Origin of the sequence: Rhodococcus sp. IEGM 1354, from assembly GCF_030056855.1 — a bacterium.
Lineage (GTDB): Bacteria > Actinomycetota > Actinomycetes > Mycobacteriales > Mycobacteriaceae > Rhodococcoides.
In genome coordinates this window covers 341,351-445,729 of sequence record NZ_JASHKT010000006.1, presented here as the reverse complement: position 1 = coordinate 445,729, position 104,379 = coordinate 341,351, and the positions used below count along the sequence as shown (strand labels likewise).

Below are 104,379 nucleotides of genomic sequence, written 5' to 3'. Positions count from 1 at the left end.
TTAAGCACGCCGCCAGCGTTCGTCCTGAGCCAGGATCAAACTCTCCGTAAAAGACTCTCGATCAACAGTCGAAACTGCAAATCAGTCATAAACATAAAGAGTCAAATCACTAGCAAATAAACTCAACTAGCATTTTTGAAGCAACACTCGACAACAACCACCACAAGCGGATGGTTGAGACATCGAATGCTTTCACCAAATAAAATTCGGCACTGACATTCATCGACACACTGTTGAGTTCTCAAAGAACACGCACACACTCGAACCCCACGAACACACAGTCCGTAAGCCTCCAGGGCAACTGTTCCAGCCTATCCCAGCTTGGTCTCGGACACAAGGCCCGACTCTTGGGGGATAAAACCTCGCCGAGCCACACGTCCAACCTCGTTCACCCAGTCCGTGAAGACCGGGTCGGTGTCCGTCGCTCTGACTCGACAAAAGTTACGCCACCAACCACACCAACGCAAATCGGCAGGTCAGGGCGCTGCAGACGCGTCGAGCCGGCCGAGACGGCACCGAACACGTCGGGATCGGCGGTCAACTGGACAAGGCGTCGCGTGCAAATCGGCGGGACCAACTCGGTGAGTCCGATACGCCTTCTCGAAAAAAGAAGCTCGGCCCATGTGCACCGATGAGGTCGAGAAAGCTCATGGTCGTCTGAGCAGCGAACTTGGCGTCGAACACACCGGAATCTTCACTGGCCCAGCCTAATTCGGAGACCGTCTCGATCAGCATCTCGTTACGGTGGGCCGCTGAGGCCGATGCGGCCAGAGAGATCAAGAACAGCGTCGCGGCATCGGTCTCGTATGTCTCCTTCCCCAGTGGAAGCCGCGAGGCAGCATGTCGCCACATGCCGATCGGGTCGTGGGCCAGTGACTCGCCGAGCTTCGTGCGCAACAGTCGCCCCTTGGCGATGCGGGTCAACCCGAGGTGTCGGGCTGCCTCGCGCAAGTCGGTGACCTGATGATGGTCGATCTCGCGGCTGCTCGACCCCACCCACCCCAGACCCCAATCGAGCTCGTCGCGGATCGCAGCCACGAACGCGGGCTTGAGGTAGCCGGCGTCGGTGAGGACAGCCCCGCCGTCGCCGACCTTTCCGAGGAACCAGGTGAGCTTCGCCATGGCGATCTCGGCAACCGGCAGGTCCACCGAACTTTCGACGGTGAGCTCGCACCGGGGCAGCAATGCCATCAGTGCCGGCACCTGGGTGGGTCGTACTCGGTCGAACAGACGCCCGATGGCCGGTGCGGCCGCCACAGCTTCGGCCAGCGTCGACCTGCCGACATCCGCGGACTGCAGCACTCGGTTGACCGCCTCGACCTCGAATCGGGCCGGGTCGAACGTCGGACCCCACTGGGAGACAAGAGCAGAGTGTTCGGGGTCGGACGAATCAGCGGCGATATCCAGCGCTTGGGCGTAGCGCGACGGGCCGCCCGAGGACTCGGGAGGACACGCGCGGGCACCGTCGAGACAGATCGAACGAAGGTCGTCGATATCGGAGTCCTCGTGTTCGAGCTCGACCGTGTGAGTCCACCCGTCACCGAAATCGTATTCGTACGTCATGACGGATCCCGGGTGCGTCAACACCTCGTCGACGCGTACCCGCTCCTCGCTGGAGGCGTCGTCGTCCGGTTCGTCGTCGAGAATCTCCTGCATCTCGAACCGTCGGGTTGCCCCTGCGGTTCTGACGCTGAATGCGTGCAGGTGTCGGTCTTCCCAGCCCACGGCGATCTGCAGCACCGAATGCAACTCGGACAACAACAGATCCGATCGCACTCGCACTCGTCGCCAGATCGACGGCCGCGTGTGATCGATACTCACCCTCAGCACCAGATTCGCCAGTCCACGCGCGGCACCCTCCGTCGCGCTGTGTTCGGCCGGCTCGTCGGCTTCGGGGATATCCGGCACCACCGAGAGGTGCCGAACGCGGCCGGTTCTGATCGACATGCGAACGACCCTAGCCGGATCGGTGCGGCATACCCAGGTGTCGCTGCCCGGCACACTCGGACGCCGTCTGCAGCCATAGAGCGGACAGGCATCACCTACCCTCGTGCGGACCGGACTCCGCGCGCCCTGGAATGCTGCGGCTCGGTCGCCGGGGCGTCCGCCCGACTGCATCTTTCCCAGCCCGACAGCACGGGGCCGCCATAGAAAGCCCGAGTGCCTCTACGCCGCGGGAAGCGTCAGTCCGTCGTTGATCGCGGAGACGTCGAATGCGAGCGCATCCAGCTGGGATTCGAGCGTCGTCACGGTCAACTGGACCAAGTACTGGGTTCCCTCGCCGACCACTACGTAGCGCGTCGTCACCGCAGCCTCGAGCCCTTGGGCGACGTAAGTGCCTCGAATGAACCGTGACGGCCAACCGGCCCACGACGCCGTGCTCGTCTCCTGCTCGACCCACCCGGGCATCGCACGCCCGTCGCCGAAACCCAACGCCATCAATGCTTCCGGATCGATGGAGTGAGAAAGCTTCCCGACCAGCAATACAGCATTCGGCGCAAAACCATTCTCGACCAGGTTCGGCTCGACGGTCACTTGGGTCGCACCGGGAAACTGTGCCGGATCGAGCGTCTGCCACCCCGCGGGAACCGGCACCGTGATGCCGAGATCGGCCGCGGCAGCGCCGTCCAGCGGCAACACCTGGAGCGCATGAGCGTCGAGATATTCGGCGATCGTGGTGGGTTCGGACGGTGGGGTCGTGCGAGAGTCGTTCACTGCAGGCCCTTCGTGGTGGTCGATTCGGCACGACCGAGGCTACCGGCGTCCACCGAACCTTCCCCGACGACTCCGTCCAGCAGCGCACTGTTGTTCCTGGACAACGCCACCCGTGATGTCGGACCAGGCGGGTCGAGGGTCGGTCGACCGAGGACAGTATCGCGAACGATTACCGCTGCACCCGGCGCTCGGTGAGTTCTTCGAGATAGCGGGCAACCGCATCGTCGTCGTGCGAATGCAGAACGCGATCGGCCACAGCGCGCACCGGCTCCGCCGCATTCGACGGACACAGCGCGGTACCGGCCCACGCCAGCATGGGAAGGTCGTTGCGCGCATCTCCCACCGCCGCTACATCGTCCTGGGCTACGCCCCACTGTTCGCACAATTCCGCAAGAGCAGTGGCCTTGGATACCCCGGCGGCGGACATCTCGATATACGGTGCGCCGGAGTGCGTCAGCTCCACACCGACGAGACCTGCCTCGGCCACCAACGCGTACAACTCCTCGCTCGGCGTATCACGATGCCGTGCAACAATTTTGACTGTCGGCTCGATGTCGGCCGACAGACCGTACTCCGACAGCTCCATCTCGTGCGGGTGGCGGTGATGGTCGGCGAAGACGCACAGCTCGGCGTATCGCGCCTCGGCGACGAAACGGGTGGGACCCACGGTCGCGAACGCCACGCCGGGAACCAGAGACCGAACGGCGGAGGTGACAGCCGCGACCGTCTTCGTCGGCACCGACCTGGTCGCGACGATCACCGGGCTGCCATCGGCAAGATCCAGCACCACCGCACCGTTCGCTCCCACTGCCGTACCGGTGAACCCGCACGACGCCGCGAGCTCGGCGATGGAGTGCCGCGCCCGCGCCGTAGCCCACACCACTCGAATGCCTGCAGCTTCGGCCGCTGCCATCGCAGCTGCCGTCCTCACCGACACCGTTCGGTCCGAACGAAGTAGTGTGCCGTCGAGATCGGTTGCGACTACCTGGATCTCTCCCGTGTGCCTCACCCGTCCGATACTGCCAGGTGCCGACGCGTCAGCCTGCCACCAACGTCAGGACCGAGATCTCACTCGGTGCGAACACTCGGAACGGCGGTCCCCAGAATCCCGACCCCCGGCTGGTGTACAGCTGCGTTCGCGCACCGTGCTTGCTCAGTCCGTGCACCACCGGCTGGTCCAGGCGAACCAACGCCGCGAACGGCCAGATCTGACCGCCGTGGGTGTGGCCGGACACCTGCAGATCGACGCCCGCACGTACGGCGTCGCCGATCTGTTTGGGTTGGTGGGCCAACAGCAACACCGGGATCGACGGATCGGCCCCGGCCAACGCACCAGCCAGATCGGCACCGTGCCCGGGGGCACCGGACCCTGCTGCCGTGGCGTCGTCCACACCGGCGATGACCAAGGCATCGTCACCCCGATGCAGCACGACATGACGATTGTGCAGCGCGTTCCACCCGATGCTCTGCATGTGGTCCAACCACTCCTGCGCCTCACCGAAATACTCGTGATTGCCGGTGACGTAAACACGGGCGGCGGACGCGCGCATCGATTCCAGCGGCGCAGCCTGTTGCCTGCGCGTCGACACGGAACCGTCGGCAATGTCGCCGACGTGCGCGAGCACGTCCGGTTCGAGCGCGTTGACGGCATCGGTCAGGCGCCTCGACCACACGGTCCGGTTCACCGGACCGAAGTGGGTGTCGGTGACCAGGACGACTCGCAGGCCGTCGAATCGGGCACCGAGCCGGGCAATGCTGACGCGCGTGTGCCGAACGCGCGGAGTGCGCATGGCCTCGTAATGGCCCCAGAGCGCCAGGCCGACGATCACTGTCACCGTCGCCGCCGCCGTGATTCGCGACCGCAATGGATCGTCGACACCGGCCGCCCACAGCCCGAGCCTGAGTACCAGTGAGAGCGCCGACCACACGAACGCGATCCAGGCGAGACCCAACAGGACGTCGCCGAGACGCGCCCAGGCGTCCTTCCTGCCCCCCTCGATGCCCGGCCGGTGACCGAGATACATCGCGGTGGGCAAGGCGAGCGCGGCAGCGATCACCAGCGCCGCGCCGAGCAGCCGAGCCGCCGGCGGCCACTGCGCGCCCGCGAACACCACGGTCCACATGGGCAGCCCGAACAGCACCGCACACACGGCAACGATCGTGACCGGCAAAATGATTCGCCGACGAAGTGTCCGTGCGGGCCGCGCCGGCGCAGCCCTGTCGTCGTGCCGCCCCTGCGTCTGTCGATCTGCCATCGGCGGAGACCCTCTTTGCTCGAACGTGCGCGAATACCGCGAACCAGACTACGACGGTAACGAGCTACACGCTGACGCGCCGCGACTGCTGCGGACTACACCTACGGGCTGCTGCGCGTGGTGTATCCCCGCAGTCCGTTGAGCGGCAGTTGGTGCTCGGCGACCACCTCGTCGACCGAACTCTCGGACTCCTCGACGCCCCCACTCGATTCGACACCGTCCACCGCACCCCGCACTACTCGGGAGCTGTCGACCGAATCGGATGCACCCGGTCCGTCCGACTCCGCAGCTGCGGCAAGCTCTTTCGGTGCTGTCGGGGGTGTGGACGCGCGCGGGGCTCCGGTCGCGTCGACCGTGCTCGAACCGTTTGCAGCACCGGTTCCGTTGGTCGACCCCGCCCGTCTGGATGGGCCGGTTCCGTTCGTGATGTCGGTGTCGGCGGTGTTGCCGGTAGGTATGTCGAGGCGAGGCATCGTCCACATAGACAGCACAGATCCGGATTCGTCGAACTGCGAGGACTCGAGCGGTACCGGAGTCCAGGTCTCCTCGGACGTCGACTCGCCTTCCGCGACAACGGCACCGGGCTTGATTCCCAACCGCGCGAGGGTTGTCCACAAGCTGTCGAGAGCACCGTCACGATCGAGGTGGTACTCCGATTCCCGCACCCGCCAGAACGTCCACCCGCATCGCTTGAGTTCTTGCTCGCGTTGTAGATCCGCCGATCGTTGCGCGGGGGTGGTCGAGAACGAGTCGACGTCACATTCGACGGCGAGGCGAGAGGACTCCCCCGTGACGACGAGCGCGATACGCCGATTGTTCACTTCGACACCCGGATTGACGTGGAATCCACGCTCGACGAGGTCGTTGAACAACTGCTGCTCCAGCAGCGTCTCGAACGGGGCTTTCCTGATCTCGCGCGGGACGTTCTGGGGCATCGGATCGGCGGGAGCAGGTGAGACCGACGTGACGTAGCCGAGCAGAGAGTTACGCAAGTCTGCACGTTTGAGGCGGTCGACGGTGACCGAATGGAACAGCCACAACTGATCCTGCGCCCGCGACGCGGCCACGTTGAACCGACGCTTGTACTGGTTCGAGGTCAAGGTGGCGAAGTTCTGATCCGGTGCCACCACCATCGACAGGAACACGACGTTGCGCTCGTCACCCTGAAAGTCCGGTGGCGTGCCCACTCGCAAGCGGCGTTGTTCCCACTGCTCGATGCCGATACGTTTGATCAGCTCGTTGCGAATCTCGTCGACCTGCGACTGCCCCTGCAGCACAACGACTCCGAAGGTCAGGTCGTCGTACGCGGCATCGGCGAGGCACTCGGATATCTGCTCGGCGATGGCAATGGCCTCGGTACGGTTGACGAGCGAGGCGTTCTTTCCGGTGACCGTCGCCCCGCGAACGTACGTGTGCCGAAGCGGCGGCAGGCGATCGGCACCGAACTGCCGCACCGGCACGAGTGGCGAGTCTCCGTAGAACTGCTGACTCGACCAATTGATGATCTCCGGCATCGAACGGAAGTGCTCTCGTAGTCGCACCACCTGACCGAACCGGGTGCGCAGCATCGAGAACAGACTCGACCGCGGTGTCAGCGTCGCCCGCACGTGCTCCGGTAGGTCCGGAAGATATACGTCGAGGCGGTCGAACACGTCCTCGAGGGTGCCTGCCTGAGGGACATCGGCCGGCGCGCACTGCCTGTCGTCTCCCACCACGATCACCCGAGGCGCGAGGTACAGCAGAAAAAGGCTCGTGATGTCGGCCTGGCTGGCCTCGTCGACGATGACGACGTCGAAGCTTCCCGGCACCGGCGGAATCGACGCGAGCACCTGGGAGAGCGGCATGACCCAGGCGGGCACCGCACTCTGTGCCTCTCGCATCGCCGATCGTGCTGCGCTGCGGTAGGTTTCGGCGTACTTGCCGGCACCCGACCCGATACTGGAAATGTGCTCGCGGTAGGTCTGCAGTGCGCGAACCTCGGCGGCCGTCATCCGCTGCAGGCTGTTGAGCCAGGCACTCGCGGCAGCGAGACGAGTGGTGAGATAGGCGATGTCGACATCCGCGGCGGCCAACTCCGCTTCCAGTTGTTGCTCGAGACCCCCGTGGTGCTGCTCACCGACCCATTCGCGCGCGCGACGCCACGCCCACGCCTTGGACAGCTGCCAACTGAGCTCGTCCCATTCCGGGTCTGCCGCGGTGTCCTTGACCAAGTCGAACAGGGCCGGCGCGACTGCCGTCAGTGTGGCCGACATCGACTCGAGCAGCAGCTGATTCTCCTGCTCCGCGCAGGCCTGAGCGTAGGCGGAGACCGCGCCTGCCAATTCCGCAGGATCGGCAGCACCGAGGGCCGTCACCAGATTCAGACCTTCGGGCGACGGTCCGGCGTCGATACGAGTGGCCACCGCGAACTGCAGAGCATCGAGCTCGGCGCGGGCGATGTCGATGTCGACACGCGCAGCGATGGCCGCAGCGGCTCCGGCTATCTCCTGAGCTTCGGCGAGGCTTCGAATCCACGGCGCAGCAGGCGATACCGTGTAGAGCCGGTGCACCAGTGCGTCACGAGCGGCAACGACTGCCGCTACGGAACGGAGTCGATCGGCGATCTGCGCAACGGCGTTGACGCGAATCGCTCGCGGGCCGTCGAGCGGGACGACGATCGCCAGGTCGGCCAGCAACACCGCCGCCGTCTGCACGGTGTCGAGAGCCCGAATGTGTTCCGCGACAAGTCGAGCAGCCATCGCACTCGTCGCCGGTTGCCCGTCGACGGTGGCGACGATGCCGAGAGCTTCGACGGCCTTCTGCTCCTCACTACGCCGAAATCGCGGCTTCCATTCGATTCCCGATTCCAGCGCAGCTGCGAGCGCGTCCATCGCCTGCAGAGCCGCAGCAGACGTGGACGAGCACTGCACGTCGTGCGCGCCGATGTACCGGTCGGACGCTGCGGCAGTGGCAACGAGGTCGTCGATTCCGCTGACCCGCGACCACAGGTGAGACGCTTCGCCGGACAGCACCGAGTCGGTCACCCGCGCATACGTGGCATCGAGTTCTGCGACCACTCGCACGCGAGCCGCCAATTCCTCGCAGAGAGAACTGATGTCGGACGAGACGGCGGGTTCGACGCCGCCCAGCAACGTGATCAGGTCGGCAGCCAGGGGTGAGACGGCGTCTATCGGCATATGCACACGCCGGCACAGCGCTGCGAGTTCGGCCGAATTCGGCAGCATCGTTTCAGGACGCGGCAGCACCTGGCGCGATCGTTGCTCGCGGGCTCCGTCGGAGGTCGCAATCAGCGCTCGGAGTTGGTCGACCTGGGCACCGTCGAACGGAGGCCGGTCGGCGAGCAACGGCCCGGGCAGCCACTCGTGGGCACCTTCGGCTGCTTTGACCTTGCGTACGATCGACGCCACCGTGCCGTCGTAACCATCCGAAACATATTCGTGCACAACGGTTTCGGATTCACGAAGGGCGCTGACACGGTTCAGTAGTTCCGTCCGGCGAGTGAGAGCCGCCGCGCGGCGGGTGGTGAGCGCGTCGATCTTCCGCAGCTCACCGGCTTCGTCGAACGAGGTCTTGCGCTCGGCGATCTTGGCGACGCTGCGATTCAACTCGTCCGAACCACCACGGGAGAGGTCGGTGATCGAGACGCAGAGCTCCTGCAACTCGGGCGGCAGCTTGTCGCGCAGGACTCGCAAAGCTTGTGACTTTTCACTAGTGACCAGAACCCGCTGACCTCGCGCCAGCAGCCCTGACATCAGGTTCGCGATGGTGTGGGTCTTCCCCGTCCCGGGCGGCCCTTCGACCACGACACCGCTGTCGCGTCCGAGTCGTTCGATGATCTGCGACTGCTCGGCGTTGGCCGGCAGCGGAAACAGAGGGTCCTCGGCCAGCGCTGCCGACGCGCCGGCTCCGGTCCGTTCGAGCCAGGCCATCCGATCGGCCGGCTCGATCGCGTCGACCAGTTGCGCGAGGCCCAGCGGAACCGGTGAGTCGGGGGCGTCGAGATCGGCGATCATCTGCTCGTAATACTCGACCAGCGCGAACGAGTCGCGGGTTCGGAGCACGAGTGCGGGCGAGACCGTCAGCGTTCGATCGTCGTCGATGTACGCGAGAGCTCCCGGGGGCCCGAGGCGATCGAGCACCTCGATCTCGTGACGGGGAACTCGCGTCGCCCATTCACGCAAGAATTCTTCGACGCCCTCGCCGAGGGGCGAGTCGACGTTGCCGTGCAGCTTCTCGGCGAGAGCCACCGAGCCGGAGGTGTCGAAGTCCTTCGATCCAGTGAGCAGCTGGCCGTCCTCGAGACGCGGGGCACTACCGGCGACCAGTCGAACCAACAGGTCGCCGGTTCGCACATCACGTTCGATTCCGGCCGACTGGGCGAGGAGGTGAGTACGCACGCTGCGCTGGGGGTCGGGGTTGCTCGACGTCAGCAGACCCGACGCCACCACCAGTTCGATCGACTCGGGTCGCGAGGCGAGCTCTTGCATCATCAGCTGCAGTGCTTGATACAGCGCGGCCTTGGGCCGCCGGTCTCGATCCTCCTGAGCCCACTGCTTCCAGGACTCCGAGTACTTCTCGAAGGCCTTCTTGATCTCGTAGGCCTTGCGGATGTCGAAATCCGCGTCGGACTCCTGCGCCTCGCCGCGACGACGCGATGCCGCCGTCGACGCGTCGGCGAGCTCGATCTCCCGATAGCGACTGTCACCGACGACCTGTGGATCGAGCCAACCCGTCAGAAGAGCCGGTGGCTCGGGCGGGTCGTCGACGGCAATGCGCGGTGCCCGAAGCACGACTCCGCCCTGGCCGGCCTTGGGGTCGAGACGAACGGGAATCTCGCCCGAGTACAGCCACTCGACCTGGACGTGATCGTCGAACCTCAGGACCGGATTCGACCGCGCCTCGACTATCTCGCGCAGGAAGCGCAACAGGCGCGCAACCCTGCTCTTGAGCTCGTCGTCGTATTCACGACCGGTAGCCGCTGCAGCCGTCACAGTTTCCCCACAAATGCTCGAATGGCCGTCCCGCCAGGGGACAGTGCTTACGCACCCGCGTCACAGTAGCCGTTGAAAAGCAGTTGTTCACCGGGGTCCGAGCACACAGAATGCGTTCTAGTGCTCGGTCACAAAGACCGACTTCGGTCCCTGGAACATCAACAGAAAACGCGGCCCGTCCGGACTGGTACCGGTCGCCGATCACAGGAGCGTCGCATGCGCAAACTGGTCTACTACATCGCCGTCACACTCGACGGATACATTGCCGCGCCCGACGGCACCTACGACTGCTTCGCAACCGAGGGTGACCACCTCGAGGCCATCGTGACCGAGCTGCCCGAGACGCTGCCGGTGCACGTCCGCGCCGCGCTCGGCATCGATGCCCCGCCGGCGCGGTTCGACACCGTGGTGATGGGCCGGGCGACCCTGCAACCTGCGCTCGACATCGGCATCACCAGCCCGTACCCGCATCTGCGGCAGTACGTGCTCTCTCGTACGTTGCCCGACGCGACGGACGCCACCGAGCCGATCGTCGGTCGGAACCCGATCGACCTGGTTCGAGAACTCAAAGCCGAGGACAGCGACGCCGACGTGTGGCTGTGCGGCGGCGGCCACCTCGCGGGGCAGCTCATAGACGAGATCGACGAGCTGTTTCTCAAGGTCTACCCCGTCGTGCTCGGCCGGGGCATCGGTCTGTTCGCGCCCGAAACCGGACCCGAGCCGCCGACCGCACGAAGGTTCGAGCATCTGCACTCACGCCAGTTCGACAGCGGCGTGCGGTTCACCCGGCTGGTTCGCCCCGACGGCGATGAGCGATGACGTATAAAGACTGAATGCCTGCCGCACCGGTGTCCGAAGGGGAGCAGCCGACTCGCCGGCCGACGACCCAGCGCGGACTACGGACCCGATCCGCACTGGTGGCAGCCGCCCGACGCGTGTTCGAGGACAGCGGCTACCTCGATTCCCGGCTCATCGACATCACCAGAGCCGCGCACTGCTCGGCAGGCTCCTTCTACACGTATTTCACCAGCAAGGAAGAAATTCTGGCCGCGGTGCTCGAACAGGCCAGGGACGACATGCTGCACCCCGGCACGGAACGGGTGGACCCCCACGACGATCCGGCCGCCGTGATCGCAGCCAGCAACCGGGCCTACTTCGAGGCATATCGGCGCAACGCCAAGCTGATGGCGCTGCTCGAGCAGGTCTCCAACATCGATCCCGCCTTTCGCCGCCTGCGCCGCGAACGCGCCGACGCGTTCGTTCGACGCAACGCACGCAGTATCGAGAGCCTGCAGAACCGCGGCGTGGCGGATACCGACCTCGACCCTCTGCTCGCCTCCCGCGCGTTGTCGTCGATGATCAGTCGTCTCGCGTTCAACCACTTCGTCGTCGACGCCGAGGACGGCAATCCCGACGCCGACTACGAGGCACTGCTTGCCACTGCGACGAGGCTGTGGGTCAACGCGTTGCGGATACCGGACAAGAGCGTCGGACACGCCGGATGAACGCCGCCTCCGCAACCCTGCTGCTCGTCCGGAACCGCCTTCGTCGACCTGTACCCGTCGGTAATGTACTCGCCGGTAGCCAGAGGTGGTGAGGAATCACGAATTATGCGTCCCGACAACACTACTCGTGAGTACGAATCCGATGTGAGGCAGAGGAAAGAAAATGTCCAGTACGGAATGTGTTGTCACAGAATTGAATTGGCTCGTTCGTGATCAATCACACTCACCCCGAACGCCGTTGGCACGGCACAGGGCCCGGTTGCCGCTAGAATAAGTCGACCGGAGTGCTGCATGGGCGCAGGACCGGAGCCTGCGGAACGACCCGACAACCATCAAACGGACATGCCCAGCCGGACCCACCTCCCATCGAGTGCACCGACGCGATGTGCGCCTACACCGAGCGAAGAGAGATACGTTGTTCAAGCGGATTGCAGTAGTCAACCGAGGCGAGGCAGCAGTACGGCTGATCCGAGCCGTCCGAGAGCTCAACGCCGAACACGATTACGGCATCCGCACCGTAGCGCTGCACACCGAGGCCGAGAAGCGGGCCATGTTCGTCCGCCTGGCCGACGAAGCGGTCACGCTGCGCAAGCCGGCGAGCGGTTCGGCCTACCTCGATTACGGCGTGCTGGAAGCGGCACTCGTGGAATCCGGGGCCGACGCCGTATGGGTCGGCTGGGGCTTCGTCGCCGAGGACCCGACGTTCGCCGACCTGGTCGCCCGCCTGAACATCACTTTCATCGGCCCGTCCGCGGACGCGATGCGCCTGCTCGGAGACAAGGTAGAGGCCAAGATTCTCGCCGAGAAGGTCGGCGTTCCCGTCGCACCGTGGTCCGGTGGCCCTGTCGAGACCCGCGCCGATGCCCGTCGTCACGCCGCGGCGATCGGCTATCCGTTGATCATCAAGGCCCGCTCGGGCGGCGGTGGCCGCGGTATCCGCAAGGTCTTCCACGAGGACGAACTCGAACTGTCCCTCGAACGCACCCAGGGTGAGGCCGAGCGCTCGTTCGGCGACCCCGTCGTGTTCCTCGAGCGCCTGGTCACCGATGCCCGGCACGTCGAGGTCCAGGTCATCGCCGACAGTCACGGCAACGTGTGGGCCCCCGGTGTGCGCGACTGCTCGATCCAGCGTCGCAATCAGAAGGTCATCGAGGAGTCCAGCTCCCCGCTGCTGACCAAGGAACAGTCCGATCAGCTGCGCACCGCGTCGGCCGAACTGGTCAAGGCCGCCGGATATCAGGGCGCGGGCACCGTGGAGTACCTCTACCAGCCCGAGCAGAAGATCTTCACGTTCCTCGAGGTCAACACCCGCCTGCAGGTCGAGCACCCGATCACCGAATACACCACCGGCATCGACCTGGTGAAGCTGCAGATCCTCGTCGCCGACGGCCAGGCACTGCCCGGCGACTGCCCGCCCGAGTTCGGTCACGCCGTCGAGGCCCGCCTCAACGCCGAGGACGCCGACAACGGCTTCGCACCGGCCCCCGGCACCGTCGAGCTGCTCAAGTTCCCCCTCGGCACCGGCATCCGCGTCGACACCGGAATCGCCCAGGGCGATGTCATCCCACCCGACTACGACTCCATGGTTGCCAAGGTCATCGCCTGGGGCCGAGACCGCAGCGAAGCGCTGGCGAGATTGCGCAATGCGCTGCGCGAGACCACGGTCGTCATCGACGGCGGCACCACCACCAAGTCGTTCCTGCTCAGCCTGCTCGACCGCGAGGAAGTCATCTCCGCCTCCGCCGACACCGGCTGGCTCGACCGCACCGAAGCCGGCTCGCAGGTGGGGCCGACCGCCGTCGCCGACATCGCCATCGTCGCCGCAGCGATCGACGCCTACGACGCCGAGGAAGGTCGCGAGCGCACCGCGTTCCTCAACTCCGCACGAGGCGGCCGCCCACGCGCGACACACGCCATCGGCCGCACCGTCGAGCTCAACTACCAGGGTCAGGCCTACAAGCTCGAGGTCGGCCAGACCGGAACTCACCGATACAGCATCGAAAGCGACGGCATCGGCGAACTGCAGGTCGACGTCGAGCGCCTCGGCACCTACGAGAGCCGCCTCGTCATCGGTGACCGCCGCTACCAGGTCGTCACCGTCGCCGGAGCCGCCCACTTCCTCGTCGAGGTCGACGGCATCAGCCATCAGATCTCCCAGGACGAGGCCGGGCTGGTCCGCGCGCCTGCACCCGCTGTCGTCGTCGCCGTCCCGGTCGCCGTCGGCGACGAGGTCGAAGCAGGACAGACCCTCGTCGTCCTCGAATCGATGAAGATGGAAACTGCCGTTCGGTCCCCGTACGCGGGAACCGTGCGTGAGGTATTGGCCTCGGTCAACGGACAGGTCGACGCGGGAGCTGCACTGCTGCGCGTCGATCAGGCCGGAGAACAGAAGGTCTCCGAGCAGGCACCTCGGGTGCAGTTCCGTGGCGTCGACGACGCCGCGCAGCGTTCGCCGCAGCGCCGGGCACTGGACCGGCTCGACGAACTCGCAGCCCTCATCACCGGCTTCGACGTCAGCGGAGCTCGGGCACGAAACCTGTTGTCCACCTACGAGACTCTGCGCGCCGACGTGCCACGCGACGATTCGGAGCTGGTCACCGCCGAACTGGCGTTGCTGAACACCTTCGCTGACATCTGCGAGCTCTCCCGCAACCGTCCGACGATGGACGAGGAGAACAACGACGAGCGAGTCCACTCCCCCCGCGAGCACTTCCACTCGTTCCTGCACTCGCTCGACGCGGACGTCCAGGGCCTGCCGGAGTCGTTCCGCGCCAAGCTCACTCGCGCGCTCGCGCACTACGACGCCGCCATCGACGAGGGCCGAACCCCGGCTCTCGAAGAAGCCGTCTACCGCGTCTTCCTCGCACTGCAGCGCATGGAGAATCAGGTACCGGTCATCGCGGCCCTGCTCGGCCACTGGCTCAGTGACTCCTCCGCCCAGCCCGAGGCCACCCCGGCCATGGCCGAGGTACTCGAGCGCCTCATCGGTGCCACTCAGGCCCGCTACCCCGTCATCGGCGACGTCGCCCGCAACCTGCGTTTCCGGTTGTTCGACGAGCCGCAGATACGGATGGCCCGCGAGAAGGTCTACGACGGCGTCCGCGGCAGCCTGCAGTACTTGGCCGAGAATCCCGACGCAGCCGACTACTCGGCTCGTGTCGCCGCTCTGGTCGCCACCCCGGAACCGCTGATCGAGCTTCTGGCACAACGGATCACCGATCCCGGTGCCCTGCTCGAGGTAATCACCCGTCAGTACTACGAAATTCGCACCCTCGAAGACGTCAAGGCCTTCGACCGCGACGGTAAGCACTTCGTCACCGGCAACTTCGAGCTCTCGGGCGAACGGCTGCATCTGATCTCGACCGCGACGGACTTCGATTCCCTCGCAACGACTCTCGACGCCGTCGAGGACATCGCCGGCCCGTCGCCGGAAAACCTTGCCGTGGACCTGTACCTGTCGTGGCCGGACGCCCCCGCCGACGGCGACGTGCTCTCGGCCCGACTGCAGGAAGCTCTGGCCGCACACTCCGGCTCCGGCCGCTGGCGCCGGGTCACGGTGACCGTGTTCGGCGCGGTCACGCGAAAGATGACCTACCGCCGCACCACGGTCGAGGGATCCGAGCCCCTCGCCGAGGACACCATCATCCGGGACATGCACCCACTCACCGGTCAGCGACTCGACCTGTGGCGACTGAAGAACTTCGACGGAGTTCGCCTGCCCGCCAGCGCCGGAACCTACCTGTTCCACCTGACGTCCAAGGCCAACCCGTCGGACGAGCGACTCGTCGCCCTCGCCGAGATCCGGGGCATCACAACACAGTTGGACGACGCCGGAAACATCGTCGCCGTGCCGGAGATCGAACGAACCGTCGCAGCCTGCCTCGACGGAATCCGCCGGGCCCAGGCCGGACGCGGCAAGAAGCGTCTCGACGCCAACCGCGTCGTGCTGTACGTGTGGCCGGTACTGAACGTGCCCGCAGACCGCATCGCCACCATCGCCCGGCACATCGCACCGCTGACCATCGGAGCCGGACTCGAAGAGATCACGCTGATCGCACGCCTGGCCGAAACGCCGGGCGCGACACCGCGCGAGGTGGCTCTGCGCCTGTCGTACCGGTCCGGTGCCGGCATCGTCGCCAAGGTGACCCCGCCGCCGACCGAGCCGATGCGTCCACTCGACGAGTACACCCAGAAAGTGCAGCGGTCTCAGGCCCGCGGGACCGTGTACCCGTACGAGCTGATTCCGTTGCTCAGCAGCAACGGTGGCACGTTCACCGAGTACGACTTCGACGGCGACGGCGTGCTCGCACCGGTCGATCGTCCCTACGGCCGCAACTCCGCGGGCGTCATCGTCGGCGTGGCCACCACCCCGACCGCCAAGTACCCCGAGGGCATCACCCGCGTCGCACTCTTCGGTGACCCCACCAAGGCACTCGGCACCGTCGCCGAGGCGGAGTGCTCGCGGATCGTCGCGGCCATCGACCTCGCCGAACAACTCGGGGCTCCCGTCGAATGGTTCGCATTGTCCTCCGGCGCAACGATTTCCATGGAATCGGGCACCGAGAACATGGACTGGGTTTCGCGCGGCCTGCGCCGCATCATCACCTTCACCCAGGCCGGCGGCGAAATCAACATCGTCGTCGCGGGCATCAACGTCGGCGCGCAGCCGTACTGGAACGCCGAAGCCACGATGCTCACCCACACCAAGGGCATCCTGGTGATGACCCCCGACAGTGCGATGGTGCTCACCGGAAAGCAGTCCCTGGACTACTCCGGCGGCGTCTCGGCCGAGGACAACTTCGGTATCGGTGGCTACGACCGCGTCATGGGCCCCAACGGCCAGGCGCAGTACTGGGCACCGAACCTGCGAGCTGCATGCGACATCCTGTTCGCGCACTACGATCACGCGTATGCCGCACCGGGAGAACGCTTCCCACGCCGTGCAGCCACGGCCGACCCGACCGAGCGCGACGTGCGTACCTACCCGCACGTGCACCCGTCGAGCGACTTCACCACCGTCGGCGACATCTTCTCCTCGGTCACCAACCCGGACCGCAAGAAGCCGTTCGACATTCGCACCGTGATGCGCGCCGTGGTCGACCAGGATCACTCGGTGCTCGAGCGGTGGGCCGACATGGCCGATGCCGACACCTCGGTGGTGTTCGACGCTCACCTCGCCGGAATCCCGGTGTCCGTGATCGGAATCGAATCGCGAGCCATCCCCCGCAAGGGCTGGTTCCCGTCCGACGGCCCCGATCAGTGGACCTCGGGAACCTTGTTCCCGAACTCGTCGAAGAAGACGGCACGCGCCATCAACGCCGCCAGCGGAAGCCGGCCGATCGTGGTGCTGGCCAACCTCTCCGGCTTCGACGGATCACCGGAATCGCTGCGCAACATCCAGCTCGAATACGGCGCCGAAATCGGCCGCGCCATCGTCAACTTCGACGGACCGGTCGTGTTCTGTGTTGTCTCGCGCTACCACGGCGGCGCGTTCGTCGTGTTCTCCGGAGCACTCAACGACAATATGGAGGTCCTCGCAGTGGAGGGCTCCTTCGCCTCCGTACTCGGCGGTGCCCCGGCAGCCGCGGTGGTGTTCACCCGCGACGTCAACGCCCGCACCGCAGCGGACGCCGACGTCAAGGAGCTCGAAGCACGACTGAACGCAGCCGAGGACGACGCCACCCGCTCGGCTCTGCGCGTCGAGCTGGCCACCGTGCGAGCGAACGCCCGCAACGCCAAACTGGGTGAAGTGGCGGCCGAATTCGAGGCCATCCACAACATCCAGCGCGCACAGAGCGTCGGATCGGTGCACCACATCGTCCCCGCCGCCGAACTACGCCCGCAGCTGGTCGCCGCCGTCGAACGCGGAATGGCGCGGTCGCTGGCCAAGTAGGGCACTGGCTCCACGCAAACGCGCGCGCGTTTGCTGGATGCTCGCAGAATGGTTACCTGTTCCGTGAGCGTCTGGCGAATGCGCGCGCGTTTGTCGGTTCGGGGGGTTCGGCGGAGGGTGCGGCTCAGGGCACGCGTTACCAGTAGGTCACGTCTGTGGCGACGACACCGGTGCACTGTCCGGTGAAGATGGTCACCGCGCAGGCCTCCCAAAGCCGCGACAGCATGTCGAAACCACCCAACGCACCGCTCGCGCTACCGGTGCTCGCGCTTCCGGTATCGGCCACCGCGACCGCTGGCGACGCTATAGCGATGACGGCAGCTCCCAACACAACAGCAATACGACGCTTCACGCAGTTCTCCTCTGTGCTTCCATCGGACATGTTTCGATCGTTACGCTAACCTCGCGTCCGAATTGTCACAATCGTCCGAACGATCGATTCCTGGGCGTCAGAGCTGGAGTTCTCGGGCGCTGGCGAATCGCCGCTGTTCGCCGGTGAGCGGGTCGGTGAAGTCCAGTGCCCGGGCCAGGAGTTGCAACGGCCGAGTGAAGTCGTCGGCTGGAGTCGATGTGAACACCGGATAGTACGGGTCGTTCACGATGGGAATGCCCAACGACGACAGGTGGATTCGCAGTTGGTGGGTCTTGCCGGTCTTGGGGAAGAGTTGATATCGGGCGGACGTGCCGAAGGTGTCGACGAGTTCGATGCGGGTCTCGCTGTTCGGCTCCCCCGGCTCCTCGTACGCCGTCATGACGCCGTGCTCTTTGAGGATTCGGCTACGCACTACGCGCGGAAACTGCAGTGCTGCATCGAATCCCGCGACGGCCTCGTATTCCTTGGTGACGTTGCGTGAGGAGAAGAGTTCCTGGTACGGCCGTCGGGCATGCTTGGTCTTGGTGAAGAGCAGCACCCCTGCTGTCGCGCGATCGAGTCGATGCGCGGGCGTGAGGTCGGGGCAGTCGAACTGCTTGCGTAGGCGCACGGTCGCTGTTTCGGTGACGTGCCGACCGCGTGGAATGGTGGCGAGGAAGTGCGGCTTGTCGACCACCACAAGATCATCGTCCTCGTGCAGGATACCGATCTCGAACGGAACCGGAACCTCCTGCGCCGGAACACGATAGAAGTACACCTGGCTACCGGCGCGGTAGCGCGTCGCGTCGGAGATGGGCCTGCCCTTCTCGTCGACCACTTCGGCGTCGCGGATGGCCCCACGCCAATCGTCGTCGGGCATCTCACGTTCGAGATATTCGACGATGGTAGTGGCCGGATCACCATGCGGCAGAAGCAGTCTCAGAGGTGCAAGACCGTCTCGAAAGGGCAGCATCACTCAGGCGCACTCGAGACAGATCAACCGCAAACCACGGCCGGCATCACCGTCGAAGTCCTGGTAACGCGACGTCGGGTTGCCGCACGCACTGCAACGCCCGATGACGGCCGTGTGGTCGGAGAAGTTCTGTGCCATCCGCTTGTCGAAGACGAAGAGCGAGCCCTCCCAGAGCGCGTCGTCGCCGAAAGTCTCTGCGTACCGGACGATTCCGCCGTCGAGCTGGTAGACCTCTTCGAACCCGCGGGCCACCATCAACGAAGACAGCACCTCGCACCGCACTCCCCCGGTGCAATACGTGACCACCGGGGACTTCTTCAGATGGTCGTAGGCACCCGAATCGAGCTGGGAGACGAAGTCCTTTGTCGTCTCCACGTCGGGGACCACTGCATTCTTGAACTTGCCGATCTGGGCCTCGAACGCGTTGCGTCCGTCGAAGAAGACGACGTCGTCGCCGCGGGAATCCACGAGCTCGTGCACCTGCTGCGGGCTCAGATGAGTTCCGCCGTTGACCACGCCGCCGGTGTCGACCTTCAGTTCCCCGGGGGCTCCGAACGTGACGATCTCGTCGCGCACTCGCACGCTCAGTCTAGGAAAGTCGTTGCCGAGCCCGTCGGACCACTTGATGTCGGCCGACTTGAACGCCGGATAGCTGCGGGTGCCGCGAACGTACCTCTTGACGTCGTCGACGTCACCGCCGACCGTCGCGTTGATGCCGTGTTCGGAGATGAGGATGCGTCCGGTCAGGTTGTTGGACGCGGCCAGCGTCTGCTGCCACAGCCGGATCGCCTCGGGATCTGGCAATGGAGTGAACACGTAGAACAGGACGATTTTCGGTACAGCCACGCCCTCCAGTATGGCGGGTCAGCCCAGTGGCGGCGCCGCCGCCCGAAGCCGCTGGGTGCCGGAGTCGACGGTGTAGCCCGCTCCCCAGTACACGCCGGTCCGCGGATCCTCCTTGGCGGTGAGGAACCAGTGGTCCATCCGAGCCGCCGTCTTGGTGACCTCGAAGACGCCGAAACCGTGACTGTCGAGGTCGACGAACTTCACGTGCTGGTTGAGCGCCTTGAACGCTTCCTCGGCGACACGGCCCAGCGTGTGCGGCGGAGTGTGCGTCAGATCGTCGATGTTGGCCGAGCTCACCGACGTGACGACGAGTTCGGTGGCAGCCGGTTCCGTCGTTGCGTAGTGCGCTGCGTCGAGGGGTACCTCGCAGGCCCAGGCCGAGTGGATATCGCCGGTGATGAAGACCGTGTTGTCCACGCCTGCATCGACGATCGCACCGAGCAGCTTGCGGCGGTCGGCCGTGTATCCGTCCCACGGATCAGCGTTGTAGGGCAAGCCGCCCTCCGGGATCCCGAGGAGCGAGGTGACTGCCTTGGCCGCATCGCGGTCGAGCGGCGGGATCAATGTCGGAGTGATCATCACCGGATTGCCGACGATCTTCCACTGCGTCGGCGACGAGACGATGCCGTCGGTGAGCCACTGCATCTGCTCGGCACCGGTGATGGTCCGGTTGGGCGAATCGACCTCGGGACCGTTGAACGGCAACACCTGCTGCGAGCGGTAGGTCCGTAGATCCAGCATCGAAAGTTCGAGCAAGTTGCCGAACCGCAGCCTGCGGTACAGGTGACGGTTGGTGGCAGTGCCTGCTGCGCGGACCGGCATCCACTCGTAATAGGCCTTCTCGGAGTTGGCCTTGCGCGTGTACCAATCGCCCTCGGTGGCCGGCGTGTGGTTCTCGGCGCCGCCGTCGTACGCGTCATTGGCCGACTCGTGGTCGTCCCACGTGCAGATCCACGGAACGTCGACGTGGGCGGCCTGCAGATCCGGATCGGACTTGTACTGACCGTGCCGCTGGCGGTAGTCGGCAAGGGTGACGATCTCGTGGGTGGGCGAATGCTGCCGGACGACGCCGTCGCGCCCCGGAAAGCCGCCCGTCTCGTACTCGTAGATGTAGTCACCGAGATGGACGATGACGTCGAGGTCTCCCCTGGCTGCCAGGTGGCGATAGGCACCGAAGTAGCCCGACTCCCAATTGGAGCACGAGACGACGCCGAAACGCATCGCCTCGATGTCGGCATCGTTGGCCGGGGCGGTGTGCGTGGTCCCGACGGCCGACGCCGCGTCGTTCGTGCGGAAATCGTAGAAGTACGTGGTGTCTGCGCTGAGTCCGTCGACATCGACCTTGACGGTGTGATCGGAGTCGGGGCCGGTGGACACGGTTCCGGAGGCGACGACGCCACTCATGTCTACGTTCCGGGCGATGCGCCAGGTCACCGATACCTGCGGGCCGACGCCGGAGCCCGGGGTGGCGTCGGGAGTGGGGGTGATGCGGGTCCACAGAATGATCGCGTCGGGCAACGGATCTCCCGATGCCACCCCGTGCAGAAAGCCTCGATCGCTGCCCTGGGCGTGGGCGACCGCGGGCAGTGTCGTGACGACTCCGGCCACGACAACAGCGACCGACGACGAGCGAAGAAACGTTCTTCTGGACAGCGCAGAATCAGCGGGCATCGGGTCAGTCCATGCGATGGATGGTCGGTGGTCAAGTAAGGCGCGCCTGGGTCGACCACAGTGTTCACCGGCCGGCCATGCTGCGGACGCTGGTTTGCCTTCGTCGCTGCGGGAGAACACTCCGAGAATGGACGCTCTGTGGTTGTTCGGTGATCAGCTCGGCCCGCACTACCACTCGGTGGACGAGCATGCCGAACGAGACGTGCTGATGATCGAGTCCAGGCGCGTGTTCCGACGCCGGCGATACCACCGACAGAAGCTCCATCTCGTTTTGTCCGGGATGCGGCACCTGGCCGACGAGCTGGGTGACCGCGTCACTTATCTGCAGACCGAGACGTATCGCGAAGCCCTGGCCGAGTACGGCAAGCCCGTGGTGGTGTTCGAGCCCACCTCGCACGCGGCGGAGAAATTCGTCGCCGCCTTGCACGAGGAAGGTCTGGTCTCGGAAATTCTGCCGACGCCGATGTTCGCGCTCCCCCGGGCCGAGTTCGCCGACTGGGCGGCCGAGCGCGGCACCTTCCGCATGGAGACGTTCTACCGCGAGCAGCGCAAGAGATTCGATGTGCTGATGGACGGTGCCGATCCGGTCTCGGGCAAATGGAACCTCGACGCCGAGAACCAGTCGCCACCCCCGAAGGGACGCCTGACCCTGGGTGTCGAAGAACCGTGGTGGCCGACCGAGGATGCCATCGACGACAAGGTGCGAGCCGACCTCGACGACTGGGACCTCGACACCGTCGGAGTCGACGGGCCCCGAGTGTTCGCGGTGACCGCGACCGAAGCCTCGGAAGCGTTGGCGCACTTCGTGAACTATCGCTTGGACGACTTCGGCAAGTACGAGGACGCGGTGATGGCCGACGACTGGACGATGTCGCACTCACTGCTCTCGGTACCGCTGAACCTCGGCCTGCTGCAACCGCTGGACGTGGCACACGCCGCCGAGGACGCTCACCGCGACGGCACCCCGCTGGCGAGTGTCGAGGGCTTCGTTCGACAGATCCTCGGCTGGCGCGAGTACGTGTGGCATCTGTACTGGCATCTGGGGCCCGAGTACCTCGAGCGCAACAAGCTCGAAGCCCATGAGCCACTACCGGATTGGCTTCTCGAGTTGGACGGCGATGCGGTGGTCGCGAAGTGCCTGTCCAGTACCGTCGACGGCGTACGCGACCGCGGCTGGGTGCACCACATTCCGCGGTTGATGATCCTGGGAAACTTTGCGCTGCAACATGCCTGGGACCCACGAGCGTTGACCGAGTGGTTCGCCACGGCTTTCGTCGACGGATTCGCCTGGGTGATGCCGGTGAACGTCATCGGCATGAGTCAACACGCAGACGGCGGCGTGATTGCCACCAAGCCCTACGCCTCGGGCGGGGCGTACCTCAACCGCATGACCGACTACTGCAAGCCGTGCGAGTTCAACCCGAAGAAACGACTGGGCGACGACGCCTGCCCCTTCACCGCCGGCTACTGGGCATTCGTGCACAGGCATCGCGAGATGTTGGCACTGAACCACCGCACCGCGCGACAGGTGTCGTCCATGAACCGATTGAACGACCTCGAGCAGGTGTTGGAACAGGAGCGGCAACGCGAGGTGTACTGACGCGCCCTCGACTATCGCGAGTATCGACTCGGGAGGAGGCTCGGCGGCAGTGAGATCAGCCCTGCCTTGCGCGGCGTCGTGGGCACCGACTGCGCGACGCCCACCACGCCGGCTGAGACGCTGCCACGAGGACCGAGCATGTTCCACCTGTCGCAGCCGACAGTGCATTCAGTCCGCCGCGCACAGAGGATCCCCGAACAACTCAGTAGAGCAGCAGAATTGGCAGATCGCTCGAGCGCAGGTTCGGGCGTCGCCGTCGGCGATACCGAGCGGACTCTTGGGGGCATTGCGCTCTGCACCGAATCGTCGTCGCGAGATCACACCGCCGCGGTCTCACCCCGGCTCGGTACTCGGGCAACGTTCGGGGTCGATGGGTCCGGTCCACATGCACCGATGCTCGGGTGTACTTCTCGTCGAAGTATCGCGGTCTTGTGCGGTCGCCGGAGAGATCGAGCCTCTACCATGCGCCACCGACAGGTTCGGACTATCGAATCCTTATGCACTGCAATAGTTTTCGATTGCACCATCATTGTGTATCGAACGCACGTTCGATAAACTTCTTCCTATGACCACGGAGATCTGGCAACTGAGCGAAGCAGAACTGCTCGCCGACGCTGCCGCGGTCTCCCACGACATCCAATTGCTGGAAGCCCGGCGGATCGCATTGGTCGCCGAGATCGACACCCGCGTCTCGCGGGAGAAACTCGGCTTCCCCGGGCCCGCCGGTTGGCTCACCTCCACCACCCTCCTCACCCCCAGCAAAGCGAACAAGATCGTCGCCCTCGCCCGCGGACTGAAGAACTTCCCCGACATCGCCGACGCAGTGGACACCGGCGTCATGACCATCGACCACGCCGCCCTGATCCTCACCTTCGCCGAAACACCACCCAAACTCCTCCCTAGAGCCGGTCAAGACATCGCCCGCACCGCGATGATCACCGCCGCCACCGGGCCCGGGGCACGCACCGACAAGATCCGTGAAGCGATCACCAAACTCAAAGACACCTACGGCAGCGACAAGCCGCCCCCTGAGGACACCGACCGCAACGAACTGTTCGCATCGAAGATGCTCAACCAACGCCTCTGCCTCAAAGCCGACTTCGATGCCGTCACCGCAGAAAAGCTATTCACCGCACTCTCACCGTTGACCGAACCCCGGCCCGCAGCCGACGGCACCCCCGACGAACGCAGTCCCGCGCAACGCCGCGCCGAGGCATTCGGGCAGATCCTCGACCACTACCTTGCTACCAAGGATCGCCCCACCGAAGGCGGCGAAAGACCGCACATCAACCTGCACATCCGGTTGCAGGACCTCCACAGCCTGAGCGGTCAGAACACCGACGACATCACCGACGACATCACCGACGACGAAACCACCCGCACAGCAGCAGAATCCGACAACGCCGATCCATTCGACCCGGTGGACATCGACGCCGGCAACCCGATCCACTCCGACCCAATACACTCCGACCTGACCGAGTCGGACGCGGCGGATGAACTCCAGACCGGCAGTGCTGCCGGACCGAGCCAGGATCGCAGCGCGTATCAGGACCTGTTCGGCGATGGCACCACCGTCGGGTGGCTGCCCTGGATGGGACCACTCTCGCGCAACACCTCCCGCCAACTCGCCTGCGACTGTGTTCTCACCGCGATCGTCATGGACGAGAACGGCAACCCGTTGAACCTCGCCCGCACCGCCCGTACCGTCACCGCGAAACAGAAACGCGCCTTGACTGCCCGCGATCACGGTTGCGCGTTCCCGGGCTGTGGCAAACCCGCCGCCTGGACCGAAGGTCACCACATCTGGCACTGGGCCGACGGTGGCCCCACCGATATGGACAACCTGGTCCTGCTCTGCGGGTTCCACCACCGCCTGATCCACCACAGTGACTGGGAAGTCTTCATCGGCACCGATCAACACCCCTGGTTCGTACCCCCGGCCACCGTCGACCCCTACCGACAACCCCGACAATCCCACGCCCGAGCAGGCCCCCACATCGCATAGGCCCGTCGAACGCACACCAGCTCCACGCAAACACACCAGCCCCGCACCGAGAACACGGTGCGGGGCTGGAAGAGATTGCTCAACAGATTGATTCGAGTAGACCACCGCGGGCTTTCTGCACCGTCTGCGACTCGATGGGGTCGAGATCGACCGTCTCTTCTACGCTCCGCTCAATTGGTCGAAGACATGCCGGCGTCGACCTTCGCAACAGCCTCGTCGATCATCGGTACATAGCGCTCGAGTGCCCACGGCACCGTCAGCGGGTTGATGATCGATGACCCGGTGACGAAGGACTGATCCGTCGGCGCAACGACCGACCCGCGGGACACGGCCGGAATCTGCTTGTACGCAGGCTGATTCTCGGTGTCGGTGCGGTTCTGCGGATCCGAGTAGAAGGTGAAGATCAGATCCGAGTCGTTCAACAGATTCGCGTTCTCCAAGCCGATGACCGACGAGTCGGTGCCCTCGGTCTCGTCGAGCGTGTTCACCACCGGATCGACCTGCAGCCCGAGTCCGCGGACCATCGCGACGCGCTGCTCGTCGGCGAGGAACACTCCGAGCGTCCCGGGACCGGTGTTGTAGATGTACGAAAAACTCACGTCCGCATACTCGGGGTGCTGGGCGGCGGCGTCGGCGAAGCGGTTCTCGATCTTGTCGATCTCCTCGGCCGCCTTCTGCTCCTCACCCATCGCCTTGCCGATGACGGTGATCTGGTCCTGCCACGTCGTGGTCCACGGCTTTTCCTCGTAGGCGACCACCGGGGCGAAGGCACTGAGCTTGTCGAACTGATCCTGCGTCACGCCGGACCACGGTGCGAGAATCAAATCCGGTTCGAGCGCCGCGACGGCCTCGATGTTCAATTCCGTTCCGCCGGTGAACTGTTGGGGAAGCTCGGCCCCCAATTCGGTGACCGCGTCGTGCACCCACGGCAAGTAGCCGGTGTCATCGGCACCCCAGGAATACTCCTCGACGCCGACGGGGACGGTGCCCAGCGCGATCGCCGTCTCTGCCGAGCCCTGGCCGAGCGTCACGATGCGCTCCGGCTTCTCGGTGATGACGGCCTGACCCAGTGCCGAATCGATGGTGACGGCGGCGAAGTCTCCGGACTCGCCCTGTTCCGACTCGGCAGTATCGGTGCTCGAACAGGCACCCACCACCAGGGCAGACACAGCGAGCGCGGACAGCAGGCACGCACGGCGAGTGAAACGTCGACCGGCCGTTGGAGCAGAGAACATGGATACCTCTCGACATGCAAAGGGACGTTAAAGTAAGACTAGGCTAACCTCTCAATCAGTTTCAAATGCGCTGCACAGCGGGCGTTCGCTACGGTGGAGGCATGAGCCTTCCTCGCCCCGCACCCGACCGGACTGCCGTCGTGACCGGAGCGTCTTCCGGAATCGGTGCCGCCATCGCTCGCGAACTCGCCTCCCGAGGCCATGGAGTCACCCTCGTCGCCCGCCGCGCCGACAAGCTCGAGGAGCTTGCGAACGAACTCCGCTCGCGGGGAGTTCGCGCGGAGGTGCTCGCAGCAGACCTGTCCGATCGCAGCGCCCGCGCCGAATTACTCGGGCGCATCACCGAACTCGGGCTGATACCGGACATTCTGGTGAACAACGCCGGGCTGTCGACACTCGGCCCGGTCGTCGAATCCGACCCCGAAGCAGAGATGAACATGATCGAGGTCGACGTGGTTGCCGTCGCCGATCTGTGCACCCGATTCCTCCCCGGCATGACCGATCGACGACGCGGGGCACTTCTCAACGTGGCCTCGACCGCCGCGTTCCAGCCCTTGCCGGGACAGGCCGGGTACGGCGCATGCAAGGCGTTCGTTCTCTCCTACACCCAGTCTCTGACCGGAGAACTGCGCGGAACCGGAGTGACCGCGACGGCGCTGTGCCCGGGACCGGTACAAACCGGTTTCGGCGAGGCCGCGGGCTTCGCGAAAGACGATGCAGAGAAGGCACTTCCATCGATCATGTGGGTGTCGGCAGAAACGGTGGCCAAGACTGCCGTCGACGACATGACCAAGGGGCGCATGGTCTCGATCCCCGGGCCCGCCAACCGCATCGGATCGATCTTCGCGCAGATCACTCCGCGAACGTTGTTGGTCCCCATGCTCACTCGCATCCACCCGGGTCTCAAGAACGGTGCGTCTTCGTGAAGCGCGAATTCGTGGTGTCCGACAGCATCGTGGTGAACGCCGACGTGAATACTCTGTACGCCGCGATCAGCGACCCCACCAAGATGGGGCAGTGGAGTCCCGAGAACACCGGTGCCACGGTCCACGAACCTCGCGAAAGCGCATACGTGGGCATGGTGTTCGACGGAACCAACAAGCGCGGCAGGGCGAAGTGGATCACTCGCTGCACCGTGACCGCAGCCGACCCAGGCAAGACCTTCGAGTTCCGCGTCCACGCCATCGGCAAGAGCGCTCCGAAGATCAAGGGCGCGAACGCAACCTGGCGATACGACTTCGAGCCGGTCGCAGGCGGCACAAAGGTCACCGAAACCTGGACCGACGACAGAACGAAATGGCCCGATGCCCTGGCGCTCGTGTTCGACAAGATCGTCACCAGCGGCAAGACGTTCCCGCAGTTCCAGCGTCGCAACATCCGAAAGACGCTGGAGAACCTGCAGAAACGTTACGCCTGACGGCTAGGCCTGCCGGGTGTACAGGCCGAGAACGTACGACGCCTGCCCGGCATGCTGAAGGTCGTCGGAGACCACGGACACCAGGCGCGCACCCAACGTGACCGGCGGATCCCAGTTCTCGTCGACGATCCGGTCCAGATCGTCGGTCGAGATACTGCTCAGGTACGCAACGGTTTTCGAGTGCACGGCGTCGTGGTATTCGCGCAACAACTCGGCGCTCGAGGTGACCTGAGCGACGTCGGAGGACGATTGGCCGTACCCGATGTCGGACTTGTCGAACGGCAATCCGAAACGCTCGAACCACGAGTCCGACGTCCAGACCTGTTCGCTCCCGGCCACACCCGCGATGTGGTCGTCCTGCACTCGCGTCAGGTGCCACAGCAACCATGCGATGCTGTTGGCATCGGTGTCGGGCCGATAGGTCAACGCGGCAGCGGGGATGTCGTCCAACACCGAGTGAACGAGTTCCTTGATCCGGCCGAACGCGTCGGTCAGCAGGTCGTTGTGGTTCATCGAGTACGCCTCTTTCGTCGAGCACTGATAGCCAGTCATGCATACCCCGATTGCCGCGAAGGGAACATCGGGGCCCTCCAGGCGCGTTGAACCCGGTATGACTTCTCCAGCAATCGTGTACACCCGCACCGGCGATTCGTCCGTCCTCGAACCGAAAGATCGCGAGGTGACCGAGCCGGCCGCAGGCGAAGTGCGCGTGCGCGTCGTGGTCTCGGGCGTCAATCCGACGGACTGGAAGAACAGAACCGGTTCCGGACCGGGCGAGAAGCTGGCGTTCGACGAGGTGGTTCCGAACCAGGACGGTGCCGGAGTGATCGACGCCGTGGGCCCTGATGTCGAGGGGCTGGCCGTAGGAGATCGCGTCTGGGTGTACCTGGCCCAGCATCAGCGTCCGACCGGAACGGCGCAGAAGTTCACCAACCTTCCCGCGTCACGTGTGGTTGCTCTGCCCGACGGCGTCGGCTTCGACGTCGGCGCGAGCCTCGGCGTACCCGCGATGACGGCACACCGCGCATTGACGGTGTCGGAGGACGGCCCGTCTCGCTTGCATCCCGGCGCGTTGGAAGGCAAGTCGGTACTCGTCGCCGGAGGCGCCGGTGCCGTCGGCCATGCCGCGATCCAACTGGCCCGCTGGGCAGGCGCGACCGTGGTGACGACCGTCAGCGGACCGGAGAAGGGCGCACTGGCCACCGCTGCCGGCGCGCACCACGTGGTGAACTACAAGACCGGAGACGCCGCCGCTGACATCCGCGAATTGGTACCCGCCGGAATCGATCTCGTCGTCGAGGTTGCTCCCGCACAGAACGCCGCACTCAACGCGGCCGTGGGAGCGAACCGAGCATCGGTTGCCGTCTACGCGAACAACGGCGGCGACACCATCACCCTCGACGTCCGGCCGAACATGGTGCTCAACACTCGCTACCAGTTCGTGCTCCTCTACACCGTGGGCGACGAGGCTCTACGTAACGCCGAGGCGGATGTCAGCGCCGCGGCCGCAGCAGGTGTGCTGGAGGTGGGCGACGCCACCGGCCTCCCCTTGCACCGCTTCCCGCTGAGCGAGACCGCAGCCGCACACGACGCCGTCGAGAACGGAACCGTCGGCAAGGTGCTGATCGACGTCTCCAGCGAATAGCTCAGGTGATGACCGGCAACGTGGACCACGGAAAATTGATCCACTTGTCGGTCTCGCGCCACGAGTAGTCCGGCTGCACAATGGTTCTGGGCTTGGTGTAGATCACGGCCGACCGCACGTCGGCGGTGTGCGCCTTCAGTAGATCGATCACCAGAGCCAGGGTGCGGCCGGAATCGGCGACGTCGTCCACCACGAGCAACTTCTTGCCGACGATCGCGTCGGTATCCAGAAGAGGTTCGAGGACAACGGGATCGGGCAGGGTTTCCTCGATGTCGGAGTAGAACTCGACATTGAGGGTGCCCGCAGCCTTGACACCCATGGCGTAGGAGATGGCACCGGCAGGGATCAATCCGCCGCGGGCGATCGCGATGACGATGTCCGGAACGAACCCGTCGTCCACGATCTTCTTCGTCAGGTCGCGCGAGGCGTCTCCGAAGGTCTCCCACGTCAGTACTTCGCGTTCCGGTTCGGTCATGACGGCATACTTTACCCAACACTGTTTTTTGCCGATCGAGCAAATTTGTTTGCGCTCGCGGCGCATAGCGGGCACTCTCGAACCATGGCCGACCACACACCTGCTCACACTCATCCCGCCGACGCGACCCACCCGGAACCGGATTTCGAGAACGGTGCCTTCGACGAATCGTTCTGGGACAACCTCTACAACCAACGCACCGCCATCTGGAGCGGAAATCCCAACGCCGTGTTGGTTCAGGAAGCGTCCGCGCTGACTCCGGGCCGTGCCCTGGACATCGGCTGCGGTGAAGGTGCCGACTCACTCTGGCTGGCCGGCGAAGGATGGAACGTGACGGGCGTCGACATCTCCGATGTCGCCCTGGGCCGCGCTCGCGCCGCACAGCAGGCACTCGGGCCCCAGACACTCGCGGTGGATTGGCGTCAGGAGGACGTACTGGACTGGACTCCCCCGGCCGCAGCGTTCGATCTGGTGTCGGTGCACTTCCTGCAGGTGCCGCCGGACGAATTGGAACTGACCACCCGCAGGTTCGCCGCTGCTGTTGCACCGCAGGGCCGTCTACTGATCGTCGGCCACAGTCCCAGCGACAGCCACGCCTCGCAGCACCCGGCCAAGCACCGACTGTTCGCACCGGAACCGGTCGTCGCTGCGGCGGGCGACGGGTTCGAGGTGATTCACGCCGAACACCGCACCCGGACGACGCCGGACGGCGACGAGCGCATCGACACGGTGGTGGTGCTGCAGCGCCGGTAAACTCTTCGCGGTGATCTCGAAGTCGACGTACCGAATTCCCCTGGCCGTCACCTTCGTCGTCGCGCTGATCGTTCTGTTCACCCCCGCGTCGGGGGTGCCTTCCGGCTTTCAACACAGCGACAAGATCATTCATTGCATCCTGTTCGCTGCTCTCGCTTACACCTCCCGACTCGCCGGCATCGGCTGGGTCAGGACCGCACTGTGGGTGCTGGTGTTCGCGGTGATGTCGGAGTTCCTGCAGGCGATCCTGCCTCTCGGCCGCTCCGGATCGGCCGCCGATGCACTCGCCGACACCGCCGGGGTTGCACTGGGCCTGGTAGCAGCGAGCAGGGTTCTACCGCAGCGCGTCCGAAAGGCACCGCACCTGCACTAGACTGAGACGGCACCGGGGTTCCTCGGCCAGCGCGAACACTCCGGAAGGAACGTCATCACCTCGTCTTCTGCCCCGCACGATATCTACCTCGTTCCACCGGAGCACGAGACCAACGATGCCGTCACCCGAGAATCCGACGCTGCCGCCGCGCGCTTGAGCGAACGGTCCGACGTCGTCAGCCACGACGGCCGCTACGCACTGACCATCACCTCGACCACCCCGCACCAGGCGATGGTCGAAGATCTGCTGTTCGTTCGCGCTGTGCTCGACGCTGCGCGGATCAAGTATCTACTGGTGCGCGGCAACGACGAGCGTCCCGTCATCGCCATCGAACTGGCCGCTCGCGAGGCACTGACGACGGCGCTGGTGCATGCCTGCCGCGCCGAGCCCTTCTACTCCAAGACCGTCGACGCCCGCGGAAAAGCGGTACTGGTAGCCGATGGCACCTTGTCGCCGTCGTCGAACGCGCGCATCGTGCGGCTCTACCGCCCACGTGTCGAGCCGTTCAGCGGGCTCTACTACGGCGCATCGACCGCGGTGCAGATCGAGCTGTGGTCGTTCTCGCCGTCCGAGATCGTGCTGCCGATCGAGAACTCCCTGACCCGACGCAACATCCGGCCCGACGAGGCCGTCCGCGGCACCGTCGAGCGCTTCGGCCGGACCTGGCCGACCATCGAGAACATGTTCGCCGACCACGCGTCGGACATCAATTTCGACATCGACATCGTGTTCTCGTGGGTCGACGGTTCGTCCGCGGAATTCCAGGCCCAACGCGCCCGCCGGATGGCGAACTACGTCGTCGGCGAGGGCGACGATTCGGCCGCCCGGTACCGGCAAATCGACGAACTGAAGTACGCACTGCGGTCCATTCACCTGTACGCGCCCTGGATCAGGCGCATCTTCGTCGCCACCGACTCACCGAGGCCGGCGTGGCTCGCCGACCATCCCAAGGTGACGTTCGTGCCGAGCGAGGCGTTCTTCGTCGATACCTCGGTGCTGCCGACGCACAATTCGCAGGCCGTCGAATGCCAGCTGCACCACATCCCCGGGTTGTCCGAGCACTTCCTGTACTCGAACGACGATATGTTCTTCGGTCGCCCCGTCAGCCCGTCGATGTTCTTCTCTCCCGGCGGAATCAGCATGTTCATCGAGGCCACGACACGAATCGGATTGGGCTACAGCGACGCCGACCGCAGCGGCTTCGAGAACGCGGCACGGGTGAACCGACGGATCCTGCAGGACCGCTTCGGAATGACGACCACCCGGCACCTCGAACATGCGGCAACACCGTTGCGCCGCAGCGTGATGCAGGAAATGGAGAACGAGTTCCCCGACGAATTCGCCTCCACCGCTGCCAGTGCATTCCGCGCGAGTACGAACATCTCGGTGACGAATTCGCTGTACCACTACTACGCGCTGATGAGCGGACGCGCCGTGGTCCAGAAGGACGCGAAGGTCCGGTACATCGACACCACGTCCGTCGCGGGTCTCGAGTTGATGGAGAAGCTGCTGCCCAAGCGGTCGGTCGACTTCTTCTGCCTCAACGACGGTAGCTTCCCGGAAGTCGACCTCGATCTGCGCACGCGCACCGTGACGCAGTTCCTGGACAAGTACTTCCCCATCGTCGCCCCCTGGGAACGCACCCAGAACTAGGCGTCGCTGAACAACTTTCGACGGGCGCTGTCGGCAATCGTCACTCCCGCTGCGTCGAGCCGGCGCGCGGTCTCCTCTGCCGACACTGCCTCTCCCACAGTGTCGTACGAGCCGGTCGGCACCACCGAATGGACGACGGTGTCGTCGTAGAGGTGAACCAGGTTGTAGCCCTGGGCTCCGTCGCGACCGCGTAACCCGCCGGCGGGGACGTTGAGATCCTGGGTGTAGCACGTGGCCGACGCGACCGAGACGGGAATGCCTGCGAACGTCGCGGTCGTCGAATAGTGCAGATGCCCTGCGAGTATCGATCGCACGTCGCTGCCGCGCAGCACGTCCGCCAGACGCGGCTGATCGATGAGCTCGACCAGAACTGCGAGATCGAGCACGGTCGGTACCGGCGGGTGATGCATCGCCAGTATCGTGCCGAACTCGGCAGGGGTTGCGAGAGTGTCTGCGAGCCAGGCCAATTGCTCGTCGGCGAGCTCACCGTGGTGCTTTCCGGGGACCGTCGTATCGAGGGTGACGATGCGAAGACCATCGACGTCGTGCACGCGATCGATGGACTGCCCGCTCGGTTCGGTGTCGAGCAGGGTCCGGCGGAACGTCGCGCGGTCGTCGTGATTGCCCATCGCCCAGACGATCTGCGCGCCGAGCTCCTCGGCCACCGGCTCGACCAGAGCGCGGAGCTTCTCGTAGGCACCCGCCTCGCCCTTGTCCGTCAGATCACCGGTGAACACCAACGCATCGGGCCGCACCCCCGAGTTCCGAACATCGGTCATCACTTGTTCGAGCCGCAACTCACTGTCCACGCCGCCGTACAACCGACCGCCGCCGTCGACGAGATGCGTGTCGCTGATGTGCAACAAGCAGTGATGGGGACGTGGGTACTCGGCCATCCGAGACTTCATCGAACTCTCGCTCACGATCGGACCTACCGTTTCACGATCACCCGGTCGGGCGAACGCCACTGCCACAAGCCAAGCATACGAGCGTTCACTGAGAAAAAGCTGGTCGAATCCGGACGGTGAACACCGTGGAAACTCCTGGCGTGTGGCAGGTTGAGAAGATGACGTCTTCCAAGTGGACCTCCCTGCTCGCAGCCGCGGCACTGACCGTGGGCACGATGCTCGGGATCGGCGTGGCTCCCGCCGCAGCGCAGGGCCTGCCGACCGTTGTCCTCGTGCACGGCGCTTTCGCCGACAGCACCAGCTGGGACGGCGTTGCGGCCGACCTACGTGGCCGCGGCTACCCGGTCGTCACCGCGGAGAACTCGCTACGTGGCCCTGCGATCGATGCGGCCTCGGTGACCGACGTCGTCGAGAACATCGACGGGCCCGTGGTGCTGGTCGGCCATTCCTACGGCGGCACGGTGATCAGCAACGTGCATGCGGACAACGTGGAGGCACTGGTCTACGTCGCGGCGTTCATGCCGGTCGAAGGCGAACCCGTCGCCCTCGAACTCGACCCCTTCCGATTCCCCGTGACGGCGTTGGTACCACCCGTGATCGGGCTGTCGATCGTCGACGATTCGTCCAACCTGATCGGCAAGAACGTCGACTCGTACATCACGCCCGCGCTGTTCCGTCCGTTCTTCGCACCCGACGTCACCGAGGAGCAGGCCGCCCGCATGGCGGCGCACCAGAAGACCATCGCTGCCGGTGCCTTGCTCGAACCGAGCGGTCCGCCGTCCTGGGTGCACACGCCGTCGTGGGCGCTGATCCCCCAGCAGGATCAGATCATCCCGACATCGGCCGAGCGGTTCATGGCGCAGCGGGCCGGCGCCCGGGTGACCGAGGTGCCGGGCTCGCACGCCATCCTGGTCTCGAACCCCGCGGCTGTGGCCGACCTTGTGGTGCACGCGGACTCGGGTAGCTGACGCGTCCGACAGACGACAACGGGCCCGACCACCTGGACGAGGTGGCCGGACCCGTGTTCTTCTACCGGATCAGATTCCGATGAGGTCGTGATCGCCGACCTTGTCCGACAGGATGCGCAGGTGCTCGTCCGCCCCACCGAGAGTGTGCTCGATGGCCACGAGCCGACTGGTGTAGTGCCCGACGGGATATTCGGCCGTGACGCCGATTCCGCCGTGCAGCTGGATTGCCTCCTGGCCGATCTTGCGACCGGAACGGGAGATCTGCAGTTTGGCGCGCGAGGCGATGGTCGTGTCGACGTTGCCGTCCGCCAGCGACATCGTGGCGTAGAGGCTCATGCTGCGGGCCAGCTCGAGCAGCACGTACATGTCCGCCGCGCGGAAGGTGAGCGCCTGGAACTTGGCCAGCGGAACCCCGAACTGCTTGCGCTGCTTGAGGTAATCGGTGGTCAGCCGCAGCGCCTCCTCCATGGCTCCCACTGCCTCGGCACACAGCGCGGCCTGTGCGCGCACCTCGGCACCGGTGATCGCAGCGGCTGCGTTCTCGGCCGAACCCAGCGGTTCTGCAGCAACGTCGGAGAATTCGATCTGCGCGGCGCGCTGACCGTCGTGGGTGGCGTACGACTTGCGGGTGAGCCCGGTCGCGTCACCGTCGACGACGAACAATCCGGTTCCACCACCGGGGAGTACGGCACTGACGACGATGACGTCAGCGCTGCCGCCGTGCGGAACCGGGTTCTTGACGCCATTGATCGACCACGATCCACCGTCCTCGGTGGCAGTGGTGGCGACCTCGACGTTTGGCCAGCGGCTGCCGGATTCGTTGTGCGCGAACGCCAACATCGACGAGCCCTCCGCCACGGGTGGCAGAAGTCGCCTGCGCTGATCGGCTGAGCCGAGCTCGGAGATGAGCCCGCCGGGAACGAGAACGGCGTCGAGAATGGGCTCCGGCGCGAGCCGTCGTCCGACCTCGGTCATGACGGCCATGATCTCCACGGGACCGGCATCCATACCGCCGTCGTCCTCGCCGAACGTCAGGCCGAGCAGACCGACCTCGGCCAGCTGCTTCCAGACGTCGGTGCTCCACCCCAGCTCACCGGCCACGATCTTGTTGCGCTTCTCGGTGTCGTAGGCGCGCGAAAGAACCTCACGGGTGGTGTCGCGAAGCAGTTTCTGCTCTTCGTTGAGTTCGAAATCCATGTCTTCAGATGCTCCCTTACAGTCCGAGAATCGCCGACGCGATGATGGTGCGCTGAACCTCGTTCGAGCCGCCGTAGATCGAGACCTTGCGATAGTTGAGGTAGTTCGGTACCGACCGCTGCGCCCAACCGTCGCTCTCGATGTCCTCGCCCGCCTCGTAGGGCAAGGAGTCCGGCCCGGCGATGTCCATCAGCAATTCGGTTGTGGTCTGCTGCAATTCGGATCCGCGGAGCTTGAGAATCGACGATGCCGGGTTCGGCTTGCCGTCGTCCGAGCTCGAGACCATCCGCAGCTGGGTCAGCTCGAGGGCGAGCAGTTCGTTCTCCACCTCGGCCAGCTTGGCCGCGAACAATGGGTCCTCGAGCAGCGTCCCGGTACCGACCTTGGTCTGCGCAGCGTGCTTCTTCGCCTGTCCCAGTCGAACTTTGGTGTGTCCGGCGCGGGCGACGCCGGTGCGCTCGTTGCCGAGCAGGAACTTCGCGTAGCTCCAGCCCTGGTTCTCCTCGCCCACGAGATTCTCGGCCGGGACGCGGACGTTGTCGAAGAACACCTCGTTGACCTCGACGCTGCCGTCGACCAGCTTGATGGGACGCATCTCGATGCCGGGGGTGTTCAGATCGATGAGCAGGAACGAAATTCCGGCCTGCTTCTTCGGTGCATCGGGGTTGGTGCGTACCAACGCGAAGATCCAGTCGGCGTACTGGCCGAGGGTGGTCCACGTCTTCTGGCCGTTGACGATGTAGTCGTCACCGTCCCGAATGGCGGTGGTACGCAGCGAGGCGAGATCCGAACCGGCCTCGGGCTCGGAGAACCCCTGGCACCACCAGATGTCGAGGTTCGCCGTCTTCGGCAGGAACTTCTCCTTGATCTCCTGCGACCCGAACGTCGCAATGACCGGGCCCACCATCGACGCGTTGAACGCCAGCGGCTCGGGTACCGAGGCCAGCTGCATTTCGTCGAGCCAGATGTGACGCTGGACCGCCGACCAGTCGCGGCCACCGAACTCCGCAGGCCAGTGCGGTACTGCCAGGCCGTTCTCGTTCAGGATTCGCATGGTCGTGACCACTTCGTCCTTGCTCAACTCCTGACCCGTCGCGTTCTTCTCGCGAATCTCGGCGGGGATCTTCGTGGTGAAGAACGTCCGCATCTCGTCGCGGAACGCGGCCTCTTCTTCTGTCAGGGCAAGATTCATCGACAATCCTCCGTGCTCGTTCGCTTATCTCGGTATCGACCGTACTCCCTGGTAACTCTGAGATATTCTCCGCTCACTATGACTTTTCTGGCGCTGGTTCGGCACGGTGAAACGAACTGGAATCTGCACGGCCGCCTGCAGGGCTCTTCGGACATACCGCTCAACGACACCGGACGCGCTCAGGCCCGCGAGGCCGGCTACGAACTGGAGTTCCGTACGTGGGATCACCTGGTCAGTTCGCCGCTGGTGCGGGCCGCGGAAACCGCCGACATCATCGGGACCCATCTGGGCCTGAACCGAACCGCCGAATTCCCGGATCTGGCCGAGCGGCACTTCGGTGACGCCGAGGGATTCACCGACTGGGACGCGTACTCGCATTGGCCGGACGGGCGATACCCGGGCCTCGAGCCACGATCGAATCTGATCGTCCGAGGCGTGCGAGCCGTCGACGAGATCGCCTCGCGCTACCCCGACTCCGCGGTGATCGCCGTGGCCCACGGCGGCGTCATTCGAGCCATCTTCGACGCCATCCGTCGACGACACTCACCCCGAATACTCAACGCCGGTGTATCCACACTCGACCACGACGGCACCCGATGGACGGTTCGCACCATCAACGGCGTTGCGGTCTGACAGGATTTTCGTCCATGGAGATCGAACGTCGCATCGCCGAACTCGGCTTCGAGCTGCCCGGTGAACCGAGCGCACCACCGGGATTCGAGTTCTCCTTCGACTGGGTTCGCGTCCGCGGCAACCGAGTCTTCGTCTCGGGTCATTCGCCGCTCGCACCGGACGGAACCCTCGCCGGTCCGTTCGGTGCGGTGCCGTCCGAAGTCGACCTCGACGCCGCCACCGACGCCGCGCGTGACACCGCCCTCGCGGTGCTGGGGAGCCTCGCCCGAGCCATCGGCGACCTGGACCGAATCAGCGCGTGGCTGACCGTCACCGGCTCGGTCAACGCCGATCACGGCTTCACTCAGACCACCACCGTCGTCAACGGGTTCTCCGATCTGGTGTTGGCGATATTCGGACCCGAAGTCGGCGCGCACGCGCGGACTGCGCTGGGAGCGGCCGCATTGCCGATGAACAACACCGTCGTCGTGTCAGCGGAACTGGAAATCGACGGGTAGGTTTTTCTCCACTCGTCATTACAGCGAAAGCAGGCCTAGATGGTGCGCAGATCCACTCTGGTTCTGGTCGCGATTCTGATCGGCATACTCGGGTTGTCCGGGTGTAGTTCGTCGTCGCAATCCCTCCTGGACCGAGTGCGCGACGACGGTGTACTCGTCGTCGGCACCGAGGGCACGTACAGCCCGTTCAGTTATCAGGGCGGGGACGGCCAACTCACCGGCTACGACATCGACGTCATCAACGCGGTCGGCGACGAACTCGGCGTCCGCGTCGACTTCGTGCAGACCCCCTTCGACTCGATCTTCGCCGGGCTGCAATCGCAACGCTTCGACCTCATCGCGAACCAGGTGTCGATCACCCCCGCCCGGCAGTCGGCCTACGACCTGTCCAAGCCCTACACGGTGTCCGAAGGCCAGATTCTCACCGCCGCGAACAACACCACGATCACCTCGACGGCCGATCTGGCCGGCAAGACCACGGCCCAATCGTCGACGAGCAACTGGGCCGAGGTTGCCGCCGACGCGGGCGCGAACGTCGAGGCGGTCGAGGGATTCGTCCAAGCAGTCGCCCTCGTCAAGGACGGCCGGGTGGACGCCACCGTCAACGACTCGCTCGCCATCGCCGAATACCTGCAGCAGACCGGCGACACGGGAGTGCGGGTCTCCGGAAACACGGGCGACACGACGCTGCAGTCCTTCGTGGCCCGCAAGAACAGTGGCCTGATGGACGAGGTCGACGCCGCCATCGACACCCTCCGCGACAACGGCACCATCGCCGAGATCTCGAAGAAGTACTTCGGCAGCGACGTCGCGGCACCGACCGCCGACACCGCGGCACCGGTGAGCGAGGACGGGGGAACCACTGCACCGTCGAAGATGCAGCTGGTGCTCGACAACCTGTGGCCGATGCTGAAGGCGACAGTAACCATGACGATCCCGCTGACCGCAATCAGTTTCGTTGTGGGACTGGTCATCGCGCTCGCTGTGGCACTCGCCCGGATTTCGTCGATCACACCGCTCGCCGCAGTGGCCCGGTTCTACGTCTCGATCATTCGCGGCACTCCCCTACTGCTGCAGCTGTTCATCATCTTCTACGGCCTGCCGCAGTTCGGCGTCGTGATCTCGCCGTTTCCGGCGGCCGTCGTGGCGTTCTCGCTCAATGTCGGCGGCTACGCCGCCGAAGTCATTCGCGCTGCGATACTGAGCGTGCCCAAGGGCCAGTGGGAGGCCGCGCAGACGATCGGCATGGGTTACCGAACCACGTTGCAGCGCATCGTGCTTCCGCAAGCACTGCGCACCGCCGTGCCCCCGCTGTCGAACACGTTGATCTCGCTGGTCAAGGACACCTCGCTGGCATCGACCATCCTGGTGACCGAGCTGCTGCGCGTCGCGCAGCTGGCGGCGGCCCCGACGTTCGACTTCTTCACGCTGTACTCCGTTGCCGCCCTGTACTACTGGGTGATCTGCATAATTCTCTCGTTCTTCCAAGGCAAACTCGAAGTCCGACTCGACAGGTACGTGGCGAAATGACAGACCTGCTGGAAGTATCCGCACTGAAGAAATCGTTCGGGCCGATCGAGGTATTGAAGGACGTCTCGTTCACCGTGCCGTCGGGCACCGTCACCGTCATCATCGGGCCGTCCGGCTCCGGCAAGACCACGGTGTTGCGCACGCTCAACGCTCTCGACCGGGCCGATGCCGGCCTGATCCGCATCGGCGACGTGTCCGTCGATTTCGCCGAGCCCGTGGACGCCGCGCGACTACGCCATTTCCGCGCACAGAGCGGCATGGTGTTCCAGAGCCACAATCTGTTCCCCCACAAGACCGTGCTGCAGAACATCATCGAGGGACCGGTGATCGTCCAGAAGCGGGCCAAGGACGACGCGATTCGCGACGCACACGCGATCCTCGACCAGATCGGTCTCGACGCCAAGTCCGATCAGTACCCGTTCCAGCTTTCCGGCGGCCAACAGCAACGCGTCGGAATCGCCCGGGCCCTCGCCTTGCGCCCCAAACTGATGCTGTTCGACGAGCCGACCTCCGCGCTCGACCCCGAACTGGTCGGCGAAGTACTGGGCGTCATCAAGGGCCTTGCCGCCGAAGGATGGACGATGGTGATCGTCACCCACGAGATCCGCTTCGCCCAGCAGGTGGCCGATCAGGTGCTGTTCCTCGAGAACGGCGTCGTCGTCGAACGTGGTGCGCCCGAGCAGGTTCTCGCGAATCCGACCGAGCCCCGTACTCGACAGTTCCTGCAGCGGATATTGGCGTAGAGGGGCAGCGTCCCATGTGAGTGGAACTTCGTAGCAGGGGTCGAGTTTCCACTCACATGCGGCGACGCCGTTCTAGAGGTGCGTCAGCACCTTGTCCAGGGTGATCGGCAGGTCGCGGACTCGCACGCCGGTGGCGTTGTAGACCGCGTTGCCGATGGCTGCCGACGAGCCCACCGCACCGATCTCACCGATTCCCTTACCGCCCATCGGGGCGAGTTCGGTGTCGACCTCCTCGATCCACACGGCCTCGAGATAGGTGACGTCCGCGCACGCCGGGATGTGGTACTCGGCGAGGTCGTGGTTGGCGAAGCCGCCGAACTCGTGATCGACGATGCCGCTTTCCATCAACGCCATCCCGAGCCCGAACGTCATGCCGCCGATGAGCTGCGACCGGGCCAGCCGTGGATTCATCACCTTGCCGATGCCGAACACCCCCAGCATCCGGCGCACGCGCACTTCGCCGGTGTCGACGTCGACCGCCACCTCGGCGAACTGGGCACCGAAAGCCATGCGAGCCAACTCTTTCTGAGCTTCGACGTCGTCGGTTGTATCGGCCTCCGCGGAGTTACCCGGCTGCAACGGTCCCTGGTCCCGCAACGCGTTGCAGACCTTGGTGACCGCCCAGCCCCAGGAGGAGGTGCCCGAGGATCCACCGGCACCGGGGGCCTTGGGCAGAGCGCTGTCGCCCAATTGCAGTGTGACGGCATCCGCGTCGACCTCGAGCGCATCGGCGGCAATCTGCCGCAGCACTGTCCGCGCACCGGTTCCGATGTCGGACGCAGCGACGGACACCGTGACCGTGCCGTCCTGCTCGACCCGAGCCGCCGCGGTACTCGGCGAGATCAGCACCGGGTAACTCGCTGTCGCGACGCCCATTCCGAGCAGAGTATTGCCTTCTCTGCGTTGGCCCGGCGTGGAGTCTCGATGTTCCCAGCCGAATTTCTCGGCACCCTCGCGCAGGCACTGCACCACACTGCGGGAGCTGAACGGATTCCCACTCGCGGGATCGACGTCGGGTTCGTTGCGGATCCGGAGCTCGATCGGATCGATTCCGGTGGCCGTGGCCAATTCGTCGATCGCCGTCTCGACGGCGAACATGCCGGGTGCCTCACCCGGGGCTCTCATCCAGCGCGGGGTGCCGACATCCAGCGACGCGAGGCGATGCGTCGTGGCGCGGTTGGGCGAAGCATAGATGTGCCGGGTCGATTCCGACGTCTGCTCGCAGAACTCGAAGATCGTGCTGGTCTGCTGAAAGGAATTGTGAGCGATGGCCTGCAGCCTGCCGCCCGAATCTGCACCGAGCCGAACGTGATTGAGGGTCGGGGTGCGGTATCCGACCACATCGAACAGGGCCTGCCTCGGCAGGACCAGCTTGACGGTCTTGCCGGTTGCTCGCGCCGCCATCGCAGCGAGAACCGCGTTGGGCCGTGTACTGCCCTTGGCTCCGAAACCTCCGCCGACGTTCTCGGCGATCACGCGAACGTTCTCGGGTTCGAGCCCGAACGCCGTGGCCAGGTCGCCCTGAACGCCCGATGGTGCCTGCGTCGAATCCCAGACCGTCAGCACACCATCGGACCAGTGCGCCGTGGTGGCGTGCGGTTCCATCGGACTGTTGTGCATCGGAGCCGTCGAGTACCAGTTGTCGACGACGTGCTCGGCCGTCTGCAACGCAGCGTCCGGATCACCGATCGTCACGTCGGTGGGGAACCCCGCGTTGACGGACTCGGGCGCGTACAGCGAGCTGTGATCGGCGCTCAGAGTGTTGTCGGGTGAACGAACGTCGGCGTAACGCACCTGCACTCCGGCCGCAGCCGCGCGAGCATCCTGGAGGGTGTCGGCCAGAACGACGGCCACGATCTGGCCGCGGTAAGCGACGGAATCCGATTGCAGCACATGCAGTTCGGCATCTTCCACGTCGCCCAGCTTCTCGGCGTTGCCGTGCCACAGGAGCGCGTGCACCGATGGACCCCCGTCAGCGAGTTCGACATGCTCGACCGTCCCGGCGGGGACCGTTGCAGGTACGTACCAGGCGTACACCTGGCCGGCGATCGGCGGCTGCTCGGCGGCGTAGCGCGCCCGGCCGGTGACCTTGTCGACGGACTCGGTGCGCTGAATCGACTGACCGATCGATGCCGTCATGACCGATCTCCCAACTCTTCGTGTGTGCCCAGCTCAGCCAATTCCACCAAAGTGCGCGTCACCAGGTTCGTGACCAGAGGAACTTTGAAAGCGTTGTCTCGCAACGGCTCTGCCGCGTGCAGCTCTTCGGTGATCGCTGCCCGGAACGACGCCTCGTCGGGGGCGGTTCCGAGCAGTGCATGTTCGGCGGTTCGGGCCCGCCATGGTCGGTGCGCGACCCCGCCCAGCGCGATCGACACCCCACGTACGATTCCGTCCTCGACGTCGAGCACAGCACCGATGGACGCGACCGCGAACGCGTACGACTGCCTGTCCCGTACCTTGCGATACGTCGAGACAGTGCCGTCGGCAGCCTTCGGAATTTCGATGGCGGTGACGATCTCGTCTCGGGCGACAGTGTTGTCTCGCGTCGGATCATCGCCGGGCAATCGGTAGAACTCGTCCATCGCGAGTTTCCGTTCACCGTCGACTCCGCGAACGACTATGCGCGCGTCGAGAGCCGACAGCGCGACGGCCATGTCGGACGGATGCGTCGCCACACAGGCCTCCGATGCACCGAGGATGGCGAGGTTTCGATGCTCGCCGTTACGTGCCGGACAACCCGAGCCGGGTTCGCGCTTGTTGCACGGCTTGGATGCGTCCATGAAGTAGACGCATCGGGTGCGCTGGAACAGGTTTCCGCCGGTGGTGGCCATGTTGCGCAACTGGCCCGAGGCCCCGGACAACACTGCCCGCGAGAGCACCGGATACCGCTGGCGGACAACCGGATGCACCGCAAGATCGCTGTTGGACACCCCGGAGCCGATCCGCAACGCTCCGTCGTCGGCGACGTCGATGTCGTGCAACGGCAATCGCGTCACATCGATCAACGCCGATGGTGCGGCCACACCCAGCTTCATCAGATCGACCAGATTGGTGCCGCCACCGAGCAACATCGCGTTCTCGTCCCCCGCCAGGCGTTCGAGAGCGTCGTCGATCGCAGTGGCGGTTCGGTACTCGAAGGTCTTCATGACGCGTCCTGCACTGCGGGAACGATGTTCGCATACGCACCGCAGCGGCACAGGTTGCCGCTCATACGCTCGCGCACTTCACCGGAGTCGAGTTCGACGTCGGTGGCCTCCAGGTCCTCGGTGACCGCACTGGGCCAGCCCTGTTTCGCCTCCTCGATCACCGCGACCGCCGAGCAGATCTGCCCGGACGTGCAGTACCCGCACTGGAAGGCATCACGGTCGACGAACGCTTGCTGCACGGGATGTAGCGCGTCGCCGTCGGCGAGGCCCTCGACCGTGGTGATCTCGCGCCCGCCCTGCGCGACGGCGAACGTGAGACAACTGTTGATTCGGCGGCCATCGACCAGGACGGTGCACGCACCACACTGCCCGTGGTCGCAGCCCTTCTTGGCCCCGACCAGATCGAGGTTCTCGCGAAGTGCGTCGAGCAGAGTGGATCGAGTGTCGCAGTCGATCTCGCGATCGGTTCCGTTGACACGCAGAGTGACGTTGGTCATGCCCGGGCGGATACCCGGGGTCCGGGCCACCAAACGCTCGAGCCGGCGGGTCGTGCGCGGAACTTCGTAGTGGGCTACGAAGTTCCGCGCACGTGGCGCGCTAGCGCCTGCCCTTGAACTTTCCGCCGCCGCGCGGACCGCCACTGCGTCCGGGAGGACCGGAGTCGGGTTGCAGCTGAATCAGCACGCCACTGATGCGGGTGCGACGCAGCGCTTCGACCGTCTCGTCGGCGAGGTCGGCAGGCAACTCGACCAGGGAATGGTCGGGGCGAATGCTGATGTGCCCGAAGTCGCTTCGACGCAGACCACCTTCGTTGGCGATGGCACCGACGATGGCACCCGGGGCGACGTGATGACGCTTTCCGACGCTGATGCGGTACGTCGCCATCTCCTGGCCCGTCTTGCGGTGATGCGAGCTGGCCGCATCCTCGTCGAACGTGCGCGGCGGCCGCGGCTCACGCGGCTCGCGGGGTGCCCGCGGCGGGGCAGGCGGCTCGGGCTCGAGCAGGAAGGCTTCGCCGTCGCGCGACTGGATGGCCAGCGCTGCCGCGATGTCCACCAGCGGTACGTCGTGCTCGCGCTCGTAGTCCTCGATGAGACGGCGGAACAGCGCCAGATTCTCGTTGCCGAGACTCTCGGTGATGGAGTCCTTGAACTTCGTCACGCGCTGCGCATTGACGTCGTCGACGCTGGGCAACTGCATCTCGGTGATCGGTTGCCGCGTCGCGCGCTCGATGGCCTTGAGCAGGTGACGCTCCCGCGGCGCAACGAACAACAGAGCCTGACCGGCGCGACCCGCGCGGCCGGTACGACCGATGCGGTGCACGTAGGACTCTGTGTCGTGCGGGATGTCGTAGTTGATGACGTGTGAGATGCGGTCGACGTCGAGACCACGAGCCGCCACATCGGTGGCCACCAGAATGTCGATCTGGCCGTTCTTGAGCTGGCCGATGGTGCGCTCACGCTGAGCCTGCACGATGTCGCCGTTGATCGCGGCGGCGGAGAATCCCCGTGCGCGCAACTTCTCGGCGAGCTCTTCGGTGGCCTGCTTGGTGCGCACGAACATGATCATGGCCTCGAACTCTTCGACCTCGAAGATTCGAGTGAGCGCCTCGAGCTTGCGCTGATGCGCAACCTGCACGTAGCGCTGCGTGATGTTCGGTGCCGTCGACGTCTTGGTCTTGACGGTGATCTCCACCGGGTCGTGCAGATACTGCTTGGAGATCTTGCGAATCGCGGCCGGCATCGTGGCCGAGAACAACGCGACCTGCTTGTACTCGGGAGTGTCGGAGAGGATGCGCTCGACGTCCTCCTGGAACCCCATCTTGAGCATCTCGTCGGCCTCGTCGAGCACCAGGTACTCGAGACCGGACAGGTCGAGGGTGCCCTTCTCGAGGTGATCGATCACGCGACCGGGGGTGCCGACGATGATCTGCGCACCCTTGCGCAGACCGGACAACTGGATGCCGTACGCCTGACCACCGTAGATGGGCAGGATGTGCAGACCCGGAATGTGGGTGGCGTACTTGCCGAACGCCTCGGCCACCTGCAGCGCGAGCTCGCGGGTCGGCGCCAGCACCAGGGCCTGCGGCGTCCGACGCGAGACGTCGAGTCGGGACAGGATCGGCACCGCGAACGCGGCGGTCTTACCCGTGCCGGTCTGCGCGAGGCCGACGACGTCGTTGCCTGCCATCAACGGCGGGATGGTCGCCGCCTGAATGGGCGACGGGCTCTCGTACCCGACATCGTGCAGGGCCTTCAAGACCCGCTCGTCGATTCCGAGATCGGCGAAGGTGATGTCGTCACCCTCTGGGGCGGGACGGGGCGAACTCGTCTCGTCAGACGTCACGGCGGCATCCTGATCAGATTCTGAAGTGCTCATATACAGCCGAGTTTAGTACCTGCCCGGCCCACGCGACTCCTTCTGCGCTGATCAGGTGACGAAATCAGCCGCGGTGGGCGGCAGGTGCGAGCGTTCTCACGACGGCAACCCGACGGAGATGCACGACCGGACACCGTTATGTTGTACCCCGAGTCACACTCAGCTCCACTCGAAACGACGGAAAATCGACAAACCGGACAACCTCGGTGGTGCGTTACGGACTCGGGTGTGATGAAATGCACAACTACCACGCTATTTATCCGTAAGGGGTCCAGCAGTGCGCGAATATTCTGTGCCGGCGTCATTCACCATTCCCGACGACGCATCCATGGCCGACACCGTCTTCCGGTACCAGAAGGAATCACCGAACTTCGTCCCGTTCCAGCGCCTGGTGAACGGCACCTGGACCGACGTCACCGCGGGTCAGTTCGCCAAAGAGGTCACCGCCGTGGCCAAGGGCCTGATCGCGTCGGGCGTCGAACTCGGCGACCGCGTCGCGATCCTCAGCGCGACCCGCTACGAGTGGGTCGTCCTCGACTACGCCATCTGGACCGCCGGCGGGTGCACCGTCGCGATCTACGAGACCTCGTCGCCCGATCAGGCCCAGTGGATCCTCGAGGACTCCGCTACCAAGCTGCTCGTAGTCGAGACCGCATCGCACGTCTCGAACCTGAAGGACGTCACCGAGGGTGCCGCCGAACTGCGTGAGGTACTCCAGATCGACGGCGGTGCCATCGACGAGCTGACCACCCGAGGCGCAGGAGTCAGCGACGAGGACGTGCATACCCGCCGACACCAGGTGACCGCTGCCTCGCCTGCCACCCTGATCTACACCTCGGGCACCACCGGTCGCCCCAAGGGCGTGCAGCTGACACACGCCAACTTCTACGCCGAGGTCCAGGCCACTCAGATCGCGCTGCACGACTCCATGCGCGAGGGCAACCGCACCTTGATGTTCCTCCCGATGGCGCATGTGTTCGCCCGCGCGGTGTCGTTCGGCTCGTTCGAGTCGAAGGTGACCGTCGGCCACACCTCGGACGTGTCGACCCTGGTGGATCAGTTCGCCGTCTTCAAGCCGAACTTCATTCTTTCGGTGCCGCGCGTGTTCGAGAAGGTCTACAACTCGGCCAAGCAGAAGGCACACGACGGCGGCAAGGGCAGCATCTTCGACAAGGCCGCCGCGACGGCCATCGAGTGGAGCGAGGCCCAGGAGAAGGGCGGCGCAGGCCTGGTCCTCAATCTCAAGCACACCGTCTTCGACAAGCTCGTCTACTCCAAGCTGCGGGCTGCGCTCGGCGGCAACTGCGATCGAGCGGTCTCGGGCGGCGGCCCCCTCGGCGCTCGCCTCGGCCACTTCTTCCGCGGCGCAGGCGTACCGGTCTACGAGGGCTACGGACTGACCGAGACCAGTGCGGCCGTCACCGTCAACACCACCAAGGAACAGCGTGTCGGCACCGTCGGCAAGCCCATCGACGGCCACGCGGTCAAGGTCGCCGAGGACGGCGAACTGCTGCTCAAGGGCCCGGTGGTGTTCAGCGGCTACTGGCACAACGAGAAGGCCACCGCCGAAGCGATCGTCGACGGCTGGTTCCACACCGGCGACCTCGGCTCGATCGACCAGGAAGGCTTCGTCTCGATCACCGGCCGCAAGAAGGAAATCATCGTCACCGCAGGCGGCAAGAATGTCGCCCCCGCGGTGCTCGAGGACGCATTGCGCGCCAACGCGATCATCAGCCAGTGCCTCGTCGTCGGTGACGCCAAGCCGTTCATCGGTGCGCTCATCACCCTCGACCCCGAAGCGATGCCGGGCTGGCTCGAACGCCACAACCTCGCTGCCGACATCCCGTTCTCCGAACTGTCCAAGAACGCCGACCTCGTCGCCGAAATCGACAAGGCCGTGGCCGAGGCCAACAAGAAGGTCTCCAACCCCGAGCAGATCAAGAAGTACACGATCCTCGAGAACGACTTCACCGTCGAGACCGGCGAGCTGACCCCGACGATGAAGCTCAAGCGCAACATCATCCACACCGAACGTGGCAGCGACATCGAGGCCATCTACTCGTAGATCACCCAACACGAGTGCCGAAGGGCCCGACGCGAGCAATCGCGTCGGGCCCTTCGCCGTACAGCATGTGACCGTCAGTGCACGTGATCGTCAGTGCATGTGATCGTCGAGGAATTCGGCGACCACCGTCGTCACGGCCTGGTGAATCTTTTCGTGCAGCAGGTCGTGGCCGCCGTCCTCGAACTCGCGCAAGCTCGCCTGCGGAACGCGCCCGATCCATTCACGCACGGCATCGACCGGTGCCAGACGATCGTCGACGCCGTGTACGGCCAGCAACGGAATGACGTTGTCGGACAGGTCGTCGGCAGAACCCGTCACGGATTTCGGCGTTCCGCACAGGATCGCGCACCGAACGGCCTCGGGATGCGCACCCAGCGCTGCGATGGCCGTCGCAGCTCCGAGCGAATGGCCCATCAGAGCGAACGACAACTCGGGGTGCTCGGCCTCGGCGATGTCGATCAACTGAAGCGCGTTCTGGGCGAGACCGGGGATCTGTGCTGCGTCGGTCAGTTCGCCCTCGGTCAGACCGTGCCCCACGTGATCGACCGCCCACACGTCCACCCCGCGCTCGTTCAGCAGCCGAGCGAAGCGGTGGTAGTGGGCGCTGTTCTGGCCGAGACCGTGCAGGAAAACGAGACCGAATCGAGCGTCGGCGACGGTCCAGGTTCGATAGTGGACAGCACCGGTGGCTCCGTCGAAAAAAGGCATTGAATCATTTTGCCTCTTCCCGCCGGCTTCCGCGCGCAACGTGACCGGTGCCGCTGTCGCGGGTCGCTAGGGTGGACGCTTGTGTTCCTCCTCGGCGATCAGGTCGTCTACAGCGCCAGCGACCTCGCCGCGGCGGCGTCCTGCGAATTCGGCCTGCTCCGACGACTGGACGCTGTCACCGGCCTGATCCCCCGGCAGAGCGTCGCGGCCGACCCGATGCTCGACCGCACGTCCACACTCGGATTCGAGCACGAACGACGCCAACTCGACGCGTTCGAGCGGCGCTTCCCCGGTGGGGTCCTGACCATGGACCGACCGGGCCGCACCGCCCAGGAACTGGCGGACGCGGCGTGGGCGACCTTCACTGCCCTGACCTCACGCACGCCGGTGCTCTACCAGGCCACCTTCTTCGACGGACGGTTTCTCGGATTCTGCGACTTCTTGGTTGCCGACGGTTCTCGATACACCGTCTACGACACGAAACTGTCGAGACACGCAAAGGTGCCGGCGCTGCTGCAGTTGGCCGCGTACGCCGACGCGCTGCAGGCCGGGGGTATCACTCCGAGCGAACAGGTGCATCTGATGCTCGGCGACGGCAGTGACTCCGCGCACGCGCTGGCCGACATTCTTCCGGTCTACCGGCAGTCGAGAGCACACCTGCAGCACATTCTCGACGAGCATCACGCCGAGGGCACCGTCGTCGATTGGTTCGATCCGCGGTATTCGGGATGCGGGCAATGCGATGCCTGCACCGCCGAGGTGGAGCAGCATCGCGATCTGGTGCTCGTCGCCGGCATACGCGGCAGCACCAGGGACCGCCTCCTGGACGCGGGGATCTCGTCGATCGACGAGCTCGCCGAGTCGAGTACCCCGGTGGACGGCATGTCCACTCGAACACTGGAGAACCTGCGCGCGCAGGCGGCTCTACAGGTGCGCCAAGAGCACAGCGGGGCAGCCGAATTCGAGATCTTCGACGCCGAAGCACTGGGGGTGATTCCCGAGCCCGACGACGGTGACATCTTCTTCGACTTCGAGGGAGATCCGCTGTACGCGGAATCCGGTTCGTCCGACTGGGGTCTCGAGTACCTGTTCGGCGTCTACACCGCGAACGGCGACTTCCTGCCGTTCTGGGCGCACGACCGCGCTCAGGAACGCCGTGCGCTCCTCGACTTCCTCGACTATGTCGCCGCCCGCCGAGCCGAATATCCGAAGATGCACGTGTATCACTATGCGCCGTACGAGAAGACGGCTCTGCTGCGGCTGGCCGGCCGGTACGGAGTGGGCGAGGACGCCGTCGACGATCTGCTGAGAGAGAACGTTCTGGTCGACCTCTACCCCGTCGTGCGGTCCGCTGTTCGCATCGGTGCTCGCTCGTACAGCATCAAGAAACTCGAACCGCTCTACATGCCCGCGGCCCGTGACGGAGACGTCACCGACGCGGCGGCGTCGATCGTCGAATACGCGCACTGGTGCGAACTGCGAGATCGAGGCAAGGACGCCGAGGCAGCAGCTCTGCTCGCCGACATCGCCGAGTACAACCGCACCGACTGCGAATCGACACTGCGACTGCGAGATTGGCTGCTCGATCGGGCATCGGACGCCGGCGTGGCACCGCGGTCGCCGCAGCAGCTGGACCTCGAGGACGTCGTCGACCGCACCGCGACCCCACTCGAACTCGAACTCACCGAGCGCGCCGGACTGCCGTGGGATCGCACACCGACGCAGCACGCGCTCGGATTGTTCGCCGGAGCCATCGGGTATCACCGACGAGAGAACAAGCCGTTCTGGTGGGGCCACTACGACCGCCTGACCCATCCGCTCGACGAATGGGCCGACGCCGCAGACGTATTGAAGGTCGAACGCGCCGAGCTGGTGCACGACTGGATGAAAACTGCACCCGGGCAGCGGGTGCTGCGTCGTCAGGTCACACTGGTCGGACACCTGAGCAACGGCGTGCTGTCCGGCTCGAAGGTGAAACTGCTGTACGAGAATCCGGCCCCGGAGGGGTTGACGAAGCAGCAACAGACGCACCGGGCCACCACATCGGTCGAAATCGTCCGGACCGGCTACGAGGGCACCCTGGATGTGATTGTCGTACAGGAGAATCTACGCAAGGGCGTGCAGGAGTACACCGATTTCCCGGTTGCCACCGCCCCCGAGCCGCCGCCGAACACCAAACATCTCGAGCAGGCGATCGTCTCCGTCGCAACCGAGGTTCTCGGCGGGTTGCCGGAACTGCCGCGAACTGCCGTCGCCGATCTGCTGATGCGCTCGACGCCTCGAACCCGTTCCGGCTCCGGCCTTCCTGCGGTCCACGACAACGACTACGCACACGCGATCACGGCCGCGCTGCTCGATCTCGACAATTCGTACGTCGCGGTGCAGGGCCCGCCCGGCACCGGGAAGACCTACACGGCGGCGCGCGTCATCGAACAGCTGGTGAACAACCATCATTGGCGGATCGGAGTGGTCGGCCAGTCGCATCACGTGGTGAACAACTTGCTCGACACCATCGTCGGGGCCGGGGTCGACGCGTCGAAGGTGGGCAAGAAGGCCCCGACCGCACACACCGTCGTGGACATCACCGGATACTCGCACTTCGTCACCGAGGCCGACGAGGGCTGCGTCATCGGCGGCACCGCCTGGGATTTCTCCAACCCCGGCCGAATCCCACCCGGCTCTCTCGATCTACTCGTCGTCGACGAGGCAGGTCAGTTCTCCCTCGCCAACACCATCGCCGTCTCGGTATCGGCACGCAACCTGCTTCTTCTCGGCGACCCGGCGCAGCTCCCCCAGGTCAGTCAAGGCACCCACCCCGAGCCCGTCGACGAGTCGGCCCTGGGATGGCTGACGACCGGGCACGCCACTCTGCCCGCCGACCGCGGCTATTTCCTGGCAACGACGTGGCGGATGCACCCGGATCTGTGCGCGCCGGTGTCGACGCTGTCGTACGAGGGCAAGCTCGAATCGAACAAGGAAGTGACACAGTCTCGTTCGCTGTCGGGTCTGGAACCGGGCCTGCATGTGGTCCAGCTGGACCACCACGGCAATTCCACCGACTCGATCGAGGAAGCCGACGAGATCGTCACGCGGGTCCGGTCGTTGCTCGGTCGGCCGTGGGTGGATCCGGCATACGGCAGCGCCCCGCGGCCGATGCAGCAGACCGACTTTCTGGTGGTCGCGGCCTACAACGCACAGGTCGCCGTCATCGTCGAGCAACTCGCGGCCGCCGGACTCGACGAGGTGTCGGTAGGAACCGTAGACAAATTCCAGGGCCGTCAGGCGCCCGTGGTACTCATCTCCATGGCAGCGTCGGCCATCGAGGACGTGCCCCGCGGAATGGGATTCCTGTTGTCGCGCAACAGACTCAACGTCGCCATCTCTCGCGGTCAGTGGGCCGCGATACTGGTGCGCTCACACGCACTGACCCAGTATCTACCGTCGACCCCGGACGGACTCGTCACGCTCGGCACGTTCATGCGACTGTGCGAGAACGCACGTCAGCCGAACGCCATACCCTCACCGCGGTAGGTGGGAACGGCGTCGACCGATCCATCGGAATGCACCAGAGACAGGGTGTCGAACCGCTCGCACAACTCCCCGGCCTTGGCGTGGCGGAACCAGATTCGATCGCCGATGCGCACCTCGTCGGCCCCGCTCACCGGGGTCTGCACCTCCCCCGCGCCCTCGTTGCGCAGCAGTTTCAGGCCCGACGCGACAACGCCCGCTGCCCTCCTGGACCAGCCGACAGGTCGGGGTGACCGCGACCAGGACGCCGGGCCCGACGCGATGTAGCCGCCGCCGAACGCGGTGGCGATCCGCGGAGTCGGCTTGCGCACCACCGGCAGTGCGAAGAACAGCGACGGTTCTGCCGAGAACGCGCGATACCGATCGAACAGGGTCGGCGCGAACAGACCCGAGCCCGCGGTGACCTCGGTGACGGCCGGATCCGCGGCAGAGAAATCGATCGACCCGGTACCACCGCTGTTGACGATCTCGAGCGGCCCGATCGCCGCGGTCACGGCGTCCACCACTGCTGTTCTCCGCGCACCGATCTCGCGAGACGACAGCGACTTCATCAGCTCGACAGCGACGTTGGCGTCGGGAACGCCGGCGATCTGCGCCTCGTAGAACATCAACCCCACCACCCGGAACCCCCTCGAGCGAGCCTGACGGGCGAACTGCGCCACCTGCGCCGGATCCCGAAGCGGAGAGCGTCTGACCCCGATGTGCAGCGGCCCCACTCGCAACGATGCGTCCACGTCGATACAGATGCGGGGCTTGAGCAGGTCGCTGTGAGCGGCCTCGCGGACCAGGTCCAACTGCGCGACGTCGTCGACCATCAAGGTGATGCGTCCCGACAGCACGCGGTCGTTGACCACCTCGGCGAGCGCCGTTCGATCGACCGTCGGGTACCCCATCAGAATGTCGTCGACGCCGGCCTGCGCCAACCAGATCGCTTCGCGCAGCGAATAGGCCATCACTCCGGACACGCCCTCCGCCGCGAGGACCCGATTCAACACGGCCCGGCACCGCACCGACTTGCTGGCGATCCTGATCGGTACACCGTTCGCGCGGGCACGCAGTGCTGCAGCATTGGCATCGAGAGCAGTCAGATCGACTGCCGCCGAGGGAGATTCGAGATCCTCGGTGGCTGCGACTATGCGGGACAGCGGGGTCGTAGCGGTGGTGGTGTCACCGGCGATCGAACTCATTCGGCACATTCCTTCGTCGTCGTTGCCGGGCCGACACAGTCAAACACTCCGCAGCCGAGAAGTCCCGTCGAGCGCTCTTCCACTCAGCGATCTTCTGCTCAGCGGTCTTCGGCCTTGGCGGCGATCAAACCCGACAAGTCGTCGATCTGGGCCAGCACTTCGAGATCGTCGCCGTCCACCAACCACCGCAGCACCAAACCGTCGAGAGTCGCCATCCCGAAGCGGGCGATCGACTCCACCGGTTCGAGCCACCGTGTGCCGGTGTGGTCGGAACAATTCTCGAAGAACAGCTGCGCCTCGGAATCCCGGATTCGATACTGACCGCTGGCGATCTCGGCGGCCGTGGCCGAACCCAGTGCGCGATGCCGCAACAGATACGTCTTGATCTCGTACGCCAACAGCTGACGACCGTGCGATTTCTCGATCAGCAACCACACCGCGCTCAGCCCGCTGTGCACCAACTCGCGCAATCCCCGAACACCGGGTAGTTCGTGTGTTCCGACCGCGCTGTCCAACGCGGCGTGCAGTATCTCGGTGACGTCCACGATGAGGTGCTCGCCCATCGCGATCACCAGATCCTGCTTCGTCTCGAAGTGGTACTGCACGATGCCCTTGGTGACGTCGGCATATTCCGACAGCGCCCGAACGGTGAGCGACTCGATACCGACCCGCTCGGCGACGTCGATTGCCGACTGCACCAGTTGTGCGCGGCGCACGTCGGCGGGCAGCCTCGATTGCATGACCCGATACTAGGTCGCGGTCGACATCTGTGCCTTGGATTGCCCCAGGGGAGCGCGCTGCGAGATAGTGATTCGATGATCGAGCGGTCGTGGCAGAACTGGGCGGGCAATCAACATGCATTCCCGGCACGTCGAGCCGAGCCGTCGTCGGTCGAGGAGCTGCGTGCGATTCTGCGCGATGCCGCCGAACGGTCTCTGCCGGTGCGCTGCGTCGGGGCGGGGCATTCCTTCACTCCCGTTGCCGTCACCGACGGTATCCAGATCGGCTTGGATGCGCTGAGCGGTATCGAATCCGTCGAACGCGCCGACGACGGATCTGCCCAGGTGACGGTGTGGGCCGGAACCCGGCTCCGCGAGCTGTCGGCGCGGTTGTGGGAGCTCGGTCTGGCGATGACCAATCTGGGTGACATCGACGAGCAGTCCGTCGCCGGGGCCATCTCGACGGGCACTCACGGAACCGGTGCCCGATTCGGCGGCATCGCCACCCAGGTGCACGCGCTGGAGCTGATGACCGCGGACGGGCAGTCGGTGCAGTGCTCTCGCGCGGAGAACACCGAACTGTTCGACGCCGCCCGCATCGGTCTCGGCGCTCTCGGCGTCATCACCCGCGTGACGTTGAACTGCGTCGCGGCGTTCGCGCTGCAGGCCGTCGAGACGCCGTCGACGCTGACCGCGACGCTGCGCGATCTCGATGCCACCGTCGCCGGCGTCGACCATTTCGAGTTCTATTGGTTTCCGCACACCGACCGTGTACTCACCAAACGCAACACCCGCCTCCCCGGTGACGCTCCTCTACGTCCGCTGGGCAAGCTGCGCTCGTATCTCGACGACGAACTGCTGTCCAACACGGTCTTCGAGGGTCTCAACCGAGTGGTGACGCGGGTGCCTGCGTTGATTCCCCGGGTGAACGCGGTTTCGGCCAGGGCACTGTCGGCTCGCGAGTACACCGACTGCTCGTACCGGGTGTTCGCGTCGTCGCGGACGGTCAAGTTCGTCGAGATGGAATACGCCGTGCCCGTCTCCGAGATCGCCTGGGTGCTGCGCGAGGTGGATCGCTGGCTCGAGCGTTCTGCGATCTCCATCGCGTTCCCCGTCGAGGTGCGGTTCGCGGCCGCCGACGACATCTGGTTGTCCACGGCATCGGGGCGTCCGACGGCGTACATCGCCGTGCACCAGTACCACCGGCGTGATCACCGCGAGTACTTCGACGCGGTCGAAGCCATCTGCCGCAGCGTCGGTGGTCGGCCGCACTGGGGCAAACTGCACTCTCTCGGCAGCGCCGAGCTGCGCGATTCCTACGAGCACTTCGACGACTTTCTGCGCGTCCGCAGTTCGCTGGACCCGACGGCGTTGTTCCGCAACGACTATCTGAACCACCTGCTGTCGTGAGCGGTATCTCGTACCCTGCTACGAAATACCGCGCACGACGGATTCGCTTACATTGGAGTCGGTGAGCACAGGAAAACGCGCGCTGTCCGGCATCATCGCCGCCGGAGTCGTCCTCGGCGTCGGCGAATTGATCGCCGTCCCCATCGGACCGAACTCGTCACCACTGACCGCCGTCGGATCCTCGGCCGTCGACAACAGTCCGGCCCCGGTCCGTGAATGGGCCATCGACACGTTCGGCACCTCCGACAAGCTCGCCCTGTTCCTCGGCATGGCCGTGGTCATCGGCGCTATCGCCGCCGCGGCGGGAATCGCTCGCAAACCGATCGGGGCCGCGGTGTTCGCCGTCTTGGGCGTAATCGGCGTCCTCGCCGCGGTGACCCGACCCAACGCGACGGTGTTCTACGCAGTCCCGACCATCGGCGGCGTCATCGTCGGCGTCGTCGTGCTGCACGCCCTCATCGGATCCGCCACCACGGCGACCGACGGGATGAACCGACGCAGCTTTCTGACCCTCGCTGCCGGTGCCGCCGTACTCGGAGTGGTCGCAGGAACGGCCGGACGGATGCTCACCTCGGCGCGAGCGGTCACCGCCGATCGACTCGGCTTCATGCTCCCGACCCCGACGCCGCAGACGCCGATACCGGCAGGGGCGGACCTGAAGATCGACGGCCTCGCGTCGTACATCACCCCGAACGAGGACTTCTACCGCATCGACACCGCGTTGGTTGTGCCGCGGGTGGCGTCGGATACGTGGTCGCTGCGGATCCACGGCATGGTGGACCGCGAGATCGAGTTGACGTTCGCCGATCTGGCGCAGCGTCAAGCGGTGGAGAAGACAGTCACGTTGACGTGCGTGTCCAACATCGTCGGCGGCGACCTCGTCGGCAACGCGACGTGGATCGGCTACCCGCTGAAGGACATCCTCGAAGAAGCGGGCATCTCCCCCGACGCAGACATGGCTCTGTCTTCCAGCAGCGACGCCTTCACCGCGGGCACTCCCCTCGAGGTGCTGCTCGACGGCCGCGACGCACTGCTGGCCGTCGGGATGAACGGCGCGCCGCTACCCGTGGAACACGGTTACCCGGCGCGACTGGTCGTGCCCGGCCTGTACGGATACGTCTCGGCCACCAAGTGGGTCACCGACATCGAGATCACCCGATTCGACAAGGTGACGGCCTACTGGACCGACCGCGGCTGGGGCGTCCTCGGACCGATCAAGACCGCTGCCCGCATCGACACTCCGCGATCGGGCAGCTCCGTGTCCGCGGGAAAGACCGTGTTCGCGGGCGTCGCCTGGGATCAGCACACCGGCATCGAGGCCGTGGAAGTACAAGTGGACGAGGGCAATTGGATGCCGGCAACCCTGTCGGAGGAGTACTCCAAGGACACGTGGAGGCAGTGGATGATCGAGCTCGACCTGCCGGCGGGCCAGCACGCGATCCGCGCCCGGGCCACCAACTCCGCCGGGGAGCTGCAGACCAACAAGACTGCAGACACCGTCCCCGACGGAGCAACCGGCTACCCGAAGATCTCGGTGACGGCGAACTGATTCAGGTTGTCGCGAAGCTGGCGCGAACCGAATTCTCCGCCAGCTGCTTGCGCTCGTCCGCGGTCAGGCCCATTCCCGTTTCCAGCGCGGTGAAGTTGTCGTCGACGTACCCGCCGAAATAAGCGGGGTCATCGGAATTGATCGACACCGACAACCCACGTTCGAGCATCTGCCGAAGCGGCAGCTGCGCGACATCGTCGATCACCTTGAGCCGAACGTTGGACAACGGGCAGACGGTGAGCGGAATCTGTTCCTCGACAAGTCGATTCACCAACGCCTCGTCTTCCAGGCATCGCACGCCGTGATCGATGCGCTCGACCTTCAGCAGATCCAACGCCTGCCAGATGTAGTCGGGCGGGCCTTCCTCACCGGCGTGGGCGACCACGTGCAGGCCCTCGGCTCGCGCCTTGGCGAACACGTCCACGAACAGCGACGGCGGATAGCCCACCTCGGCGGAGTCGAGACCGAGGCCGATGATCGGTGCGTTCATCGCCAACAGGTCGTCGAGCAACTGGTTGGCGTGCAGCACCGGCTTGTCTCGCAGAATCGACGCGATCAAACCACTGGTGACGCCGAATTCGCGCTCACTGGTCGCACAGGCGTCGGCCAATCCCTCGACGACAGCCCGGAGCGGTACACCGCGCTCGGTGTGCGCCTGCGGATCGAAGAAGATCTCCGCATGCGTCACCCCGGCCTGCACGGTGCGGCGAAAGTACGCTCGTGCCAGATCCGCAAAATCCTCGGCCGTGCGCAACACGGCCATGTTCGCGTAGTACAGGTCGAGGAAGGACTGCAGGTCGGAGAACTCGTACTTCGCCTGCAGTTCGTCGATATCGTTGTACGGCAGCGTGATTGCGTTGCGTTCGGCAAGATCGAAGATCAGCGGCGGTTCGAGCGACCCTTCGATGTGCAGGTGCAGTTCGGCCAGTTGATCGTTACTCACTCATGCAATTCTACTTGCCGGTGTACGACGCCTTACCCGGGCCGACCTCGAGGAAACTCTTCACGGCACCGCGCAGATCCTCGGTCTCGAACAATGCACCCGACACCTCCGACGTGATGTCGTCCGCGTGCGCCACCCCGCCCGAACGCCACGCGGCCACAATCTGTTTCGTTGCCGCATGGGCGACGGTAGGGCCGTCGGCCATGCGATGTGTCAACGCGAGCGCCGCGGCGTCGACGTCGTCGTGGATCTGGTTGACCACACCCCACTCCTTCAACGTCTGGGCGTCGTACAGATCTCCGGTCATGACGAGCTCGCGTGCCCGACCCGATCCGGCCCGCTCGGCCAGACGCTGCGGTCCGCCCATCGACGGCGTCAGACCGACGACGGTCTCGACCAGACCGAACTTCGCCTTGGGTCCGGCGAGAATGATGTCGCAGGCCAGCGAGATCTCGAACGCCGCAGTGAGCGTCAATCCGTGCGCGGCGTAGATCACCGGGCACGGCAGCGCCTCGAGTGGATGGGCAATCTGCGCGAACAGACCACGCCACAGATCGGCACCCTGCGCAGCGGACAGGCCCTCGAACACGTGCACGTCGACGCCTGCCGAGTTGACCTTGCCCTCGGAGCGCAGCAGCACGGCACGCGGCGGTCGGGCGACCAGATCGGCAACGTTCGCGGCCACCGCGTCGAACATCGCCTGATCGAACAGATTGAGGGGGCCGTGATCGAACGTCAGGACAGCGACCTCGGCGCCGGCCGCAGTGGTCGATCGAACGAGCGAGGTGGGTGCGTCAGCCATGCCTCGCATAGTGCCACACGCGTTCCGGGGCGTAGTTACCAACGAGTATTGTTCGCCCCAATAGCCGTTACCGAGAGGAACAAGTACGTGAAGCGCAGCCTGTTCGAGTCCGACCACGACGACTTCCGCGCATCGGTACGCGAGTTCGTCGCCAGGACCATCGCGCCGGTCGAAGAAAAGCTTGTCGAGCAGCGATACATCGACCGCGAGATCTGGCTCGAGGCAGGACGCAACGGGTTCCTCGGCCTCGAAGTGCCCGAGGAATACGGCGGCAGCGGAGCCGAGGACTACCGATTCAACGCCGTCCTCGGTGAGGAACTCGCCCGCTCGAGTGCCGCGGTGGCGTCGTGCTTCGGTATCCACGTCGACATCGTCGCGCCCTACCTCGTCAAGCTCACCACCGAGGAGCAGAAGAAGCGCTGGCTGCCCGGGTTCTGCAGCGGCGAGATCCTCACCGCGATCGCCATGACCGAGCCGTCCGGTGGCTCGGACCTCGCCGCGCTGAAGACCACCGCCGTCAAGGACGGAGACGACTTCATCATCAACGGCTCGAAGACGTTCATCACCAACGGCAACTCCGCCGACCTCGTCATCGTCGCCACGCGCACGACGCCCGAGAAGAAGGCGAAGGGCATCACGCTGTTCGCCGTCGAGAACGGAACCGAAGGATTCACCCGCGGCCGCAAACTCGACAAGGTCGGCCAGCCCGAATCCGACACCGCGGAACTGTTCTTCGAGAACGTGCGAGTACCCAGCGCCAACATGATCGGCGAATTCGACGGCGGCTTCATCCACATGATGCAGCTGCTCCCCCAGGAACGCATCAGCTGCTCGGTGGCCAACCTCGGACACGTACGACCCATTCTCGAGGAGACGCTGCAGTACGCCAAGGACCGCAAGGCATTCGGCCAGCAGATCGGCTCACTGCAGTGGAACAAGTTTCTGCTCGCCGAACTCGTCACGAAACTCGATGTGGCACAGGCATACATCGACAACTGCATCGCCGCCCACGGCCAGGGCGAACTGACGGCCATCGATGCAGCCAAGGCCAAGTGGTGGAGTTCGCAGGTGCAGAACGAAATCCTCGACCACTGCGTCCAGCTGCACGGCGGCTACGGATTCATGAACGAATACCGCGCCGCCCGCGCGTGGAAAGACGCTCGCGTGACCAAGATCTGGGCCGGATCGAACGAAATCATGAAGGAACTGATCGGCCGGGATCTGGGGCTGTAGAGCGGCTTCGCCGCATGTGAGTGGAACTTCGTAGCAGGGGTCGAGGTTCCACTCACATGGGTTTCTCGAACGCGGGCCGGGCGTAGAAGCAGACCGCGACCATGCCGACCAGGAGCACCACGGCGGGGAGGATCAGCGACTGCGCCATGGCGGTGGTGAAGCCGTCACGCAGCATCTCTGGCACCCGACCGGCGAATTCGTTTGCGCCAGAGGACGATCCCCCGGCGGGTAGCTCCGCGGCCAGCCGTGACTGAATGAGCGCACCGATGCCCGCGCTACCGAGTACCGAGCCGATCATGCGGGTGGTGTTGTAAATTCCCGAACCTGCGCCCGCCTGGCGCATCGGCAGATTACGAGTGGCCGTGGCTGCCAACGGAGACCAGATCAGCGCATTCGCCACACCCATTGCAGCGACGGGCAGCAGCAACTTCCAGATCGCCGTTGTGGGCGTCATCTCGTAGGCGAACCACAGCAGCGACGCGGCGAGGATGAAGAGTCCCGATCCGGCGATGTACCGCGGATGCGTCTTGTCCACGAGCTTGCCGATATTGGGTGCGAGCAGTCCGGTGAGCAGCGCCATCGGAACGAACAGCAATGCCGATCGGGTGGGCGTCAGACCGGTGACGCTCTGCGCGTAGAACATGATCGGCAGCATCATGCCGGACATCGCGAAGCCCATGGCGGCGATACCGATATTGGACAGCGAGAAGTTGCGGTCGCGGAAGAGGGCCAAGGGCACCAGCGGCTCACTGGTGTTCACGGACTGCCAGTAGACGAACCCCGCGAAGACGACCAGCCCGACTCCGATGAGGATCCAGACGCCGGTGCCCCAGTCGTACTTCTGACCCTCCTGGATGCCGAAGACGATGCAGAAGAGTCCGACGGCGCTGAGCGCAACGCCCAGTAGATCGAACTTGTGATCGTGGGTCGGCAACACCGGAACGAACTTCAGCGCCAACACAATTGCGAGAATGCCCACCGGCACGTTGATGAAGAAAATCCATTCCCAGCCGAGCGAGTCGACCAGGACACCGCCGAGAATCGGCCCGACGAGCGTAGCGACGCCTGCGACGGCGCCCCATGCCCCCATCGCCGTCCCGCGCTTCTCGGCCGGGAACACGCGAGTGATGACCGCCATCGTCTGCGGGGTGATCATCGCCGCGCCGAGACCTTGAACCGCGCGCGCCGCGATGAGCATTTCGATCGATCCCGACAGTCCACACCACACGGACGCGAGAGTGAAGAGCACGAGGCCGGCGATGTACAGGTTCTTCGGGCCGAACTTGTCACCCATCCGACCGGTGACCAGCAGAGGAACGGCATAGGCCAGGAGGTACGCGCTGGTGACCCAGATGACGTTGTCGATGTCGGTGTTCAGCCCGGTGAGGATTGCGGGCTGAGCGACGGCGACGATCGTCGTGTCCACCAGGATCATGAAAAAGCCCAAGCAGAGCGCCCACAGCGCCGGCCACGGTCTGATCTCGTGCTGCGACGGGGCAGTCTCGACGGAATTCATGAAGCGCTCCCTATCCCCGAAGTCGGGTTCGTGTGATGTGCGGAGATGTGATGCGGCCAGTCGAGCTCGCCGCTGTCGATCCGATCGAGGTAGCGCGTAAGCCACTGCACTTCTGCGCGCAGCATGTGGTGAATGTAATCGATTCCTGCCCAATAGATTTCGGTTACTTGGCGATCCGCTGCGAGCTGTTGATAGCCCGACAGTTCCTCGATGTCCGCGGTCAGGTCCACGATTCGTTCCCGCAACAGGGCTGTCGCGTCCGACGCGGGAAGGTTGTGCATTTCGGACAAGCCCAGGACGAACTGCGGGTATTCACGCACCGGCGTTCTCAGAATCTCGGTCAGCCGATCGGTCAACACGTGACGACCGGCCGGGGTGATCCGATAGGTGGTGCGCTCCGGACGATTGCCACCCCGGTCGGTTCCGACCTCGTCGACCAGTTCCTGCTCGTGCAGACGCGCGACCGCGTGATAGAGCGAACCTGGACGAATCTTGACGATGCGATCTTCCTTGCGAGAGAGCAGCAGTTGATACATCTCGTAGGGATGCATCGGACCCTCCGAGAGCAGAGCCAGAATCGACACGCCCAGTGGATTGACGGTTCCGGCTCGCATCGATCCCCCAACTGCTTATCCCGCGCGAATTATTCCAATTGGAATATAGGCCCGCCGCTCAGCATCGAGCAACCCGGACAATGCACCCACCGGGGAACAAAGGTGTCGATAGACGCAGAATGGGCACCGACCGCAGTCGGTGCCCTCACGAAACAGACGAAGGCCGGATACTCGGAATTTCTTCCGTGTATCCGGCCTTGTCACCGAGTTTCTGGTGCTGAAAAAGTCTGGAGTTTCAGTCCACCAGGGGAAATCGGGTTACGAAGCTTGAATCAGATGGCGCGGACGCCGGTAGCCTGGGGGCCCTTCTGACCCTGGCCCACCTCGAACTCCACGCGCTGGCCCTCGTCGAGCGACTTGAAGCCGCTACCCTGAATCTCCGAGTAATGAACGAAAACGTCCGGTCCGCCACCATCCTGCTCGATGAAGCCGAAGCCCTTTTCGCCGTTGAACCACTTCACACTGCCCTGCGTCATTCTGTAAACCTTCTGTAAGCGAGCTAGATCTTCACGTCGAAGCTCTAATCTCAATACCGAGTCTGCCATCTATCGGCGCTGAGCGAAACACCGGGGGCGAAAAAGTTCGAAAGATTGCTTTGGGACGGTGAAACAGAAATGCCGCCACAACCGCCGTAGCCACGGACGTTCCGGTGCCGTCGCTACTGTCGAACCGTGGATATGCCTGCCTTCGAGGCCGACCGATTCGATCCTCACCGACTCGACATCGTCCGACTCGCCTGGTGCCGACGGCTGTCGTTGGACGATCGTGCCCTCGATACCGCCGCCGACCGCGTCGAACATCGGACCGACACCGAGAACGTCGTCGTACTCCGACTGGCACAGACCACTCTGATCGTCGGTCCCTCCTGGGCTGTGGACGCCGCACGCGGCATCGAGGGCCAGGCAGAGACCGGTCGGACGTGGTTGTCGACGCTGCTGGGCGATCGCGTCGAGCAGTACGAGATCGACTCCCACACGCTGGCCTACGGATCCGAGATCGGCCACACCATCGACGTCCACGATCCGCTGATATCCCACGACGCACAGCACGCCCGCGCTCTTGCGGAGCACTGCAGCGAAGCCGATGTGGCGGAGGCATTCGGCGAGCCGGTGTCGCGGCACTGGTTCACCCTGCTCGGAGACGACCGACCCGCGGACTCTGCGCGATCTCTGGCCTCGGCCGGGTACTCGGAAGAAAACATGATCCTGGCCGACATGCGTGTTCTCACCGACCCGAACCACCGCCGACACGGATATGCGGCGGTCGTCGGGCGGCTCGCGACCAACGACGCCATCGACGACGGCCTGATACCGCAGTGGCGAGCACGACCGGAGAACACGACCGCTCGACGCCTCGCCGCCCGGCTCGGCTATGCGGAGATCGGTGCCTGCCACACCGCCGTGCGTCGAACCTAGGCGCTTGAATCCGGTCCGGACTGGGTAGCGTTCGTGGAACCGACCGATGTGAGGAGTTCGATCATGGCCGAGGACGCCGCCTACGTGAAGCCGGGCGAGGAATTCAAGCGCGATACCAACTACATCCCGACGCGCATCACCGCCGACGGCCGGGACGGCTACCCGGTGGAGCCCGGGCGTTACCGGTTGATCGCGGCGCGGGCCTGCCCGTGGGCCCACCGGTCCATCATCGTGCGCCGACTCCTCGGACTCGAAGATGTTCTGTCCCTTGGCATCCCGGGTCCGACCCACGACCCGCGCAGCTGGAACTTCCAGGAGGAGCCGGGCGGCGTCGACTCGGTTCTGCAGATCCCTCGGTTGCAGGACGCCTACTTCGCACGGTTCCCCGATTACGAACGAGGCATCACCGTGCCGGCGATCATCGACGTACCCACCGGCCAGGTCGTCACCAACGACTACCCACAGATCACCCTCGACCTCAGCACCGAATGGACGCAGTACCACCGCGAGGGCGCGCCCGATCTGTACCCGGAGGCGCTCCGCAGCGAGATCGACGAGGTGGCCGATCTGGTGTTCAAGGACGTCAACAACGGCGTCTACCGCTGCGGATTCGCCGGCTCGCAAGAGGCGTACGAGAAGGCGTACGACCGCCTGTTCGCTCGCCTCGACTGGCTCGTCGAGCGGCTGTCCACCCGGCGGTATCTCGTCGGCGAGCACATCACCGAGGCCGACGTGCGACTGTTCACCACCCTCGTCCGTTTCGATCCCGTCTATCACGGTCACTTCAAGTGCAACCGCAGCAAGCTCACCGAGATGCCGGTGCTGTGGAACTACGCACGCGACCTGTTCCAGACTCCCGGATTCGGTGACACCGTCGACTTCGATCACATCAAGCGGCACTACTACGAGGTGCACACCGACATCAATCCGTCGGGCATCGTGCCGAAGGGGCCCGATCTGGCCGGCTGGCTCGAACCGCACGGACGTGAATCACTCGGCGGATCGCCCTTCGGCGACGCCACTGCGCCGCAGCCGCCGAAGGCCGACGAGCTGGTCCCGCCCGAGCACTGGGTCTGACAACTACGGGGTCCGACAACTACGGGGTCCGACAACTACGGGGTCCGACAACTACGGGGTCCGACAGGTACGGCTAGGCCCCGGCGTAGGTGCCGAAGCTCCAGTAGACCCCCTCGGCGTCGCGGCAGGTGAAGCCGCGGCTGCCGTAGTCCTCCTCGCGCAGCCCCTGCGTGACGGTGCCGCCAGCCGCAACGACGCGATCGTGGATGCCGTCGGGGTCGTCGGTGACGATGTAGATCGACCCGACACCCGGCGGCAGTTCGCCGATGGCACTCGCGTCGCGGACACTGCCCAGCATCACCCCGCCGCCGTCGGGCCAGCGCAGTTCTGCATGGTCGACGCGGTCGCCGTCGCCGTAGACCGCGCGCTCCTCGAATCCCAACACGTCGACGATGAATCGAATCGCGTCGCGTGCGTTGTCGTACTTCAGGGTGGGCCAAATATGTGTGGTCATGACGCCATACCTTCCTCGTCGACGGCCGCGCAGTCTTGGACGAATGAGAACACTTCACGCTCTCGCCACGTCGTCGGCGACATACCGGCCATCGCCCGCCACTCCCGGTTCATATGCGGCTGGTCGTAGAAGCCGCACTCGGCCGCCAGCGCAGCGAGGTCGGTACAGGCCGGATCGCGCCACCGTCGATGCGAGCGATGGAACCGCGCGATGCGCACCGCCTCCTTGGGACCGACACCGAACTCGGCGCTGAACTTCGATACCAAATGTCTTCTGCTCCAACCGAGGTCGAGCGCCACGTCGGCGACGCTCGGCTGCGGACCCGACGTCAGGGCGGTCCAGGCCCGAACCAGACGGGAATCGAGGTCGAACTCTCGAAGGCAGCGCAAGAGGATCTCGTCCACCACATCGAACCGAGCCGCCCACGCCGGTGCCGCGCACACCCGCTCACGGAGTTCGGCTGCGTCCGCGCCCACCAGGTCGTCGAGCCCGACCAGCCACTCCCCCAGCGCCGCCGTCGGAACCCCCAGCAACGCGCGCGAGCCGAGCGGCGTCAACGACAACTGAATTCCCGACTGGTTGCCGTCGTGGGTGATCGTCACCGGCGACGTCGTGATCCCACTCGCCAGCGTCTCGAATACGCCCGCACCCTGACGCGGAGCCCGGGCGATCTCCAAGCGCGGCTCCATCGCCACGATCACCGTCAGATACGGACCCGGCATTCCCACGTGATCACCCGGTGCCAACCCACGCGTCCGATACCCCTCGTACGGCCGCACGAACGGGCGCAACGCCGCACACGGCGCGCGGCGCGCGACGTCGGACACCACCTCGCTCGGAGGAATCTGCACTTCGCGAGTCTAAATTGCCCCGTAGGTGTGCAACGAGAATTCGCGGGTAACTCCTCCGACTAGCGTCGACGACGTTCGCAACCGGAAGAGGTATCGATGGCAGGCAAGAAAGACGACGCTCAGGTCGAGATCTCGAGCGGAGGCAAGCTCGAACGAGCCCTGGTCAACATCCTGGACAACGCCAGTCGCCTACAGGGACCCGCCGTCGACAAATACGTCGCGCACGTGCGTCGAGCACACCCGTACGACACCCCGGCCCAGATCATCGAACGGCTCGAGAAGCGATTCCTGCTGGCTGTCACCGGAAGCGGATCGGCAGTGGGAGGCGCAGCGGCGGTCCCCGGAATCGGTACGGTCGCATCGCTCGCCGCGGTCGGCGCCGAGACCGCCTTCTTCATCGAGTCGTCCGCTCTGCTGACGCTGTCGGTCGCATCCGTGCACGGCATTCCCGTCGAGAATCACCAGCAGCGACGCGCTCTGGTGCTGTCGGTGGCACTGGGCGAATCGGGCATGCAGATCGTTCAACGAACCGTGGGCAAGACAGCCAAGAACTGGGGCCCGCTCATCACCTCACGCATTCCGGGCGGCTCGATGGCCAGCATGAACAAATCGCTGGTGAAGAAGTTCGTCACCAAATACCTGGCCAAACGCAGCGCACTGCTGGTCGGCAAGATGCTCCCCGCAGGAATCGGCGCGGCGATCGGCGGCGCGGGCAACCGAGTGGTCGGCAAAGGCGTCATCAAGAACGCCCGTGATGCCTTCGGTCCGCCGCCCGCACGGTTCCCGGAAAATCGCATCATCGACCCGGACGAGTGAGAATGCCCGGAATCTTCGAGAGGCTGCTGCGTTGACTTCGAATATGACTTCCACACCTGAACTCGGCAAGTACGGCGTCTGGCGACTCCACTCGGCGTTCACGCCGGAGTTGTCCCGCGCCATCGAGTCCTTCGGCTACGGGACCATCTGGCTCGGAGGATCGCCGCCCGCGGACCTGACGACCACCGAGGAGATCCTCGACGCCACCGACACCGTCGTCGTCGCCACCGGCATCGTGAACATCTGGTCCGATGCAGCCGCCGACGTCGCCGCGTCGTATCACCGCATCGAGAGCAAGCACCCCGGACGGTTCGTCCTGGGAATCGGTGCCGGTCACCCGGAGGCCACCCAGGAGTATCGGAAGCCGTACGACGCGTTGGTGAGCTACCTCGACGACCTCGACGAGGCCGGGGTCCCGATGGAACGTCGTGTCCTCGCCGCGCTCGGCCCCAAGGTGCTCGCGCTGGCCGCGAGCCGTACCGCGGGCGCGCACCCCTACCTGACCACTCCCGAGCACACCCGTGAAGCACGAGAAGCAGTGGGGCCGAACAAGATTCTCGCCCCCGAGCACAAAGTGGTGCTCGAGACCGATCCGGAGAAGGCACGTGCGATCGGTCGGCCACCCGTCAACAACCCCTACCTCCATCTGCGCAACTACACCAACAATCTGAACCGGCTCGGCTACTCGGACGAGGAAATCGGCGACGGCGGCAGCGACCGACTGATCGACGCGCTCGTCGCACACGGCGATGCCGACGCCATCGCAGCGCGACTCGACGAGCACCTCACCGCCGGCGCGTCGCACGTGACGCTGCACTCGCTGCCCGACGACGCCGACCCGCTCGAGACGTACCGGGAGATCGCTGCGGCGTTGCATCGCTGAAACCGGGGTCATCCCGCCCGTCGGTCCCACCCCGTAACCTCGTGTACCGGTTGCCGCCAAGCAACCGGCACACGAGGTGCACCGACGGCCAGGGGGACACCGCACAGATGACCAGTTACTCGGCTCCGGCGCTGGAAGCGCAGGCTCTGACGAAGCAATTCGGTACCGTTCGCGCGGTCTCGGACCTGAGCTTCGCCGTTCCACGCGGAACCGTCACCGGCTTTCTCGGGCCGAACGGCTCCGGCAAGTCCACGACACTGCGCATGCTGCTCGGCCTCGTCGCACCGACCTCGGGCGTCGGCCTCGTCAACGGCGTTCCGTTTCGCACGGCGACCCACCCGGCCCGTACCGTCGGTGCCGTTCTCGACTCGCTGAGTCTGCACCCCAAACGCAGCGCCGAGCACCACCTGAAGATCTACACCGCGGCGATCGGGGTACCCGACAGCCGCGCCCTCGACGTCCTGAACCTCGTCGGTCTGGGCGACGCCGCGCACCGCGCAGCGGGCGGGTTCTCTCTCGGCATGCGTCAGCGACTGACGTTGGCCACGGCTCTGCTGGGAGACCCCGAGATCCTCGTGCTCGACGAACCCGCGAACGGCCTCGATCCCGAGGGAATTGCGTGGCTTCGGGACTTCCTGAAGGCGTTCGCGTCGTCGGGGAGAACCGTCCTGGTATCGAGCCACATCCTGCGCGAGATCGAGCAGACCGTCGACAATCTGGTGATCGTCAGCGCCGGCACCCTGATGTATCAGGGATCCATCGACCAGCTGCGATCCACCCGCCCGAGCCGTGTACTCGTTGCTGCGTCGGACCCGGCGAAACTGGCTCTGGCATTGGCGTCCACCGGACTCACCGACACCCAACTGCTGCCCGACGGCCGCATCGGCGTCGCGGGTGCCGACGCCGCCACCGTCACGCGCATCGCCGCCGACGCGGGGGTCACGGTCTTCGGCACCACCAGCGAGCACGTCGACCTCGAGCAGGTGTTCCTGTCGATGACCGCCGGTCAGTACACCGCAGCACCCGTCCAACCCACTGCGTACGGACCGCCTCCGGGATACGGACCTCCTCCGGGATACGGGCCACCGCCTGGTTACAACCAGGGGTACTCACCGCCGCCACAGAACTACGGACCACCGCAGAACTGGAACGGGGGTTCGCGATGAACGCGCTGTTGACGTCCGAGATCCGCAAGGTCACCACACTGAAGTTCTGGTGGGCGCTCGCGATCGCACCGATCGTCGTCGGCGTGTTCGCATCCGTCATCACCTCGGTGATCGCGAACCAGCTGGGTGAGTTCGAGGAGGATCTACAGATCGCAGGCGGTGTCGCCTCCATCGGCCTGTACGTCGCCGCCGGTGCCGCCATCCTGTTCGCCGGCATCTTCGGCGCGGTCAATGCAGGGACGGAGTTTCGACACAAGACCATCACCACCAGCTTCCTGACGGCCCGCGGCAGGGACGGCGTCGTTGCCGCCAAGCTCATCGTCACCGCCTTGTTCGGCCTGGGGTACGGCCTCGTCGTGCTCCTGGCGAGCTTGGTGTGTCTGCTGATCTTCAGCGAACGAACAATCGTCCTCGACGGCGCGTTCATCGGCGTCGTCGCGTCGTGCCTGCTCGCTGTGGTGCTGTGGTCGCTCATCGGTGCCGGGCTGGGGTTGTTGCTCAAATCCCCGACCTGGGCCGCCATCGTGCTCGTCGCCTGGCTACCGTTCGGTGAAGGGCTGCTGTCCCTGATTCTGTTCGGCGTCGGTTTCGGACCGGTGGCCACGGCGCTGCCGTCGAACCTGACGTTGCCGACGATGGCAGCGACACAACTGGACGATGCGGGCGACCTCGCGTCGTGGCCGTGGGCTCCGCTCGGACTCGCGCTGTGGGCGGTGGTCCTCACCGGTGGCGGTTGGTTCCTGGCCCGTACCCGAGACATCGACTGACGACGGGCATCGGTGGGGATGTTCGCCCGATCCGGCTGTCGGTGGCCGGGTCTACCGTGTGAATAGATGGCACACAGCGAATACGTGAAGGATCGAGCGGGGACGGACGGCAGTACGGGCAGTGCCCGTTTGCTCGAGACCGGCCCCCGCTCGTCCGGCATACCCACCGACTCCCGGCCGACCACCGCGTCGTCGACCACGGCGTCGTCGATCACACCGCGTGGCTGGATCAGACGCCTGCTCGCGCAGTGCATGCTGCACCGGCGGACGGCACTCGGCGCACTGGGCGTGACGATGATCGCCGCCCTCATCGACATCTCGTTCCCGTTACTGACTCGCCTCGCGATCGACGACGCCAGCGCAGGTAAGAACGACGTGATCGCCGGAGTCGCGATAGCCATCGCACTGCTGGGTGCTCTCCGGTTCGCCTGCCAGTTCGGTCGGCGTATGCTCGCCGGCCGCCTGTCGATCGATGTTCAACACGACCTGCGGATGGACCTGCTGGCGTCGCTGCAGCGGCTCGACGGTCGCAAGCAGGACGAAATCCGAACCGGCCAGGTCGTGTCGAGATCGATCACCGACCTGCAGTTGGTGCAGGGGCTGCTCGCCATGGTGCCGCTCTCGGCCGGGGCAATTCTCCAGTTCGTCCTGGCCCTGGTCGTGATGGCATATCTCTCGCCGCTGCTCACCCTCGTCGCTGTCGTCATCGTCCCCGCGGTCAGCGTCGTCGTCTACCGAATGCGACCCACCCTCTTCGCTGCCACCTGGTCCGCACAACAGCGCGCCGCCGATCTGGCCCAGCACGTGGAGGAGACCGTCACCGGAGTCCGGGTGGTCAAGGGCTTCGGGCAGGAAGCGCGTGCGGTGGATCGCATCGAAGCTCTCGGTCGCACGCTGTTCGCCGAGCGCATGCGCTCGGCCCGCATCAATTCACGGTTCGCACCGACCATGGCGACCATCCCTCAGCTCGGGCTGGTCGGCGTCATCGCTCTCGGCGGCTGGTTGGCGTTGCACGGCCACATCACCATCGGCACCTTTCTCGCCTTCGCCACCTACGTTGCCACGCTGTCCGCCGTCACCCGCACCGTGTCGTCGGTGGTGATCATGGCGCAGCTCTCGCGCGCGGCCGTCGAGCGCGTCTACGAAGTGGTCGACACCGAGCCGACCGAACCGGAACCGGCGCATCCCATCGAACTGCCCGACGGCCCCCTCGGCGTCCAGCTCTCCGGCGTCACGTTCGGATTCGAGGCAGAGCGCAACGTCCTCAACGGCCTCGACCTGAGCATCGCCCCCGGGGAGACGGTGGCCGTCGTGGGACACGCGGGCTCGGGAAAAACCGCCCTCTCCCTGTTGCTCCCCCGCTTCTACCGCCCTACTCACGGCCGGATCGCAGTGACCTCCGGGGACACGTCCATCGACATCGCCGACCTGGATTCCGCATCACTGCGCGAAGCGGTGTCGTTGGTCTTCGACGAGCCTTTTCTGTTCTCGGACACCATCGCCGCCAACATCGCGCTCGGCAGGCCCGAGGCAAGCGCGGAGGAGATCGAACACGCGGCTCGACTGGCTCAGGCCTCGACCTTCATCGACGCTCTGCCCGAGGGCTACGACAGTTTCGTCGGTGAACGCGGACTGACCCTCTCGGGCGGGCAACGTCAACGCATCGCCCTGGCTCGCGCCCTGTTGGTCGAGCCGCGAATTCTCGTCCTCGACGACGCCACCTCCGCCGTCGACGCCGAGACCGAGGCCGCCATCTTCGACGCACTGCGCGGCGTGCGTACCCGAGCCACCCTCGTCCTCGCCCACCGCCGATCGACGCTGACGTTGGCCGACCGCGTAGCCGTCCTCGACGGTGGACGCATCATCGACACCGGCACAGTCGACGAACTGGACGAGTGCTGCCCACTGTTCCGCGCTCTCCTCGCCGGCGGAGACGAGGACGAACACAGCGACGCCGCACCCGAGCCGCGTACGGAACCGTCGGCAGCAGAGCTCTGGCCGGACGATGCTCTGGAAGCCGCATCGAACCCCGGTGCCGTGATGCCGCCCGCAGGCGCCGGGGGCGGAGGAACCCACGGTGCAGCGATGGCTGGCGCATTCGGCTCGTTGGCACCGACGCAGGCCATCTCCGACGCGGTGGCAGCCCTACCTCCGGCAACAGAGGAACCAGGCGGATCGGGACAACAGTTGCGTCGACCAGACCCGGAATTCCGGCTGTCACGACTGCTGAGTCCTGTCCGGCTGCTGCTGGCAGGTGTCGTGGTGCTGCTGGCGCTCGACTCGATCGCCTCCATCGCCTTTCCCTCACTCGTCCGGTACGCGGTGGACAGCGGCGTGGCGCGCGGGGACTCCGACACCCTGTGGATCGCAACATCAATAGGCGTAGCCCTGGCTGCTGCCAGCTGGTTCGTGGTCTGCGCGACAACCGTGCTCACCGCACGAGCCGGCGAGCGGGTGCTGTTCGGATTACGAGTACGCAGCTACGCGCACATTCAGAGACTCGGGCTGGACTACTACGAGCGCGAGCTGTCCGGTCGCATCATGACGCGCATGACCACCGACGTCGATGCGTTGTCGTCGTTCATCCAGACCGGCGCGTCCACGGCCGTGGTCAGCGTGCTGACCGTCGTCGGGATCGCGATCGCACTGCTCGTCACGGATACGACACTCGGCCTGGTTGCCCTGGCGGTCGTGCCGCCACTCGCCGTCGCAACCGTCGTCTTCCGACGCATCTCCTCGGCTGCGTACTCGACCTCGCGCGAACGCATCTCCATCGTCAACGCCGACTTCCAGGAGAACGTCACCGGACTGCGCGCCGCGCAGGCGTACCGACGTGAGGAGTACGCGGCCTCCCGCTTCGCCGAACGCAGCAACCGCTACCGAGCGAGCCGCATGAGATCACAGACCGCGATCTCGGTGTTCTTCCCGTTCATCACCCTGCTCTCGGATATCGCGCTGGCCGTCGTCGTCTTCGTCGGAGCCCATCAGATTGCCTCGGGCACCGCCACCGCCGGCACCCTGGTGGCGTTCGTCTTGTACCTCGGACTCCTCTTCGGCCCGATCCAGCAACTCTCGCAAGTATTCGACGGGTACCAGCAGGCTCGCGTCGGCGTCGGCCGAATCGGAGACCTCCTACGCACGACGAGTTCGATCGAAACAGCGACAGCGACCGGGTCCGGCGCTGTCGTCGGCGATCGCCTGCGCGCTGACATCGACCTCGTCGACGTCAGCTTTCGGTATGCCGGAGCTCACTCCGACGCGCTCAGTGAGGTATCTCTCAGCATCCCGGCCGGCACCACCGTCGCGTTGGTGGGACGCACCGGAGCAGGCAAATCCACCGTCGTGAAGCTGCTTGCTCGGTTCTACGACCCGACCTCCGGATCGGTACGCGTGGGCGGCCACGACCTCCGCGACTACCGGTTGTCGGACTACCGCCATCGGCTCGGCGTCGTACCGCAGGAAGCCCACCTGTTCACCGGAACCATCGCGTCGAACATCGCGTACGGCCGGCCCGACGCCAGCCGGGCCGATATCGAGAACGCGGCACGCTCGGTCGGTGCCCTCGACACCATCGCTGCACTTCGCGGCGGTATGCAGCAACCTGTCGGCGAACGCGGCCAAGGGTTGTCGGCCGGTCAGCGACAGCTGATCGCACTGGCCCGAGCCGAACTGGTGGATCCCGATCTACTCCTGCTCGACGAAGCGACTGCGACTCTCGATCCGGCCACCGAACGCAAGGTCCTGGAAGCCAGCAACGCGGTTGCCAGAACCCGCACCGCAGTGGTCGTCGCACACCGATTGGCCACCGCCGCCCGAGCTGATCTGATCGTGGTCGTCGACGGCGGTCGTATCGTGGAAGTCGGACGACACTCCGAACTTCGCAAACGGGGCGGCTTCTACGCGAAATTGTGGACTGCAGCCGAAACGAACCGGGGGAATAATTCGATAGTCAACGGAGTCATCGACAACGAGGCCGATGGTTACCGGTGAGTACATATCACAGCTACGTCCCGGACGCACGCGATCTCGACCGGAGGTCTAGCCTGGAGTCGTACGCGCGCTGATCGGGAACGAAGACAGAAACGAGGCGAACTACTGCCGTGAGCAGCAGCTCTACTACCCAATTCGGACAAAATCAATGGCTGGTCGACGAGATGTACCAGCGGTTCAAGCAGGACCCGTCCTCCGTCGACGCGAGCTGGCACGAGTTCCTCACCGATTACGACCCCGAAGCCGTGACCGACGAAAACCCCATCTCCAACGGTAAGTCCGGTTCCAACGGCTCGGCCTCGAACGGCAGCTCGGCCAAGTCCGCTCCTCCCGCAGCACCCGCGCCTCCTGCGAAGCCAGCCGCCTCGGCCCCGAAGGCCGAAGCCCCCAAGAAGGCCGAGGCTCCCGCCAAGGCCGCAGCTCCCAAGGCTGCCGAGACCAAGCCTGCTCCGGCGAAGTCGGCCCCGGCCAAGCCGGCCGAGAAGAAGGCAGCCCCGGCCAAGCCCGCCGCTGCCGAATTCGGTGAAGAGTCGAGCAAGATTCTGCGCGGCGCTGCCGCAGCGGTTGCGAAGAACATGTCCGCCTCGCTGCAGATTCCGACAGCTACCAGCGTGCGGGCCATCCCGGCCAAGCTCATGGTCGACAATCGCCTCGTCATCAACAACCACCTCGCGCGTACCCGCGGCGGCAAGATCTCGTTCACGCACCTGCTCGGCTACGCCATCGTGCAGGCCGTCAGGGCGTTCCCGAACATGAACCGCCACTTCGCCGAGGTCGACGGCAAGCCCAACGCCGTCACTCCGGCTGCGATCAATCTCGGTCTGGCGATCGACCTTCCCGGCAAGGACGGCAACCGATCCCTCGTCGTCGCGGCCATCAAGAACACGCAGGACTTCACGTTCACGCAGTTCTACAACGCGTACGAGGACATCGTCCGACGTGCCCGTGACGGCAAGCTGACCGGCGAGGACTTCCAGGGCGTCACGATCTCGCTGACCAACCCCGGCGGAATCGGCACCGTCCACTCCGTCCCGCGCCTGATGAACGGCCAGGGTGCCATCATCGGTGCCGGTGCCATGGAGTACCCGGCGGAGTTCCAGGGTGCCAGCGACGAGCGTCTCGCCGAGTTCGGCGTCGGCAAGCTCATGACGCTGACCTCGACGTACGACCACCGCATCATTCAGGGTGCGGAGTCGGGCGACTTCCTCAAGACGATCCACAATCTGCTGATCAGCGACGAGTTCTACGACGAGCTGTTCCATTCGCTGAAGATCCCGTACGAGCCGATCCGCTGGCGCAAGGATCTGCCCGAGGGCACCGTCGACAAGAACACCCGCGTGCTCGAGCTCATCGCGGCGTACCGCAACCGCGGTCACCTGATGGCCGACACCGACCCGTTGCAGTTCACCAAGGACAAGTTCCGGATGCATCCGGACCTCGACGTGATCAGCCACGACCTGACGCTGTGGGACCTCGACCGCGAGTTCAAGGTCGGCGGATTCCACGGCAAGGACAAAATGAAGCTGCGCGACGTGCTCAGCGTCCTGCGCGACTCGTACTGCCGCCACGTCGGCGTCGAGTACACCCACATCCTCGAAACCGAGCAGGTCTCGTGGCTGCAGGAACGCGTCGAAGCCAAGCACGTCAAACCGACTGTGGCGCAACAGAAGTACATCCTCAGCAAGCTCAACGCAGCCGAGGCCTTCGAGACGTTCCTGCAGACCAAGTACGTCGGGCAGAAGCGCTTCTCGCTCGAAGGTGCCGAATCGGTCATCCCGATGATGGACTCCGTCATCGACCAGAGCGCGGAGTACGCCCTCGACGAGGTCGTCATCGGCATGCCGCACCGCGGTCGCCTGAACGTGCTGGCCAACATCGTCGGCAAGCCGTACTCGAAGATCTTCACCGAGTTCGAGGGCAACATGAACCCGGCTGCCGCACACGGCTCCGGTGACGTGAAGTACCACCTCGGTGCCGAGGGCACGTACATCCAGATGTTCGGCGACAACGACATCAAGGTCTCGCTCACGGCGAACCCGTCGCACCTCGAAGCCGTCGACCCCGTCCTCGAAGGCCTCGTCCGGGCCAAGCAGGACCTCCTGGACAAGGGCACCGGCCAGGGCGGTTACTCCGTGCTGCCGCTGATGCTGCACGGCGACGCGGCTTTCGCCGGCCAGGGCGTCGTCGCGGAAACGCTGAACCTGTCCGATCTGCGTGGCTACCGCACCGGCGGAACCGTGCACATCGTCGTCAACAACCAGGTCGGCTTCACCACCTCGCCGGAGTTCTCGCGCTCGTCCGAGTACTGCACCGACGTGGCCAAGATGATCGCCGCGCCGATCTTCCACGTCAACGGCGACGACCCCGAGGCATGTGCCTGGGTGGCCCAGCTGGCAGTGGACTTCCGTCAGAAGTTCCACAAGGACGTCGTCATCGACATGATCTGCTACCGCCGTCGCGGACACAACGAGGGCGACGACCCCTCGATGACCCAGCCGGCGATGTACGACGTGATCGACACCAAGCGCAGCGTCCGCAAGAGCTACACCGAATCGCTCATCGGCCGTGGCGACATCTCGCTCAAGGAAGCCGAGGATGCGCTCCGCGACTACCAGGGTCAGCTCGAACGCGTCTTCAACGAAGTGCGCGAGCTCGAGAAGTACACCCCGGAGCCCAGCGAATCGGTCGAACTCGACCAGCAGTTGCCGACCAAGCTCACCACCGCCGTCGACAAGGCCGTACTGCACCGCATCGGTGATGCGCATCTCGATATCCCCGAGGGATTCAACGTGCACCCCCGCGTCAAGCCGGTACTCGAGAAGCGTCGGGAAATGGCGTACGAGGGCAAGGTCGACTGGGCCTTCGGCGAACTGCTCGCACTCGGCTCGCTCGTGGACGAGGGACGCAACATTCGTTTCTCGGGTCAGGACACCCGCCGCGGCACGTTCACGCAGCGGCACTCGGTGATCATCGACCGCAAGACCGGTTCCGAGTACACGCCGCTGCAGAACATCGGCAGCGACAACCCCGGCAAGTTCATGGTCTACGACTCCGCGCTGAGCGAGTTCGCGGCCGTCGGCTTCGAGTACGGCTACTCCGTGGGCAACCCGGACGCACTGGTGATGTGGGAAGCGCAGTTCGGCGACTTCGTCAACGGCGCCCAGTCCATCATCGACGAGTTCATCTCGTCCGGTGAAGCCAAGTGGGGTCAGCTCTCCGACGTCGTGCTGCTGCTGCCGCACGGCCACGAGGGTCAGGGACCGGACCACACGTCCGGACGCATCGAACGCTTCCTGACGCTGTGCGCCGAAGGATCGATGACCGTCGCACTCCCCTCGACCCCCGCGAACTACTTCCACCTGCTGCGTAGGCATGCGCGTGACGGAATCCGTCGCCCGCTGATCGTCTTCACTCCGAAGTCGATGCTGCGCAACAAGGCAGCAGTGAGCAACATCGAGGACTTCACCGACGGCAAGTTCCACTCGGTGTTCGACGAGCCCACGTACGACACCGGCACCGGCGACCGCAGCAAGGTCAAACGCGTGCTGATGGTCAGCGGCAAGCTCTACTACGAGCTCCTCGCTCGCAAGCAGAAGGACAACCGCGACGACGTCGCCATCGTCCGCATCGAGCAGCTCTACCCCGTGCCGACGCGTCGGATCCGGGAAGCACTCGAGAGCTACCCGAACGCAACGGAATTCCGCTGGGTTCAGGAAGAGCCTGCGAACCAGGGTGCCTGGCCGTTCTTCGGTCTCGCACTGCCCGAACTCATGCCCGAGAAGCTGGTCGGCATCAAGCGCATCTCCCGTCGCGCCATGTCCGCACCGTCCTCGGGATCGAGCAAGGTGCACGCCGTCGAGCAACTCGAAATCATCGACGAGGCCTTCAACAAGGTCGGCGAAGACTAGATCTCCGACAGCGACAAGCGGCCCACTCCTTCGGGGGTGGGCCGCTTTCGTCGTTGCTGTGCGCGCTCTCCGTTCCGCGTCAATGGACCATTGCATACGTCTGGGCAGTGCAACGGTCCATTCACGCAGAGTTGGGGGCTGCGTGAATGGACCTCTGCATACGTGTGAGGAGTGCAAGGGTCCATTGACGCGTGCCGGGGGTGCACCGGGGAGGACGTCCAACCGGGGGACGCACACTAGGGCGGGGCTCAGGCGTCGGCGTCGGCTCCCAGCAGCGCGGAGATCATGCCCGGAGCCAGGGCGACAGCAGGCAGGGCGTTGACGTTCAGGTCTATCAACTCGTCGCGGGTGATCTGTGGATTTCTGAGCCAGGTGATGGTCGCTTCTTCGACGAAGGCGATCCACCCGCGGACGGCGAGGTCGATGGTGGGGGTGACATCGACGTCGAGTTGGGCGAGTTGGACGAGAGTGCGATCGGCCATGGTGGTGCGGGTCTGCTCGAACACCTCGCGCATCTGCGGATCTCCGCTCGCCGTGCCGCGGAGCAGGGAGATGAAAGTGTCGCGTTTCTCGCTGACGTAGTCGACGTAGTTGGCGATGGACTCGCGCAGAATCTCGAAGGGTTCGAGATCCGGTTCCGGCGCGGTTCGTTCGATCATCGACCGCGACGCCTCGCGGACTATTTCGAGGTGAAAGTCCTGCTTGGACGCGAAGTAGTGGAACAGTAGACCTCGGGAGACGCCGGCCTGATCTGCGATGTCCTCGACCGAGATCTGCTCGAGGGGGCGGTCGGCCAACATCTCGGTGCCGAGCTCGATCAGCTGCGCTCGTCGTTGCTGCGGACTGAGTCTCGTCCTTTTCGTCGTCGATACTCCAGCGCGGTTCACATCCGCCATGCAATCATCCTATTGAATAGTAGTCAATAACTATTGACTCACACTCAGTAAGCTTCTAGTCTGCTCTACATGAGTCTTCCCGTAACAGATACTTCGGACCGCGCAACGTCGCCGCGTCACGTCGATACGCTGATCATCGGCAGTGGTTTCGCCGGGCTCGGAGCGGCGATCAAGCTGACCAAGGCAGGCAAGAAGAACTTCGTCGTCGTCGAACGCGGCCACGATGTGGGCGGTACCTGGCGCGACAACACCTACCCCGGTGCAGCCTGCGACGTGCCCTCGCATCTGTACTCGTACTCGTTCGCTTTGAACCCGGAGTGGACTCGTTCGTTCTCCACCCAGCCCGAGATCCAGAAGTACATCGCCGGAGTTGCGCGCAAGTACGGTGTCATGGACAAGCACGTCTTCGGCACGGACGTGACGTCGGCGCGGTGGAACGCCTCCACCAGCCGTTGGGACGTCGAGACGACCACCGGCAACTACACCGCCAAGATCGTCGTCTCGGCCGTCGGCGCGCTGTGCGAGCCCAACTTGCCCGACATCAAGGGAATTCACGACTTCGAGGGCGACGTCTTCCACTCCGCACAGTGGAACCACGACGTCTCGCTCGCCGGAAAGCGCGTCGCCGTCATCGGCACCGGCGCGTCGGCGATCCAGATCGTTCCCGCCATCGCAGGTCAGGTGGAGCATCTCGACGTCTACCAGCGCACTGCGCCGTGGATCCTGCCTCGCGCCGATCGCCCGTACACCAAGCTCGAGCGCTTCGCCTTCAAGCACGTGCCCGGCTTCCAGCGCCTCGCCCGCGCCGGCATCTATGCGATGCGTGAGACCCAGGTCGTCGGACTGGCGAAGAACCCCGCGTTCATGAAGCCGCTGCAGTGGGCGTCGGAAAACCATCTGCGTACGCAGATCAAGGACAAGGCGCTGCGCGCGAAGGTGACCCCGAATTTCCGCATCGGCTGCAAGCGCATGTTGATCTCCAACGCGTACTACCCCGCTCTCGCGCAGAGCAACGTCGACCTCGTGACCGACGGCATCGCCGAGATCCGCAAGGGATCGATCGTCACCAAGGACGGCACCGAGCGCGCGATCGACGCACTCGTCGTCGCCACCGGCTTCCACGTCACCGATTCGCCTGCATACCAGGGCATCGTCGGCAAGGACGGCCGTACGCTGGCGCAGACGTTCGACGACGGCGGACAGCAGGGCTACAAGGGCGCTGCGGTTGCGAACTTCCCGAACATGTTCTTCCTCGTCGGCCCCAACACCGGCCTCGGGCACACCTCGATGGTGTTCATGATCGAGTCGCAGATCAACTACCTGGTCGACGCCTTGAACACCATCGACAAGCACGACATCGGGACCATCGAAGTGCGCAAGGACGTGCAGGACGAGTACAACGTGACCCTGCAGGACCAGCTCGCCAAGAGCGTCTGGATGAACGGCGGCTGCGCCAGCTGGTATCTGGACAAGCACGGAAACAACACCACCCTGTGGCCCGGGTTCACGTTCGAGTTCCGTCGCCAGACCAAGCATTTCGATCTCGATGCGTACCGTAGCGTCGCAACTGCAGATCTGACCTCCGCAGCGTCGGCGAGCACGGCCGCCGGCAACAACACAGACAAGGTGTCCGCACGATGAGCACATTCACAGGCAAGGTAGCCGTCGTCACCGGCGCGGGTTCGGGAATCGGCCGGGCCCTGGCTCTCGAGCTGGCCGGCCGCGGAGCCAAGCTCGCGCTGTCCGACGTCGACACCGCCGGACTCGACGAGACGGTGCGCCGCGTCGAAGCACTCGGAGCCGAGGTGAAATCCGATTTCCTCGACGTCTCGCAGCGCGAGACCGTGCTCGACTACGCCGAGGCCGTCGTCGCGCATTTCGGCAAGGTCAACCAGATCTACAACAACGCAGGCATCGCCTACCACGGTGACGTGGAGAAGTCCTCGTTCAAGGACATCGAACGCATCGTCGACGTCGATTTCTGGGGCGTCGTCAACGGCACCAAGGCATTTCTTCCGCACATCCAGGCCTCCGGCGATGGCCACATCATCAACATCTCCAGTCTGTTCGGCCTGTTGGCCATGCCTTCGCAGTCCGCGTACAACGCGGCGAAGTTCGCCGTCCGCGGGTTCAGCGAGTCGCTGCGCATGGAGATGTTGATCTCCAAGGCACCGGTGAAGGTCACCGTGGTGCACCCCGGCGGCATCAAGACCGCCATCGCCCGCAACGCCACCGTCGCCGAGAATTTCGACCAGGCCGACGTCGCGAAGTTCTTCGACAGCAAGTTGGCGAAGACCACCCCGATCGACGCGGCCAAGACCATTCTCAAGGGTGTCGAGAAGGGCAGGGGCCGCGTGCTCATCGGTTCCGACGCCATCGCCCTCGATCTGCTGCAACGCATCACCGGTTCGCGGTACCAGGGCCTCATCGCTGCAGTGTCCAAGCGTGCGCTGCCGCGCACCAAGAAGTAGACGGGTCGCGTCGTGAAATCCTTCTACGTTCCCCTGCCGATCGTCGCGGCAGCGCTCAAACCGTTTTACCGCCTCGCGCTGAATCCGCGCCTGTCCTTCCGGGCGCAGCGAGCCGTTCTCGAGGCTGCGGCTCCGGTGCAGACGCTCCCGCACGGGACCGTCGCGCAGAAGTTGACGCTTGCGGGCAGGCGGGCCGAGCGCATCACCGTCGGAGCCACCGAACGCGACACCGCGATCCTGTACCTCCACGGGGGCGCGTTCACGATCGGTTCGATCAACACCCACCGTTCTCTTGCCGCCCATCTCGCACGTGAGTCGGCCAGCGCGGTGTACGTGCTCGATTACCGACTGGCTCCGGAGAACCCGTACCCGGCCGCGCTCGACGACGCCGTGGCGGCGTTCCGGGAACTCGTGCGGTTGCACGGCTTCACCCCGGATCGCATCGCCATCGCCGGTGATTCGGCCGGCGGCGGACTGACCGTCGCGACGGCGAGGCGGCTGGTGGACGACGGCGCGAGGCCCGCAGCTCTCGGATTGATCTCACCGTGGGTCGATCCGGGCGCACGCGACGCGGTCAAGCCGCGCGACCTGGTCGTCAACACCGGGTGGTCGAACTCCTCGGCCGACGCGTATCTGGGGGCGGGTGACCCGCTGGATCAGGGCTTCGCGCCGCTCCAGGGCAACCTGGACGAGCTGCCACCGGTCGTCATGCACGTCGGGACGGACGAGGTGCTCTATCCGCAGATCACCGCGTTCGCGGACAAGCTGCGCCTGTCCGGCGTCGAACTCGAGTACATCGAGTACAAGAAGCTCTGGCACGTGGCGCACCTGCAGGCGTCGATCCTGCGTGAAGCAGCCGAAGCCGTCCATCACATGGGCTCGTACCTGGGCCGCATGCTCAGAGCAGAGCAGAAGTCCGACGGGTCAGAGGCTGTGCTCGCCGAGCCAGCGGCCGGCGACATCGCCTGACGCAGCACCGCCACGGACCTCGCCGATCATGTCGGCGAGGTCCGCTGTCGTCAGCTCCCCCGCCACCACCGAGAACGACTTCACCGCACTCTCGTCAAACACACCAGTGCGGTACAGCGGAACGACGTTCTGCGCCGGATACACGTGATCGTCGTCGGGCAGAGTCGTCAGATCCTTGGCCAGCGGACCGAACGATGCAGTCCGAATCGCGAGAGCATCCACCGCGCCGGAATTCAGGTCGTCGACGGCGAACTGCGCATCCGGGTAGACCATGAACTCGGCGAAACCGGCACCGGAGACGCTGGGACTGCCAGCGCCCTCCGTCATCAGATCCAACGGGTGTACCTCTCCCTCGACCGTGCCGACTGTCACGTCGTCCCTACGAAGAAATTCTGTGACTGTCGTCCCCTCGCCCGACGTCGCGTCCGGAGCGAGAGCGATCGCCAACCGATCCTCGGCGGTTGCGTAGTCCCCCACCGACAATCCGGCGGGCAGCGATCGGTTCAGCTCGGTGAACACGTCCTCTGCTTCTGTTGCGCCGGCCAGGGTGTCGAAGGTACGCAAGAGTTCGCCGGTGACGTCGGGAACCACGGTCACGTCACCTCGATCCAACGCCGCGAGGTACGCCGTCCGATCCCCGAGATTCTCGACGACGGAGACCTCGTCTCCCGTCGACCGGAGTCCTCCCGCGTAGATCTGTGCGAGCAACCGGGAGAGGTCGGAATTTCCGGCTCCGACGACGACGGACACCTGCTCGGGTTCGGCCCGGTCGGCCGCACTGCACCCACCGACGGAACCTGCGATAGTGACCGCGAGGGCCGCTGCCAGAATCGACGAACGCACTCTCATTTTCTCCTGTTCACTGCCCGTGGGGTTTACCGATCCCGACCGCGGGGCACAGATGCGAACGAGAGGGTAGTCGAACCAACCTTATGGGCACGGCGACGTCGACTACCATCCCGAGCAGCCCGAGTCCTGATTCGGCGATGTCCCCGATGTCGGGCGGCATCCGTCGGAATTGGGGCTTCGTCTGTGCCCGAACCGATGGAAGGACACCATGACCACCTCCCGAATCACGCGCGCGTTCTCCGCCCCGAAGGCAGTGGCGGCCGTTGCCGCGCTCGCCCTGTCGGTCACCGCACTGACCGCCTGCGGCGGAAATTCGGATCCGCTCTCGAGCGGAGGCGGCGAGAGCAACGACGACACGAACTCGATCATCGTCGGCTCGGCCAACTTCCCGGAGTCCGAGACCGTCGCAAACATCTACGCAGAAGCATTGCGCGCCAACGGTTTCGAGGTGAGCACCAAGCTCAACATCGGTAGCCGCGAGGCGTACATTCCCGCCGTCCGCGACGGCTCGATCGACCTGATTCCCGATTACACGGGCAACCTGCTCCAGTACTTGGACGAATCCGCCACGGCCACCTCGTCCGAGGACGTGCTGGCGGCACTGCCCGCTGCACTCGGCGACGACCTCTCGGTGACGGCCCAGGCACCCGGCGAGGACAAGGATGCCGTCGTCGTCACGCGCGCGACCGCAACCGAGCGCAACCTGAAGACCGTCGGCGATCTCGCACCGTTCTCCTCGGAGGTGACGTTCGCAGGCACGCCGGAATTCCAGGAGCGCGTCGGCGGGTTGCCGGGCCTGAAAGCGAAGTACGGCCTGGACATCTCCCCCGGCAACTACGTGCCCATCTCCGACGGCGGCGGACCGGCCACGGTCGAGGCACTCGTGTCGGGCCAGGTCGACGCGGCGGACATCTTCACCACCTCGCCGGCCATCGCGCAGAACGATCTCGTGGTTCTCGAAGACCCGGAGAATAATTTCGCCGCTCAGAACGTCATCCCGGTGCTGCGGACGTCCAAGCAGTCCGAGAAGCTCACTCAGGTTCTCGACGCCGTCTCGGCGCAGATCACCACCGAAGAGCTCATTGCACTGAACACTTCGGTGTCCGGCGACCAGAAGGTCGAACCGGCTGCGGCGGCAACGGCGTGGGTCAAGGACAAGGGTCTGGACCAGCCGGTCAGCTGATGATCACCTTCGAGAACATCACCAAGACGTACCCGGACGGCACCACGGCAGTCGACTCGTTGGACCTGGTGATCCAGCCACACTCGTTCACCGTGTTCGTGGGGCCGTCCGGCTGTGGCAAGACGACGTCGATGCGCATGATCAACCGGATGATCGCGCCCACCTCGGGCGTCATCACGGTCGACGGCCGCAACATCGCCGACACCGACGCGGTGAAGCTGCGCCGGGGAATCGGCTACGTCATCCAGAGTGCCGGGCTGCTGCCCCATCGTTCCGTCGTCGACAATGTCGCGACGGTTCCGGTGCTGAACGGTCAGTCCCGGCGCGCTGCCCGCAAGGCGGCACTGGAAGTACTCGAGCGAGTGGGCCTGGATCCCGCTCTTGCGTCCCGCTACCCGGCGCAGCTGTCCGGCGGTCAGCAACAGCGCGTCGGGGTGGCCCGCGCGCTCGCCGCGGACCCACCGATTCTGTTGATGGACGAGCCCTTCAGCGCTGTCGACCCAGTGGTGCGTGAGGATCTGCAGACCGAGATGCTGAGGCTGCAGGCCGATCTGAAGAAGACGATCGTGTTCGTCACGCACGACATCGACGAGGCCGTGCGGCTGGGCGACCACATCGCGGTCTTCGGACCGCAGGGTCGTCTGCAGCAATACGACAAGCCCGAGACCGTGCTCGCGGCACCGGCGACGTCGTTCGTGGCGTCGTTCGTCGGCCGCGACCGCGGCTACCGAGGCCTGTCTTTCCGCTCGGCGCAGTCGGTCACGATGCATCCGATCCATACCGCGACCGAGGACGAGATGAGCACCCTGCGACTCGACCAGGGGCAGTGGGTTCTGGTCGTGGACTCCCAGCGTCGTCCCCTCGGCTGGATCGACGCTACCGGCGTCGAGAAGATACGCGGCGGCGGCAGCCTGGACGAGAGCACCGCGGCCGGTGGGTCGTTGTTCCTCGAGGGCGGCGATCTACGGCAGGCACTCGACTCGGCGATTTCGTCCCCATCGGGAATCGGCGTCGCCGTCGATTCGACCGGTGCCGCCGTGGGCAGCGTCGACGGTGCGGAAATTCTCGAAAACCTGGCCGTACAGCGCAAGTCGGAGGACGAGGAGCGCAATCGCCACCACTTCGGCGCGGCCGGGAACGACGCACAGTGACCTGGCTGTTCGACAACTTCGGCGTCGTACTGGGGTACACGAAGACACATCTGTATCTTTCGCTCGTGCCCCTGCTCATCGGACTGCTCGTCGCCGTTCCGGTCGGCACCCTGATTCGCAACACGCGGTGGGTCCGCCGAATCACGTTGACGGTGGCCAGCATTGCGTTCACGTTGCCGTCACTGGCACTGTTCGTCACCATTCCCGCGGTCGTAGGATTGCCAGTGCTCGATCCACTGAACGTGGTGATCGCACTGACGGTGTACTCCACGGCTCTGCTCGTTCGCGCTGTTCCGGAGGCACTCGATTCGGTGCCGTTCGCCGTCGTCGATTCGGCTCAGGCCATGGGCTTTTCGTCGTTACGACGGGCGGTGACCGTCGAGCTACCGCTGTCCTTGCCGGTGCTCATCGCCAATATTCGCGTTGTCACGGTCACCAACATCTCGTTGGTCTCGGTGGGTTCGGTGATCGGTATCGGTGGTCTCGGCCAGCTGTTCACCCAGGGCTACCAACGTGACTATCCCGATCAGATCTTCGCCGGCATCATCTCGATCGTGTTCCTGGCGTTGATCTTCGACGCCGCCCTGTACCTGTTGGGCCGTCGACTCACGCCGTGGACACGGCAGGGCACGACCTCGTCGACGAGGAAGGCGCGCGCATGAATCTGTTCTCCGAAGCGTTCTCGTACATCCTCGACGGCGCGAATTGGGCCGGGCCGACGGGAATCGGCGCCCGATTGCTCGAACACATGTGGTATTCGCTGTTGGCCGTTGTACTTTCGGCCGCTGTCGCGATTCCCATCGGGCTGATCATCGGTCACCTGCGCCGCGGTGAAGCGGTGGTCGTCGGACTGGTCAACGCTCTGCGCTCACTGCCGACTCTGGGTGTGTTGGTGTTCCTGGTCCTGGTGATCGGATTGGGTCTGATCCCACCGATCATCGCGCTGGTTCTGCTCGGCATACCGCCGCTGCTGGCGGGCACCTACTCCGGAATAGCCAACGTCGACGCTCACGTGGTCGACGCCGCCCGGGCAATGGGAATGACCGAATCACAGGTGCTGCTGCGGGTCGAGATCCCGAATGCACTTCCACTGATCCTCGGCGGACTACGGAACACCACTCTGCAGATCATCGCCACCGCGACCGTTGCGGCCTACGTCAACCTCGGCGGGCTCGGTCGCTACATCTTCGACGGTCTCGCGCTCTACGACTACGGCCGGGTTCTGGTCGGGGCGATCCTCGTCGCGCTGCTCACACTCGTCGTCGACGGCCTTCTCGCCCTTGCGGTGTGGACGTCGGTGCCGGGAACCGGTCGCCTCCGGCGGATGCCGACCGGCCTGGCGAAAGTCTGACGGGCAGCTCACACGAACGAAAAGCACCCCGAACCACCGGCCGGGATAGGGCGGGGTTCGGGGTGCTTTTTCTGTTTTCCTACGCGACACCCTCGGCTCGCGCTGCTGCCGCAACTGCGTCCGCAACGGCCGGGGCGACGCGAGGATCGAGCGGGCTCGGGACGATTCTGTCCGCGGCCAACTCGTCGCCGAGAACCGAGAGGATTGCCTCGGCAGCGGCGAGCTTCATACCTTCGGTGATACGGCGTGCGCCTGCGTCGAGCGCACCCTTGAACACACCGGGGAAGGCCAGAACGTTGTTGATCTGATTGGGGAAATCGCTGCGTCCGGTTGCGACGATGGCCGCGTACTTCCTGGCCAACTCCGGGTGAATCTCCGGATCCGGGTTCGAGAGCGCGAACACGATGGACTCGGGGGCCATCGAGGCGATGACGCCCTCGTCCACTTTGCCCGCGGACAGTCCGAGGAACACGTCGGCTCCGGCCAGTGCATCGGCCGGTCCCCCGCGCAGTCCACGGGGATTGGTCCGCGCAGCGAGGTCGGCCTTGACGCCGGTGAGGTCAGCGCGGTCAGCCGAGACGACGCCCTTGGAGTCGAGGACCACGACGTCGGAAATGCCGGCGGCGAGCAGCATGTTCGCGCACGCGACGCCCGCAGCGCCCGCACCCGAGACGACCACTCGAAGCCCGGCCAGGTCCCGGCCCTGTACCCGTGCGGCACCCGTCAGCGCCGCGAGGACGACGATGGCCGTGCCGTGTTGGTCGTCGTGCATCACGGGGCAATCGAGTGCCTCGACGACGCGTCGTTCCACCTCGAAACACCGCGGGGCAGAAATGTCTTCGAGGTTGACGGCCCCGAAACTGTGTCGCATCCGCACGATCGTCTCGACGATCTCGTCGACGTCGTGGGTATCGAGCACGATCGGGATGGAATCGAGGCCGGCGAACTTCTTGAACAGCGCCGCCTTGCCCTCCATCACCGGCAACGACGCGCGCGGACCGATGTCGCCCAGGCCGAGCACCGCGGAACCGTCGGAGATGACGGCGACGAGCCGGTCGGTCCAGGTGTAGCGCTTGGCCAGCGCCGGGTCGGCGGCGATGGCGCGGCTGACCTGGGCCACCCCCGGGGTGTAGGCGATCGAGAGATCGCGCTGCGTCTCGAGCGGCGCGGCCAACTGGACCGAAAGCTTGCCGCCGAGATGCCCGGCGAAAATTTCGTCGTCGGTGATCGCGGCCGCAACTGCCGATGGTGTTCCTGTGGTGTCTTCGACTGCCGTCACGGTGAAAGCTCCTCGCACTGTCGGCCTCGACGAGGCAACACGTGTCTACGAAGTGATTGATGCTCGAAAGGGTCGCGGACTACCGGAGGGCGCCAGTGCTGGCTGCCGACTGCCGAAAAGCGTGTCTCGCACGTGCGGCGGGTGTGCCTGCACAGTCAACGATGGGCTGTAGCCGCATCGCTGCAACGGCCCAAGTGTGCCATACCGCCCACCGAACTGACCATAGAGTCAGAAACGAGCATGAACCACTACCACCACTGCCCTACTGCCACCACTGGGTCCACAGGACGAGACCGGTGACCACGAAGACCACGATCGCTCCGAGGAAGGCGGTGAATCCTCGTCGGTGATCGGCGATGCGCTGAGCTGCGATGGCGACGACAGCGGCAACGATGTGCACGGTGACCGACAGCGCGCCCGGTCCCGGGTAGCCACGGGAATGACCGAGATATTGGGTGACGCCGACGCCGATCGCCAGCACCACCAGTCCGGCGGTGACGATGCCGCTGAGCCCGCGCAGGAAGCGCAGTCCGGCGCCCGCTCCGGCCCCGCTCATGCTCCGGCCACGAATCCGCGGACGGAGTCCGCGATCAACTGCACTGCGATGGCGGCGAGCAACAGACCTGCGATGCGTGCCAGCAGCGAGATGCCGCCTTCGCCGAGCAGCCGGATGAGGACGGTGGAGAATCGCAGAATCACGAAGAACAGGACGTGAATCGTGATGATGCCCAAAGCAATTGCGAGCAACGAGCTCGCATTCCCGTCGGCCTGACTGACGTAGACGATCACCGCTGCAATGGCTCCGGGGCCCGCCATCAACGGCGTACCCAGCGGCACGAGTGCGACGTTGACGTCCTCGGCCGCCGCGTCGCCGCCCGCACCTTTTCCGGTGAGCAACGACAGCGCGATGAGCAGGAGCAGAAGTCCGCCCGCGCCCTGCAATGCCGGAATACCGATGTGCAGGTAGCTCAGAATTGCCTGGCCGCCGATGGCGAACACCGAGATGACGGTGAGCGAGACCGCAGGTGCCTGCCATGCGGCCTTGTTGCGTACTTCCTTGCTCTTACGTCCCACCAGGGACAGGAACACCGGAATCGCGCCCGGGGGGTCCATGATCACGAACAGCGTGATCAGAACCGTCAGGTACAGCGTCACGTCGAAGGTCATGACCGGGCCGCCGCGATCAGTCGGTCGTACTGCTCCGGGTCGGTGGTGTACTCGCCCAGCTTCACGGTCTTGTTGGTGCCGTGGTAATCCGAGGATCCGGTGACGATGAGGTCCAGCTCCGCAGCCAGCTCGGCCATCACCACGGTGTCCTCCGGCGAGTGGTCCATGTGGTGGACTTCCACGCCGCCGAGCCCGAGCGGGGTCAGTTCTCGGATGTGGTCCAGATCCAGGATGCGTCCGCGCTTGCGGGCCCGGGCATGCGCGAGCACGCTGACGCCGCCTGCGGCGGCGATCATCTCGACGGCAACGTCGAGTGGCGTATCGACTTTGCCGACGTAGTACTTACCACCCGTTGCCAGCGGACCGGCGAACGCCGCGTCCATGTCCGAGACGTAGCCGGCCTCGATCAATGCCTTGCCCAGATGTGGACGACCGGCGGCCTCCCCGGCCGAGGCGAGAACCGCGTCGGGATCGATGGGTAGGCCGTCCGCAGCCATGTTCTCGGCGATGGCACGCAGCCGGGTCACCCGCTCACCGCGCAGTCGTGCACGCTCGGCGGCGAATGCCTCGTTCTCGGGGTCGAACAGGTACGCCAGCAGGTGCACCGGGACGGGCGTGCCGTCCTCGCCACGACCGGTGCACGACAGTTCCATGCCGCGCACGAGCGTCAGGCCTGCAGGCGATGCGGCAGCGGCCTCGTCCCATCCCGCCGTGGTGTCGTGATCGGTGAGTGCCACCACCGACAGGCCCGCCGCCGACGCAGCGCGAACCAGCTCGGCCGGGCTGTCGGTACCGTCGGACGCTGTCGAGTGGGTGTGGAGATCGATGAGCACCAGAACAGTGTCCCAGGCGCACCGCCGTGACGTTCCGGGCCCACTGTTCTGTCGTTTTGCTGGCGTACGATTGCCCGCCATGCCGTCCCTTCCACCGCGTCCCTCACTGCCCTCGCTGCACCGACGAGGAAACAAGGCCGCACCCGAATCGAGTCCACGGATACCGGTTCCGACGGCGCGCGCCATCGTGGACTGCGCTGTCTACGTGGACGGGTCCCGTCTACCCGGCCGCTTCACCCACACGTCGGCGATCGCCGAAGTGCGAGCCCGCGGCGAGGGGTTCGTCTGGGTGGGCCTGCACGCGCCGGACGACCGTCAGATGAACGCGATCGCTCAGTGTTACGGCCTGCACGAGTTGATGGTCGAGGACACCGTGCACGCGCATCAGCGGCCCAAGCTCGAGCGATACGACGACGTCGCATTCCTCGTCCTACGCACGGTCAAGTACGTCGAACACGAGTCGGTGACGACGGCGAACGAGATCGTCGAGAGCGGCGAGATCATGGTGATGGTCGGCCGAGATTTCGTCATCACCGTCCGACACGGCGAACACTCCGGATTGGCCGGCGTGCGCCAGCGCCTCGAGGACAATCCGGAGCAACTCGCGCTCGGACCGTCGGCGGTGCTGCACGCCGTGGCCGACCACGTCGTCGACGAGTACCTGGCCGTCACCGACTCGATCGAGCGGGACGTCGACGGCATGGAGGAGGAAGTCTTCTCTCCGCATCACCACGTGCCGATCGAGAACATCTATCTGCTCAAGCGGGAGGTCGTGGAACTGCGCCGGTCGGTGACACCACTGTCGACGCCGCTCGCACGGCTGGTCCAGGAACCCAGTGTTCCGAAGTCCGTCCGGCGGTATCTGCGCGACGTGCAGGACCATCACACCACTGTTGCCGAACGCATCTCCGAATACGACGAGGTGCTCAGCTCTCTCGTCGACGCCGCCCTGGCTCGGGTGACGATGCAGCAGAACCTCGACATGCGCAAGATCTCGTCCTGGGTGGCGATCGCGGCGGTGCCGACCATGGTGGCGGGCATCTACGGCATGAACTTCGACAACATGCCCGAGCTGCACTGGACCTACGGCTATCACACGATCGTCGCGATCGTCGCCTGCGTGTGCGTCGGTCTGTGGCGCACGTTCCACAAGAACAACTGGCTGTAGATCAGTCGACACCCTGTGCGCAGTAGCGCCGGATCAGAGGCTGGCTGCGGACCGATTCGGGTCTCGGACGTCGATCCCCGCTTCCTTCCAGGCCTCGCGTAACGCGTCCGCCCCACGTAACCGCACCCAGGCGGCCTCGGTTCCGGTCAACGGCACCGCGGCGAAGAAACGAACCGGATCGAAAGGCTCCGGCAGCGGCAGGTCCGAGATGTCGCTCGGCCCGAGCAGCACGGCCGTGAAAGGGGCATTTGTCCACAGCGGCTCACCGAGATCGAGCAGAGCATCCTCCACCAGCACGACGCCCTCCACCGCAGGCGAGGCCGCGAGCACGGCCAGGCTCTTGTGGACACCCGACGCCACACCTGCGCCACCGCGGAGAGTGAGTATCAGTTCGGCGCGAGGGCCTCGGGACGGGTCGGCGACCATGTCGTTCGGGTCTGCCATCGGATGACGCGAGCAGCCGAGGCTGACGTACCGCACCACGTCGGAGTCCGCCCCGAATCGCAGCACGTCCAGTGACTCCAGGCCGAGGAACGTCACGGACGCGGACGACGGGTTGTCGTCGCCGATCTCGGTCACCAGATGTGCGCGTACCGCGGTAATGACACTCTCGCTCACGAGACCCATCCAACACCACCGGTGCCCGAGAAGTCCGTTCGGAGGTGCCACCGAGGACGAGGTGGGTACCGTCGTACCCGTGGTCTCCGTTCTCGCTGTGTCCGACGAAACGATCGAATCTCTGTGGAGTCCGCAGGTGAAGTCGCTCGGCGTCGATCTGATTCTCGGCGCGGGTGACCTTCCGTTCGATTACCTCGAGTACCTGACCGATGCGTTGAACGCTCCGTGCGTGTTCGTGCCCGGCAACCACGACGCGGACCTGACGGGTTATTCGGCCGGGAAGGCCGGCTGGATGCGCGCCGGGCTGCCTGCCACCTGGCCGGGGCCGGTGGGTGCGATCAACGTCGACCGGCGGATCGTGTCGGCTGCCGGTCTGCGTATCGCCGGTCTCGGCGGGTCGATCCGCTACAACGGCGGCCCCAATCAATGGACGCAACGTCAGCAGCGCAGACGCTCACGCACCCTCACTCGAACGTTCGCGTGGAATCGCAACGTCCGCAAGGACGTACGGCCGGTGGACATTCTGCTCACTCACAGCCCACCCCTCGGAGTCGGCGACGACACCGATCCGGCACACGTCGGCTTCGACTGCCTCGACGAGGTGACGCGTCGGCTCTCCCCACAGTTGTTGTTGCACGGCCACATTCATCCACATGGCCACACCCCGGACGATCTCACCCTGCACGGGGCGGCGGTGATCAACACCGTCGGATACACCCTGCTCGACGTCGAACCGGGTGGGCAGCGACAGCAGGTCGAAGCACCGAGGATCGTGAGGCGCAGACATGGCACGTGACACCGGATTTCCGGCCGCCGACGCGGAGAACGACTTCACCCGCCAGCGTCGACGCGCCGACGTGGCGAGACTCGTCGGGTGGCTACGGCGTCAACCCGACGACGTCAACACCATCCTGCCGTTCGACGAGGTGGTCGCTGCCCTCGGCAAAGTCGGAGAACGGCACCTCGGACTGCAGGTCATTCGCGTGGAGACCATCGTCGGCAGCGTCGACCGCACCCGCGACTTCGACAGGTTCTTCAGGCCGACCTCGGCCCGGATCAGGGAACGCTGGCAGCGGTTGGCGGCGGCGCAGCGCCGCGGTGAAGCGATGCCGCCGATTCAGGTGTATCGCATCGGCGGGATGCACTTCGTCGTCGACGGGCATCACCGGGTGTCCATTGCGTTCGCGATGCATCGCACGACGATCGACGCCGTCGTCACCGAGATCATCACGCGTATCTCCCCCGAAGGCATCACCCGGCGCGGCGATCTGTTGATCAAGGATCATCGCCGCATCTTCCTGAGTCGGGTGCCCCTGGTAGGACGCGCGCGCGAGGCGGTGCAGGTCACGGACCCGTTCGATTACGCGCAACTGAGCGAGTCGGTGGAGGCCTGGGGATTTCGGCTGATGCAAGAACTCGGGGAGTTCGTCGACCGCGGAACGGTCGCGCGACGCTGGTTCGGTGAGGAGTACCTGCCGGTGGTCCGCATGGTCCGAGCGGCCGAGATTCTCGAGGACCGCACCGATGCGGAGGCCTATCTGTGGATGAGCCGTGAGCGCTACCGGTTGGTGCGCGAGCACGTCTGGAACGACGAGATCGTCAGTGAACTCCGGCAGAAGGCCCTGGGGAAACCCAACCGGGCGCAGTAGCTCCTCCGCGGTACCTCCCTCTCACACCGGGGAGACCGGTACCCGATAATTAATTAGATGCGTTCAACATTTTAGTTCGATCGGTTCGTATTTTCGGTTGTCATAAGTAACGAGGTAGCTCTTCCATGTCCACCCGCCGCACGCTGCTGCCAGGACTCTGTTTCATCGTCATGACCCTCGCCGTTCTGCAGACGATGGTCGTTCCCATCGTGGGCACCATCGGCATCCAGCTGGGCGTCAGCACCACCGCTGCCGGGTGGGTACTGACGGCGAACCTGTTGGCCGCGGTCATCGCCACCCCCGTCATCGGCCGACTCGCCGACCTGCACGGCAAACGTCCCGTGCTCATCGGCGTCCTGACCGTCGTACTGGCCGGGTCGCTGCTGGCAGCGCTGACCGATTCCCTGACCTGGTTGCTCGTCGGCCGCGTTCTGCAGGGCGTCTCGTACGCCCTGTTCCCCATCGCGCTGGCGGTGTTGCGCGACGAGATGCCACCGCGCGCACTCGTCGGCTCGATGTCGATCCTGTCCGGCACTCTCGGCGTGGGCGGCGGATTCGGGTTGGTGCTGACGGGTCTGCTCACGGCCAACGGTGCCGACTACCACCGCGTCTTCTGGCTCACCGTCGCCATCGTCGTGGTCGCGCTGGGCATCGCCTGGTTCGGTGTCCCGGCCCGACCGCGTAGCGGGAGCGGATCGGTCGACTGGTGGGGCGCCGTGCTGCTGGCGGGCACACTTCTGCTGCTGTTCCTGGCGCTCACCCAGGGCCGCACGTGGGGCTGGGGTTCGGTGGCCACCATCGGATGCGCTGTCGCGGGCGTGCTGCTGGGAACGATCTGGTGGATCTTCGAAAAACGTATCGATGCCCCGCTAGTCGCACCCCGCATGCTCACTCACGGACCACTGTTGGCCACCAACGTCGCCACCCTGTTCGTCGGCGTCGGAATGTTTGCCAACTTCCTGGCCTGCTCCTACTTCGTGCAGACCCCACGTGCCGTCGCCGGCTACGGATTCACCGCCAACGTTCTCGAGGCGAGTGTCGTGTACCTGCTGCCCGGTGCTGCGGTAGGAGTGGTGGCCGCGGTGATCAGCGGTCGCCTCATCGGATCGTTCGGGCCGCGCCGAGTACTCGTCGGCGGTGCGGTGATCGGCGTTCTCGGATTTGCGTTCGTCGCAGTCGCCCACGATCACACGTGGCAGCTGATCACCGCAGGCATCGTCATCAACACGTTCGTCAGCCTCGCGTTCGCTGCCCTACCCAACCTGCTGATGGCCGAGGTCAGCGCGGCGGACACCGGCGTGGCCAACAGCGTCAATTCGATCGTGCGCACCGTCGGCACGTCGATCGCGAGTGCGTCGCTGTCCACCGTGCTGGCGATGTTCACCATCGACGGAACGATCGTGGCCCGCGAGAGCGCGTACACCGCAGCCTTCGTCGCCGGTGCCGTGGCTTGCGCCGTCGTCGCCGCGGCAGCCCTGGCCATCAGGAGCACCCCCGCTGCTCGGGAATCGGTGCGGGTTGCCGAGTCCGAACCGAACACCACGTCGAACATGCCACTGTAGAGCCTGCGGCATGTGAGTGGAACTTCGTAGTGGGCTACGAAGTTCCGCTCACATGCGCGTATCGCTCTACAGCGTCAGGTTCGCACCCGACGCCTGATCGAACACCGAGATCTTGCCCGGGTCGAACCACAGTTCCACCTGACCACCCTCGGCGGCCTTGGATTCGGCTGCCAGACGCGCAACCACCTGTGCCCCGCCGAGATCGGCGATACCGGCATCGGCGGCCAGCTCCTGGAGTTCGCTGGACTCGACCTTGGCACCCTTCAACGTGAAGTACACGTACTTGTCGCTGCCCATGGACTCGAGCACATCGACGGTTGCGGTGAAGGTGGCACCGCTCATCTTCTGGTATCCGTCGATCAGTGCCGCGTCCTCGAAGTGCTCGGGACGAATACCGACGACCACCTCGCGGCCCGGGTTCTTGGCCTTGATCGCGTCCATTCGCTCGAGCGGGATCTCGATGTCTCCGAGGGCGGTGGACACTCCGTTCGAGGTGAGCTGTCCCGGAACGAAATTCATCGAGGGCGATCCGATGAAGCCGCCCACGAACAGGTTTCGCGGCTTGTCGTAGAGCTCCTGCGGAGAACCGATCTGCTGCACCAGCCCGCCGCGCAACACCACGACGCGATCGCCGAGGGTCATGGCCTCGGTCTGATCGTGTGTGACGTAGACGGTGGTGGTGCCCAGGCGTTTCTGCAGCCGCGAGATCTCGGCGCGCGTCTGGACTCGCAGCTTGGCGTCGAGGTTGGACAGCGGCTCGTCCATCAAGAACGCCTTCGGAGTGCGAACAATAGCGCGGCCCATGGCAACTCGCTGTCGCTGACCACCGGAGAGGTTGGCAGGCTTACGGTCGAGGTGCTGACTGAGATCGAGGATCTTGGCAGCCTCTTCGACCTTGTCGTTGATCTCGGTCTTCGAGAGCTTGGCCAGCGTCAGTGGGAAGGCGATGTTCTGCCGAACCGTCATGTGCGGGTACAGCGCGTAGGACTGGAACACCATCGCGATGTCGCGATCCTTCGGTGCCTTCTCGTTGACGCGCTCCCCCGCGATCCGCAGCTCACCGGACGAGATGTCCTCCAGCCCGGCGATCATGTTGAGCGTGGTGGACTTTCCGCAGCCGGACGGTCCGACGAGGATGATGAATTCGCCGTCGGCGATGGTGATGTCGACGTCGCTGACGGCAGCGGCGCCGTCGGGGTAGAGCTTGGTGACTTTGTCGAGAACGATTTCGGCCATGACGGTTATCCCTTCACTGCGCCGGACGTCAAGCCCGCCACGATACGTCGTTGGAAGAAGAGCACGAAAATGATGATCGGGATCGTGATGACGACGGCGGCTGCCGCGATCGATCCCGTGGGCTCCTCGAACTGAGAGCTACCGGTGAACTGCGAGATGGCCGCCGGGACGGTGACCGAACGTTCCGTCGCCGTCAGCGAGATGGCGAGCAGGAGGTCGTTCCAGGCGAAGATGAACACCAGGATCGACGCGGTGACGATGCCGGGTGCAGCCAGCGGGGCGATGACCTTGCGGAAAGCCTGTGCAGGCGTTGCTCCGTCCATCTTCGCCGCCTTCTCCAGCTCCCACGGAATCTCGCGGAAGAACGCGGAGAGGGTGTAGATCGCCAACGGCAACGCGAAGGTGATGTACGGGATGATCAGACCCGGCCAGGTGTCGAACAGCCCGAGCGAGCGCGAGATGTCGAACAGCGGTGTCACCAGCGAGATCTGGGGGAACATCGCGATGAGCAGAGCCGCACCGACCAGGAGCTTCTTGCCCGGAAAGTCCAGCCGGGCAACGGCATACGCGGCCATGGTGCCGATCACGACGGCGATCACCGTGGTGATCAACCCGATTCCGATGGAGTTCACCAGCGCCGAGGTGAACTGGTTGGTGGAGAAGATGCCCTTGTAGTTCTCCAGGGTGAACGACTGCGGGATGAACTTTCCGTCGGCGATCGTGGCCGTCGATTTGAACGACAGGCTGATGATCCACGCCAACGGAACGAGCGCGTAGAGGAGGACGAGGACGTTGACTACCGTCCAACCGACCTTCTTGCGAGGCGTAACAGTGGTCATTACTTGCGGCCTCCGTCGTCGGATCCCGGTGCCGAGGCACCGAACAGCTTGATGAACACGAACGCGATGATCGCGACGCAGAAGAAGATCAGGATGCTGATCGCCGACCCGAGTCCGAGGTTGAACGCGCCGAACAGGTTGTTGTAACCGAGAATCGACACCGATCCTGTCTCGTTGCTCCCTCGGGTGAGGACGTAGATGTTGTCGAAGATGCGGAACGCGTCGAGCGTGCGGAAGAGCACCGCGACGAGAATTGCCGGCTTCATCAACGGAATGGTGATCCGCATCAGCCGCGTCCACCCACCCGCTCCGTCGACCTCGGCAGCCTTGAGCAGATCGTCGGGCACCAGAGCCAGGCCTGCCAACAGCAGCAGAGCCATGAACGGGGTCGTCTTCCACACCTCGGCCAGAACCACGATCGCGAGCGACGGGAACTGCTCGGTGAGTGGCGCGCTGCCGTCGGGCAACAGGTTGGCGAGATAGCCGGTGCCCGGGGTCCAGGCGTAGTACCAGCTGTACGCGGCGGCGACGGTCACGATGCCGTACGGGATGAGCACCACGGTGCGGACGAGTCCGCGACCGAAGATGGTGCGGTGCATGACCAGTGCCACCGCCAGGCCGAGGATGAACTCGATGATCACCGAGACGATCGTGATTCCGGCGGTGACGCCGAATGCCGTCCACCAGTAACCGTCGGACAGCACGGTCACGTAGTTGGAGATGCCGACGAATTGGCGATCCTCGGGGAACGCGAGGTTGTACTTCTGCAGACTGAGCCAGAAGGCGTAGACGATCGGGTAGCCGGTGACCGCGAGCATCAGGATCGCCGCGGGTGCGACCAGGAGCAATCCCAGGCGTCGTTCGGCTTTCTTACCGTCGGAGATGTTCTTCAGAGCCGCCTGCCGATCGGCGGGCTGCGGCTGCGATTCGGTGGGATCGCTCATGGAATCAACCCTTCGGAATTGACGGCCTTGCTGACCAGTTCTGCGAGCTTGTCCACGTCGGCAACCGGATCGATGTTCTGGGGCGGGTTGAGGGCATCGGTCAACAGAATCGAAATGCTCTGGTAGGCAGGCGAAACGGGCCGCACCGCCGCGGACTCGATGGAACCGAGAACCCCTTCCCATGCGGGATAGACGGCCTGGAACTCCGGATCGGAGTACAGCGACTTCAGCACCGGGGGCACGCCGCCGTTGACGGCGTTGTTGCGCTGATTCTCCTGATTGGTGAGGCACTCGACGGCTTCCCAGGCGAGGTCCTCGTGCTGAGTGGTCTTCGCGACGCCGATGTTGAAGCCGCCGATGGTGACCTTGGCGGGCTCCCCCGCATTCACCTCGGGGTACGGAGCACTGCGGAAGACCTCGGCGATGCGTGCATCCTGCTGATCGGCAGGAACATTCGCCAGATCGAGGAACGACACTGCCCCGGCGACGGCGTTCTCCTTCAGGCCCGGCAGCACGAACGGGTAATTGACCTGGAAGGCCATCCGTCCCGACTCCATGCCGAGTCGCGCTGTCGCCTCGTCGCTCTGCGAGACCGACGGATCGTGGCCGTCGGCCGTGGCCACCCGCTTGATGATCTCGAGGGCCTTCTCGGTGGCGGCGCGGTGCTCGGGAGTGTCGTTGAGGGTCACCGTCGTTCCGTCTTCGGCGACCACCGACCCGCCCGCGCTCTCGAGCAGCGAGTTGAACCAGACCATGAAGCCCTCGTACTGCTTGGCCTGCACACCGATCTGAGCGGGCTTACCGGCGGCCGCGTTGGCCTCGGCCACGTCGATCAGCTGATCCCACGTCTGCGGCGGGGTACCGCCCGGCACCTCGTCGGGCCGGTACCAGAGCAACTGGGTGTTGGAGTTGAGCGGAACGGCGTAGAGCTGGTCCTGCCATTCCGCAGTGGCGAGCGGACCTTCCAGGGTCGACCCGTCGCGCAGCTTCGCCGACAGGTCGTCCGGGACGGGCAACGCCCAACCGGCCTCGGCGAATTCGGCGGTCCAGACGACGTCGAGCGTCATCAGATCCAACGTCTTGTCGTTTCCGGCGAGACGCCTCGCGAGCTGCAGGCGCTGATCGTTGGCACTCTTGGGCAGTGTCCGCTGCTCCACTCGATACCGGCCGTTGGAGGCGTCCGAACACACTTGTGCCGCAGCGGCGTACTGCTCTGCGCCGTCTGCGGCAGTGTAGAAACTCAGAACCGGAACCGAACTGTCCGACGAACCACACGCTGCGAGCAACGGACTCGTCACCAGAGCCGCTGCCGCCAACACCCCTATCCTCGTTGCTTTTCCACGCCTACGACCACGATGTCTCGGCACTGTCCCGCCTCCGTACGTTCGGTTACTCGCGCATCCCTTGTGTCGGCACTGCCGTGCACGAGAGAAACGTAACCGAACTCACTGGCCTCGAGGGTGATTTGGGGCTATTCCGTTACCTGTCGGTTGCCTGGTCGTCCAACCGTTGTGATCAAATCGACAGTTTGGCGAGCAGGTCGCGTGCCTTCTCTGCTGTCCTGGGCTCGCAGATGACGTCGTAGCGTCCGGCGACCAACTGCATGCTCGACGCGAAATCTCGTTGTCCCTTGGTCGCGGCATACGGAATGGATGCCGAGATCAAGCCGAAGATGATGCCGCCGCCGACGCCGATGAGCAACGCGCCGAAGATGTTCTCGCTGAAGATACCGAGTACGAGACCGAGGAAAACACCCAGCCATGCGCCCGAAACGATGCCTCCGCCAATGACTTTGGGCCAGGTGAGCCGGCCGAGAACTCGTTCGACCTGCATCAGATCGACGCCGACGATGGTGACGTCCTGTACCGAGAATTCCTCGTCGGAGAGGAAATCGACGGCGCGCTGCGCCTCGGCATAGGTGGGGTAGGAACCGATGGGCCAACCGGACGGCGGCGTCGGCAGTCCTTGCCCTGGGCGGCCCGGCTGTGAGAGGGGATTGGTCATGACTCCATTGTGCCCCGAAACGGACTTTTCTGGTCGCTTCTGCAGGCTCCGCTCCGGCACCGTCACACCCATTGTTCGGCCCTCGGACAACCGCCTCGATCAGGAGATCGGCGGCTCGAACGTCGTCGTGCGCGTCAGACCGGCCGCCCGCCCCTTCGCCGAGACGACCAGCGCCATCTTGCGGCTCGCCTCGTCGATCATCTCGTCGCCGAGCATCACCGCACCGCGAGCGCCACCTGCTGCGGAGGTATGGAACTCGTACGCGTCGAGAATCATCTCGGCCTTGTCGTAATCGTCCTGACGGGGCGCGAAGATCTCGTTCGCCGCCTCGATCTGCGTCGGGTGCAGCACCCACTTGCCGTCGAACCCGAGGCCGGCCGTCCGTCCCGCGGCCCGGCGAAACGCGTCGAGATCGCGAATCTGCAGGTACGGGCCGTCGATTGCCTGCAATCCGTGAGTCCGGGCCGCCAGCAGGATCGTCATCAGAATGTGGTGATAGGCGTCGCCGGTGTCGTATCCCAACGGCTGTTCCCCGACGACGAGGGTGCGCATGTTGACGCTCGCCATCAGGTCGGCCGGCCCGAACACCAACGTCTGCACCCGAGGGCTCGCGGTTGCGATCTCGTCGATGTTGCGCAGGCTGCGTGCGCTCTCGATCTGCGGCTCGATCCCGATGGCCCCCACGTCGAGACCGTGCTCCTTCTCGAGTTGAGTGAGAAGAAGATCCAAGGCCTGCACGTGCGCCGCGCACTCGACCTTCGGCAACAGGATGGCGTCCAGATTGCCCCCTGCCCCGGAGACGACGTCGATGACGTCGCCGTACGTCCACTGCGTCGTCCAGTCGTTCACGCGCACGACCTTGAGCTGATCGCCCCAGCCGTCGGAGTTCAACGCGTCGACGATGCGTGCGCGGGCCTCGACCTTGGCGATCGGCGCGACGGCGTCCTCGAGATCGAGGAAAATCGCGTCGGCAGGCAAGCCCTTGGCCTTGGCGATCATCTTGTCCGAACTGCCCGGAACGGCCAGTACCGATCGACGCAATCCCGAAGCACCCATCGAAAGCACTACCCCTGTCTGATTCACCCGCTGTATTGCCCAGCCTCTAACCTTGCCATCATGGCAGCACTGAGCAAGGTATTCGCGGCCAGGCTCGCCGGCCTCGGCGTCCTGGGCCCCGACGGCGAATCGATCGGGCGGGTGCGCGACGTGGTGGTCTCCATGCGCGTGGGTAGGGCACAGCCGCGAGTCCTCGGGCTCGTGGTCGAATTGGCAACGCGCCGAAGAATTTTCGTGCCGATGCTACGAGTGACCAGCATCGAGCCGAATTCCGTTCAGCTGACCACCGGAAACGTCAGTCTGCGCCGATTCACCCAGCGCGCGAACGAGATCCTCGTGTTCGCGCAGATACTCGACTCCAAGGTGCGCGTCGACGACCCCGAGCTCGACGAGCTGCACGACGTCGATTCCGTCGTCGTCGATCTCGGCATCGAGCTCACCCGAACACGAGACTGGAAGGTCGCACGCGTTGCGGTGCGGAAGCAGCGCCAACGCCTCGCGCGACGCGGTGCCATCCATGTCGTGGACTGGCAGCACGTGCAGGGCCTTACGCAGAACGAACTGTCGATGCCCGACCAGGGTGTGGCGCAGCTGTTGATGCAGTTCGAGGATCTACGTGCGGCAGATGTCGCGAATGCCATGCGCGAGCTGCCCGTCAAACGCCGCATGGAAGTTGCGCGGGCGTTGGACGACGAGCGACTCGCCGACGTCGTCCAGGAATTGCCCGACGACGATCAGGTGGAGCTGATGCACTACCTCGGCGTGGACCGTGGTGCCGACGTGCTCGAAGCCATGGACCCCGACGACGCTGCCGACCTCCTCGGTGAGCTACCCGAAACGGAAGCGGAATCGCTTCTGCGACTGATGGATCCAGAAGACTCGGCGCCGGTCCGCCGCCTGCTCGAGCACTCCCCCGACACCGCCGGTGGTCTGATGACCCCCGAACCCGTCGTTCTCACGGCGTCGACGACGGTGGCCGAGGCGCTCGCCCGGGTGCGCAACCCGGATCTGACGCCTGCGCTGGCCTCACTGGTGTTCGTGGTGCGGCCGCCGACCGCAACACCGACCGGCCCGTATCTGGGCTGTGTTCACCTGCAGCAACTGTTGCGAGAACCCCCGGCGAGTCTGGTCGGTGGAGTCGTGGACAGCGCACTCCCACGCTTGTCCCCCGAGGACAGCCTGACCGCGGTGACGCGGTACTTCGCGACGTACAACCTCGTCTGCGGCCCGGTGGTCGACGACGAGGACCACCTGGTCGGGGCCGTGACCGTGGACGACGTCCTCGATCACCTGCTGCCCGAGGACTGGCGAGATCAGGAAGTGGCCGGACAGTGAAAGAAACAGCACGCCAGAGAATGGATACTCCGCGCGGTTCGCGGTTGTTCAACATCAATCTCGACTTCGATCTCGGTAAGTCGGGTGAGAAAGCCGCCAGGTTCCTGGGCACCGGACGCTATCTGGCGATTCAGACGGGCATCGTCATCGTCTGGATCTTCCTCAACGTCGTTGCGGTCAATCTGCAGTGGGACCCGTATCCCTTCATCCTGCTCAACCTCGCCTTCTCGACGCAGGCCGCGTACGCCGCACCGTTGATCCTGCTCGCCCAGAATCGGCAGGACGACCGCGACCGCGTCTCTCTCGAAGAGGATCGCTCGCGGGCTCAGCAGACCAAGGCCGACACCGAGTTCCTCGCCCGGGAGCTCGCAGCTCTGCGTATCGCCGTCGGTGAAGTCGCCACCCGCGACTATCTGCGCCGCGAACTCGACGACATCAAGGCGTTGCTGGAACAGGCGACGGGTCAACCCGTCAGCGCACCGAAGAAGGCACGCAAGAAAGCAGCCGCGCGCCTGGCCGACGACGCGTCGAGCGAGACCGACCCGCAATAGACCGCGTACCCCTCCACGCCTGGTAACGGCCCGATAACGGAACAGTCTCGAATCAGGTACCCTCGACCCCGGTCATCAGGTCGGGCCCCGGAGATCATCCGGGGAAATCAGGAGGTACAGCGCACGTGGGTCGTCACAGAAAAGCATCGAATTCCAAGGTTCGACGGAACTCGGTGATTGCTCTGGCAGGCCTGGTCCCCGCAGGACTCGTAACGGCCGCGACCAGCGCCGGAGCCACCGAATACATCCCGTTCGTCACCGCCAAGACGGCCCCGGCCGCACAGGAATCGAACTCCGTGGTCGAGACCCCGCAGCCGATCGCCCAGGACCAGCAGGCGCAGCCGGTGGCCCAGGCCGAGCTGCCGACCCCTGCCCCGGTCCCCGCGCCTGCCCCGGCTCCCGAGATCCCGCCCACACCCGAGCTGCCCACCAACCTTGCGGTCAGCCCCATCGCGATCCCGGTCGTCAACGTCTCCGCCTACAAGAACGCCGAACGCATCCTGGCCCAACAGCAGCCCGCCTGCGGCATCAGCTGGACCGTCATCGCCGGCATCGGGCGCGTCGAATCCACCCACGCCAACAACGGCAAGGTCGACGACTCGGGCGAGCTGCACGAGCCCATTCTCGGACCGGTTCTGAACGGCACCCTCGCCGGCAATCAGGTGATTCGCGACACCGACGGCGGCGCGCTCGACGGCGACACCCAGTACGACCGCGCAGTCGGTCCGATGCAGTTCCTACCCTCGACGTGGAACCTCTACCACGCCGACGGCAACGGAGACGGAGTCTCCGACCCACAGAACCTGTACGACGCGGCCCTGGCCACCGGCATGTACCTGTGCGACGACGGCACCAACGCCCGCGACCTGGCCTCGACCACCCGAGCGATTCTGCGGTACAACAATTCGATGGCCTACGTGGCAAACGTGCTCGCGTGGTCGGCCGGTTACGCCACCGGCATCGTGCCGTCGTCGGACCAGCTGCCGCGGATTCACTGAATCCAACGCAGCACTGAATCGACCGCAGCACTGAATCGGGCGCTGCCCTGGATCGCGCTGCCCTGCCGTCCAGCAGCAGTAAGCGCACCGCCTAGCATGAAGCAATGGCTGTACTGACCGAATCCGACGTTCGGACCGCGCTGACGAAGGTCATCGACCCCGAGATCCGTAAACCCATCACCGACCTCGGGATGGTCAAGAGCATCGATATCGCCGCCGACGGAGCCGTCGGCGTCGGCATCTACCTGACGACCTCCGGCTGCCCGATGAAGACCGAGATCAGCGATCGCGTGAAGAACGCCGTCGCCGACGTCGCCGGGGTCGGCACCGTGACGGTCGAACTCGACGTCATGAACGACGAGCAACGCACCGCACTGCGCAAGTCCCTGCGCGGCGATTTTGCAGAGCCCGTCATTCCCTTCGCACAACCCGGATCGCTGACGCGCGTGTACGCGGTGGCGTCGGGCAAGGGCGGCGTGGGCAAGTCCAGCGTGACGGTCAACCTGGCCGCGTCCCTGTCCGCTCGCGGCCTGTCCGTCGGGGTGCTCGACGCCGACATCTACGGCCATTCCGTGCCTCGTATGCTCGGAAACGACGCGCGACCCACGCAGGTGGAGAAGATGATCATGCCGCCGCAGGCGCACGGCGTGAAATTCATCTCGATCGCTCAGTTCACCGAGGGCAACACCCCGGTCGTCTGGCGCGGACCCATGCTGCACCGGGCCTTGCAGCAATTCCTCGCCGACGTGTTCTGGGGCGACCTGGACGTGCTGCTCCTCGACCTTCCGCCCGGCACCGGCGACGTGGCGATCTCTGTCGCACAACTGATTCCGAACGCAGAGATCCTCGTGGTCACCACCCCGCAGCAGGCCGCTGCCGAGGTCGCCGAGCGCGCCGGAGCGATCGCACTGCAGACGCGTCAGCGCGTCGCGGGAGTCGTGGAGAACATGTCGTGGCTCGAGCTGCCCGACGGTACCCGCATGGATATCTTCGGATCCGGTGGCGGACAGGACGTATCGGATCGCCTCACCAAGGCCGTGGGTGCAAAGGTGCCTCTACTGGGCCAGATTCCGCTCGACACCGCCGTCCGTGAAGGCGGCGACGCCGGCACTCCGA

Annotated in this window: 86 protein-coding genes (1 of these 86 running past the window's edge); 44 read left to right on the top strand and 42 right to left on the bottom strand. The window is 65.1% G+C overall.

The window, feature by feature from the left end; translation table 11 throughout:
* Nucleotides 1-537: 537 nt before the first annotated feature.
* The 5 genes from QM588_RS16380 to QM588_RS16360 form a co-directional block, all read right to left on the bottom strand.
* A complete protein-coding gene (locus tag QM588_RS16380) occupies nucleotides 538-1,947 on the bottom strand; it encodes a plasmid pRiA4b ORF-3 family protein (RefSeq protein ID WP_283314796.1) in 1,410 nt (469 codons plus the stop codon).
* Between the two features lie 219 nt (nucleotides 1,948-2,166).
* Nucleotides 2,167-2,715: an LpqN/LpqT family lipoprotein gene (locus QM588_RS16375; RefSeq protein ID WP_283314794.1), complete on the bottom strand. Its 549-nt coding sequence runs from the start codon at nucleotides 2,713-2,715 to the stop codon at nucleotides 2,167-2,169.
* A gap of 169 nt (nucleotides 2,716-2,884) precedes the next feature.
* The gene (locus tag QM588_RS16370) at nucleotides 2,885-3,724 is read right to left on the bottom strand and encodes an HAD family hydrolase (protein ID WP_283314792.1); all 840 of its coding nucleotides are present in this window, start codon (nucleotides 3,722-3,724) and stop codon (nucleotides 2,885-2,887) included.
* 28 nt (nucleotides 3,725-3,752) lie between these two features.
* A complete protein-coding gene (locus tag QM588_RS16365) occupies nucleotides 3,753-4,970 on the bottom strand; it encodes a metallophosphoesterase (RefSeq protein WP_283314791.1) in 1,218 nt (405 codons plus the stop codon).
* Nucleotides 4,971-5,071: 101 nt separating this feature from the next.
* Nucleotides 5,072-9,961, bottom strand: a complete 4,890-nt coding sequence (locus QM588_RS16360; RefSeq protein WP_283314790.1) for an AAA domain-containing protein — start codon at nucleotides 9,959-9,961, stop codon at nucleotides 5,072-5,074.
* A 216-nt stretch (nucleotides 9,962-10,177) separates the two neighbouring features.
* Here QM588_RS16360 and QM588_RS16355 point away from each other — a divergent pair, with 216 nt between their 5' ends.
* From QM588_RS16355 to QM588_RS16345, 3 genes are all read left to right on the top strand, one after another.
* Nucleotides 10,178-10,780, top strand: coding sequence for a dihydrofolate reductase family protein (locus tag QM588_RS16355; protein WP_283314788.1), 603 nt, complete (start codon nucleotides 10,178-10,180; stop codon nucleotides 10,778-10,780).
* A gap of 14 nt (nucleotides 10,781-10,794) precedes the next feature.
* Nucleotides 10,795-11,466: a TetR/AcrR family transcriptional regulator gene (locus QM588_RS16350; protein WP_283314787.1), complete on the top strand. Its 672-nt coding sequence runs from the start codon at nucleotides 10,795-10,797 to the stop codon at nucleotides 11,464-11,466.
* A 415-nt stretch (nucleotides 11,467-11,881) separates the two neighbouring features.
* Nucleotides 11,882-17,359: an ATP-binding protein gene (locus QM588_RS16345; RefSeq protein WP_283314786.1), complete on the top strand. Its 5,478-nt coding sequence runs from the start codon at nucleotides 11,882-11,884 to the stop codon at nucleotides 17,357-17,359.
* A gap of 136 nt (nucleotides 17,360-17,495) precedes the next feature.
* Here QM588_RS16345 and QM588_RS16340 read toward each other — a convergent pair whose 3' ends face one another.
* From QM588_RS16340 to QM588_RS16325, 4 genes are all read right to left on the bottom strand, one after another.
* Nucleotides 17,496-17,711, bottom strand: a complete 216-nt coding sequence (locus QM588_RS16340; RefSeq protein WP_283314785.1) for a hypothetical protein — start codon at nucleotides 17,709-17,711, stop codon at nucleotides 17,496-17,498.
* A gap of 97 nt (nucleotides 17,712-17,808) precedes the next feature.
* Nucleotides 17,809-18,684 (bottom strand): pseudouridine synthase, encoded by an 876-nt coding sequence (locus QM588_RS16335; protein WP_283314853.1) that lies wholly within the window; start codon nucleotides 18,682-18,684, stop codon nucleotides 17,809-17,811.
* A gap of 3 nt (nucleotides 18,685-18,687) precedes the next feature.
* Nucleotides 18,688-19,530, bottom strand: a complete 843-nt coding sequence (trhO, locus tag QM588_RS16330; protein ID WP_283314784.1) for an oxygen-dependent tRNA uridine(34) hydroxylase TrhO — start codon at nucleotides 19,528-19,530, stop codon at nucleotides 18,688-18,690.
* Nucleotides 19,531-19,548: 18 nt separating this feature from the next.
* Complete coding sequence (locus QM588_RS16325) at nucleotides 19,549-21,201, bottom strand: alkaline phosphatase D family protein (RefSeq protein WP_283314783.1); 1,653 nt, start codon at nucleotides 21,199-21,201, stop codon at nucleotides 19,549-19,551.
* Between the two features lie 127 nt (nucleotides 21,202-21,328).
* Here QM588_RS16325 and QM588_RS16320 point away from each other — a divergent pair, with 127 nt between their 5' ends.
* A complete protein-coding gene (locus tag QM588_RS16320; RefSeq protein ID WP_283314782.1) occupies nucleotides 21,329-22,801 on the top strand; it encodes a cryptochrome/photolyase family protein in 1,473 nt (490 codons plus the stop codon).
* A 565-nt stretch (nucleotides 22,802-23,366) separates the two neighbouring features.
* Nucleotides 23,367-24,806 carry an HNH endonuclease signature motif containing protein gene (locus QM588_RS16315; protein ID WP_283314781.1) on the top strand — a complete coding sequence of 480 codons (1,440 nt, stop codon included), beginning with the start codon at nucleotides 23,367-23,369 and terminating at the stop codon, nucleotides 24,804-24,806.
* A gap of 170 nt (nucleotides 24,807-24,976) precedes the next feature.
* Here the strand turns inward: QM588_RS16315 and QM588_RS16310 are convergent, their stop codons facing one another.
* Nucleotides 24,977-26,041 carry an iron-siderophore ABC transporter substrate-binding protein gene (locus QM588_RS16310; protein WP_283314779.1) on the bottom strand — a complete coding sequence of 355 codons (1,065 nt, stop codon included), beginning with the start codon at nucleotides 26,039-26,041 and terminating at the stop codon, nucleotides 24,977-24,979.
* A gap of 101 nt (nucleotides 26,042-26,142) precedes the next feature.
* Between QM588_RS16310 and QM588_RS16305 the strand changes: the two genes are divergently transcribed.
* Both QM588_RS16305 and QM588_RS16300 read left to right on the top strand, forming a co-directional pair.
* Nucleotides 26,143-26,967: an SDR family NAD(P)-dependent oxidoreductase gene (locus QM588_RS16305; protein ID WP_283314778.1), complete on the top strand. Its 825-nt coding sequence runs from the start codon at nucleotides 26,143-26,145 to the stop codon at nucleotides 26,965-26,967.
* The gene (locus QM588_RS16300; protein ID WP_283314776.1) at nucleotides 26,964-27,458 is read left to right on the top strand and encodes an SRPBCC family protein; all 495 of its coding nucleotides are present in this window, start codon (nucleotides 26,964-26,966) and stop codon (nucleotides 27,456-27,458) included. Before QM588_RS16305 ends, QM588_RS16300 begins: the two co-directional genes overlap by 4 nt.
* Before the next feature lie 3 nt (nucleotides 27,459-27,461).
* Here QM588_RS16300 and QM588_RS16295 read toward each other — a convergent pair whose 3' ends face one another.
* Nucleotides 27,462-27,971, bottom strand: a complete 510-nt coding sequence (locus QM588_RS16295; protein ID WP_283314775.1) for a mycothiol transferase — start codon at nucleotides 27,969-27,971, stop codon at nucleotides 27,462-27,464.
* Between the two features lie 97 nt (nucleotides 27,972-28,068).
* Between QM588_RS16295 and QM588_RS16290 the strand changes: the two genes are divergently transcribed.
* Nucleotides 28,069-29,103 (top strand): NADPH:quinone reductase, encoded by a 1,035-nt coding sequence (locus QM588_RS16290; RefSeq protein WP_283314773.1) that lies wholly within the window; start codon nucleotides 28,069-28,071, stop codon nucleotides 29,101-29,103.
* Between the two features lies 1 nt (nucleotide 29,104).
* On the opposite strand, the gene QM588_RS16285 is transcribed toward QM588_RS16290, so the two are convergent.
* Nucleotides 29,105-29,578 carry a phosphoribosyltransferase gene (locus tag QM588_RS16285; protein WP_283314772.1) on the bottom strand — a complete coding sequence of 158 codons (474 nt, stop codon included), beginning with the start codon at nucleotides 29,576-29,578 and terminating at the stop codon, nucleotides 29,105-29,107.
* An 84-nt stretch (nucleotides 29,579-29,662) separates the two neighbouring features.
* Here QM588_RS16285 and QM588_RS16280 point away from each other — a divergent pair, with 84 nt between their 5' ends.
* The 3 genes from QM588_RS16280 to QM588_RS16270 all read left to right on the top strand — a co-directional run bounded on the left by QM588_RS16280 (nucleotide 29,663) and on the right by QM588_RS16270 (nucleotide 32,357).
* Nucleotides 29,663-30,331, top strand: coding sequence for a class I SAM-dependent methyltransferase (locus QM588_RS16280; protein ID WP_283314770.1), 669 nt, complete (start codon nucleotides 29,663-29,665; stop codon nucleotides 30,329-30,331).
* A 10-nt stretch (nucleotides 30,332-30,341) separates the two neighbouring features.
* On the top strand, nucleotides 30,342-30,704 hold the full coding sequence (locus QM588_RS16275; protein WP_283314769.1) for a VanZ family protein: 363 nt from the start codon (nucleotides 30,342-30,344) through the stop codon (nucleotides 30,702-30,704).
* 153 nt (nucleotides 30,705-30,857) lie between these two features.
* A complete protein-coding gene (locus QM588_RS16270) occupies nucleotides 30,858-32,357 on the top strand; it encodes a stealth family protein (protein ID WP_027497987.1) in 1,500 nt (499 codons plus the stop codon).
* Here the strand turns inward: QM588_RS16270 and QM588_RS16265 are convergent.
* Nucleotides 32,354-33,265 (bottom strand): phosphodiesterase, encoded by a 912-nt coding sequence (locus QM588_RS16265; protein WP_283314851.1) that lies wholly within the window; start codon nucleotides 33,263-33,265, stop codon nucleotides 32,354-32,356. The genes QM588_RS16270 and QM588_RS16265 overlap by 4 nt on opposite strands.
* Before the next feature lie 158 nt (nucleotides 33,266-33,423).
* Between QM588_RS16265 and QM588_RS16260 the strand changes: the two genes are divergently transcribed.
* Nucleotides 33,424-34,233: an alpha/beta fold hydrolase gene (locus QM588_RS16260; protein WP_283314767.1), complete on the top strand. Its 810-nt coding sequence runs from the start codon at nucleotides 33,424-33,426 to the stop codon at nucleotides 34,231-34,233.
* Nucleotides 34,234-34,302: 69 nt separating this feature from the next.
* Here the strand turns inward: QM588_RS16260 and QM588_RS16255 are convergent, their stop codons facing one another.
* On the bottom strand, nucleotides 34,303-35,430 hold the full coding sequence (locus QM588_RS16255) for an acyl-CoA dehydrogenase family protein (protein ID WP_283314765.1): 1,128 nt from the start codon (nucleotides 35,428-35,430) through the stop codon (nucleotides 34,303-34,305).
* A gap of 16 nt (nucleotides 35,431-35,446) precedes the next feature.
* Nucleotides 35,447-36,622: an acyl-CoA dehydrogenase family protein gene (locus QM588_RS16250; protein WP_027497991.1), complete on the bottom strand. Its 1,176-nt coding sequence runs from the start codon at nucleotides 36,620-36,622 to the stop codon at nucleotides 35,447-35,449.
* Nucleotides 36,623-36,700: 78 nt separating this feature from the next.
* On the opposite strand from QM588_RS16250, the gene QM588_RS16245 reads away from it, so the two are divergent.
* From QM588_RS16245 to QM588_RS16230, 4 genes are read left to right on the top strand one after another with little or no spacing between them, the layout of a single operon-like run.
* The gene (locus QM588_RS16245; protein ID WP_283314764.1) at nucleotides 36,701-37,255 is read left to right on the top strand and encodes a histidine phosphatase family protein; all 555 of its coding nucleotides are present in this window, start codon (nucleotides 36,701-36,703) and stop codon (nucleotides 37,253-37,255) included.
* A gap of 14 nt (nucleotides 37,256-37,269) precedes the next feature.
* Nucleotides 37,270-37,752 carry a RidA family protein gene (locus QM588_RS16240; RefSeq protein ID WP_032371653.1) on the top strand — a complete coding sequence of 161 codons (483 nt, stop codon included), beginning with the start codon at nucleotides 37,270-37,272 and terminating at the stop codon, nucleotides 37,750-37,752.
* Between the two features lie 39 nt (nucleotides 37,753-37,791).
* Nucleotides 37,792-39,282: an ABC transporter permease subunit gene (locus QM588_RS16235; RefSeq protein WP_283314762.1), complete on the top strand. Its 1,491-nt coding sequence runs from the start codon at nucleotides 37,792-37,794 to the stop codon at nucleotides 39,280-39,282.
* Nucleotides 39,279-40,025, top strand: coding sequence for an amino acid ABC transporter ATP-binding protein (locus tag QM588_RS16230; RefSeq protein ID WP_283314761.1), 747 nt, complete (start codon nucleotides 39,279-39,281; stop codon nucleotides 40,023-40,025). The genes QM588_RS16235 and QM588_RS16230 overlap by 4 nt, the downstream gene beginning before the upstream one ends.
* 72 nt (nucleotides 40,026-40,097) lie before the next feature.
* Here the strand turns inward: QM588_RS16230 and QM588_RS16225 are convergent, their stop codons facing one another.
* The 4 genes from QM588_RS16225 to QM588_RS16210 all read right to left on the bottom strand — a co-directional run bounded on the left by QM588_RS16225 (nucleotide 40,098) and on the right by QM588_RS16210 (nucleotide 45,553).
* On the bottom strand, nucleotides 40,098-42,164 hold the full coding sequence (locus QM588_RS16225; RefSeq protein WP_283314758.1) for a xanthine dehydrogenase family protein molybdopterin-binding subunit: 2,067 nt from the start codon (nucleotides 42,162-42,164) through the stop codon (nucleotides 40,098-40,100).
* Complete coding sequence (locus QM588_RS16220) at nucleotides 42,161-43,174, bottom strand: FAD binding domain-containing protein (RefSeq protein ID WP_283314755.1); 1,014 nt, start codon at nucleotides 43,172-43,174, stop codon at nucleotides 42,161-42,163. The genes QM588_RS16225 and QM588_RS16220 overlap by 4 nt, the downstream gene beginning before the upstream one ends.
* Entirely contained in the window at nucleotides 43,171-43,671 is a 501-nt protein-coding gene (locus QM588_RS16215; RefSeq protein WP_283314753.1) for a 2Fe-2S iron-sulfur cluster-binding protein, read from the bottom strand. The genes QM588_RS16220 and QM588_RS16215 overlap by 4 nt, the downstream gene beginning before the upstream one ends.
* A 100-nt stretch (nucleotides 43,672-43,771) precedes the next feature.
* A complete protein-coding gene (locus QM588_RS16210) occupies nucleotides 43,772-45,553 on the bottom strand; it encodes a DEAD/DEAH box helicase (RefSeq protein WP_442972934.1) in 1,782 nt (593 codons plus the stop codon).
* Nucleotides 45,554-45,830: 277 nt separating this feature from the next.
* Here QM588_RS16210 and QM588_RS16205 point away from each other — a divergent pair, with 277 nt between their 5' ends.
* Nucleotides 45,831-47,618 (top strand): AMP-dependent synthetase/ligase, encoded by a 1,788-nt coding sequence (locus QM588_RS16205; protein WP_283314749.1) that lies wholly within the window; start codon nucleotides 45,831-45,833, stop codon nucleotides 47,616-47,618.
* A 90-nt stretch (nucleotides 47,619-47,708) separates the two neighbouring features.
* Here the strand turns inward: QM588_RS16205 and QM588_RS16200 are convergent, their stop codons facing one another.
* A complete protein-coding gene (locus tag QM588_RS16200) occupies nucleotides 47,709-48,326 on the bottom strand; it encodes an alpha/beta hydrolase (protein ID WP_032375181.1) in 618 nt (205 codons plus the stop codon).
* Between the two features lie 81 nt (nucleotides 48,327-48,407).
* Between QM588_RS16200 and QM588_RS16195 the strand changes: the two genes are divergently transcribed.
* Nucleotides 48,408-51,857 (top strand): TM0106 family RecB-like putative nuclease, encoded by a 3,450-nt coding sequence (locus QM588_RS16195; protein WP_283314745.1) that lies wholly within the window; start codon nucleotides 48,408-48,410, stop codon nucleotides 51,855-51,857.
* Here QM588_RS16195 and QM588_RS16190 read toward each other — a convergent pair.
* The gene (locus QM588_RS16190; protein WP_045840970.1) at nucleotides 51,827-53,041 is read right to left on the bottom strand and encodes an alanine racemase; all 1,215 of its coding nucleotides are present in this window, start codon (nucleotides 53,039-53,041) and stop codon (nucleotides 51,827-51,829) included. The genes QM588_RS16195 and QM588_RS16190 overlap by 31 nt on opposite strands.
* 98 nt (nucleotides 53,042-53,139) lie before the next feature.
* Nucleotides 53,140-53,781, bottom strand: a complete 642-nt coding sequence (locus QM588_RS16185) for a TetR/AcrR family transcriptional regulator (RefSeq protein WP_027498003.1) — start codon at nucleotides 53,779-53,781, stop codon at nucleotides 53,140-53,142.
* Between the two features lie 75 nt (nucleotides 53,782-53,856).
* Here QM588_RS16185 and QM588_RS16180 point away from each other — a divergent pair, with 75 nt between their 5' ends.
* Together QM588_RS16180 and QM588_RS16175 are read left to right on the top strand one after the other, a co-directional pair.
* Nucleotides 53,857-55,170 carry a D-arabinono-1,4-lactone oxidase gene (locus QM588_RS16180; protein ID WP_283314742.1) on the top strand — a complete coding sequence of 438 codons (1,314 nt, stop codon included), beginning with the start codon at nucleotides 53,857-53,859 and terminating at the stop codon, nucleotides 55,168-55,170.
* Between the two features lie 61 nt (nucleotides 55,171-55,231).
* Nucleotides 55,232-56,719 (top strand): molybdopterin-dependent oxidoreductase, encoded by a 1,488-nt coding sequence (locus QM588_RS16175; protein ID WP_283314740.1) that lies wholly within the window; start codon nucleotides 55,232-55,234, stop codon nucleotides 56,717-56,719.
* Nucleotide 56,720: 1 nt separating this feature from the next.
* Here QM588_RS16175 and QM588_RS16170 read toward each other — a convergent pair whose 3' ends face one another.
* Together QM588_RS16170 and QM588_RS16165 are read right to left on the bottom strand one after the other, a co-directional pair.
* A complete protein-coding gene (locus tag QM588_RS16170) occupies nucleotides 56,721-57,662 on the bottom strand; it encodes an adenosine deaminase (RefSeq protein WP_283314738.1) in 942 nt (313 codons plus the stop codon).
* A 10-nt stretch (nucleotides 57,663-57,672) separates the two neighbouring features.
* Nucleotides 57,673-58,464 (bottom strand): enoyl-CoA hydratase/isomerase family protein, encoded by a 792-nt coding sequence (locus QM588_RS16165; RefSeq protein ID WP_283314735.1) that lies wholly within the window; start codon nucleotides 58,462-58,464, stop codon nucleotides 57,673-57,675.
* A gap of 87 nt (nucleotides 58,465-58,551) precedes the next feature.
* Here QM588_RS16165 and QM588_RS16160 point away from each other — a divergent pair, with 87 nt between their 5' ends.
* Nucleotides 58,552-59,697, top strand: a complete 1,146-nt coding sequence (locus tag QM588_RS16160; protein ID WP_283314732.1) for an acyl-CoA dehydrogenase family protein — start codon at nucleotides 58,552-58,554, stop codon at nucleotides 59,695-59,697.
* Nucleotides 59,698-59,749: 52 nt separating this feature from the next.
* Here the strand turns inward: QM588_RS16160 and QM588_RS16155 are convergent, their stop codons facing one another.
* The 3 genes from QM588_RS16155 to QM588_RS16145 form a co-directional block, all read right to left on the bottom strand.
* On the bottom strand, nucleotides 59,750-61,213 hold the full coding sequence (locus QM588_RS16155) for a DHA2 family efflux MFS transporter permease subunit (RefSeq protein WP_283314730.1): 1,464 nt from the start codon (nucleotides 61,211-61,213) through the stop codon (nucleotides 59,750-59,752).
* Nucleotides 61,210-61,827, bottom strand: coding sequence for a PadR family transcriptional regulator (locus QM588_RS16150; protein ID WP_283314729.1), 618 nt, complete (start codon nucleotides 61,825-61,827; stop codon nucleotides 61,210-61,212). The genes QM588_RS16155 and QM588_RS16150 overlap by 4 nt, the downstream gene beginning before the upstream one ends.
* 272 nt (nucleotides 61,828-62,099) lie before the next feature.
* Complete coding sequence (locus tag QM588_RS16145) at nucleotides 62,100-62,303, bottom strand: cold-shock protein (RefSeq protein ID WP_008714360.1); 204 nt, start codon at nucleotides 62,301-62,303, stop codon at nucleotides 62,100-62,102.
* Nucleotides 62,304-62,504: 201 nt separating this feature from the next.
* On the opposite strand from QM588_RS16145, the gene QM588_RS16140 reads away from it, so the two are divergent.
* A complete protein-coding gene (locus QM588_RS16140; protein WP_283314848.1) occupies nucleotides 62,505-63,242 on the top strand; it encodes a GNAT family N-acetyltransferase in 738 nt (245 codons plus the stop codon).
* 63 nt (nucleotides 63,243-63,305) lie between these two features.
* Nucleotides 63,306-64,319, top strand: a complete 1,014-nt coding sequence (locus QM588_RS16135) for a glutathione S-transferase family protein (RefSeq protein ID WP_283314726.1) — start codon at nucleotides 63,306-63,308, stop codon at nucleotides 64,317-64,319.
* Nucleotides 64,320-64,392: 73 nt separating this feature from the next.
* Here QM588_RS16135 and QM588_RS16130 read toward each other — a convergent pair whose 3' ends face one another.
* Nucleotides 64,393-64,773 (bottom strand): VOC family protein, encoded by a 381-nt coding sequence (locus QM588_RS16130; protein WP_283314725.1) that lies wholly within the window; start codon nucleotides 64,771-64,773, stop codon nucleotides 64,393-64,395.
* Nucleotides 64,770-65,624, bottom strand: a complete 855-nt coding sequence (locus tag QM588_RS16125; protein ID WP_283314723.1) for a helix-turn-helix domain-containing protein — start codon at nucleotides 65,622-65,624, stop codon at nucleotides 64,770-64,772. Before QM588_RS16125 ends, QM588_RS16130 begins: the two co-directional genes overlap by 4 nt.
* A 96-nt stretch (nucleotides 65,625-65,720) precedes the next feature.
* On the opposite strand from QM588_RS16125, the gene QM588_RS16120 reads away from it, so the two are divergent.
* From QM588_RS16120 to QM588_RS16095, 6 genes are all read left to right on the top strand, one after another.
* Nucleotides 65,721-66,440, top strand: a complete 720-nt coding sequence (locus QM588_RS16120) for a hypothetical protein (protein WP_283314720.1) — start codon at nucleotides 65,721-65,723, stop codon at nucleotides 66,438-66,440.
* Between the two features lie 43 nt (nucleotides 66,441-66,483).
* Nucleotides 66,484-67,323 carry an LLM class F420-dependent oxidoreductase gene (locus QM588_RS16115; protein ID WP_230074645.1) on the top strand — a complete coding sequence of 280 codons (840 nt, stop codon included), beginning with the start codon at nucleotides 66,484-66,486 and terminating at the stop codon, nucleotides 67,321-67,323.
* A gap of 107 nt (nucleotides 67,324-67,430) precedes the next feature.
* Nucleotides 67,431-68,489, top strand: coding sequence for an ABC transporter ATP-binding protein (locus QM588_RS16110; protein WP_283314717.1), 1,059 nt, complete (start codon nucleotides 67,431-67,433; stop codon nucleotides 68,487-68,489).
* Nucleotides 68,486-69,256 carry an ABC transporter permease gene (locus QM588_RS16105; RefSeq protein ID WP_032371666.1) on the top strand — a complete coding sequence of 257 codons (771 nt, stop codon included), beginning with the start codon at nucleotides 68,486-68,488 and terminating at the stop codon, nucleotides 69,254-69,256. Before QM588_RS16110 ends, QM588_RS16105 begins: the two co-directional genes overlap by 4 nt.
* A gap of 252 nt (nucleotides 69,257-69,508) precedes the next feature.
* Complete coding sequence (locus QM588_RS16100) at nucleotides 69,509-73,246, top strand: ABC transporter ATP-binding protein (RefSeq protein ID WP_283314846.1); 3,738 nt, start codon at nucleotides 69,509-69,511, stop codon at nucleotides 73,244-73,246.
* 110 nt (nucleotides 73,247-73,356) lie between these two features.
* Nucleotides 73,357-77,154, top strand: a complete 3,798-nt coding sequence (locus QM588_RS16095; RefSeq protein WP_283314715.1) for a multifunctional oxoglutarate decarboxylase/oxoglutarate dehydrogenase thiamine pyrophosphate-binding subunit/dihydrolipoyllysine-residue succinyltransferase subunit — start codon at nucleotides 73,357-73,359, stop codon at nucleotides 77,152-77,154.
* 248 nt (nucleotides 77,155-77,402) lie between these two features.
* Here the strand turns inward: QM588_RS16095 and QM588_RS16090 are convergent, their stop codons facing one another.
* Entirely contained in the window at nucleotides 77,403-78,050 is a 648-nt protein-coding gene (locus QM588_RS16090) for a TetR/AcrR family transcriptional regulator (RefSeq protein WP_283314714.1), read from the bottom strand.
* Nucleotides 78,051-78,119: 69 nt separating this feature from the next.
* Between QM588_RS16090 and QM588_RS16085 the strand changes: the two genes are divergently transcribed.
* From QM588_RS16085 to QM588_RS16075, 3 genes are read left to right on the top strand one after another with little or no spacing between them, the layout of a single operon-like run.
* Complete coding sequence (locus QM588_RS16085) at nucleotides 78,120-79,691, top strand: flavin-containing monooxygenase (protein WP_094714435.1); 1,572 nt, start codon at nucleotides 78,120-78,122, stop codon at nucleotides 79,689-79,691.
* On the top strand, nucleotides 79,688-80,521 hold the full coding sequence (locus tag QM588_RS16080; protein ID WP_283314709.1) for an SDR family NAD(P)-dependent oxidoreductase: 834 nt from the start codon (nucleotides 79,688-79,690) through the stop codon (nucleotides 80,519-80,521). Before QM588_RS16085 ends, QM588_RS16080 begins: the two co-directional genes overlap by 4 nt.
* Nucleotides 80,522-80,533: 12 nt before the next feature.
* The gene (locus tag QM588_RS16075) at nucleotides 80,534-81,490 is read left to right on the top strand and encodes an alpha/beta hydrolase (RefSeq protein WP_283314706.1); all 957 of its coding nucleotides are present in this window, start codon (nucleotides 80,534-80,536) and stop codon (nucleotides 81,488-81,490) included.
* Here the strand turns inward: QM588_RS16075 and QM588_RS16070 are convergent.
* Nucleotides 81,446-82,339 carry a glycine betaine ABC transporter substrate-binding protein gene (locus tag QM588_RS16070; RefSeq protein ID WP_283314705.1) on the bottom strand — a complete coding sequence of 298 codons (894 nt, stop codon included), beginning with the start codon at nucleotides 82,337-82,339 and terminating at the stop codon, nucleotides 81,446-81,448. The genes QM588_RS16075 and QM588_RS16070 overlap by 45 nt on opposite strands.
* Before the next feature lie 208 nt (nucleotides 82,340-82,547).
* On the opposite strand from QM588_RS16070, the gene QM588_RS16065 reads away from it, so the two are divergent.
* From QM588_RS16065 to QM588_RS16050, 4 genes are read left to right on the top strand one after another with little or no spacing between them, the layout of a single operon-like run.
* Complete coding sequence (locus QM588_RS16065) at nucleotides 82,548-83,522, top strand: ABC transporter substrate-binding protein (RefSeq protein ID WP_283314703.1); 975 nt, start codon at nucleotides 82,548-82,550, stop codon at nucleotides 83,520-83,522.
* Nucleotides 83,522-84,673 (top strand): ABC transporter ATP-binding protein, encoded by a 1,152-nt coding sequence (locus QM588_RS16060; protein WP_283314701.1) that lies wholly within the window; start codon nucleotides 83,522-83,524, stop codon nucleotides 84,671-84,673. The genes QM588_RS16065 and QM588_RS16060 overlap by 1 nt, the downstream gene beginning before the upstream one ends.
* Nucleotides 84,670-85,335 (top strand): ABC transporter permease, encoded by a 666-nt coding sequence (locus QM588_RS16055; RefSeq protein ID WP_283314698.1) that lies wholly within the window; start codon nucleotides 84,670-84,672, stop codon nucleotides 85,333-85,335. Before QM588_RS16060 ends, QM588_RS16055 begins: the two co-directional genes overlap by 4 nt.
* Nucleotides 85,332-86,024 carry an ABC transporter permease gene (locus QM588_RS16050; protein WP_027498027.1) on the top strand — a complete coding sequence of 231 codons (693 nt, stop codon included), beginning with the start codon at nucleotides 85,332-85,334 and terminating at the stop codon, nucleotides 86,022-86,024. Before QM588_RS16055 ends, QM588_RS16050 begins: the two co-directional genes overlap by 4 nt.
* Nucleotides 86,025-86,103: 79 nt before the next feature.
* Here the strand turns inward: QM588_RS16050 and QM588_RS16045 are convergent, their stop codons facing one another.
* From QM588_RS16045 to QM588_RS16030, 4 genes are all read right to left on the bottom strand, one after another.
* On the bottom strand, nucleotides 86,104-87,303 hold the full coding sequence (locus QM588_RS16045; RefSeq protein ID WP_283314696.1) for an NAD(P)-dependent malic enzyme: 1,200 nt from the start codon (nucleotides 87,301-87,303) through the stop codon (nucleotides 86,104-86,106).
* A gap of 262 nt (nucleotides 87,304-87,565) precedes the next feature.
* On the bottom strand, nucleotides 87,566-87,859 hold the full coding sequence (locus QM588_RS16040; protein ID WP_283314694.1) for a hypothetical protein: 294 nt from the start codon (nucleotides 87,857-87,859) through the stop codon (nucleotides 87,566-87,568).
* Entirely contained in the window at nucleotides 87,856-88,470 is a 615-nt protein-coding gene (locus QM588_RS16035; RefSeq protein WP_283314692.1) for a MarC family protein, read from the bottom strand. Before QM588_RS16035 ends, QM588_RS16040 begins: the two co-directional genes overlap by 4 nt.
* Nucleotides 88,467-89,303 carry a PHP domain-containing protein gene (locus QM588_RS16030; RefSeq protein WP_283314689.1) on the bottom strand — a complete coding sequence of 279 codons (837 nt, stop codon included), beginning with the start codon at nucleotides 89,301-89,303 and terminating at the stop codon, nucleotides 88,467-88,469. The genes QM588_RS16035 and QM588_RS16030 overlap by 4 nt, the downstream gene beginning before the upstream one ends.
* 79 nt (nucleotides 89,304-89,382) lie before the next feature.
* Between QM588_RS16030 and QM588_RS16025 the strand changes: the two genes are divergently transcribed.
* Nucleotides 89,383-90,471, top strand: a complete 1,089-nt coding sequence (locus tag QM588_RS16025; protein WP_283314688.1) for a magnesium and cobalt transport protein CorA — start codon at nucleotides 89,383-89,385, stop codon at nucleotides 90,469-90,471.
* A 33-nt stretch (nucleotides 90,472-90,504) separates the two neighbouring features.
* Here QM588_RS16025 and QM588_RS16020 read toward each other — a convergent pair whose 3' ends face one another.
* Nucleotides 90,505-91,098, bottom strand: a complete 594-nt coding sequence (locus QM588_RS16020) for a suppressor of fused domain protein (protein ID WP_442972933.1) — start codon at nucleotides 91,096-91,098, stop codon at nucleotides 90,505-90,507.
* Between the two features lie 70 nt (nucleotides 91,099-91,168).
* Between QM588_RS16020 and QM588_RS16015 the strand changes: the two genes are divergently transcribed.
* The 3 genes from QM588_RS16015 (at nucleotide 91,169) to QM588_RS16005 (ending at nucleotide 94,300) form a co-directional block, all read left to right on the top strand.
* Nucleotides 91,169-91,885, top strand: coding sequence for a metallophosphoesterase family protein (locus tag QM588_RS16015; RefSeq protein WP_283314685.1), 717 nt, complete (start codon nucleotides 91,169-91,171; stop codon nucleotides 91,883-91,885).
* Nucleotides 91,875-92,738, top strand: a complete 864-nt coding sequence (locus QM588_RS16010; RefSeq protein WP_032371672.1) for a hypothetical protein — start codon at nucleotides 91,875-91,877, stop codon at nucleotides 92,736-92,738. Before QM588_RS16015 ends, QM588_RS16010 begins: the two co-directional genes overlap by 11 nt.
* Before the next feature lie 125 nt (nucleotides 92,739-92,863).
* Nucleotides 92,864-94,300, top strand: coding sequence for an MFS transporter (locus tag QM588_RS16005; RefSeq protein WP_283314682.1), 1,437 nt, complete (start codon nucleotides 92,864-92,866; stop codon nucleotides 94,298-94,300).
* A gap of 66 nt (nucleotides 94,301-94,366) precedes the next feature.
* Here the strand turns inward: QM588_RS16005 and QM588_RS16000 are convergent, their stop codons facing one another.
* From QM588_RS16000 to QM588_RS15975, 6 genes are all read right to left on the bottom strand, one after another.
* Nucleotides 94,367-95,536 (bottom strand): ABC transporter ATP-binding protein, encoded by a 1,170-nt coding sequence (locus QM588_RS16000; RefSeq protein ID WP_032375493.1) that lies wholly within the window; start codon nucleotides 95,534-95,536, stop codon nucleotides 94,367-94,369.
* A gap of 5 nt (nucleotides 95,537-95,541) precedes the next feature.
* Nucleotides 95,542-96,375 (bottom strand): carbohydrate ABC transporter permease, encoded by an 834-nt coding sequence (locus tag QM588_RS15995; protein ID WP_027498037.1) that lies wholly within the window; start codon nucleotides 96,373-96,375, stop codon nucleotides 95,542-95,544.
* Nucleotides 96,375-97,319, bottom strand: coding sequence for a carbohydrate ABC transporter permease (locus tag QM588_RS15990; protein ID WP_283314680.1), 945 nt, complete (start codon nucleotides 97,317-97,319; stop codon nucleotides 96,375-96,377). The genes QM588_RS15995 and QM588_RS15990 overlap by 1 nt, the downstream gene beginning before the upstream one ends.
* Nucleotides 97,316-98,638, bottom strand: a complete 1,323-nt coding sequence (locus QM588_RS15985) for an ABC transporter substrate-binding protein (protein ID WP_336620082.1) — start codon at nucleotides 98,636-98,638, stop codon at nucleotides 97,316-97,318. Before QM588_RS15985 ends, QM588_RS15990 begins: the two co-directional genes overlap by 4 nt.
* A 196-nt stretch (nucleotides 98,639-98,834) precedes the next feature.
* A complete protein-coding gene (locus QM588_RS15980) occupies nucleotides 98,835-99,323 on the bottom strand; it encodes a general stress protein (protein ID WP_027498040.1) in 489 nt (162 codons plus the stop codon).
* Between the two features lie 99 nt (nucleotides 99,324-99,422).
* Nucleotides 99,423-100,379: an HpcH/HpaI aldolase/citrate lyase family protein gene (locus QM588_RS15975; RefSeq protein ID WP_283314676.1), complete on the bottom strand. Its 957-nt coding sequence runs from the start codon at nucleotides 100,377-100,379 to the stop codon at nucleotides 99,423-99,425.
* Between the two features lie 60 nt (nucleotides 100,380-100,439).
* On the opposite strand from QM588_RS15975, the gene QM588_RS15970 reads away from it, so the two are divergent.
* The 4 genes from QM588_RS15970 to QM588_RS15955 all read left to right on the top strand — a co-directional run.
* Nucleotides 100,440-101,714, top strand: a complete 1,275-nt coding sequence (locus QM588_RS15970) for a magnesium transporter MgtE N-terminal domain-containing protein (RefSeq protein ID WP_283314674.1) — start codon at nucleotides 100,440-100,442, stop codon at nucleotides 101,712-101,714.
* Nucleotides 101,715-101,734: 20 nt separating this feature from the next.
* Entirely contained in the window at nucleotides 101,735-102,265 is a 531-nt protein-coding gene (locus tag QM588_RS15965) for a DUF1003 domain-containing protein (protein WP_283314843.1), read from the top strand.
* Nucleotides 102,266-102,390: 125 nt separating this feature from the next.
* On the top strand, nucleotides 102,391-103,263 hold the full coding sequence (locus QM588_RS15960; RefSeq protein ID WP_283314673.1) for a lytic transglycosylase domain-containing protein: 873 nt from the start codon (nucleotides 102,391-102,393) through the stop codon (nucleotides 103,261-103,263).
* 104 nt (nucleotides 103,264-103,367) lie between these two features.
* Nucleotides 103,368-104,379 carry the 5' portion of an Mrp/NBP35 family ATP-binding protein gene (locus QM588_RS15955; protein ID WP_283314671.1) on the top strand. The gene runs 125 nt beyond the window's last position, so the window shows 1,012 of its 1,137 coding nt (coding positions 1-1,012); its start codon is at nucleotides 103,368-103,370; its stop codon lies off the right edge, out of view.

What these genes read in the sequence shown, in the direction of transcription:
- QM588_RS16250 (WP_027497991.1), bottom strand. Translation starts at nt 36,622, where the DNA reads ATGAATCTTGCCCTGACAGAAGAAGAGGCCGCGTTCCGCGACGAGATG.
- QM588_RS16150 (WP_283314729.1), bottom strand. Translation starts at nt 61,827, where the DNA reads ATGCGAGCCGGAACCGTCAATCCACTGGGCGTGTCGATTCTGGCTCTG.
- QM588_RS16010 (WP_032371672.1), top strand. Translation starts at nt 91,875, where the DNA reads ATGGCACGTGACACCGGATTTCCGGCCGCCGACGCGGAGAACGACTTC.
- QM588_RS16190 (WP_045840970.1), bottom strand. Translation starts at nt 53,041, where the DNA reads ATGAGTTCGATCGCCGGTGACACCACCACCGCTACGACCCCGCTGTCC.
- QM588_RS15970 (WP_283314674.1), top strand. Translation starts at nt 100,440, where the DNA reads ATGGCAGCACTGAGCAAGGTATTCGCGGCCAGGCTCGCCGGCCTCGGC.
- QM588_RS16210 (WP_442972934.1), bottom strand. Translation starts at nt 45,553, where the DNA reads ATGAGCACTTCAGAATCTGATCAGGATGCCGCCGTGACGTCTGACGAG.
- QM588_RS16155 (WP_283314730.1), bottom strand. Translation starts at nt 61,213, where the DNA reads ATGAATTCCGTCGAGACTGCCCCGTCGCAGCACGAGATCAGACCGTGG.
- QM588_RS16225 (WP_283314758.1), bottom strand. Translation starts at nt 42,164, where the DNA reads ATGACGGCATCGATCGGTCAGTCGATTCAGCGCACCGAGTCCGTCGAC.
- QM588_RS16120 (WP_283314720.1), top strand. Translation starts at nt 65,721, where the DNA reads ATGGCAGGCAAGAAAGACGACGCTCAGGTCGAGATCTCGAGCGGAGGC.
- QM588_RS16325 (WP_283314783.1), bottom strand. Translation starts at nt 21,201, where the DNA reads ATGCCCGCTGATTCTGCGCTGTCCAGAAGAACGTTTCTTCGCTCGTCG.
- QM588_RS16105 (WP_032371666.1), top strand. Translation starts at nt 68,486, where the DNA reads ATGAACGCGCTGTTGACGTCCGAGATCCGCAAGGTCACCACACTGAAG.
- QM588_RS16230 (WP_283314761.1), top strand. Translation starts at nt 39,279, where the DNA reads ATGACAGACCTGCTGGAAGTATCCGCACTGAAGAAATCGTTCGGGCCG.
- QM588_RS16100 (WP_283314846.1), top strand. Translation starts at nt 69,509, where the DNA reads ATGCTGCACCGGCGGACGGCACTCGGCGCACTGGGCGTGACGATGATC.
- QM588_RS15965 (WP_283314843.1), top strand. Translation starts at nt 101,735, where the DNA reads ATGGATACTCCGCGCGGTTCGCGGTTGTTCAACATCAATCTCGACTTC.
- QM588_RS16335 (WP_283314853.1), bottom strand. Translation starts at nt 18,684, where the DNA reads ATGCTGCCCTTTCGAGACGGTCTTGCACCTCTGAGACTGCTTCTGCCG.
- QM588_RS16060 (WP_283314701.1), top strand. Translation starts at nt 83,522, where the DNA reads ATGATCACCTTCGAGAACATCACCAAGACGTACCCGGACGGCACCACG.
- QM588_RS16050 (WP_027498027.1), top strand. Translation starts at nt 85,332, where the DNA reads ATGAATCTGTTCTCCGAAGCGTTCTCGTACATCCTCGACGGCGCGAAT.
- QM588_RS16365 (WP_283314791.1), bottom strand. Translation starts at nt 4,970, where the DNA reads ATGGCAGATCGACAGACGCAGGGGCGGCACGACGACAGGGCTGCGCCG.
- QM588_RS16080 (WP_283314709.1), top strand. Translation starts at nt 79,688, where the DNA reads ATGAGCACATTCACAGGCAAGGTAGCCGTCGTCACCGGCGCGGGTTCG.
- QM588_RS16110 (WP_283314717.1), top strand. Translation starts at nt 67,431, where the DNA reads ATGACCAGTTACTCGGCTCCGGCGCTGGAAGCGCAGGCTCTGACGAAG.
- QM588_RS16260 (WP_283314767.1), top strand. Translation starts at nt 33,424, where the DNA reads ATGACGTCTTCCAAGTGGACCTCCCTGCTCGCAGCCGCGGCACTGACC.
- QM588_RS16185 (WP_027498003.1), bottom strand. Translation starts at nt 53,781, where the DNA reads ATGCAATCGAGGCTGCCCGCCGACGTGCGCCGCGCACAACTGGTGCAG.
- QM588_RS16265 (WP_283314851.1), bottom strand. Translation starts at nt 33,265, where the DNA reads ATGAAGTCTCGGATGGCCGAGTACCCACGTCCCCATCACTGCTTGTTG.
- QM588_RS16295 (WP_283314775.1), bottom strand. Translation starts at nt 27,971, where the DNA reads ATGAACCACAACGACCTGCTGACCGACGCGTTCGGCCGGATCAAGGAA.
- QM588_RS16115 (WP_230074645.1), top strand. Translation starts at nt 66,484, where the DNA reads ATGACTTCCACACCTGAACTCGGCAAGTACGGCGTCTGGCGACTCCAC.
- QM588_RS16240 (WP_032371653.1), top strand. Translation starts at nt 37,270, where the DNA reads ATGGAGATCGAACGTCGCATCGCCGAACTCGGCTTCGAGCTGCCCGGT.
- QM588_RS16165 (WP_283314735.1), bottom strand. Translation starts at nt 58,464, where the DNA reads ATGGCTGACGCACCCACCTCGCTCGTTCGATCGACCACTGCGGCCGGC.
- QM588_RS16020 (WP_442972933.1), bottom strand. Translation starts at nt 91,098, where the DNA reads ATGGGTCTCGTGAGCGAGAGTGTCATTACCGCGGTACGCGCACATCTG.
- QM588_RS16065 (WP_283314703.1), top strand. Translation starts at nt 82,548, where the DNA reads ATGACCACCTCCCGAATCACGCGCGCGTTCTCCGCCCCGAAGGCAGTG.
- QM588_RS16285 (WP_283314772.1), bottom strand. Translation starts at nt 29,578, where the DNA reads ATGACCGAACCGGAACGCGAAGTACTGACGTGGGAGACCTTCGGAGAC.
- QM588_RS16255 (WP_283314765.1), bottom strand. Translation starts at nt 35,430, where the DNA reads ATGGATTTCGAACTCAACGAAGAGCAGAAACTGCTTCGCGACACCACC.
- QM588_RS16135 (WP_283314726.1), top strand. Translation starts at nt 63,306, where the DNA reads ATGGCCGAGGACGCCGCCTACGTGAAGCCGGGCGAGGAATTCAAGCGC.
- QM588_RS15975 (WP_283314676.1), bottom strand. Translation starts at nt 100,379, where the DNA reads ATGGGTGCTTCGGGATTGCGTCGATCGGTACTGGCCGTTCCGGGCAGT.
- QM588_RS16130 (WP_283314725.1), bottom strand. Translation starts at nt 64,773, where the DNA reads ATGACCACACATATTTGGCCCACCCTGAAGTACGACAACGCACGCGAC.
- QM588_RS16355 (WP_283314788.1), top strand. Translation starts at nt 10,178, where the DNA reads ATGCGCAAACTGGTCTACTACATCGCCGTCACACTCGACGGATACATT.
- QM588_RS16025 (WP_283314688.1), top strand. Translation starts at nt 89,383, where the DNA reads ATGCCGTCCCTTCCACCGCGTCCCTCACTGCCCTCGCTGCACCGACGA.
- QM588_RS15995 (WP_027498037.1), bottom strand. Translation starts at nt 96,375, where the DNA reads ATGACCACTGTTACGCCTCGCAAGAAGGTCGGTTGGACGGTAGTCAAC.
- QM588_RS16090 (WP_283314714.1), bottom strand. Translation starts at nt 78,050, where the DNA reads ATGGCGGATGTGAACCGCGCTGGAGTATCGACGACGAAAAGGACGAGA.
- QM588_RS16035 (WP_283314692.1), bottom strand. Translation starts at nt 88,470, where the DNA reads ATGACCTTCGACGTGACGCTGTACCTGACGGTTCTGATCACGCTGTTC.
- QM588_RS16145 (WP_008714360.1), bottom strand. Translation starts at nt 62,303, where the DNA reads ATGACGCAGGGCAGTGTGAAGTGGTTCAACGGCGAAAAGGGCTTCGGC.
- QM588_RS16040 (WP_283314694.1), bottom strand. Translation starts at nt 87,859, where the DNA reads ATGAGCGGGGCCGGAGCGGGCGCCGGACTGCGCTTCCTGCGCGGGCTC.
- QM588_RS15980 (WP_027498040.1), bottom strand. Translation starts at nt 99,323, where the DNA reads ATGACCAATCCCCTCTCACAGCCGGGCCGCCCAGGGCAAGGACTGCCG.
- QM588_RS16305 (WP_283314778.1), top strand. Translation starts at nt 26,143, where the DNA reads ATGAGCCTTCCTCGCCCCGCACCCGACCGGACTGCCGTCGTGACCGGA.
- QM588_RS16000 (WP_032375493.1), bottom strand. Translation starts at nt 95,536, where the DNA reads ATGGCCGAAATCGTTCTCGACAAAGTCACCAAGCTCTACCCCGACGGC.
- QM588_RS16280 (WP_283314770.1), top strand. Translation starts at nt 29,663, where the DNA reads ATGGCCGACCACACACCTGCTCACACTCATCCCGCCGACGCGACCCAC.
- QM588_RS16245 (WP_283314764.1), top strand. Translation starts at nt 36,701, where the DNA reads ATGACTTTTCTGGCGCTGGTTCGGCACGGTGAAACGAACTGGAATCTG.
- QM588_RS16200 (WP_032375181.1), bottom strand. Translation starts at nt 48,326, where the DNA reads ATGCCTTTTTTCGACGGAGCCACCGGTGCTGTCCACTATCGAACCTGG.
- QM588_RS16140 (WP_283314848.1), top strand. Translation starts at nt 62,505, where the DNA reads ATGCCTGCCTTCGAGGCCGACCGATTCGATCCTCACCGACTCGACATC.
- QM588_RS16315 (WP_283314781.1), top strand. Translation starts at nt 23,367, where the DNA reads ATGACCACGGAGATCTGGCAACTGAGCGAAGCAGAACTGCTCGCCGAC.
- QM588_RS16085 (WP_094714435.1), top strand. Translation starts at nt 78,120, where the DNA reads ATGAGTCTTCCCGTAACAGATACTTCGGACCGCGCAACGTCGCCGCGT.
- QM588_RS16380 (WP_283314796.1), bottom strand. Translation starts at nt 1,947, where the DNA reads ATGTCGATCAGAACCGGCCGCGTTCGGCACCTCTCGGTGGTGCCGGAT.
- QM588_RS16070 (WP_283314705.1), bottom strand. Translation starts at nt 82,339, where the DNA reads ATGAGAGTGCGTTCGTCGATTCTGGCAGCGGCCCTCGCGGTCACTATC.
- QM588_RS16235 (WP_283314762.1), top strand. Translation starts at nt 37,792, where the DNA reads ATGGTGCGCAGATCCACTCTGGTTCTGGTCGCGATTCTGATCGGCATA.
- QM588_RS16215 (WP_283314753.1), bottom strand. Translation starts at nt 43,671, where the DNA reads ATGACCAACGTCACTCTGCGTGTCAACGGAACCGATCGCGAGATCGAC.
- QM588_RS16320 (WP_283314782.1), top strand. Translation starts at nt 21,329, where the DNA reads ATGGACGCTCTGTGGTTGTTCGGTGATCAGCTCGGCCCGCACTACCAC.
- QM588_RS16310 (WP_283314779.1), bottom strand. Translation starts at nt 26,041, where the DNA reads ATGTTCTCTGCTCCAACGGCCGGTCGACGTTTCACTCGCCGTGCGTGC.
- QM588_RS15990 (WP_283314680.1), bottom strand. Translation starts at nt 97,319, where the DNA reads ATGAGCGATCCCACCGAATCGCAGCCGCAGCCCGCCGATCGGCAGGCG.
- QM588_RS16005 (WP_283314682.1), top strand. Translation starts at nt 92,864, where the DNA reads ATGTCCACCCGCCGCACGCTGCTGCCAGGACTCTGTTTCATCGTCATG.
- QM588_RS16350 (WP_283314787.1), top strand. Translation starts at nt 10,795, where the DNA reads ATGCCTGCCGCACCGGTGTCCGAAGGGGAGCAGCCGACTCGCCGGCCG.
- QM588_RS16290 (WP_283314773.1), top strand. Translation starts at nt 28,069, where the DNA reads ATGACTTCTCCAGCAATCGTGTACACCCGCACCGGCGATTCGTCCGTC.
- QM588_RS16220 (WP_283314755.1), bottom strand. Translation starts at nt 43,174, where the DNA reads ATGAAGACCTTCGAGTACCGAACCGCCACTGCGATCGACGACGCTCTC.
- QM588_RS16180 (WP_283314742.1), top strand. Translation starts at nt 53,857, where the DNA reads ATGATCGAGCGGTCGTGGCAGAACTGGGCGGGCAATCAACATGCATTC.